Raw genomic sequence first — 115,343 nt, 5'->3', positions numbered from 1 at the left:
ACTTTAGCCAGCTGGATACAGGATACAGCTACAATATCAGGGGTTGCAAATCCTGATTCATTATTTCTGCGCGTAACATATTCAGGTGGAAATGCAGGAGCCAATCCAAAATCCCTTTTATTGGATAATTTCCAGGTGCGCGCCAATGTGTGTTGTACTTTTGACGCATCTCCAAATATGGCAGGAGATGTAACGGATGAATTTGATACGTGTAATCCGGATATACAAGCTACGTATTGTGATTCCATCATTAACTCTCCTTGCGAAGGCTCGCATGTCATATACAGAACCTGGACTTTGATGGATAGTTGTGGAAACACAGCTCCTTCACAGGTTCAAACAATAACGATCAGCGATAGCACAAGACCAGAATTTATTGTACCCGCTAATGTCACCATTTATCAGGGTACCGCAACTGTCGATACATTCACACTTGTCAATTACGATTTTAATAACGGAACTTCTTATTCAAACTTATCACCTAAATTACACTTTGGCATTACTTCTAAAATTGATACGACTTCAAATGATTTCAAATTAGATAGTGGGACAGTCACGGGAAATTTGGCCTTTACAAATAACCCTATTGCAAGATGGGCCTTGCGCGTAGATACTTCCAATAATCCGGGTTATTGGCAATTCAATATCAAAGGAAATACGCTTCCAATTTGTTCAGAATTTGAAATATACACACAGACTTATAAGAAAGACCCCAATAGTTCAGATACCATCTATTATTACTACAGTATTGATAGCGTGATTTGGAATAAATTTCACCAATACCAAACTACACTCGACGTTTGGGTTCAGGATACTGCGAAACTCCCGATTACCACCAGCATTTCAAACCTGTACATACGGGTCACTTATTCCGACACAACTGGTCCAGAGCCATCTGTATTGTTATTAGATAATTTCCAATTGCGCGCGATCATAGAATATGATTCCTGTAGCGTGAATCCATCTCCCGATATAACAGGCTATCCAACTGATTTGGAAGACAATTGTGATACAATCCCAAGCCTCACTTATGTCGATGAAATTGTACCCGGAGATTGTCCCGACAATTACGTCATCGAAAGAAACTGGATCGCGTATGATAATTGCGATAATACCAGAACCGAAACCCAACTTATTACAATATTAGATACTTCAAAACCAAGTATCACTTGCCCTGATGATATTGTTACCATTGATTGTGAAGCCAACACCAGTCCCGATTCAACTGGTTTTGCTGAAGCAACTGATTTATGTTCTGAAGAAGTTGCAGATATTATGTACTCAGATAATATTGTAGCCGGTACATGTCCTGGTGACTACACCATTCAAAGAACCTGGACTGCCACAGATTCTTGCGATAATATGGTCTCTTGTGTTCAAATCATCAATGTAGATCCCTTGCCTGGTCCAACGATTTCTTGTCCGAATGATACAACTGCAGGTCCTTGTCAAACTCAGGCCGCCATTGATGCTGTTTATTTAGCATGGTTGGGCCAAGGAGATTTTGATGGCGGCTGCGATGCCGAAATTTCAAATAATGGGGGTTCTGCTCCTTCCGCATGCGGAGGAACTAAAACAGTTACCTGGACGGTTACCAGTGATTGTTCAAGCCCTGTTACTTGTACCAGAGTTTTTACGGTAACTGCTTCTTCAACTGTAGTTTTAACTTGCGCTTCCAATAATACCCAAACTGCCTGTCAAACCCAAGCAAGCATTGATGCAGCTTATGCATCTTGGCTGGCAACAGCTAGTTTTACCGGAGGTTGTAATGCGATGATCTCCAACAATGGTGGATCCGCTCCTCCAGCTTGCGGTGGTTCAAAAACGGTTACATGGACCGTCACTTCCACTTGCCAGGCAAATGTCACTTGTTCAGCAGTATTTACAGTGCCTACTGCATCTGCTGTAAATCTTAGCTGTGCCACAAATAATACACAGGCTGCATGTCAAACACAAGCAGCCATCGACGCAGCTTATGCAAGCTGGTTGGCATCTGCGACTTTCACAGGAAGCTGCAATGCCATGATCTCAAACAACGGTGGATCAGCTCCATTGGCATGTGGTGGTTCAAAAACCGTAACGTGGACGGTTACCTCAAGTTGTGAACCAAATATCACCTGCTCTGCAGTCTTTACTGTAACGGATGCTCCGGATGTCGTTTTAAATTGTGCTTCCAACAACACACAAGCTGCATGTCAAACACAAGCAGCCATAGACGCAGCTTTTGCATCGTGGTTAGCTACTTCAACATTTACAGGTGGATGTAATGCAGCCATTACAAACTCAGGTGGAACAGCTCCACCGGCTTGCGGAGGTTCCACTACGGTAACTTGGACTGTTACCTCTTCATGCGAACCTAATGTGAGTTGTTCGTCTGTTTTTACGGTTACCAATGCACCTGTCGTTAATCTCACTTGCGCAACCAATAACACCCAGGCTGCTTGTCAAACTCAGGCAGCTATCGATGCAGCGTATGCAACTTGGTTAGCTTCTGCTACATTTACGGGTGGATGTAATGCCGTAATTTCTAATAATGGTGGTTCCGCCCCACTCGCATGCGGAGGCTCAAGCACCGTAATCTGGACAGTCACTTCTTCATGTGAAGCAAATGTCACTTGTTCGGCAGTGTTTACGGTAACTAATGCACCTTTGGTAAATCTTACTTGTGCTAGTAATAATACACAGGCAGCCTGTCAAACTCAAGCTGCAGTAGATGCTGCATATGCAACTTGGTTAGCTACTGCTACATTTACAGGTGGATGTAATGCCATGATCTCCAACAATGGCGGTTCTGCTCCTCCTGCCTGTGGTGGTGCAAAAACCGTGACCTGGACTGTAACTTCATCTTGCGAATCTCCGGTAACCTGTTCTGCTGTATTTACGGTTACAAATGCACCTGTTGTTAATCTCACATGCGCTAGCAACAATACACAAGCAGCTTGCCAAACACAGGCAGCTATAGATGCAGCATATACAACTTGGTTAGCTTCTTCAACATTTACAGGTGGTTGCAATGCCATGATCTCCAATAATGGTGGATCTGCTCCTCTTGCTTGCGGTGGTTCAAAAACAGTAACATGGACTGTTACTTCTTCATGCCAAACAGATGTGACTTGTTCTGCCGTGTTTACAGTAACGACTGCACCTGTAGTCAATCTTATTTGTGCTACAAATAACACTCAAGCAGCATGTCAAACACAAGCAGCAATAGATGCAGCTTATGCGGCATGGTTAGCTACTTCAACATTTACGGGTGGTTGTAATGCGATGATCTCCAACAATGGCGGATCCGCTCCTCTAGCTTGTGGTGGTTCAAAAACTGTTACATGGACTGTTACTTCTTCATGCGAATCTCCTGTTACATGTTCTGCAGTATTTACAGTAACAACCGCGCCAACCGTTAATCTAACTTGTGCAACAAACAATACTCAGGCAGCCTGCCAAACACAGGCTGCTATCGATGCAGCTTATACAGCCTGGTTAGCTACTTCAACATTTACGGGTGGTTGTAATGCGATGATCTCCAACAATGGCGGATCCGCTCCTCTTGCCTGCGGTGGTTCAAAAACCGTTACATGGACTGTTACTTCTTCATGCCAAACTCCGGTGACTTGTTCAGCTGTATTTACGGTAACAGCGGCACCGACAGTAAATCTTAGCTGTGCAACAAATAATACCCAGGCAGCGTGTCAAACACAGGCAACTATCGATGCAGCATATACTGCTTGGTTGGCTACATCAACATTTACAGGCGGTTGTAACGCTGTTATATCCAATAATGGAGGATCTGCTCCTCCGGCTTGCGGTGGTTCAAAAACAGTGACTTGGACGGTCACTTCTTCCTGTCAAACTCCTGTTACTTGTTCTGCTGTATTTACAGTCACGACTGCACCAACCATTAACCTTACCTGCGCCACTAACAACACTCAAGCGGCATGTCAAACGCAAGCTGCTATAGATGCTGCCTATACAGCATGGTTGGCTACAGCCACTTTTACAGGAGGCTGTAATGCAGCCATTTCAAATAATGGTGGTTCTGCTCCTCCGGCTTGCGGTGGATCAAAAACGGTGACTTGGACGGTAACATCCAGTTGCCAGGCGAATGTCACTTGTACGGCAGTTTTCACGGTTACAAATGCACCAAATGTGGTACTCACATGTCCGACAAATAATACACAAGCTGCTTGCCAAACTCAAGCTGCAATAGATGCAGCATATGCTACTTGGCTAACAACTGTTAGTTTTTCTGGAGGTTGTAATGCAGCCATTTCAAATAATGCCGGAGCGGCGCCTGCCGCATGCGGAGGTTCTATTACGGTGACCTGGACCGTCACTTCCAGTTGTCAGGCGAATGTCACTTGTACGGCCTCATTTACGGTGACCAATGCACCAAATGTGGTACTCACATGTGCTTCTAACAATACACAAGCGGCTTGTCAGACTCAAGCTGCTATTGATGCAGCTTATGCATCTTGGCTAAATACAGCTACATTTACCGGCGGGTGCAACGCAGCTATATCCAATAATGGCGGATCCGCGCCACCTGCATGTGGAGGTTCAAAAACAGTCACCTGGACCGTAACTTCTTCTTGTCAGGCCAATGTTACTTGCTCTGCAGTATTTACAGTGACTGCTGCACCAACGGTTAATATTTCATGTGCCCCCAATCGGGTAAGGCCATCATGTCTGACGCAGACCAATATCAACAATAATTTTGCGGCCTGGCTCCTGCTCACAACTTTCAGCGGGGGTTGTAATGCCACTATTAGCAATAACAACGGAGGTCCACCTGATAGATGTGGCGGTGTGACCACTGTAACCTGGACGGTTACTTCCAGTTGTCAAACACCTGTTACTTGTTCCGCTACTTATACAGTAACGGCAGCTCCACCAGTTGTCCTAACATGTGCAACTAATTTAACAGTTGCCGCCTGCCAAACTCAAGCCGCAGTTAATACTGCTTTTACAAACTGGCTAGCCACAGCTACCTTTACTGGTGGTTGTAATGCTACACTTAGCAATAATAATACCGGAGCTCCTCCAGCATGTGGTGGTTCAACAACCGTAATTTGGACAGTTACAAGTTCCTGCCAGGCAAATGTTACCTGTTCAGCGGTCTTTACAGTAACCACAGCGCCGACAGTTGTTTTAAATTGCCCTTCCAATCAAACGGAAGCTGCTTGCCAAACACAAGCAGCCATCAATACTGCCTTCACCAATTGGCTTGCAACAGCCAATACTTCCGGTGGGTGTAATGCAAGTATGTCAAATAATAATACCGGAGCACCTCCGGCCTGCGGTGGTTCAACAACAGTCACCTGGACCGTGACTTCGAGCTGCCAGGCAAACGAAACCTGCTCTGCCGTATTCACCGTCACGAATGCTCCAATTGTCAACCTAACTTGTGCAACAAACAATACACAGGCTGCTTGTCAAACACAAGCTGCGATTGATGCCGCCTATACGACCTGGTTAACTACAGCCACTTTCACCGGTGGTTGCAACGCTGTTATATCTAATAATGGCGGGTCCGCTCCTCCGGCCTGTGGAGGTTCAAAAACAGTAAGCTGGACAGTTACTTCAAGTTGTGAAGCCAATGTGACCTGTTCCGCTGTATTCACAGTTACCGATGCACCGGTCGTTGTACTTAATTGTCCAACAAACAACACTCAAAATGCTTGCCAAACACAGGCTGCAATAGATGCAGCATTTGCAACTTGGCTAACAACTGTTAGTTTTTCTGGAGGCTGTAATGCAACCCTAACCAACAATAGTATGGGAGCACCTCCGGCTTGCGGGGGTTCTACTACAGTAACCTGGACGGTCACATCTTCGTGTGAAGCAAATGTGACTTGTTCTGCTGTATTTACGGTTACAGATGCACCGGTCGTTGTACTCACTTGTCCTTCCAACCAAACCGTGGCAGCTTGTCTGACTCAAACGGCTGTGGATGCTGCTTATGCGACTTGGTTAACAACCGTTAGTTTCTCTGGTGGTTGCAATGCAGCCATCTCCAACAATAGTATGGGTGCACCTCCGGCTTGCGGCGGATCAACAACTGTAACCTGGACCGTAACTTCAACCTGCGAAACTTCGGTGACCTGTTCTGCTGTATTTACTGTAACAGATGCCCCGGTTGTCGTTCTCAATTGTGCAAGCAATCAAACTGAAGCCGCTTGCCAAACACAAGCAGCCATAAATGCAGCTTTTATTGCATGGTTAAATACCACAACATTTACTGGTGGTTGCAATGCGATGATCTCCAACAGCGGAGGATCTGCTCCGCCTGCTTGTGGTGGTTCAACTACTGTTACCTGGACGGTCACATCCTCATGTGAGCCAGATGTGAGTTGTTCGGCTGTATTTACAGTAACCAACGCTCCAATAGTCAACTTGAGCTGTGCTACAAATCAAACGGAAGCTGCTTGCCAAACACAAACAGCTATAAATAATGCTTACACTGCATGGCTTTCTACAGCAACATTTACAGGCGGATGCAATGCAGCCATTTCAAATAATGGCGGAGCTGCTCCTCCTGCTTGTGGAGGAAGTAAAACTGTAATTTGGACAGTAACTTCTACTTGTGAAGCCAATGTTACTTGCTCTGCTGTATTCACTGTTACTGCGGCCCCACTTGTCAATCTTACTTGTGCGACAAATCAAACTGAAGCTGCTTGTCAAACACAAGTTGCTATCGATGCTGCTTATGCCACATGGTTAGCTACTGCAACTTTTACAGGTGGTTGTAATGCCATGATTTCCAATAACGGTGGTTCAGCTCCTCCAGCCTGTGGTGGTGCTAAAACTGTAATTTGGACAGTAACATCAAGCTGCGAAGCCAATGTTACTTGTTCTGCTGTATTCACAGTTACTACTGCACCTACTGTAGTTTTAAATTGCGCCAATAATCAAACCGAAGCTGCTTGCCAAACTCAAGCTGCCATCGATGCTGCATATGCAACTTGGTTAGCTACAGCAACATTTACTGGTGGTTGTAATGCTACCATTTCCAATAATGGTGGTTCCGCTCCTCCGGCTTGCGGCGGTTCAAAAACAGTGACCTGGACCGTAACTTCTACTTGCCAGACAGATGTTACTTGTTCTGCTGTATTCACCGTATCCAATGCTCCACTGGTAAATCTTACTTGTGCTACCAATCAAAACGAAGTCGCTTGTCAAACACAAGCTGCCATCGATGCTGCTTATGCAACATGGTTAGCCTCAGCAACATTTACGGGTGGTTGTAATGCTATAATTTCCAATAATGGTGGTTCCGCTCCGCCGGCTTGCGGCGGTAGTAAAACAGTGACCTGGACCGTTACATCAAGCTGTGAAGCTGATGTCACTTGCTCCGCTGTATTCACAGTGGCAGATGCTCCTTTGGTTACATTGACTTGTCCGGCCAACCAAACAGAAGGACCTTGTCAGACCCAAACAGCCATCAACAATGCATACAATACTTGGCTAACAACCGTTAGTTTTTCTGGTGGTTGCAATGCAGCCATCTCCAACAACAGTCCTGGAGCGCCGCCGGCTTGCGGTGGTTCCGTTACCGTAACTTGGACCGTTACTTCTTCCTGCGAAGCAGATGTTACTTGTTCGTCTGTATTTACCGTCACCAATGCTCCGGTCGTTGTACTCACTTGTCCTTCCAATCAAACCGTGGCAGCTTGTCTGACTCAAACGGCTGTAAACAATGCATTTAATGCTTGGTTATCAACTGTTAGTTTCTCTGGCGGTTGTAATACAAATATTTCAAACGACAATACAGGTGCGCCTCCAGCATGCGGGGGCTCCACTACTGTGACGTGGACTGTTACCTCATCATGTGAAACTCCAGTGACCTGTTCAGCTGTATTTACAGTTACAGATGCTCCTGTAGTCATTTTAACTTGCCCAAGCAACCAAACGGAGGCTCCTTGTCAAACCCAAACAGCCATCAATAATGCATTCAATACATGGTTAACAACTGTTAGTTTCTCAGGCGGTTGTAATGCCATGATCTCCAACAGCGGAGGATCTGCTCCGCCTGCTTGTGGTGGTTCAACTACTGTTACGTGGACGGTCACATCTTCATGTGAACCAGATGTGAGTTGTTCTGCCGTATTTACGGTAACCAATGCACCTGCCGTTGTACTTAATTGTGCTTCCAATCAAACAGAAGCTGCTTGTCAAACACAAACAGCTATCAATAATGCATTTACTGCATGGCTTGCCACCACGACTTTTTCAGGTGGTTGTAATGCAGCGATTTCCAATAGTGGCGGAGCCGCTCCTCCTGCTTGTGGAGGTTCGACTACCGTAATCTGGACTGTCACTTCTTCATGTGAAATCCCGGTAACTTGTTCAGCAGTATTCACTGTTACCGCAGCTCCACTTGTCAATCTTACTTGTGCAACAAATCAAACTGAAGCTGCTTGTCAAACACAAGCTGCCATTGATGCTGCTTATGCGACATGGTTAGCTACAGCAACTTTTACAGGTGGTTGTAATGCCATGATTTCCAATAACGGTGGTTCAGCTCCTCCAGCCTGTGGTGGTGCTAAAACTGTAATTTGGACAGTAACATCAAGCTGCGAAGCCAATGTCACATGTTCTGCCGTATTCACAGTTACCACAGCACCTACAGTTATATTAAATTGCGCTAATAATCAAACAGAAGCTGCTTGCCAAACACAAGCTGCTATCGATGCTACATATGCAACTTGGTTAGCTACAGCAACATTTACTGGTGGTTGTAATGCTACCATTTCCAATAATGGTGGTTCCGCTCCTCCGGCTTGCGGCGGTTCAAAAACAGTGACCTGGACCGTAACTTCTACTTGCCAGACAGATGTTACTTGTTCTGCTGTATTCACCGTAACTAATGCTCCTCTAGTAAATCTGACTTGTGCTACCAATCAAAACGAAGGCGCTTGTCGAACACAAGCTGCCATCGACGCTGCTTATGCAACATGGTTAGCTACAGCAACATTTACTGGTAGTTGTAATGCTACCATTTCCAATAATGGTGGTTCCGCTCCACCGGCTTGCGGCGGCAGTAAAACGGTGACCTGGACCGTAACATCAAGCTGTGAAGGTGATGTCACTTGCTCTGCCGTATTCACAGTGGCCGATGCTCCATTGGTTACATTGACCTGTCCGGCCAACCAAACAGAAGGGCCTTGACAGACCCAAACTGCTATCAACAATGCATACAATACTTGGCTAACAACCGTTAGTTTCTCAGGTGGTTGTAATTCCTCTATCTCCAATAACAGTCCGGGAGCACCGCCGGCTTGTGGTGGTTCTGTAACCGTCACATGGACCGTAACTTCCACTTGTGAAGGTCCGGTCACTTGCGCGGCAACTTTCACCGTCACTGCATGCTCCGGTTGTGGTACTTACCTGTCCTTCGAATCAAACAGTAGCTGCTTGTCAGACTCAGGCAGCTGTGGATGCTGCTTATGCGACCTGGTTAACAACCGTTAGTTTCTCGGGTGGTTGTAATGCAGCCATCTCCAATAATAGTATGGGTGCCCCACCGGCTTGCGGTGGTTCCGTTACAGTTACCTGGACCGTTACTTCTACTTGTGAAAGTCCGGTCACTTGCGCAGCAACATTTACCGTCACCAATGCTCCGGCAGTGGTTATCTCTTGTCCTGCCAATCAAACGGAGCCTCCTTGCCAAACGCAAGGGGCAATAGATGCTGCATTTGCTGCATGGCTTGCCTCAGGAACTTTTAGTGGTGGTTGTAATGGAGCTATTTCAAATAACGCCGGAATGGCGCCACCTGCTTGTGGTGGATCCACAACTGTCATTTGGACGGTCACCTCTACTTGTGAAACACCTGTTAGCTGCTCCGCAATTTTCACTGTTACAGATGCTCCAGCAGTAGTATTAACCTGCCCTTCCAACCAAACGGAAGCAGCTTGCCAAACACAAACGGCAATTGATAATGCTTTCACAAACTGGTTGAACTCTGCGACCTTCTCAGGGGGTTGCAATGCCGCTATTTCAAACAATGGTGGTGCTGCTCCTTCAGCCTGCGGCGGTTCTACTACAGTTATATGGACGGTAACGTCCAGTTGCACGACTCCTGTAACTTGTTCGGCTGTATTTACGGTATCAGCAGCTCCCCTTGTAAATCTCAATTGCGCCGCGAATCAAACCGAAGCTGCCTGCCAAACACAAGCGGTCATTGATGCTGCTTACGCTACTTGGTTAGCCTCTGCAACTTTTACAGGTGGTTGTAATGCCATGATTTCCAATAATGGCGGCTCAGCTCCTCCCGCATGCGGTGGTGCAAAAACTGTTATTTGGACTGTAACTTCTTCATGTCAGGCAGATGTTACTTGTTCGGCTGTTTTTACTGTCAACGCAGCTCCACTTGTAGTTTTAAATTGTGCAACGAATCAAACTGAAGCAGCTTGTCAAACACAGGCGGCTATTGATGCTGCCTATACAGCCTGGTTGGCTACCGCAACTTTTTCGGGTGGTTGCAATGCATCCATCTCAAACAATGGCGGTGCTGCTCCTCCGGCTTGTGGCGGTTCTAAAACTGTCATCTGGACCGTGACTTCCACTTGTGAAGCAAATGTCACTTGTTCCGCAGTATTTACGGTAACAGATGCTCCGGTGGTAACTCTTACTTGTCCGACCAATCAAACTGAAGCAGCTTGTCAAACACAAGCAGCTATTGATGCTGCTTTCAATACATGGTTAACAACTGTTAGTTTCTCAGGCGGTTGTAGTGCTTCTATATCTAATAATAGCGCGGGTGCGCCGCCAGCTTGCGGTGGTTCTGTGACCGTCACATGGACGGTTACTTCCACTTGCGAAGGTCCGGTCACTTGTGCTGCCACATTTACGGTAACAAATGCTCCAGCTGTAGTCCTTACCTGTCCTTCGAACCAAACCGTTGCTGCTTGTCAATCTCAGGCTGCTGTGGATGCGGCTTACAATAGTTGGTTAACAACTGTTAGTTTCTCAGGTGGTTGTAGTGCTTCTATATCCAACAATAGCGCAGGTGCACCTCCGGCTTGCGGTGGTTCTGTAACCGTCACATGGACCGTAACTTCCACTTGTGAAGGTCCGGTCACTTGCGCTGCAACTTTCACAGTAACTGCAGCTCCGGCTGTGGTACTTACCTGTCCTTCGAATCAAACAGTAGCAGCTTGTCAAACTCAGGCTGCTGTAGATGCTGCTTACAATACTTGGTTAACAACTGTTAGTTTCTCAGGTGGTTGTAGTGCTTCTCTATCTAATAATAGCGCGGGTGCGCCGCCAGCTTGTGGTGGTTCTGTTACCGTTACTTGGACTGTAACTTCAACTTGTGAAGGTCCAGTCACTTGCGCAGCAACTTTCACAGTCACTGCAGCTCCGGCTGTTGTCCTTACTTGTCCTTCGAATCAAACAGTAGCAGCTTGTCAAACTCAGGCAGCTGTGGATGCTGCTTACAATACTTGGTTAACAACTGTTAGTTTCTCAGGTGGTTGTAATGCGGCCATCTCCAACAATAGCGCAGGTGCGCCACCAGCTTGTGGTGGTTCTGTGACCGTCACATGGACCGTAACTTCAACTTGCGAAGGGCCGGTCACTTGTATGGCTAGTTTTACGGTGACTGCGGCTCCGGCTGTCAACCTCAATTGCGCAACAAATCAAACAGAAGCTCCTTGTCAAACACAAGCAGCCATTGATGCTGCTTTCACAAACTGGTTGAACTCTGCGACCTTCTCAGGGGGTTGCAATGCAGCTATTTCTAATAATGGTGGTGCAGCACCTTCCGCTTGCGGGGGTTCTGCAACAGTGACCTGGACAGTGACTTCAACTTGTGAAGGTCCTGTCACTTGTTCAGCTGTATTTACCGTAACTGCTGCTCCACTTGTCGTTTTAAATTGTGCTTCTAATCAAACGGAAGCTCCTTGTCAAACACAGGCAGCTATTGACGCTGCTTTCAATACCTGGTTGAATACAACGACCTTCTCGGGTGGTTGTAATGCAGCCATTTCTAATAGTGGTGGCGCAGCTCCTTCTGCTTGTGGTGGCGCTACAACCGTGACCTGGACGGTGACATCTTCTTGTGAAGCTAATGTCACCTGTTCGGCTGTATTTACGGTTACTGCAGCTCCACTTGTTGTTTTAAATTGTGCAACAAATCAGACAGAAGCGGCTTGTCAAACACAGGCGGCTATTGATGCTGCTTATGCAACTTGGTTAGCTACAGCTACTTTTACAGGTGGCTGTAATGCGACAATCTCCAATAATGGTGGTTCTGCTCCGCCGGCTTGCGGGGGTTCTAAAACGGTGACCTGGACCGTGACTTCCACTTGTGAAGCAAATGTCACTTGTTCCGCTGTATTTACGGTAACAGATGCTCCGGTGGTAACTCTTACTTGTCCGACCAATCAAACTGAAGTCGCTTGTCAAACACAAGCAGCTATTGATGCTGCTTATAATACCTGGTTAACAACTGTTAGTTTCTCAGGCGGTTGTAGTGCTTCTATATCTAATAATAGCGCGGGTGCGCCGCCTGCTTGCGGTGGTTCCGTAACCGTCACATGGACCGTTACTTCCACTTGCGAAGGTCCGGTCACTTGTGCTGCAACTTTCACAGTCACTGCAGCTCCGGCTGTTGTTCTTACCTGTCCTTCGAATCAAACAGTAGCAGCTTGTCAAACTCAGGCTGCTGTGGATGCCGCTTTCAATACATGGTTAACAACTGTTAGTTTCTCAGGCGGTTGTAGTGCTGCTATCTCTAACAATAGTACAGTTGCGCCGCCCGCTTGTGGGGGTTCAGTAACCGTCACCTGGACCGTAACTTCCACTTGCGAAGGTCCGGTCACTTGTGCAGCTACATTTACAGTCACTGCAGCTCCGGCTGTGGTACTTACTTGTCCTTCGAACCAAACCGTTGCAGCTTGTCAAACTCAGGCAGCTGTGGATGCTGCTTACAATAGCTGGTTAACAACTGTTAGTTTCTCAGGTGGTTGTAATGCGGCCATCTCCAACAATAGCGCGGGTGCGCCGCCAGCTTGTGGTGGTACTGTTACCGTCACATGGACCGTTACTTCAACTTGTGAAGGGCCAGTCACTTGCGCTGCAACTTTCACAGTCACTGCAGCTCCGGCTGTGGTCCTTACCTGTCCTTCGAATCAAACCGTTGCTGCTTGTCAAACTCAGGCCGCTGTTGATGCTGCTTATAATAGCTGGTTAACAACTGTTAGTTTCTCAGGTGGTTGTAATGCGGCCATCTCCAACAATAGCGCGGGTGCGCCACCAGCTTGTGGTGGTTCTGTGACCGTTACATGGACCGTGACTTCAACTTGCGAAGGGCCGGTGACTTGTGCAGCCACATTTACAGTTACGAATGCTCCAGTAGTTGCACTCAACTGCGCAACGAATCAAACAGAAGCTGCTTGCCAAACTCAAACAGCTATCAATAATGCTTTCAATACTTGGTTGAATTCAGCCACCTTCAGCGGTGGATGTAATGCTATGATCTCAAATAATGGTGGTGCGGCTCCTTCAGCTTGCGGTGGCTCTACAACAGTAACCTGGACCGTTACTTCAACTTGTGAAAGCCCTGTCACTTGCTCTGCTGTATTTACTGTAACTGCAGCTCCGCTTGTCGTTTTAAATTGTGCAGCGAATCAAACCGAAGCCCCTTGTCAAACCCAAACGGCTATCAATAATGCTTTCAATATTTGGTTGAATACAACGACCTTCTCGGGTGGTTGTAATGCAGCCATTTCTAATAGTGGTGGCGCGGCTCCTTCAGCTTGTGGTGGCTCTACAACCGTGACTTGGACGGTGACATCTTCTTGTGAAGCCAATGTCACTTGTTCGGCTGTATTTACAGTGAATGCAGCTCCACTTGTTGTTTTAAATTGTGCAACAAATCAGACAGAAGCGGCTTGTCAAACACAAGCGGCCATTGATGCTGCTTATGCAACTTGGTTAGCTACAGCTACTTTTACAGGTGGCTGTAATGCGACAATCTCCAATAATGGTGGTTCTGCTCCGCCGGCTTGCGGGGGTTCTAAAACGGTGATCTGGACGGTGACTTCCACTTGTGAAGCAAACGTTACTTGTTCGGCTGTATTTACAGTCCTAGATGCACCGGTTATTACTTTGAATTGTGCAAATAATCAGACTGAGGCCGCCTGTCAAACACAAGCTGCCATTGATGCAGCTTATGCTACCTGGCTCACTACCGCAAACTTTACTGGTGGTTGTAGCGCAATGATCTCCAACAATGGTGGTTCTGCTCCGCCGGCATGTGGTGTTTCTAAGACCGTCACATGGACCGTTACACATACCTGTGGTGCTCCTGTCACTTGTTCAGCTGTATTCACTGTAAGTAATGCTCCGGCAGTTGTCCTTACTTGTCCGACCAACCAAACAGTAGCGGCTTGTCAAACTCAGGCTGCTGTTGATGCTGCTTATAATAGCTGGTTAACAATTGTTAGTTTCTCAGGTGGTTGTAGTGCTTCTATATCCAACAATAGCGCAGGTGCGCCGCCAGCTTGTGGTGGTTCCGTAACCGTCACATGGACGGTAACTTCCACTTGCGAAGGTCCGGTCACTTGTGCAGCAACATTTACGGTAACCAATGCTCCGGCAGTAGTTCTTACTTGTCCTTCAAACCAAACCGTTGCAGCTTGTCAAACTCAGGCAGCTGTAGATGCTGCTTACAATAGCTGGTTAACAACTGTTAGTTTCTCAGGTGGTTGTAGTGCTGCTATATCTAATAATAGCGCGGGTGCGCCGCCAGCTTGCGGTGGTTCTGTAACCGTTACATGGACGGTAACTTCCACTTGTGAAGGCCCGGTCACTTGTGCTGCAACTTTCACAGTCACTGCAGCTCCGGCAGTTGTCCTTACCTGTCCTTCGAATCAAACCGTTGCTGCTTGTCAAACTCAGGCCGCTGTTGATGCTGCTTATAATAGCTGGTTAACAACTGTTAGTTTCTCAGGTGGTTGTAATGCGGCCATCTCCAACAATAGCGCGGGTGCGCCGCCGGCTTGCGGTGGCTCGGTGACCGTTACATGGACCGTTACTTCAACTTGCCAAATAGATGTCACTTGTTCGGCTTCTTTCACCGTGACTGCTGCTCCTTCGGTGGCTTTAACTTGTCCGCCTAACAGAACAAGACCATCTTGTTTGACACAAACCAATATCGACAATAACTTTGCGAACTGGCTTACTTTGTACACCCTCGCCGGTGGTTGTAATGCTGCTATTTCAAATAATAATACCGGGGCTCCGAATCGCTGCGGTGGATCTACCACAGTAACATTTACGGTAACCAGTTCCTGCGAAGGTCCGGTCACTTGTTCTGCAAGTTATACGGTAACGGCAGCTCCGCTTGTAGCCTTGAATTGTGCAAGCAATCAAACAGAAGCTGCATGCCAGACACAAACTGCCATCAACAATGCATTTAGTACATGGATAAATTCTGCCACTTTTACCGGTGGTTGTGATGCAACAATTTCAAATAATAATACCGGTGCTCCACCAGCTTGTGGCGGTTCGACTACCGTAATATGGACCGTAACTTCTTCTTGCGAAGCTAATGTCACTTGTTCGGCTGTATTTACCGTAACGGCAGCTCCTCCGGTGATGCTCAGTTGCCCGGCCAATCAAACTGAAGCTGCTTGTCAAACTCAGGCTGCTATCGATGCTGCTTATGCTGCTTGGCTCGCTACGGCTACCAGTTCCGGTGGTTGCAATGCTTCCGTTTCTAATGATGGTGGTGCCGCTCCGCCTGCTTGTGGTGGTTCGAAAACCGTCACCTGGACGGTCACTTCAACTTGTGAACCTAATTCAACATGTTCTGCGGTATTTACCGTGACTGCAGCTCCAGTGGTTTCTTTAACTTGTCCGGCCAATCAAACTGAGGCTGCTTGTCAAACACAGGCTGCCATTGATGCCGCTTATACGGCATGGTTAAATGCTGCAAACTTCTCGGGTGGTTGTTTTGCCGCCATCTCCAATAATGGTGGTGCTGCTCCTTCTGCTTGTGGTGAAACTAAAACAGTTATTTGGACGGTGACATCTACTTGCGAAAGTCCGGTCACTTGTTCGGCTGTATTCACTGTAAGTAATGCTCCGGCAGTGGTCCTTAATTGTCCTGCCAATCAAACACAGGCTGCATGTCAATCTCAGGCTACCATTGACGCTGCTTACGCTGCATGGCTAACAGCTGTTAGTTTCTCGGGAGGTTGTAGTGCTGCTATATCTAACAATAGTCCCGGTGCACCTTCCGCTTGTGGTGGTTCGGTAACCGTTACCTGGACTGTTACTTCAACTTGTGAAGGTCCGGCAACTTGTACTTCTTCTTTCACCGTCACTGCAGCTCCGGCTGTAGTCCTTACTTGTCCTTCGAACCAAACCGTGGCTGCTTGTCAAACTCAGGCGGCTGTGGATGCGGCTTACAATACATGGTTAACAACCGTTAGTTTCTCGGGCGGTTGTAATGCTGCTATATCTAACAATAGCGCAGCTGCGCCGCCGGCTTGTGGTGGTTCTGTGACCGTTACATGGACCGTAACCTCGTCTTGTCAAATTGATGTGACTTGTTCGGCTTCTTTCACCGTGACTGCAGCTCCGGCTTTGGTCCTCACTTGTCCGGTCAACAATACCCAAGCTGCTTGCCAAACTCAGGCTGCTGTTGATGCGACTTTCAATACCTGGTTAACAACTGTTAGTTTTTCGGGTGGTTGTAGTGCGGCTATCTCTAACAATAGCGCAGCTGCGCCGCCAGCTTGCGGTGGCTCGGTGACCGTTACCTGGACCGTTACTTCGTCTTGCCAAATAGATGTCACTTGTTCGGCTTCTTTCACCGTGACTGCTGCTCCTTCGGTGGATTTAACTTGTCCGCCTAACAGAACAAGACCTTCTTGTTTGACACAAACCAATATCGACAATAACTTTGCGAACTGGCTTACTTTGTACACCCTAGCCGGTGGTTGTAATGCTGCTATTTCAAATAATAATACCGGTGCTCCGAATCGCTGCGGTGGTTCTACTACAGTCACATTTACGGTAACCAGTTCCTGCGAAGGTCCGGTCACTTGTTCTGCAAGTTATACGGTAACGGCAGCTCCGCTTGTAGCCTTGAATTGTGCAAGCAATCAAACAGAAGCTGCATGCCAGACACAAACTGCCATCAACAATGCATTTAGTACATGGATAAATTCTGCCACTTTTACCGGTGGTTGTGATGCAACAATTTCAAATAATAATACCGGTGCTCCACCAGCTTGTGGTGGTTCGACTACCGTAATATGGACCGTAACTTCTTCTTGCGAAGCTAATGTCACTTGTTCGGCTGTATTTACCGTAACGGCAGCTCCTCCGGTGATGCTCAGTTGCCCGGCCAATCAAACTGAAGCTGCTTGTCAAACACAGGCTGCTATCGATGCTGCTTATGCTGCTTGGCTCGCTACGGCTACTAGTTCCGGTGGTTGCAACGCTTCCGTTTCTAATGATGGTGGTGCCGCTCCGCCTGCTTGTGGTGGTTCGAAAACCGTCACCTGGACGGTCACCTCAACTTGTGAACCTAATTCAACATGTTCTGCGGTATTTACCGTGACTGCAGCTCCAGTGGTTTCTTTAACTTGTCCGGCCAATCAAACTGAGGCTGCTTGTCAAACACAGGCTGCCATTGATGCTGCTTATACGGCATGGTTAAATGCTGCAAACTTCTCGGGTGGTTGTTTTGCCGCCATCTCCAATAATGGTGGTGCTGCTCCTTCTGCTTGTGGTGAAACTAAAACAGTTATTTGGACGGTTACATCTACTTGCGAAGCTCCGGTCACTTGTTCGGCTGTATTCACTGTAAGTAATGCTCCGGCAGTGGTCCTTAATTGTCCTGCCAATCAAACACAGGCTGCATGTCAATCTCAGGCTACCATTGACGCTGCTTACGCTGCATGGCTAACAGCTGTTAGTTTCTCGGGAGGTTGTAGTGCTGCTATATCTAACAATAGTCCCGGTGCACCTTCCGCATGTGGTGGTTCGGTAACAGTTACCTGGACTGTTACTTCAACTTGCGAAGGTCCGGCAACTTGTACTTCTTCTTTCACCGTCACTGCATCTCCGGCTGTAGTCCTTACTTGTCCTTCGAACCAAACCGTTGCTGCTTGTCAAACTCAGGCGGCTGTGGATGCGGCATTCAATACATGGTTAACAACCGTTAGTTTCTCGGGCGGTTGTAATGCTGCTATATCTAACAATAGCGCAGCTGCGCCGCCGGCTTGTGGTGGTTCTGTGACCGTTACATGGACCGTAACCTCGTCTTGTCAAATTGATGTGACTTGTTCGGCTTCTTTCACCGTGACTGCGGCTCCGACTGTGGTCCTCACTTGTCCGGTCAACAATACCCAAGCTGCTTGTCAAACTCAGGCTGCCGTTGATGCGACTTTCAATACCTGGTTAACAACTGTTAGTTTTTCGGGTGGTTGTAATGCGGCTATCTCCAACAATAGCGCAGCTGCGCCGCCGGCTTGCGGTGGCTCGGTGACCGTTACATGGACAGTCACTTCTTCTTGCGCAGCTCCGGTCACTTGTTCGGCTTCTTTCACCGTGACTGCTGCTCCGGCGGTAGTCCTCAACTGCCCTGCCAATAATACCCAGGCCAGTTGTCAGACGCAAGTTGCCATTGATGCTGCCTACAACACTTGGTTAACAAGTGTTAGTTCTTCAGGTGGATGTAATGCGGCTATCTCCAACAATGGTACTGGTGCTCCAAATGCTTGTGGTGGGTCTACTACCGTGACTTGGACGGTCACTTCCACATGTGAAGGACCCGTCACTTGTTCCGCTTCATTTACCGTTACAGATGCTCCGGTTGTTGTTCTCAACTGTCCGGTCAATAATACACAATCCGCTTGCCAGACTCAGGCTGCTATTGATGCAGCTTACGCTGCTTGGCTTGCAACAGCTACCAGTTCCGGTGGTTGCAATGCTTCCGTTTCCAATAATGGTGGTGCTGCACCTCTTGCTTGTGGTGGTTCGAAAACTGTAACCTGGACTGTCACTTCTTCTTGTGAAGGACCGGTTACTTGTTCGGCTGTATTTACGGTGACTGCAGCTCCTCCGGTAATGCTTAGTTGTCCGGCTAATCAAACCCAGGCGGCTTGTCAGACTCAGTCGGCTATTGATGCTGCTTATGCGGCTTGGCTTGCAACTGCTACCAGTTCCGGTGGCTGCAACGCTTCCGTTTCTAATAATGGCGGTGCTGCACCTCCAGCTTGTGGTGGTTCGAAAACAGTCACCTGGACCGTCACCTCAACTTGTGAACCAGCTATGACTTGTTCTGCTGTGTTCTCCGTGACTGCAGCTCCTGTGGTTTCTTTAACTTGTCCGGCCAATCAAACTGAGGCTGCTTGTCAAACACAGGCTGCCATTGATGCTGCTTATACGGCTTGGCTTGCAACTGCTACCAGTTCCGGTGGCTGTAATGCTTCCGTTTCCAATAATGGTGGCTCGGCGCCTCCTGCTTGTGGCGGTTCGAAAACCGTGACCTGGACAGTTACTTCTTCGTGTGAACCTGCTATGAGCTGCTCGGCTGTATTTACCGTGACCGCTGCTCCGGCTATTTCATTGACCTGCCCGGTAAATCAAACTCATGTCGCCTGTCAATCTCAGGCTTCTGTGGATGCTGCTTTTGCTTCCTGGCTAACAACTGTTAACTTCTCAGGTGGTTGTAATGCAAACATCTCCAACAATAGTACTAGTGCGCCTCCGGCTTGTGGCGGTGCGACGACTGTAACTTGGACCGTCACCTCATCTTGTGCAGCTGCCATTACCTGTTCTGCTTCATTTACCGTGACTGCTGCTCCGGCCGTTGTACTCAACTGTCCGGTCAACAACACACAAGCCGCATGTCAGTCTCAGACTGCCATTGATGCCGCTTTCAATACCTGGTTAACAACTGTTAGTTTCTCAGGTGGTTGTAATGCAGACATCTCCAATAACAGCACTAACGCCCCGCCGGCTTGCGGTGGTTCTACGACGGTTATATGGACGGTTACTTCCAATTGTGCTTCACCCGTCACCTGTTCGGCTTCCTTCACCGTGACTGCAGCTCCGGCTTTGGTCCTCACTTGTCCGGTCAACAATACCCAAGCTGCTTGCCAAACTCAGGCGGCTGTGGATGCGGCCTACAATACCTGGTTAACAACTGTTAGTTTTTCGGGTGGTTGTAATGCGGCTATCTCCAACACTGGTGGTGCTGCACCTCCAGCTTGCGGTGGTTCTACTACCGTTACCTGGACAGTCACTTCTTCTTGCGCAGCTCCAGTCACTTGCTCGGCTTCTTTCACAGTGACTGCTGCTCCGGCGGTAGTCCTCAACTGCCCTGCCAATAATACCCAGGCCAGTTGTCAGACGCAAGTTGCCATTGATGCTGCCTACAACACTTGGTTAACAAGTGTTAGTTCTTCAGGTGGATGTAATGCGGCTATCTCCAACAATGGTACTGGTGCTCCAAATGCTTGTGGTGGGTCCATTACTGTAACTTGGACGGTCACTTCCACATGTGAAGGACCCGTCACTTGTTCTGCTTCATTTACCGTAACTTCAGCTCCGGTTGTTGTTCTCAACTGTCCGGTCAATAATACACAATCCGCTTGCCAGACTCAGGCTGCTATTGATGCAGCTTACGCTGCTTGGCTTGCAACAGCTACTAGTTCCGGCGGCTGTAATGCTTCCGTTTCCAATAATGGTGGTGCTGCACCTCTTGCTTGTGGTGGTTCGAAAACCGTCACCTGGACCGTCACTTCTTCTTGTGAAGGACCGGTTACTTGTTCGGCTGTATTTACGGTGACTGCAGCTCCTCCGGTAATGCTTAGCTGCCCGGCTAATCAAACCCAGGCGGCTTGTCAGACTCAGGCGGCTATTGATGCTGCTTATGCGGCTTGGCTCGCTACGGCTACCAGTTCCGGTGGCTGCAACGCTTCCGTTTCTAATAATGGCGGTGCTGCACCTCCAGCTTGTGGTGGTTCGAAAACAGTAACATGGACCGTCACCTCAACTTGTGAACCAGCTATGACTTGTTCTGCTGTGTTCTCCGTGACTGCAGCTCCTGTGGTTTCTTTAACTTGTCCGGCCAATCAAACTGAGGCTGCTTGTCAAACACAGGCTGCCATTGATGCTGCTTATACGGCTTGGCTTGCAACTGCTACCAGTTCCGGTGGCTGTAATGCTTCCGTTTCCAATAATGGTGGCTCGGCGCCTCCTGCTTGTGGCGGTTCGAAAACCGTGACCTGGACAGTTACTTCTTCGTGTGAACCTGCTATGAGCTGCTCGGCTGTATTTACCGTGACCGCTGCTCCGGCTATTTCATTGACCTGCCCGGTAAATCAAACTCATGTCGCCTGTCAATCTCAGGCTTCTGTGGATGCTGCTTTTGCTTCCTGGCTAACAACTGTTAACTTCTCAGGTGGTTGTAATGCAAACATCTCCAACAATAGTACTAGTGCGCCTCCGGCTTGTGGTGGTGCGACGACTGTAACTTGGACCGTCACCTCATCTTGTGCAGCTGCCATTACCTGTTCTGCTTCATTTACCGTGACTGCTGCTCCGGCCGTTGTACTCAACTGTCCGGCCAACAACACACAGGCCGCATGTCAGTCTCAGACTGCCATTGATGCCGCTTTCAATACCTGGTTAACAACTGTTAGTTTCTCAGGTGGTTGTAATGCAGACATCTCCAATAACAGCACTAACGCCCCGCCGGCTTGCGGTGGTTCTACAACGGTTATCTGGACGGTTACTTCCAATTGTGCTTCACCCGTCACCTGTTCGGCTTCCTTCACCGTGACTGCGGCTCCGGCTGTGGTCCTCACTTGTCCGGTCAACAATACCCAAGCTGCTTGTCAAACTCAAGCGGCTGTGGATGCGGCCTACAACACCTGGTTAACAACTGTTAGTTTTTCGGGTGGTTGTAATGCGGCCATCTCCAACACTGGTGGTGTTGCACCTCCAGCTTGCGGTGGCTCGGTGACCGTTACCTGGACAGTCACTTCTTCTTGCGCAGCTCCAGTCACTTGCTCGGCTTCTTTCACAGTGACTGCTGCTCCGGCGGTAGTCCTTAACTGCCCTGCCAATAATACCCAGGCCAGTTGTCAGACACAAGTTGCCATTGATGCTGTTTACAACACTTGGTTAACAAGTGTTAGTTCTTCAGGTGGATGTAATGCGGTTATCTCCAACAATGGTACTGGTGCTCCAAATGCTTGTGGTGGGTCTACTACCGTGACTTGGACGGTCACTTCTACTTGTGCAGGACCTGTCACTTGTTCAGCTTCATTTACTGTAACTTCAGCTCCGGCTGTAATTCTCAACTGTCCAAGTGATACCACGATTGCTTCTTGTCAGACACAAGCTAATATTGATGCAGCTTATGCAGCTTGGCTCGCCACAGTTACCAGTTCCGGCGGCTGTAATGCTTCCGTTTCAAATAATGGTGGTGCTGCGCCTCCTGCTTGTGGTGGTTCGAAAACTGTCACCTGGACAGTGACATCTTCTTGCGTTGGTCCCGTTACTTGTTCGGCCGTATTCACGGTAACAGCATCGGAAGTGGTAGCATTGTCCTGTCCTTCAAATAATATACAAGTTGCTTGTCAGACACAGGCTGTCATTGATGCAGCTTACACGGCTTGGCTAAATGCCACATCTGTTTCTGGTGGTTGCAATGCCACGATTAGTAATAATGGTGGCGCAGCTCCTGCTGCCTGTGGTGGCTCTAAAACAGTTGTATGGACAGTGACATCCAGTTGTGAGGCAGATGTGACCTGTTCTGCGACATTTACAGTAAATGCGCCGGCTAATGTGAGCATTACTTGTGCGGTAAATCAAACAATGGCCAACTGCCCGAATCAATCTACCGTCGATTCCACTTATACAGCATGGTTAAATTCTGCCGGCTTTTCAGGAGGATGTAATGCTGCTTTAAGTCATAATGGTGGTGCGGCTCCATTAGCTTGCGGTGGTTCAAAAACAGTAACTTGGACGGTGACTTCAAGCTGTGAGCCTGCTGTTACTTGTTCAGCTGTATTCACAGTTACCACACCTGCATCCGTTAATTTAAAATGTCCAACTCCTTCCAGTACTTCTGTTTATTGTTTGACTCAAGCTCAGGTAGATGATTTCTTCCTGGATTGGCTAGATGAAGCGAGTACAACCGGAGGATGCAATGTAGATTTAACGAACAATAATTCAGGTGCTCCATCAAAATGTGGTGGTGTTAAGACTGTTACATTCACAGCTACCAGTTCTTGCGATATCACAAAATCTTGTTCATCAACATTCACGGTATCTGCTCAACCTCCACCTTCTGTGACATGTCCTCCAGCTATAACAATTAGCTGTGCTGAATCTGAATTACCTCCAAACACTGGATTTGCAACAGGAGCTGACTATTGTGGAAAAAATGTAGTGCTTAGTTATGATGATCAGATAGTACCTGGTAACTGTCCTGGTAATTACGTGATCAATCGGACTTGGACAGCAACGGATAGTTGTAACAATATCGATTTTTGCAGTCAGCTTATTACAGTTATTGATACTATCGAGCCTAGTTTTACGATTCCTGCAAATCAATCTGTATACACTCAAGCTACACCAAGCGGAAATAAAGTGTTGGTCAATTATAATTTCAATTCAGGATATTCATATATAAGCTTGTCGCCCAAGTTATATTCCGGAATTTATTCAAAAGTTGACACCTCTTCAAATGCATTTTTAACTGTAAATGGAATTGTTTCCGGAGCAAATGCCTTTGATAACAATGCTATTGCAGGTAAAGGATTAAGTGTAAACAATTCAATGGTAGCCGGGCATTGGCAATTCAATTTGACGGGACATAACTTACCAGCATTCAGTAATTTTGAAGTTTATGTCCAAGCTTTCAGAAAAGGAAATGGCAGTGCAACAGACCTTTTGATGGATTACAGTACCAATGGAATTAATTGGACGAACTTCAGTACAACTGCCCTTATTCAAAATCAATGGGTCGAATGTATTGGAAACATTAATGGAGCCAATAATCCGGCAAGCTTGTTTATAAGGGTCTACTATTCGGGTGGCAACAGTCAACAAACAAAAGAATTACATATTGACAATTTCCAGGTTCGTGCCGATAATGAAGATATCCCATGTGATTTCGCATACGTGCCAGATATTACGGGTTATCCGACCAATGTGGTGCATCCATGTGATGCAGCACCTGCAGTATCATATTCAGATTCCTTGGTGTTTGGAGAATGTTCAGGTACTCAGGTATTCAGAACCTGGACTGTCACTGATTTCTGTGGAAATTCTTCAACCGGCGCAAGCCCTCAGATTATTACTGTAAGTGATACGACCGGACCTGTAATTACTTGTCCTTCCAATGACACCATCACCAGGAAAGTTGATACTATGACTTGTCAGTTTATTGTACCGAATACTACTCTGGATGCAGTATCTATGGATGAATGTACAGATTCAAGCGGTGTGATTAACAATTGGAATAATAGTCATACGCTATTGGGACAAGTATTTATTGTTGGATTCCATACCATTACATGGACGGCCACGGATGATTGCGGAAATACTTCCACTTGTAAATATGTTCTCAACGTTTATGAAACAGAACCTCCTGTAGCAAAATGTAAGGACTTTAATATTTATTTGGACTCCTTAGGACTTTACACGCTAAAAATTGATAGCATTAATAATGGGTCAACAGATAACTGTGGAATTAAATCGATGAAATTAAGTCGATATGTATTTGGATGCGACGATTTACCAAAGAGAACAGTCATATTGACGGTTACAGATTCCACAGGATTATCAGACACTTGTACCGCAAATTTGAACATAATAGATACCATCAAACCAGTCATCGTTTGTAAAAGTTATAATATCGCTTTACCATCGGGTGGTGGTTCCAAATTTATTCACCCTGATAGTGTTCTTTTAATTAAGAAAGATAACTGCGGTATTAAAACAAAAGTTACAAATCCAGATAGCATTACTTGTAAAAGTCCAAAAAATACAATCGTAACAGTAACAGTTACGGATGTGAATGGAAATTCATCAAGTTGTACGGCTGTTGTAACCATCAGTAATTATGTAGATTCCGATTGCGATGGAGTCATCAATGTTTGTGATGTCTGTCCGAATGGAGATGATTCGGTTGATAATAATGGCGATGGAAAACCTGATTGTAAATATCCTCCAGCGTTTAAACAAATAAAAGCGTCCTGGAAATGTGGTACCAATCCGAATAGAGTCTATATAGCAGAAATTGGAAATAACGGAATCTGTACGACCCGATGTGTGCGGTATTCTGACTTTATCAACAATCAGGGCCCCAATCAATTTTTAGGACCTTGCATCTCTTGTCCAGAATTATTTAAAGGAGGAGGTCAGGGAGACGAAGTGACTGAAGCAAATCCTGATGAGCAGGAAAGGCTCAAAGATGTTGATTTAACACCTGATGGATTTAGAATTATTCCGAATCCGAATCATGGAATATTTGAACTTCTCTTTAACAATACCATTAAAGAAGGAACCATTAAGATTTATAATTTACTTGGCGAAGAAGTCTGGAAAATGCAAATTGAACATGAAACTGATGAAGTACAAATTCACAGCAATTCTTTCAAACAAAAAGCTGCCGGAGTATATCGCGTGGTGGTCAATAGCGGTTCCGCTAAGACCGTTCAATCCTTGATTATTCTTCAATAATATTTTGAACTTTTATAAAAATGCTCATTGTTTTACCAGACAATGAGCATTTTTTATTTTACTAAAATTATCGCTGAAAATCAGGTATAGGCTTTAGAGGAAAGCAAAATTCAAAGTGATTATAATCTTTCTCATGTTTCCTAAGTCCAGGCCTTTCCACTATTATTGAACTTACAGATGGTTTGCGGTGCGCCGAAGCAAGCAGACTTTATAAATGATCAATAGATATTTATCGATGGGTATAGTGAGCTATTCTAGTTCAAAACACAATTTAAATGAATCAATTTGAAAGCGTTGAAGACGGGTTACTCTTGCTTTTCCGGAACATATGGTTTGATATTTATGCGCAGCGCCTGGTCATAAAAAAGGTAACTCCAAAACCAATTAATAAAAACAATGATCCGGTTTCTTAGGCCAACTAAAAAATAAATATGAACAAAGAGCCAAATAATCCATGCTATAAAACCTTGGACATGAATTTGCTTATAATCAAACACAGCTTTGTTTCTTCCTATTGTTGCCATTTGACCTTTATCAAAATAGACAAAAGGATACAATGATTGTTTCTGATGTTTTTTCTTCAATAATTTTGCCAGATATGTTGCTTGTTGGATGGCAACTGGAGCCAGCGCAGGCAGCCCCGAGGGGAAAGACTCAGAAACGAATAAGGCTGCATCACCTATACAGTATACATCAGGGGCTCCTTTTACTTCGCAATTTTCGTTCACGATAATTCTTCCATCATGAGCATATACATCAGCAGGCAGGCCCAACAATTTATTCGCCTTTACACCTGCAGCCCATATTACTTTTTTACTTTTAATAAATTCACCGGAGCTTAATAATACCCCGGTTTCTGAAATATCTTTAACCATTTTATTCAAATGGACGTTTACACCCATTTTTTGCAAACTCTTCAGTGCATTTTCTGAAGACTTTACAGACATATTATTCAATAGCCGATCACCATTTTGAATCAGATGTATATCCATCAACTCCACTTTTAAATCCGGATAATCTTTAGGCAAAATATGCCTTTTCATTTCTGCAAGTGATCCGGCTAATTCGACTCCTGTCGGACCTCCACCTACAATAACCACATCCAGCAAGACATCTTTTATAAATTCATCCTGTTCCAAAACTGATGCTTCAAGATCTTCCAATATTCTGTTTCTTAAATAAAGGGCTTCCGAAACTGATTTAAGTGGAATACTCCATTTTTTAAAATTTTCATTTCCAAAGTAATTTGTCGAATTTCCAAACGCAATAATTAAAAAGTCATAGTCCAATTCACCTATGTTTGAAATTAACTTTTTATCTGTTGGATTGATATTCGTCACTTCCGCAATTCTGATAAAAATATTTTCATCATTTCTAAAGTTTTTGCGGATTGGAAAACAAATGGAACTTGGCTCTAATCCAGACATAGCAACCTGATAAAACAAGGGTTGAAACTGGTGGTAATTATTCTTATCTATGAGAACAATTTGAAAATATTTGCAACGAAGCTGCTGGGCGAGTATAAATCCTCCAAATCCGGCTCCAATGATGACAACTCTCTTTTTTTCTGAATAAGGTATATTGAATGCCATAAGCCAAAATTTATAACTTTGTGACCTATATACAAACACTCAGAATTCAATAATGACTATTCTGTACAAAGATTTAACAAATGGATAATTACATAAATTCATTTCCCTTGATTGCAGAACGCTTTATGCGTTATGCCAAAATGGATACCCAGGCGAATCCATTTTCAGACAGCGTCCCCTCTACTGCAAAGCAGCTGGATCTTTCGAGATTGCTGGTAGAAGAATTGAAACAAGCCGGTATTCAAGATGTAGAACTGGATTCTTTCGGTTATGTATATGCAAGCCTTCCAGCAACTTCTGAAAAAAAATTACCAGCCATCTGTTTTTGTGCACATGTTGATACAGCACCAGATTGCAGTGGTACCGATGTAAGACCAATTTTACATAAATCTTATCAATTACAGGATCTCTCTCTCCCTGATGATCCCGGTATTTGTATTAGTCCAAAAGAATTTCCGGAATTACTTACCAAATCCGGTGAAGATATTATAACTGCCAGTGGATTGACATTATTAGGCGCCGATGACAAGGCAGGTGTGGCCTCTATCATGGAAGCTGCTCTATTTTTACATCATCACCCTGAAATCAAGCGTGGAAAAATAGTTCTATTATTTACTCCAGATGAAGAAATTGGCAGAGGAGTCAACTACGTAGATATGGTAAAACTCGGAGCCGATTTTGGATATACCTTGGATGGTGGAGAGAAAGGAAGTCTTGAAGACGAAACTTTTTCTGCAGATGCGGTTCACATTAAAATTACCGGTGTCAGTACACATCCCGGTTATGCTAAAAATAAAATGGAAAATGCAATTAAAATTGCAGCTGATATTATTTCTGCATTGCCACAGGAACATTTAATTCCTGAACGTACGACCGGCAAAGAAGGTTTTATTCATCCCGTAAAGGTGGAATCTGAGTTGGAACATGCCAGTATCCATTTTATCATTAGGGATTTTGAAACACATAAACTACAGGAATATGAAAATTATCTAAGAGCTGTCGTAAGTCGGATCATTAAAAAATATCCCAATAGTCAATACGAATTTTTGGTAACTGAACAATACCGCAATATGAAAGAGATATTGTCTCAATATCCAAAGTCGGTCGAATATGCAGAAGAAGCCATACAAGGAGCAGGTCTTGAATTGTTAAAAGGATCTATTCGCGGAGGCACAGATGGAAGCAGATTGAGTTTTATGGGATTGCCTTGTCCCAACTTATTTGCCGGCGAACAAGGGATCCATTCTAAAAAAGAATGGGTCTCTGTACAAGATATGCAAAAAGCCTCAGAAGTCATTGTAAGAATTTGTCAAATCTGTGAAAGGAATGGCTGATATAATAACGATACCTGTTTTTCCATTGCCCATAGTTGTTTTTCCAAATGAAGAATTGAGGTTGCACATTTTTGAACCCAGGTATAAACAACTCATTCAGGATTGCAAAGAAACAGGAATTATATTTGGAATCCTCACAATCTATGACAATAGACTAATGGAGGATGGTTGCCTGGTAAAGCTCATAGAGATTAGTAAATTATACGAGGATGGGAGAATGGATGTTCGCTTACAAAGTTTGGAAAAATTTCGAAAGATTCACTTTATCGATCATTACAATAACAAATTGTATTCAGGAGCAGAAATTACGACATTTGACGAATCAGAGAAAGGCACTGAAGAATTATATCTTAAGACTAAAATATTATTTGATGAGCTTTGTTCAATCAACAAAGTTCAGCCTTACAGATCTGTAAAATGGCTTGACTACAAATCTTATGATATTGGACATTTTGTAGGTTTTAATATTCATCAAGAATATTCATTTTTTGCATTGGCAACTGAAGACGAAAGACTGGAATATCTCATTATTCAATTAGAATTCATGATCGAGCATAGCCGTTTACGCGCAAACTGGATTAAACAAATTCACATGAATGGTGAATTCAGAGAATTCAAATCTTCAGAGTGGAAGTAGCGTTTAACTATTTCTTAAAAATCGAGGTTTAATGAAAGAAAGTGGGAGTATAAACCCACCCCACTATTCGCAATATTTGTCATTGCATAATCAATCGTTATTTTCCCAAATTGGATACCAAGTCCTGCCGAAGGGTTAAATGACAATTCGCGTTGATCGGTTGTAATGTCTTTCACCACATTTTGAAAATTCCCAAATCCGAACCGTACAAACACCCTATTCGCATAATCTAACTCAACACCTACTTTAGGATCCACAGCAAATTTATTTGTAGCTAAAATCGCTGATTCTGTGCCATTAGATGAACACTCCAAATCCAAAGCAGAAAGCAGAGAAAATTTTGAGGTGACAGTAACTTTATAAGATAAAGCGATGATGACCTTTGGCAAATTGTATTCCACAGAACTAATAGGAATGCTATTATTGGTTTGTTGCAATATGGCTTTTTCTTCAGTCGAAAAATTAAATTTGTAGGCGTTGAAAGTGGTAGTAATATCTCGACCCATGATTGCAAAGGCAAAATTTTTTGAATGATAACGAATACCTGCATCAAAACCAAAACCCCAGGAATTTGCAAATGCACCAAAGTTGCGGTGAATGACTTTTCCATTAACTCCAAAAGCCCATTTACCATCGCCAATTTTTTTGCCAAAGGAAAGCAACATTGCGTAATCAGCTACGCTGAATTCTTCAATTTTAGAATAGTCAATACTTCCATCAGGACCTCTGAGCCTGAGCGTGTTGGGAATTTTATCAATGGCCATTCGGATGAGCGTGAGTGATCCATAATTTGAAAAATCATCGCTAAAACTTTTCCCAAAAGCGACATAATCATAATTGCCAATTCCCGAGAACCATTCTGCATGTTGGGCACTTACCTGAAACTTTGAAGGATTGTAGGGCAATCCAGCAGGATTCCAATAAGCTGCCTGAATACTAGAAGTATTTGCAGAAACTGCACCTGCCATAGCCATTCCCCGGCCACCAATTCCAATATTGAGGAAATCATTGCTGAACTTGGGTGCTTGTGAAATGGATACTTCCAACACAAGCATCCAGACTACTAAACAAATAAAAATTCTCATAGACTATGATCTCAATAGCAAATATATGATATTTTTTTATAATATGTAAATTTAATGAGCAAGGAATGAAAAGTTCCCTATTTCATCAGAGCTTTGAATGCCTGCTTTGAAATGTAATACTTGCTGTTTGGCCCCTATCATCACTAATCATCAATCGATGTTGACCCATCCGCAAAGAAGTTTGCAGTGTATGACTATTCAAGGTTGTGCCAAGAAATGCATCATCTAAAAACCAAAAAAGCCTTGCTTCAGGATTTTTGTGGGTTGCTTTAAATATGATTTGATTTTTGGCTAAATCCAGATCTACCGGTATATAGATTGAACTGGATTGCATAGGGTATATAATCTCAAGTTCTTTGTCTTTGTATGCATCTGAATTCTGACAATCTTCCCGCCATGGTGGAAGTGAAGCATAGGACAAATGATGCTGCTTGTAAAAATATTCCATGATAGGACTCAAAACAAAAAACAAATCAGCTTGAGCTTCCGGGTCACATGCTTTTGTTACACGATACCTTTTGCTCTTGTCAAGATAAAACTGTTTATGATACTTGCACAAACCAAACGAAGTGGCCTGATGGACTGTCCAAACGGTATCTAAATCTTTACAATACATCGATTTTTCCATTCCACTATGAAGACAGACGATATTTGGATACATGATGTCGATCGGTCGTTTCCAATTCGCACTCATTTTTAAATGTGCTGCAAGATCAAACAACAAAGGAGCTGCAGTATGAACACCAATTAAACCGGGTCTTCCCAGACCATTTGAATTACCAATCCAAACTACAAGGGTGATGTCGGGAGAAATACCAACACACCACGCATCTTTAAATCCAAAGGACGTGCCAGTTTTCCAGGAAATTTCTTTGGCTATATTCAAACGATCAAAAGGCAATTCATTCCATAAATCCGGTGCCCCTTTCATTAAATCAAACATTTGGAAAATCGCTGGAATTTTTAATACTTCCCGATATTCAACATCCCATAAATTGGATTCATCGGTTTTTAATAAACTCAGGTCTTTACGGAACTTCCATTTTCGACGATCAGATTCGGCATGATATTGATTGTATTGAAATGCAAGATTCGAATATACCTTAGCCAATTCCCAGACAGAAACTTCACCACCTCCCAATATCAGACTCAAACCATAATGATCTGATGGTTTTTTAAAGGACGTAAATCCCAAATTTTGCAATTTATCATGAAATCCACTTAAGCCATATTCCTTTAATAGTCGCACGGCCGGGATGTTCAGAGATTGCTGAAGTGCGTCTCTTGCAGTGACTGCTCCATAATAGGATTTCGTAAAATTTTGAGGGGAGAAATTACCATAAGTAGTCGGTATATCTTCCATCAATTTTCCAGCATGCACAATACCTTTTTCTATAGCGGCAGCGTATAGTAGCGGTTTTAAAATACTACCAGAACTTCTCAAAGAATGAATATTATTGACCTGTTGATTAAGAATTGTGTCGTCTTTATTCTGTGAATTAGGAATGTAGCTCAATACTTTGCCCGTATTGTTATCTACAACCAAAACTGCAAGATTGTGGATTTCATTACCTCTGAATAACTTTGCATGCGGACGAATGATTTCTTGCAATTGCAATTGTAAATTCAAATCAATACTTGTATAAAATCGATATTGATGCGGATAGTTATTTATCAAATCGTCCAAAAGTCCTTGTGAATGTTGAGGAATTAAATGCAAAGTTTCAGGCAATGGTTCCTGGAGCGCCAATTCTAATTCATTTGCATTTATATATGCTTTCTTTAAGAGTTCATGCAACAGTCTATTGCGTTTATCGAATAACAAGTGTCGATTTCTTTGCAAGTGCAACCAGGATGGTTGGTTTGGCAATACAGCCAACAATGCAGCTTCGGCCCAACTTAATTCGCGATGATTTCGTTGAAAATACCTCCACAAAGCAGCATCCAAGCCAACTACATTTCCACCATATGGTGCAAAACTTGCATAATAGCAAAGAATATTTTTCTTGGAATAATTGAGTTCCAAACCTACAGCGTACCAACATTCAATCAACTTATTCCATAAACTTCTGTTCTTGTGTTTGCATAATAATCTTGCAAGCTGCATGGTTATGGTGGATCCACCACTACTGATTTCTCCTCTTTTCAAATTTAAATAAATGGCCCTTCCGATCGCTATGGGATCAATTCCTAAATGCAAATCAAACCTTTTATCTTCATATTGTTTGAGACAGGTCATATAACGATCAGGAAGGTCGTCGACGGGAGAAAATCTCCATTGACCATCACGACTTAATCGCGCTCCTAATAATTGATTTGAACTATCGTATACTACCCTTGCATAATGTTGCCTTTGCAATAATTCAGGTGCTGCTACCATAGCAGAAATCAAGAATATAATGATGAGGAGCAAAGCCCAAAACGCACACTTAAATCCTATGGATTTATTGGTAACGAATCTCGATAGACGGCGTACTGACTCTTGCATAAACAGAAGGATCATACATGGATTCACAAACGATGAGTGGTGTAGAAAATTTTCCAGCAAAACTTGCATGCAGCGGAAAACTTAGTCTTAATACTTTACCTGATTGCAAGTCAAAATAAGTTTTGACTTGATGATCTCTAAAATCCTGATAATCTACACCTTCAGGTATTGTATAGACACCACCGATACGTTCGTTGATCACTTCAAATGTAGATGGAAAATTAATAGTAAGCGCCATATTATTCATGAGTCCGATAAAATTTGTCAGGCGCACTTCAACAATAGCTTCCAGTTGATCGCCTGGTTTTATTGTTTTACCATTTCCCGATTTGTTACTGATTTTGGTGTTCAATTGAATGCCTTTCATATCTCTCACATTTTCCAAAAGGGGCTCGATACCTGCTTGAATAATGTTTACGGATAAGGGAAGGTTCGAAAGATTTTTAAAAATTAATTTATTGTCATTAGTAGTATTCAAATCGACCGAAAAGTAGTTCGAATTCATATGAATACTCTCATTTTTTCCATTCCATTGATAATCAAATTTAATTGGACTTGCCAATTTTTGACCATACAATTCAGCAACTGCTTGCAACACAAAAGACAGCTCCTGAGTATTCAAGTATTCTATCCCCCGATCAGTATCTAAAATTCTACTGAGGAGTTTATAGGCTTCCTGCTTTTTTCCAATCAAACTAAAGACTTGTGCATATACCGCTTCATCTCTGTATGTTGATCCAAAACTTTGATCATACTCCCGATAAGTTGCAATGATCGGTGCTTCCGAAGCCAGCAATTTTAAGGCTAGATCTTGTTTGCCACTTAAAAAATATGCAGCCGATAAAAAGGCAGTAGCTACTGTATTTCTTTCTTTCAATTGATACATCAAATTCATCGCCGCATACGCTGGCTTACCGTAAAGCGCTAAAGAAAATAGTTTATATGCCAAAACTTTCTGCTTCCAAGGGTACAACATCAGATCTTTTGTCTCAATGGCATTTAAGCTTGAAGATTGATACTTATACCACTTATCTAGCATATCACCCGGAATGTAAAACCCAGAATTTTTTGCAGAAATTAAGAAATGGCCTGCATAGGTGGTATTCCATTCACTCACATCTAACATTCCCGACCAATAACTGAATCCGCCATTGGCTTGTTGAAATCTTCGCAATTTGTCAATTCCGGTAGTAATGTTTGCGTTAATTTTATTTTTATCCTCCTGATTTAAATCGAGTAATTTATGGAGTAAGCTTTGTGGAAACAGAGCAGATAAAGTTTGTTCAAGACAACCATGAGGATATTGAATCAGACGCTCCGTCATATATTTCATAGACATCCCTTTTAGTGTAGAAACTTCCAATACTATTTTTCGAGTGCCTTGCATACCATAGGCTTCGAATGTAAGAATTGCGGCCTTTCCGGCTTCGATCCACAAACTAGTATATTTATGGGTTTCTGGATTTGGATTGTCAATTTTGATTTGAATTTCATGCTGCGCTTTGATGCCGTTTGCTTCTGCCGTAACTTTAAAATTCGATACACCCAATTCACCATTCGCTCTAACTTTAAAGTAAATTACATGTTCGCCAGTCCTATCCACTTGTATTTGCTTTGACGATTTGTCTAATATTTGTATGGGTCCATTTGTATGCAACTGCACATGGATCGATTTAAGTTTTGGGTCTGTCACAAAAACAGTAACCGGAACACTTAATAGATCATTATAACTCAATGACCTTGGCAACGCCAATTGAATCATTAATTCTTTTTTGACTGGAACTGACTTTTCCACAGAACCAGCAGCTTTTTCGGAATTGGCAATCAGCATTACACGGACTGCCCCCGTGTAATTTTCGAGTTTAAAAGTATGTTTGTTTTTTTTGCCCTTTTCAAGAACATGTGGACCTGAAGCTAAAATAACAGGCTTAAATCTTTTAACATTATTGAGCTCTTTACTATTTAGTCCCATATCTCCACCAATGCTGAATATTTTTTCAAATTCCCCATCCAGGTTTCCAATCACTTCATCATAATTATCCCAGGTCATTAATGCCAGTGCTTCTTTAGCCATCAGGTCGTCATAGGGTTTTGGTGTTTTAAATCGCGTAAGATTTAATAAACCTTCATCAACAATAAACAACTGGTATGCAAATTCTTTGGCCATCTCTTCGCTGACCTCAACAACAAAGCTTTCGTCAGGTTTAAGTAGTTCAGGCATTACGAGTTTGGGTAGAAGCTTTTTGTCTTTATCTTCAATTTTTAGTGGAATAATTCCAAATAAGCGAAGTGGCAAGTCGTTTAATTTATGCTGACAAGGCTGTATATAACTCACATCGACATAAATATTAGGTGCCATTCCGGATTCAAGAGAAATCTGATAAGTGGTTTGACCTGCGCTAGCAGCAATCATTTCGCTTTTGATGATTTTATTTCCTTTTATAATATTGATGGTATATGTACCTGCTGAAGCGCCTGGTAGCGTCAGATGCGCGACTTCTCCTATTTGATATAAATCTTTGTCTGCTTTGAAATGTAATATATTCACAAAATTTTTTGCCTTGTCATCAGATGGCCATCCTGTATAGAAATAATCTCCAGTCTGGTATTGATTGTTCTGATGAATAAGCTTTACAAAATATCTGTCGTATTCATCCAATTGAATATTAAAGGAGGCTATTCCATTTCGATCAGTTGTTAGTTTTTCCGATTTTATTTTTGTTTTTAAACTAGCTCCCTGGTAATAACTTGGAAAACCAGTCCGCATTTCATACCACCATTCATGACTGACCTTATACAACTCAGCGATTACAGTTCTGCCAGACAAAGCTTGTCCCGAAGCACTGACAGCTACTATTTTTATACTTTGTGGTTTTCCTCTTTCTAGACTTTTATAACCGTATGGGCCCTCAGGTATTTGAATTCCCAGATATTCATCAAACATTTGAATATTCAAAGGGTAATAATCTGTATTAAGTATTCCTGAAGATTCAGTAATCAAACTTATTAAATTGCCTTTTATATCTCCGGTCGTGTGCGTCAGAGGCAAGTCAATTCCGTTGGTTATAAATTTCCCGTTTTGATCCAGATTTCCTTTAAATACTTCCAATTCCCCTTCGACAACAGGAGTTTCAGGATTTATAAATTTATAATCGCGATACTTTTCAAAATACGGCTCTACAAGTTTATACTTTAGTTTGATCTGAGCATCCAATGAAGCAGCTTCCTGTCCATGCAACCAAAGCGCCTGCAAACTAAAATCGCGTTTAAGCGCATGCACATTTGTATTTTCTTTTAAATCCCAGTTGACTTTTATATTGTTTGGTTTGATCGTTTCTACTTGCAGATTTTTATGAAAATCCAATTGCCCACAATTGATTTTAGCGATATATGTTCCTGTAATATCGTTTCCATCGATGGGTATTTTAAATGCATAAAGTCCCATTATTGGCGCAGCAAGCGTTGATTTATAAATCAGCTTTCCTTTGGGATTCAACACGGTGAGATTTACCGGAAATTTTTGTCCCGAATGAGTTTCATCAAATAAAATTGCATTCAAATAAATTGTATCTCCAGGTCTCCAAACGCCTCTTTCTGTATAAACAGATATTTTTATACCATCTTTATTAAGTACTCCTTCCGTTTCAAATTCAGATTGCGAAATTGATTTTCCGGGTTCCAATTCCAGATAAGCTATTTGCTGATTCCACTCAGCCGTAGCATACATTACATTGCCAACAATTGAAGCCTGGTGCATTCCAGAAGCATCTGTCAGTCCTTCTTTTAATAATTGTAATTGCTTATCGTATAATTTTATATTTACATTCTTCAATGGTTTGCCACTTTGTAAGTCATATACAAATGTGTAACAAATGCCATCCATATCCATGGACTTTACTGAAATACCCAGATTAGATGCATATAGCGTTCTTTTTGCAAAATGTTCGCTATAATAATAACTCAAACTGCAAGGATCGTCTGCAGAACCATAATCATAGCCTGCCAAATAATCGTAATATGCAAAATCTCTCCAGGTAGACTTAAACTTAGGATCCCCGGAATCGTCAGTAAAAAAATCTTCGGGGATCTCAGGCAATTTCTGAGCACAAATATATTCTGTGTAGGAAGGTCTGAAGCTTAGCCGCAATTGGTACATCGCTCCAGGTTCTGTTGCGATCAATTTGCTCAAATCAAGTCCATAGCGCTTCCATGCATCGCGATTAGATCCCGGAGATAAGTTTTCCAACTGAATAGTTTGTTGTTTCACAACCCTACCCAATCGCACCAACTGATAATTGTCATTTTGACTACTAAAATTTAAATGCAAATCATATAAGACGTTATTTTTAAAAATTTTAAATACTTCAACATCAATAGCTTTTAAATTGATGGCTTCAAAAGGCAAAATAAGCTGTTCGTTAAAAGGTAATACAGATCCATTGGATACAAATCTGATTTGAGGCTTCTGTTCTACTAAGTTGTAAGGAAGCCAATGATCAGAATTTAATTCCTGGCCAGATGCTGAGCGCACTAATTTAAGCACTTTAAATTTCCCCTCTTTCGGAATCTGAGCTTCGGATAAATCAAGCTGAATACAATCTTTTTCTTTATTCAGGCCCGTTGACAGATGAAATGTATCCACTTGAATCAATCCTTGAATATCCTGTAATGGATCCAATAAATTTGAAAAGTAGATTTTGTAGGCAGCTGCTTCTTTATCCATTCTCTCAATGCCCGTGATGGTAAATTCTGATTTTGATGGAATGATCAGTTTCTCTTTTTTTATAGAAGGGCTTTTGATATCCTCAGGCAGTTCGAGACTCATCAATAACTCATAAGCTTGATCCATTTTTTGAATATTCCCGATCATTAATTCCATAATATCCGGATCCTGTTCTGATGGATGCACATTTATACTACAGTCGTTGGCATGTGGTCCTTCGATTCGAATCATTTTTTGAAGAGCTTCGGGTTCTACTTTATCATTCAAGCGCAATTGAGCCGATACATACATTTTGTGAGGATCAGTTAAATCCACACGTGGGATTCCCCATTTAACGAGAATGCTTAAGGGAATATAATGAAAGCGAAAACCCGCCCATCGCAGCTCATCCTGAATTTCAGGAAAAAGCGATTTCAAGTCTAATGTTAAATTATGATTCTGAACTGAAATATCGCTCTGTCGTTTTGGTCGAAATTCTATTCGCGAGCTGGTAATCCAAATAAATTCACCTTGTAATTCTGGTTGAATTTCAAATTTGGCATCACTCCAGACTTTGCCAATTTCATTCATGTCCACCACCGCTTTTGTAAACTCGATCGTAAAGCCTGAACCTCGATCCAATTGTTCAGAAGAATATGCGGCTATATAATCTTTATATAAATGATTGTTTTCGGCAACCCATATCACCTTTTTATCAGAACACGAAAGCAACAGCATCCATGTAAGCAATAAGGAAAAGAAATGCTTTAAATACATTTTTTTAATTTGTTGTTATACTTTAGACAATTTAAGGATCAATTCCATATACAAATCTTCTTCCCTGGCAGCACCAGTGTTCATGCCTTTAGATTTTAAGTCATACTGTTTTAAAATATCAATTGCTTTTTCAATGGATTGCATCGAATATTTAGATGAAGCATCTCTATATTCCTTAAGAAAACTCTTGAATGGCAATTTGACAATTTTATTGAGCGCTTCATCATCTAATCGAGCATAAGTTTTGGTGAGCCAGATCCTTTGAAAATGATTAAAGAGTGCACCAATGGTCATCACAAATGGATTAGATTTTAATTGACCGGCCATGTTTTTAGCAATCCAATACGATTTAGGTTTGTCGCGCAAACTCAATGCACGTTGCAACTCAAATACATTAAATTCTTTACTTATCCCGATAAACTTGGAAATCATCTGAACATCAATCTTTTCTCCTTTGTTCGCATTTATTTTAAGCTTATTTAACTCGTTTTGGTAGGTAGCCAAATCATTTCCAATAGATTCTACTAAAAGAACCAATGCCGATTCCTCCATTTCAAGATCCAGATCTTTGGCCATCATTTTTACAAACTCTTGTATCTGGTAATCACTGAGCGCTTTAAATTCAAAAAAAACCGATCGTTCTTTTGCTTCTTTCATCCATGCAGACCTGCCATCAGGTTTCTTTGAAAAAACCAACATTAACAGGCACTGCGGATTAGGACGCCTTAAAAACCCCAAGAGCGCTTCCATGTTCTTCAATTCATGGGCATCTTTGACGATAATCAGTTTTCGGTCTGACATAAATGGATATTCACGAGCTAAATCTACCAGAGCCTGGGTCGTGAGATCTTTTCCATAAGCGATCAGTTGATTAAAATCCTGATGTTCTTTAGGAATAAATTGTTCTTGTAATGTTTTAACTATAGCATCTGTAAAAAACAACTCTTCAGAATAGATTAAATAAACGGGTTTAAATTCCCCTTTCAATATTTCTTTTATAAATTGCTTATAATCCATGTTAACAATTGATCTTGTAAAGTTAAGTCTGACAGCTTTATCTTTAAGGCTTAATTGTAAAGAAGATGCCTGAAAAACTGATATTTATTACGAATGATGATGGAATTTTTGCACCCGGCTTACATGCTCTGATTAAAATCGCAAAATCATTTGGCAAGGTTGTCGTAATTGCCCCAAACAGCCCACAGTCAGGTATGGGGCACGCCATAACCATTCACCAACCCATCCGGCTTCACAAATTAAAAAATTTCCAAGATGTTGAAGCATATGAGTGTTCAGGCACTCCCGTTGATTGCGTTAAATTGGCGAAAAATGTAGTTTTAAAAGATCAAAAAATAGATATTTGTTTATCTGGGATCAATCACGGCTCAAACGCTTCTATCAACATCATTTATTCGGGCACCATGTCCGCGGCTATGGAAGCATCTTTGGAAGGAATCCCCTCCATTGGATTTTCCTTACTCGATTATTCATTTGAGGCTGATTTTATGGCATGCGAATCTTTTATTAAAGCTATTCTTGAAACAGCTTTGAACAACGGAATCAAAAATTGCAATTTATTGAGTGTCAATATACCTAAATTAGAAGCTCATCAAATTAAAGGAATCAAAGTTTGTAAACAAGCGGAAGGACGTTGGGATGAAGAATTCAAAGAAGCCAAAGATCCCCGCGGTGAAAGTTATTATTGGCTCACCGGTAAATTTGTAGCCGAGGAGCCTAAGGATGATACAGATATCTGGGCTTTAAATAATGGCTTTATCAGCATTGTACCTTCAGGCCATGATTTGACGGTTTACCCGGCCATTCCATCCAACAAACATTTTGAAATGACTAAAAAGCCGATCTCTCTAATTTCAGAATCATCATAAAATATTTGCAAACAAACTATAGTCTGGATTTATGTTCGAAAATATTTATCAATATAACAAAACCTGGATTGGGCTCATCATTGGCATACTTGTTCCCTTCACAGCTTACGGAATACTTTTGAGTCTTTATGATCAATTAGACCAATGGGAAGTATTCAATCCGGTAGGACTGACAGCCACTTTCAGAGAGCGCACTGTCGCTCTGTTTGCCCTGGTTTGCAATGTGCTTCCTATGCAAATTTTTGGGAAAAGGCATATGTTATTTGCAATGAGGGGCCTGATTTTTCCAACATTGATATATGTAGCTTTGTGGATGTATTATTATGGACTTGATTTGCTTGGATGAATAAGCCATTTAAAATTTACATCATTGCCGGAGAAGCTTCTGGTGATTACCATGCAGGCATGCTTCTCAAGGCTCTCAAAGAACTGAATCCTCAAATTGAAGCCAAAGGCTGGGGTGGAAATTCACTCAAAGCTGCAGGTATGGAAATAGAAATACCTTATGAAAAGACAAATTTCATGGGCTTTGTTGAAGTCATCAAAAACTTAGCTTACATTTTAAAATTATTCAAAACTACAAAAAAGTCAATCCAAAATTTCAAGCCCGATTTATTGCTACTGGTCGATTATCCCGGTTTTAATTTAAGAATGGCGCAATGGGCAAAACGTCAAAATTTACCCGTGTTTTATTTTATTGCTCCACAAATTTGGGCATGGAAAGAATCCAGAATTAAAATTATACAGGAATGTGTACAAAAACTATTTGTGATACTTCCCTTTGAAAAAGAATATTTTAGCAAATTCAATATACCAAGCTCATACCACGGTCATCCATTGATGGAACGCATTGCAGTTTTTAAATCGGCAATCGGTTTCAGGAAGCAATGGAATCTGAATAACAAATCCATCATCGCTATTTTGCCCGGCAGCCGCAAACAGGAAATTCAATTATTATTGCCTGACTATTTGGATGCTGTAAAAGGAGAATGTAAATACCAGGTTGTGATAGCAGGAATGCAACAACATCGCGAACTCTATCATCAAATACTAGAATCAAAAAAAATGAATTTTCCCATCGTTTACGATGATATGTATTCATTGCTCAAACACAGTAAAATGGCAATGGTTACATCAGGTACTGCCAGTCTTGAAACAGCATTATTTGGCGTACCTGAAGTGGTGTGTTATAAAGGAAATATATTCTCCTACTGGATTGCACTTAAATTGGTAAAAATTAAATTCATTGCATTAGCCAATCTTATCGTCAATAAGAAGATCGTGGTAGAACTCATTCAAAATGAATGTAATCCTGATCGAATTCGTTCAGAAATTGATAACTTAAAAAATCCGCAGTACCGAAATACTGTCAAATTAGAATTGAAAATATTACAGGCAAAGCTGTTCGAAATTGGATGTTATCAAGAGATCGCAAAAGATTTTATGAATTCCATTTCTACTTTAAAAAACGAAAGATGAGTTTACTTGACAAATTAATCTGGGACAGTGCCAAGAGAAAACAAGAAATGCAGCAATTCTCTGCAAATATTAATTGGAGCTATAACGAACTCGGGAATCCGGGAATCATCAAGCAATTAAAACAATTTAAATTATTCAAAACAGGCAGCTCCCGTAAAATAAAAAATGTAATTTATCATCAAGAATTGCAAACCAACTACCATATTTTTGACTACCAATATGAAATCAATACCGGCAAATCGAGCCACGTTTACAGACAAAGCGTTTTTTTTGGAGATTCTAAACTTTTATCACTTCCCGAGTTTTATCAAAAACCTGAAGATTTTTTGGAAAAGTTGATGCAATTTCTTGGAATGGATGATATTGATTTTGAAAAATTTCCAGAGTACTCAGATAAATATCATCTCAAGGGAGAATTTGAATCAGTCATAAGATATTATTTCTCAGAGGATATCCTCACCTTACTCTCCAATCAGTTCAGACTGCATATGGAAGGAATGCATTATTATTTTATTCTATACCAGAATAAGAAAATTATACCGGCTGTACAGTTGGAATCTTTTAAAAATCTTGGTTTGATGTTATCCGAATTATTCCATGCAAAATCCTCCGAAGCTTCTGACTTACTCAACACCTGAGTGCAAGGTCTTTAAGTTGTTTTGGCCTTCTTTTTAACGACTTTCTTTTTATTTAATTTATCAAAAGCATTTGGAACCTGCTCTTCAACTATGGCTTTGAATTCTTCGACGGTCATTTTTGATGCCATTTCTGAAGTCACTTTTTCGCCATTCTTTTTGGGGAGATTAATGATCTTTTTACCAAACTTTATAAAGGGTCCCCATCTTCCATTTTCAACGGTTATTTTGAGCTCATCAAATTTGTGAATAAATCTATTAGCTTCTTTATCTTCTTTGGCATCAATTAAAGGAATCGCCTGATCCAGGGTCAAGTTATCAAAATCAATTCTCCGAGGAATATTTACAAATAAACCATTCCATTTGACATAAGGACCGAATCGTCCTTTCCCCTTGGTGATAGGTAAATCTTTGTGATAGCCAATAGGTGCATCTTCAATTTCCTTCACTTTAATCAGCTCAATGGCTTTCTCAATGGGTATTTCCAATGGATCAATATCTTTTGGAATTGAAATGAATTGCTCATTAAATTTGATGTATGGACCAAATCTCCCCGCACCTACGACAACTTCCTGTTCCTTATAATTTCCTAGTGTTTTTGGAAGTTTAAACAAATCCAAAGCATCTTGAAAATTGATGGTTTCCATACTTTGGCCAGGTCTCAAATTTGCAAACAACGGTTTTTCATCTTCCTTCATTTCATCTCTATCACCCAATTGAACAACAGGTCCAAATCTCGTCAATTGCACCAAAACTTTTTTTCCAGACACGGGATCAATGCCTAAATCCCTTCTTCCTTTGGCTCGTTCGCCTTGCTCCATCACGACATCGACGTTCTTATGAAATGGCCAATAAAATTCTTCGATCATGTGTACCCAATCCATTTTACCGTCGGCGATTTCATCAAATTCCTTTTCAATTTCAGCCGTAAAACCGTAATTGATGATATCCGGAAAATGCTCTGCCAGATAATCACAAACAATTGAACCAATGTCTGTTGGATACAGGTGATTTTTACTTGCTCCTGTGATCTCAGATTCTTGTTTACTTAAAATTTTTCCATCTTTTAGTGTCCATGTTTGGTAAATTCTTTCTGTACCGGTTCTGCTTTCTTTGACTACATACCCCCGGTTCTCTTCCATAATTTTACTGATCGTCGGTGCGTAGGTAGAAGGACGTCCAATTCCCAATTCTTCCAATTTTTTAACCAGACTTGCTTCAGTATAACGCGATGGAGGCCTGCTAAACCTTTCTTGGACGAGTATTCGCTGATAATTTAATAAATCATTTATTCTTAGTGGCGGCAGAATGGAGGCCTGTTCTTCATCTTCGTCGTCACTGGATTCAAGGTAAAGTTTTAAAAATCCATCAAAAAGTAAGACCTCTCCAGTTGCCACAAATTTGCGTTCCTTCACTTTAGAAATGGAAATATCTACCTGTGTTTTTTCCAATTCCGCAGCAGCCATCTGTGATGCCATGGCTCTTTTCCAAATTAAATCATACAATTTTTGTTGATCTGAATCTTCTCCAGCAGCTTTTAAATCCATATAACTGGGACGAATAGCCTCGTGTGCTTCCTGAGCTGATGCATTTTTGGTCTTATACTGCCTGGTATGCACATATTTTATACCAAATTGATTTTCAATTTCTTTAGCCATTTCAGTCAAAGCTGTTTGACTTAAATTGGTTGAATCCGTTCTCATGTAGGTAATCCAACCACCCTCGTACAATTTTTGAGCAGCAGACATGGTGCGATTTACTCCAAATCCCAATTTTCTACTTGCTTCCTGTTGTAAAGTTGAAGTTGTAAATGGCGGTGCAGGATTGCGTTTTAAAGGCTTTATATCTACCTTTTCAACTTTGTATTCGGAGGATACACAAGATTTTAAAAAATTTTCAGCATCCGCTGCCAATTTAAATTTATGATCCAATGTCGCCTTTATCGGAGTTACATTCTGGTCCGCTTTTTGAAAAAGTGCATCTACTTTGAAATATGCATCTTGTTTAAAATCATTGATTTCCCTTTCCCGATCCACGACGAGTTTAACGGCAACAGATTGCACTCTTCCGGCCGATAACTTATTTCTTACTTTGCGCCATAGAATTTCACTCAATTCAAAACCCACCAAGCGATCCAATACTCTTCTTGCTTGCTGCGCATTCACCAGATGTAAATCGACCATTCTGGGCTGTTGCACAGCTTTTTGAATTGCAGTCTTAGTGATTTCGTGAAAGACAATTCGTTTCACAATCTTAGGATCGAGCCCAAGCACTTCGCACAAATGCCAACTTATAGCTTCTCCTTCGCGGTCCTCGTCAGTTGCGAGCCAGACTTCATCAACCTTGGAAGCCCAGTCTTTCAATTCCTTAACGACTTTCAGCTTTTCCGGTGAAACGATGTATTTTGGTTGGAATTTGTTTTGGATATCAATTCCTTTGGCACCTTTATCCAAATCGCGGATATGACCATAACTCGATTTGACTTTGAAGTCCTTACCGAGGAATTTTTCGATTGTTTTAGCTTTAGCGGGTGACTCTACAATCAGCAGTTTATTTGCCATTCAGTGTCTTTATTTTCTGATAAATTTCGGGCAAAGCTAATTTGTTTTTAATAACCCTCTGCATTTTATGAGTTTCCAACTTATTGTGTGGCGCTGTTTTTTTATCGAAGCTCTTTTGGATTTATTCACATATTATGCTGATTTTCAATATGTACAGGCTTGTTATTTTAATTTGAAACCGCAAAAACCACCGGTCAAAGTCGATTTAAATTTTGTTCCTAAACACCTATTCACTTATTCCCGATGCTCCTGTTTGGGGGGTTTCTCAAAGCTTTGGGGTTTGGACTTTCTCAACCTTTCCAAATGCTCTTTTTTTCGCTTTTGGACATAGCCTTGAATGAGTGCATCTTCTGAAATTACTTGCCCATTGAGATGCCTGTACCAAGACCGAATAAGAAGATCCATCATGTCATCAGGAAAACTAAGTCCTTTCGATTTCAGATGCTCCATGAGCCTGCTTCCTTCACCTAGCCCCCAGTGAATTTGCATCCAACGACCTAAACTAAAATGAAGTTTGCTCGCTACTGTATCCTCATTGGCTTCCAGCAAGCCTAAAGCCATTTTGTTTTCGGTAAGTTTATCCAATTCAAGCATGGCATCTGGTATGTCCTTGGGAATGTAAACATCATTGATTCGTTCTTTGGCAATTCTTTCCTTATATATGCTAAGAATTTCTTCTTTATTATCTTGTGCTTTTGCAAACACCGTACAAATTGCCATAAAGACTATACCCAAAATCCATTTATTCATTTGAATCTCTTTAATATTTGTCATGCCAAATTCAACAAATGATGAACGAAAATTTCCATGGTTAAATTTTACAATCCTAATTGTAATATCATTTTCAATATTGTGGCTAATTCAGGATTATCTGGCATTTTTCATGAGCTTATTAGTTCCCCTTATCTCCCTTTTTATCCTGATCATCAGTTTGATTGTTGAATATCTGGAAAAATCAAATGTTCCCAAATGGTATTATAAACTTCTTTTGCTTCTCATCATCCTGCCCATATTAACAGGATTACTCTTCTCAGGTTTAAATCACTTTGAATTTACATGGCAAACGATTGATTTTTGAAGCAGTTTCAACGAAAAATGGATATTCAAATTATGCTGCTTCTCCTGGCATGGATACGATTGCTCAATTTTGCAGATGGTCTAATTATGAATAAGAAGCTTTGTGAATATTGTTCTAATTGTTCTTAGCAAAAAACTTTATGTAAATGCTGTACAAAACAAATGCAATGATGGCACCTTCCATAAAACCTGCCATCACATCAAAGGGAAAATGTACACCCACATAGACTTGCGAAAATCCAACCAAAGCCGCCCATAAGAGTAAGAAATGCCGCCACAGGCTTTTGCGAAACCAAAGAAATAAAAAAACTGCCAATCCCATATGGTTTGTAGCATGGGAAGAAGGAAAACTATATCCACCACTGCAATCGATAGCAGCTTGGTATGTTTCGTTAAAAAAGCTTTCATTACAAGGGCGTTGCCTTTGGACAGATTTTTTGATAAGATTGCTGTTTAATTGATCTGTAATGGTAATAAGCAGAATACACATCAATAGCACTTTCCAGGCCTCTTTACCATAATTAAAAAATAAAAAAGAGAGCAAAAAAACATAGAGTGGTATCCAGGTATGTTTATCCCTGAATAAAACAAACCAATAGTCAAGCATTGGATGTCGCATATATTGTTGGACCCAACTGAAGCATTCATGGTCGAGTATATTAATCCAATCCATAACTTCAGGATTTCGTTTTTTGAAAAATGAGAATCATTCGTTCCGAAACATCAGCTTCAAATTTCTCTAATTTATAATTGCCAAACGAATGCAGAAATTTCATTTCGAAGGGTTCAAAAAGTGTTATTAAATCATTCACTTTGTATAATCTCACTTGTTCCTTGAAATTCAAAATCTTGCCATGGTCATTGATATATATTTCTTTGCGAACATAATTTGGGTGGAGCGTCCTGAAAATATTAAAATTTATGCCTTCTTTTTCAAACTCATCATTAGGGATAAAATTTTTAGTGAGTTCATGGGGATTTAAATAATCGATAACCAAATATGCACCCCATTTAAGATTTGCGGCCATACTACGGGCTGCACTTTTTTCATCAGAATAGGATTCAAAATATCCGAAACTGGTAAAAAGGCTAAGCACAGCGTCAAAATAATTGATTCTGAAAAGCCTGCGCATATCGTGCTTGTAAAAATGGAGGTTTTCATTCTGAAACTTTAAATTTTCCTCTATCTTTTTAATAGAAATGTCAATTCCGGTTACATCATAGCCCAATTCCATAAAAGCATTTGAATATCTGCCCCGCCCACAACCTACATCCAATATTTTGGCCAATGGTTGCAATTTTAAATAGGTCGATAGCGTCAGACCAAACTGATTGGCTTCTTCAATATCCCTTTGATTATATAGTAATTTATAGTAATTTGTTTCAAACCACTCTTCAAACCATTGTTTTCTCATGTCGCAATTCCGAGATTAGGAATAGATGTTATTCAAACCGGATTGACCACCACTCCCAGCCTTGAAATGGCAGTCATTCATTCGGGAGCTGATGGCGGCATCATGATGAGCGCAAGCCATAACCCGGGAGACTGGAATGCCTTAAAACTATTGAATCAAAAAGGTGAATTTATTTCAGAGGAAGATGGATTATGGATCAAATCTCAAAGCCAATTTCCAATAAATAGCTTCTCAAAGGTTCATGAACTTGGCAATCGAATATTTGTCCATGATTCGATCGAAAAGCATGTACAGGCAATCATTGCGCATCCATTGGTAAATACAGACGCCATACGGGAGAGAAAATTCAGAATAGCTGCAGATTGTATAAATTCTACAGGAGCATTGGCATTACCAGTATTATTTGATGCTCTGAATGTCGATTATCAGTTAATGAATGCAAATAATTTTGGAAATTTTGAACATAATCCTGAACCCCTTGCGGAGCACTTGCAAGAACTTATGGAATTGACAAAATCCCAATTTGATTTGGGTGTGGCAGTCGACCCGGATGTCGACCGATTGGCTTTAATCGATGAACAAGGTAAATATTTCGGAGAAGAATATAGTTTGGTGGCTGTAGCTGATTATGTACTCGAAAAAAGGCCAGGTAATACCGTTTCCAACTTATCGAGCTCGAGAGCACTTCGCGATTTAACACTTCAAAAGGGAGGAAAATATTTTGCATCTCCGGTTGGCGAAGTACATGTCGTTCATAAAATGAAGGAAATGAATGCGGTCATTGGAGGTGAAGGCAACGGAGGAATTATTTTACCGGATTTGCACTATGGCCGGGATGCCTTAATAGGCATTGCATTGGTTTTGTCCAATCTTTGCCTGAAAAACTGCACTTTATCAGCACTCAAAAAATTTTACACGGAATACGCAATGCAAAAAGACAAATTGCAACTAGATTCCAATACCAATACAGACGAACTTTTCCAATATCTGAAGGAAAATTATTCGGAATATTTAATCAATACAATAGATGGAATGAAAATAGATTTTGAAGATGGTTGGGTCCATATTCGAAAATCAAATACCGAAGCTATTATTCGTATTTATAGTGAAGCTACAAGCCCAGCGCTTGCTATAGAATATGTTGAACACATGAAATCATTGATCATCCAATATAATTCCTGAATCATGGCCAAACCCCGTTTTTATTTTGATCATGCCGCCACTACCCCATTACTTCCTGAAGTCAGAAACTATCTCCTTGAAATTTCTGAAAAGTATTACGGCAATCCGTCCTCAACGCATGCAGAAGGAAGGGCCTCCAGGAGTTTTATTGAAGAATCCAGAAAATCGATCGCTAAAAACATAGGTGCAAATCCTTCCGAAATATTTTTTACGGCATCCGGTAGCGAATCCAATAACCTTATTTTAAAAAGCGCTGCAGAAACACTTGGAGTAAAACGCGTCATCAGTACAAAAATTGAGCATTCTTGCAATCTCCAATGTTTTGAATGGCTGCAAAAGCACCATATGGCAGAGATTCAATTTTTGGATGTGGATATACATGGGAGAATTTCGCTGGATCAACTTGAATCCTTGTTAAAGGCATCTGAGAACAAAACTCTTGTTTCACTGATGCACGTAAATAATGAAATTGGCACCATAGCAGATCTCCAGCAAATCTCAAATTTATGTAGACAATACAATGCCTTATTTCACAGTGATACAGTACAAGGAATGGGATTCTCTACATATGATCTTCGGGAAATACATATTGATTTCCTGAGTGGATCCGCACACAAATTTTATGCCCCCAAAGGTTGTGCATTTGTATATATCAAAAATCAACATATCCTAAAGCCCATTATACATGGTGGAGCACAGGAACGAAATATGCGGGCTGGAACTGAGAATATTTATGGAATTGGAACCATGAGTTTCGCACTCAATTATTGCACTGAAAATATGGCCGTTCGACTTACACAATTACATGAACTAAAATCCCGATTTATAGACGGAATTTCTAAAATTGTACCCGGTCTTGAGTTCAACTCTCCGATTGAAAACTGTTCTCCAAAAATTGTTAATATCCAATTCCCGTGGTTTGAAGGCAATGAATTGATGAACATTTTATTCGACATAGAAGGATTAAGTGTGTCTGCAGGATCCGCGTGCAGTTCAGGCACGGAGAAGGGTTCTCACGTCATTTCAACCATTCGGCCCGACCATAAAGGAAAAGCGGTCCGATTTTCATTTGCACACTTCAACACTTTGGATGAAATCGATCAAAGTCTTGAGATCATCAGCAAATGTCTTCGCGGAAAATTATCATCTTAAAAGTACTTTCAGTTGCGTATTACTTGAAATAAGGCTAAAATATTTCTGAAGAAATAAATGAGCGTTTAATAAATATTTCTCGCTTTCAAATAAAATGAAATAATACTAACGATTGTTAGTATCCTCTTAATCTTTCCCGTTTGCAAACAAAAACACATAAGCAGCAATGATGGCGCCAATAACTTCACCGATGAGATAAATCCAAAAATTATTGAATCCCGAAATATTATTGATGCCATAACTAAGGGCAATAGAAGGATTAAAAACGCCACCTGAAATAGGGCCGAATACCATGCTCAAACTTGCAACAACAGCGCCAATAGCGAGACCGTAATATGAATTTCCGATGGTATCCCTGGAGCTGGTCACATTTAAAAGCACCCATGTTATTGCAAAGCTGCCTAATATTTCAGCTACAACTGCCTGCAAAGCGGTAACTGATAAGTCCATACCTTTTCCAACATTTCCCATAAAAAAAGCACCGGCAGTCAATGCTGCCATGGCAGCACCCAATAACTGCGCAAAAATATAAGCGGGCACATCAGCTGCTGAACATTTACCCCGGATAAAGACTGCTATGGTGATGGCGGGATTAAAATGAGCTCCGGAAATATGTCCACCTGCATAGGTCATTGCCATTAATACCATTCCCATAACCATCGCAGTGGAAGCATTCAAGCTACCCAAAGCACAAATATTGACGACCAGAACTAGAAAAAAACTGCCGGCACATTCAACAAGGAGTTTGTTCAGTTTCATACGATTAAATAGGCCTTAAAGATAATCAGAATCTTGAAGATATTACAGTTTTATATCATATAATATCAATCCCTTAATGCTCCATACCATTGAAGTGTAATAATGCCTGGCGAATAAAATGATGCAAACTTCAAAATCGAAATTCAGGCAAAGCTTAAGATTTTGTATGCATTCTCAAACCAATTTTGCAATTTCGTGTTAGAAAAGAAAAAGTTATGGACCGCAAAGAATTTTTAAAAAAGGGGATTCTTGGAACCGGAGTTTTTATTGCAACTGCTTCCAATGCAGGAACTATAGTAAATGATATAGATGAATTAAAGGATTTAGATCCTATAAAAATGCCTGCAGATTTAGGATTTAACCATATCCCAAATACGGATTCTAAAATAACGGCAAGTACCGTTTTACATAAGGCAAACACTCGTGGAAACGCAAATCATGGTTGGCTCAATAGCTATCATACCTTTAGTTTTGCCAATTATTACAACCCAGAAAGAATGCACTTCGGGGCATTAAGGGTGCTCAACGATGATACCGTGCAATCCGGAATGGGCTTCCCTAGACATCCGCACGACAATATGGAAATTATAAGTATTCCACTTGAAGGTGATTTAGAACATAAGGACAGTATGGGCAATGTTGCCGTGATCCGAAATGGCGATGTACAAGTCATGTCTGCAGGCAGCGGAATTCATCATAGCGAATACAACAAGAATAAAGAGAAGCTCGTAAAATTTCTCCAAATCTGGGTCTTTCCGAACAAAAAAAACGTGACTCCCAGATATGACCAGATTACTCTCCTGACGAAAGATCGCAAGAATAAACTCCAACAAATTTTATCACCCAGTCCAAATGACGCTGGAGTCTGGATCCACCAGAATGCCTGGTTTCATATAGGAAAATTTGACAACGGCATTTCGTTACCCTATAACATTCGCAAAACCGGAAACGGAGTATATGCATTTGTTTTAAAAGGTAATTTTTCGATCAACCAAATTAAACTGAGTTCCCGGGATGGTTTAGGTATATGGGATACCAAAATGATCAATATTACTTCAGAAAGTCCTGGTTCCGAACTACTGCTCATGGAAGTGCCCATGATGGTTTAAGATTTGAAATTTGGTTTACCAGTTGCGCTACAAATCTAAAGCGCGGCCAAAGAAAATAAGAACTAAATAAAGTCAAATGCAAGTATATGGGTTGTTATTTCAAGTTATTATCGTAATATTGCAATATATAATTATATATGGGGACCACAAAATCGAACCTCTTTACAGACAAACAAAATGACATCTCAAAACTTGGAAAAGCGCTGGGGCATCCTGCAAGAATAGCCATCATAGAGTATTTATTGAGTGTCGATTCCTGTATCTGTAATGATATTGTAGATAGGCTACCTCTCGCCCAACCCACCATTTCACAACATTTGAAAGAACTTAAAAATGCCGGACTTATAAAGGGCACCATTGAAGGAAATGCACTATGTTATTGCATTGATAAAAGTGCTTTTCAAAAACTGGAAAATTATTTCGGGCTGATCTCAAATAAGCTGAAAAAGAAAAATTTCAAATGCAGCTAAAATTTTAATGTTATGACAAGTATGCATTGCTCTCCGATAAACCGCAGCAAAAATTTGAGTTTTCTCGATCGATATTTAACACTATGGATTTTTCTGGCGATGGCCTTAGGAATACCTTTAGGCTATCTCATGCCATCGACCAGCGCTTTTATTCAATCTTTTTCAAGCGGCACTACGAATAAACCATTGGCAATAGGATTAATCCTAATGATGTATCCTCCTCTGGCCAAAGTGAAATACGAACAAATGGGCGAGGTGTTTAAAAATACACGGGTCTTGGCAGCTTCCCTATTGTTAAACTGGATTGTGGGACCAATGTTGATGTTTTTTTTAGCGATCGTTTTTCTGCCAGATAAGCCTGAATACATGATCGGCATTATCTTGATTGGCTTAGCACGATGCATAGCAATGGTCGTTGTTTGGAATGATTTAGCACATGGGGATAGAGAATATGCTGCCGGACTCATTGCATTGAATAGTATTTTTCAGGTTCTTTTTTATAGTGTATATGCTTATTTCTTTATCACGTTTTTGTTACCTGTTTTAGGGTATCGTGGTTTTATAGTGGATATTGGAATCGCGCAGATTGCAGAAAGCGTAGCAATTTATTTGGGCATTCCATTTGCATTAGGAATAATAAGTCGTTACGGACTCTTGAAATTAAAAGGAGAAACATGGTTTCAAAACAAATATATTCCTTTGATCTCCCCCATCACACTGATCGCTCTGCTTTTTACTATTGTATTCATGTTTAGCATGAAAGGCGACCTGATCGTGCAAATCCCCATGGATGTAATTCGCATCGCAATCCCACTTGTTATCTATTTTGCAGTGATGTTCGTTTGTAGTTTTTTTATTGGAAAATGGTTTGGGGCAGATTATTCAAAAAGTACTTCCATCGCATTTACTGCTACGGGCAACAACTTTGAACTCGCTATTGCAGTTTCGATTGGCGTCTTCGGGCTACATAGCGGGCAGGCATTTGCAGGAGTCATAGGGCCTTTAGTAGAAGTGCCCGCATTGATTGCTTTAGTGAATTTGGCATTTTGGTTTCAAAAGAAATATTTCAAAAATGATGAGGCTTTAATTTGAATCGATAGAAATTCTTTAGTCGTTTAATCGATATTTGCAAATGAATTCTCGAGAAATAGAGCTTTACATGCAGCATTGCTTTTTCCTGGCCAAAAAAGGAATCGGCTTTGTTTCTCCAAATCCGCCGGTTGGTGCATTACTTGTCCACCAAAATAAAATCATAGGTGAAGGATATCACAAAGCTTATGGCGAAGCCCACGCTGAAATCGCTGCAATAGAATCAGTAGCTCCAAAACAAAAACATTTGATAGCAGAATCCAGCTTGTTTGTTAGCTTAGAACCTTGTAATCATTTTGGAAAAACACCCCCCTGTTGTCAGCGGATTTTACAAGAAGGCATTAAAAATGTATATTATTCTATTCAAGATCCCAATCCTCAAATGTCGGGTAAAAGCATCAGCTGGCTCAGACAAAATGGCATTGTCGTTAATGGCCCGATATTAGCGGCCCAAGGCCTAGATCTCATTCGTAGTTTCTACATAAATACCACCCAGTGTAGACCCTATGTCATCCTTAAATTTGCCCAAAGTTCTGATTTTTATATAGCTAATGAAGGGCGAACCAAAATTTCAAATGAATATTCAAATCGCTTAGTGCACAAATGGAGACATGAATCAGACGGCATCCTTATTGGAAAAAATACCTTAATTTCCGACAATCCTTTACTAACCACCCGTTTATGGCCCGGTAAAAATCCGACACGAATCCTATTGGGAAATATTCCTGATGATCAAAAAAGTTCTTATGTTTTTTTCAATGATGAGGCCAAATCATTCGAACTCGATGACTTGATCAGAAGCAAGGACCGCCCACTTCAACAAATCCTCAATTCCATTCTTCAAAAAGGAATAGGCGTTTTGCTCGTCGAAGGGGGTGCACATACCATACAATCGTTTATAGATACCGGCCTTTGGGATGAAGCAAGGATAATAACGAATCAGAAACTCAAGCTTATTTCAGGAATAAAGGCTCCATGTATCAAAGGATTTTTAGAAAATAAATTCATATTAGAATCTGATGTAATACATATCATTCGCAAAAATAGACCTTCTTAGTTAAAATTGACTTAAAGTGCCGGGCTGCCAAATCCAACGCCTTGGTATTTCAGTTACTACATCGTTACTTTGTTGTCAAATTATATGGGTTCAAACATGAAGATGGTTCACGGGCTTTTCAAAAACAGGATTCCTGCTGGCATTTTCATTTTATTAGCTTGCTTTGTCACAGCCCCACTTTCAGCCCAAGAACAAATCAAATGGGTAGACTGGCATCAGGTTCAGTCTTTGATGCGCAAAGAGAAAAGAAAAGTTTTGGTCGATATCTACACAGACTGGTGCGGTTGGTGCAAGCGCATGGATGCTTCTACATTTCAAGATCCCAGAATCGTACAATATGTCAATAAAAAGTATTACGCAGTAAAGTTTAATGCAGAATACAAAGAAGACATTCAGTTTAAATCCAAAATTTATAAATTCATGGACAATGGTAAGCGAGGAATTCATCAACTCGCCATTGAAATCACCAACGGTCGTTTATCCTATCCCACTTTTGTTTTTATGGATGAAGATTTTAATACCATACAGCCACTTCCGGGATATCAGGATGCAGAAACCTTTGAAATCATCACTAATTTTTTTGGTGGCAATCACTATAAAACAACGCCTTATCAAAGTTTTATAGAAAATTTTAAGCCAAGTGCAGTGCCGAAGAAGCCTTAGTGATTTTTGTTTCGAAATTATATATACTTCTTTTGAATTTACAGCCATCACATTAAGGCACACTTAAATTTAAAAGTAAAGACTCAAAACCAACTCTTCGTTTTCCTTCTTGTTGCCGTCGTTTTAATCCCAAACATGCCCAACAGTCCTCTCGTCAATTCGCGCGCAACCGTTCGACCCACTTGTCTAGTGACCGTGCTGTCAAATACTTTTTCGATGGTAGATTTACTTCTTCGCAAAGGCGGGTTTTCTTCTGCAACAAGTTCTCTTTCTTCTGCTGCCTGAATTTTTTCTGCTAGTATGTCAGCAGCACTTTCGCGATTGATTTCTTTATTATAGAAATCAGCAATTTCAGAATTTTGAACAAGTGTTTGTATTTCGGAGTCGGTTAAAATATCCATTCTCGATTGGGGTGCGCGCAACAATACATGCACCAAAGGAGTTGGAATTCCTTTCTCATTAAGTGCCGTAAAAAAGGCTTCGCCAATTCCTAATTCAGTGATTTTTTGATCCACATCATAAAATGTCGTTTCGGGATAATTTTCTGCTGCCATCTTAATGGCTTTGCGATCTTTTGCTGTAAATGCTCTGAGTGCATGTTGAATTTTTAATCCTAACTGTGCTAGAACCGTTTCCGGAATGTCAATCGGGTTTTGGGTGATAAAATAAACTCCAATTCCTTTAGATCGAATTAATTTGATCACGGTCTCCACCTGGTCCATCAAAGCTGAAGTGGCCTCTTCAAACAACAAATGTGCTTCGTCGAAAAACAAAACCAATTTGGGTTTATCCAGATCACCGGCTTCCGGAAATTTAGCATACAACTCTGCCAGAATTTGTAGTAAAAAACTGCTGAAAAATTTTGGCTTATCCTGAATATCAACCACGCGAAGAATACTGATCACTCCTCTGCCCTGTTTATCATGTCTTACCAGGTCTTCAACTTCAAAGGATCGCTCCCCAAAGAATTGAGCTGCTCCTTGTTGTTCGAGTTCGATAAGTTTTCTAAGAATGGTGCCTGTGCTCACAGAAGAAAAGGAGCCAAATTCTGCCTCGATTTCTTTTTTACCTTCGTCGCTGGTAAACTGAATCACTTTTTTCAAATCCTCAAGATCCAGTAGCAACAATCCATTGTCATCACAAAATTTAAAGATCATCGACAACACACCTTGTTGTGTATCATTGAGGCCTAAAATTTTAGACAAAAGCACCGGCCCAAATTCCGAAACTGTAGCTCGCAATCTTGCACCAGGCTGATCACTAATGGTCAGTAACTCCACAAAATTTGAAGTGGCGGTCCACACTTTACCCAATTGCTGCATCCGGGCATCAATTTTAGGATTTGGATCTGCTGCTACTGCAATTCCGCTCAGATCGCCTTTGATGTCAAGTAACAAACTGGGTACACCTTGCGCCGACAATTGTTCAGCAAGCACTTGAAGTGTTTTAGTTTTACCTGTTCCCGTGGCACCCGCGATTAAACCATGGCGATTCATCGTTTTTAATGGGATACTCACTTCAACTTCTGAAATGGGAGTTCCTTCAAATACGCCTGCTCCTAAATAAATGGATGGCGACTGAAACTGATAGGCTTTTGAAATAGTATCAACAAATAATTCCTTTGACATTGAATGCAATTTATGTACTGGTAAAGATAATCTCTTTAAACAGGAAAGCCATCCCATTTCAAAATCTGGCAACAAATTTTACAGATTGAATAAATTAAATAGCTGCTTCAAAAAATAGGAACGCCAAAACAATAAGTCGAAATAATTTCACTTTCACTTCATGTTAGTTTCGCACTGTGTTTTATGCAATTGCTTTAGTTTTTCTCACCTTGTCTAGTGGTTTTGGACAACACAGTATATTGTCTGAAGGGATCCATCCGAGTTCATTTGCCAGAGCCAACACCGGTATTTGCTTGTGGAATAATTATATCAACACCGTCAATCCTGCCTTACTCTCAGGACTTACTAGCAGTTCCTTATCTGTTTACGCAAGGAACTATTATTTCACAAAAGGCGTATTGAACCAAAATATATTACTCCAATTCAAAATTGATAAACTTTCAGGTGCTTCTTTATTGCTTTCAAAAGATGGCAGTCAGGATTATGCCGAGTACTTGTTAAAATTGAGTTACGGCAGGCAGCTGGGACAGCATACAAAAATGGGAATAGCCGTCTTTGGATGGGTTTTAAATCAATTCGCAATAAAGAATAAAATGTATGTGAATGTGCAATGGGGCATCACCACTCGCATTAACCCCAATTTAATGGCAGGATGTGTCCTGTCCAATCCCTTATACTTTCATAAATCTGTGACAAATTCACCGCCCTTCCATTTTTCGAGTGGTATCAATTACAGAATTTATGATGGCCTGGAATTATTGGCAGAAATTCAGAAGCATGGATTTACAGCCTTAAGTACTTCAGTAGGCTTAAATTACCAGGCTTCCTTACATTTGCAATTGTTTGCAGGTGTACGTACTTCGGGTCCACAAATATCTGTGGGTATCATGTATGCATTGCGCAACAAATTCAAATGCAATATGGCAGTAGAAAATCATCCGCTTTTAGGCCCGAGTTTAAACACTGGCATTGATTATTTCATGATCAAATAATATGATGCATATAGGAGTCCTAAGTGCTACGACCAAAGAGATTGAACCTTTGCTTCAGTACTTATTGAAGCATTGGAATTCCATTTCATTAATGAACTTTCAGAAATCTGAAAAACTCGTATTTCCATTGGTAACCGGGATTGGCAGTACTTCTATGGCATTTGCTTTAGCCAAATTTCAAGCGATCCAAAAAATGGATTTTGTATTGCATTTAGGGGTTAGCGGAAGTTTTGATGCTCAATTAAAAAATGGAGAACTGTTGGAAGTAGTGAGTGAACAATGGGGTGATCTGGGCGCAGAAGAAGCCAACGGAAATTTTTTGGATGGCTTTGAATTAAATTTGATGGAGCCAGACCGCATTCCTTTTCAAAATGGAATCATTCACAATTTGCAATCTAAATATACCTCACAATTAAAGCCATGCAAAGGTTTAACTGTTAACTCCGTAAGCGGAACACAAAAGAATGCAGATCTAAGAAGACTCAAATTTGGCGCAAGCCTGGAAAGCATGGAGGGAATGGGAATCTTTTATGCCTGCAGGATGTTGGACTTGCCATTTATTTCCATTCGGGCTGTTTCAAATCCGATAGGACCTCGAAATAAAGAATTTTGGGATCTCCCTTTGGCTATAAAGAATTTAAACGAATATGCTATCGAATTTTTAGAAAAAAGAATTTAATACCATTTGTGTTTTCCAATGCGTTCCATAATAATTACTATTGCCAAAGTCGAGCACAAAATGCATTTACTCTTCCGCCTCCATAATGGAACCCATATTTTTATCGCTGTGACTGTATGACTTATTTTGTTTTATACTTATCGTGAATAACTAACGAAACCATTTGATGGTAAGTAAATTCGCCCTCCGGCATGCCGTGACTTTTTAAATATCTATCATAAATCCAGGATCGGATGGCAGGGATAAATTCAGGATAAGAGTCATGTTGCTTATGAACTTCCAATAAGTCTGTTTTAACCAAAGGATGTAAATTTTCAAATATTCTTTTGTATTGATTCGGATTAATTCTGCGAAAGTCGGCCAATAGATATTTTAGATAGTTAAAAGCAGCCACATAGCGGATCAATGGATCGGGACTCTGATGGCAGACTTTATAAGCGATAAAATTGCATACTGCCTCATGGGTAACACCAAAAGCATGTGCTAATTCATGTGGAATGGTGAAGGCTTGAGCTAATGTATGGAGCCCCGGATCCATCAGGCTTTCCCCTGAAAAGGGAATATAAATACCTGCAGCTGACCATACCAACAAAGAACCTGATGGATACAAATAGCGACACCTTGGATTACCTACTGCATTGATGCCATAAATATTTAAATAATTGCGAAGCGACTCTCTGATCTCAATTTCAAATTCCCTTTTATTGAAATTTTTCGTTTTCATATCGATAGATGCCCGAAGCTTTGAAATGTATTCGATATGATCGTTCATTTCAAGATAAAAAACCGAATCCTTTACAGGCTTTACGATCCAAGGATCTACACGAGTATAATTAAAACCCCAGGTCCAATAGAACCAAATATAATGAATGCAAAATATGAATATGAACCCATAAATGCCATTATGCCATTTCCACTTATTTTTTTTCCATAACACACTCCAATAGATCAAAAGTAGAAGCAACAAGCCAAGCCAAATGAGTGTCAATGGAATCGGGCTTTTCGAAAAGAGCACGTCCCATACCCGTCTATAACTTTCGAAAACAGCCTTAACATACAATGTTTGAATGTTGCCTTTATAATAATCAAGAATTAGATATAAGATATAGGTGCAAATCGCAAAAGTCAATACCCATAATAAATTCTTAAATTTGATCATGATTTCAATTCCCTTTCAATCAACATGAACCATTTTTAGAGCTGTTTTGTTATATCGGGAATAAAACAAAATTAGAATGGCATTTGAATTTACAGACACAAATTTTCAATCTGAGGCATTGGCACAAGACAGCGTAGCTGTAGTTGATTTTTGGGCTGAATGGTGTGGCCCCTGCAGGCTGGTAGGCCCTGTTATTGAAGAACTTGCAGGAGAATACGGAGATCGCGTTAAAATAGGAAAACTGAATGTTGACCACAATCCTTCGGTTTCTATGCAATTTAGCGTTCGCAGTATTCCAACCATATTATTTATTAAAAACGGACAAGTCGTTGACAAACAGGTAGGAGCAGCTTCTAAAGCCACCTTGAAACAAAAAATAGAAGCAATTCTTTAAAATACCCGATCCGTCGGATTGAGCCCTTATCTTTGCCGATAAGGGTTTTTTTATGAGTTTTTTTGAAAAATTTCCGGTTCAGGCTTATAACCACCTTGATTTATTAGCCAGTCAAGTCGTGGAAGGCTTTATTATTGGACTCCACAAGTCGCCTTTTCATGGCTTTAGCGTTGAATTTGCCGAGCACAGACTTTACAATCAGGGTGAAAGTACCAAGGATATTGATTGGAAGGTTTTTGCAAGAACCGATAAAATGTTTTCCAAAAAATTTGAAGAAGAAACCAACCTGAGATGCCAGATCGTCATAGATGCATCTTCTTCTATGTATTTTCCGGATCTACAATTAAAAAACGGATTTGTACTTAATAAATTCAAATTTTCGGCTTTGGGAGCCGCATGTTTGATGAATGTTTTACGCAGACAAAGGGATGCCTTTGGTATTTCGATTTTCGACAGCGAACTTCGTATCCATACACACGCCAAATCTAATACCAGCCATTATCAATTGTTGTTGAGTTACCTTGAAAAATATCTTTCAGACGAACAATTGACGAAAACAACTGATGCAACGACAGCACTTCACCAAATTGCCGATCAAATACACAAACGATCGTTAGTGATAGTATTCAGCGATATGTTTGACAAACATCAACAGCTGGATCAACTTTTCAGTGCATTACAGCATTTGAAGTACAACAAACATGAAGTCATCCTCTTTCATACTCTTGATAAGCAATTGGAATTGGATTTTGAATTTGAAAACAAACCTTATCAATTCATTGACCTGGAAACCGGTGAACAAATCAGAGTACAAGCACATCAAATCAAAGAGCAATACACTACTAAAATTAAAGCATATCATGCTGAGATTAAAGCTAAATGTCTCCAATACCGCATAGATTACCACGAGGCCGACATCAACGAAGGTTATGAATACATACTTCAGTCTTTTTTTGTAAAACGCCGTAAAATGAATATTTAACCATGGCTAAAATCAAACTTTCCAAAATTGAAACAAAGGCTCCTAAAAATTTGGATAAAGACCAATTGAAGGAAAAGACCGCAAAACTCGCAGAGAAGACATAGGTAAGATGGCTGAAATGTTATACGCGAGCAAGAAAAACAGCATTTTAGTGGTATTGCAAGGAATGGATGCCAGCGGCAAAGATGGTGTTGTGAAATCTGTTTTCGCGGACTGCCCGGCTCTCAGCATTGATGCGCATGCTTTCAAAAAACCCACAGAAGAAGAAATGGCGCATGATTTTTTATGGCGGGTTCATAAATATGCGCCGGCCAAAGGCCTGATCAAACTTTTTATCAGAAGTCATTACGAAGACATCCTCATTCAAAGAGTTCACAAATGGATCGATGATAAAAAAGCGGCGATGCGCCTTGCAGCAATCAATAACTTTGAAAATACACTTGTTGAAGACAATGGGACAACAATTATAAAATGCTATTTGCATCTATCGCATGAGCGTCAATTGGAAAAACTCGAAGAGCGCAGAATCGAACCCGAAAAACAATGGAAATACAATCCGGCAGATTTTGAGGAAAGCAAATTATGGGATCAATACATGAAATATTATGAAGACGCAATGAACGGATCCGAAATTCCCTGGCATATTATTCCTTCAGATCAACGGTGGTACAGAAATTACTGCGTTGCAGAAATCGTTCATGCGGCCATGAAAAAATTAAAGCTGGCCTACCCTACGCTAAGCAATGCCTGAAAAAGTCCGGTTAGATAAATGGCTATGGGCTGTAAGAATTTACAAATCGCGAACCATCGCGACAGATGCTTGCAAAAAAGGCAAAATTCGCAGTAACACCACAGATTTAAAAGCTTCCCACCTTGTTAAACCGCAAGATATTATTGAAGTACGCAAGAATGGTTTCAACTTTAGTTATAAAATTTTGATATTAATCGAAAAAAGAGTTTCAGCAAGCGAAGCAGCAAAGTGTTATGAAAATCTTACTTCGCCTGAAGAGCTTAATAAATACAACAGTTGGTTCACATCCACAAACAATTTTCCAACAAGAGAAAAAGGCAGCGGCCGACCCACGAAAAAAGAAAGGCGGGAGTTGGATGAATTGGTGTAAAAGCTGTTAGTTGTTAAACAAAATTTACCTGCTCTGCGTAGTCTTCATCCCGCTTTATAAATGTAAAATGGGCACCGCATATTTTTTCAAAGCGGGATCCAATGGGGCGATAGGAAAACTCCGTTTTCCAAACGAAATGTCAATTTTTATTCAATCAACAGTTGTTAAATGCTTCAATGATGTTCCTGCTATCTTCAAAATCCGTTCGCAAAACTAAGTTTTGCTATCACTCGAGCGGAGTCTAAGACTAAGCTCAGCTGCAGGATGAAGACTCTGCTCAGCTGCATTTACAGGATAAAAGATTTCTCAGAATGAACTGTATTTAAACAAGCTTTGAGCTAAAGACTTTTCGCTTTCCCTACCGCACAATTTTTCCCACACATATCATCCCTGCTCCATTAATTTTATAGATGACGAAAGAAGCATCCGGAATTTCAAAAGAGAATAAATTGATTTGTTTGTTGAGTATTTTATTTTCATAAAAAAGGCGCTTCCCTTCAATCGAATAAAATTCGAATTGGTAGGTCCCATTTTTAGGAATGAATAATTCCATTTCAACTGTTTGTTGATCTGATTGCGGCCTTACTGACCGGACTGTACATTGTAGTGGGTCTGTTCCTATAGATTCTGTTCCGGAAAACAACGATGGATTTGGAACCTGTTTAAATTTTTGTTTAATTCCAGGAATATTTCCATCGTGGTTCTCGGCATTTTTTTGCAACTCCATTCCTTGGCCTCTTAAAGAGTTATGATCTCCTACCAATCCCGGATCACAGTCGGGTATGTTTGCATGGCTGTTTTGGATGTTTATTTTTGTTCTGCAATAATCCTGATTTCCGTCTTTGTCAGTGACCCATATTTCCACTTCCTGCTCGCCGACATCGTCGCAGTTAAATATTCGGGCCCTGTTGCTGGTATCACTTGAAAACGAAAATCGAAGTGACTGACCGGGACATTTGTGCCAACTACCCTTGTCGAGATCTGATGCCCAAACTTCTGCCATACCATTGTCGACGATCCCATCCTGATCGGTATCTACAGGCATCAAGCCAATGATGACACCTGTAAGGCAGTAAGGGGTAGGTTTAATGCCATTGCGAATTTCGAGATTCATTTCACACTTAGCTTCTTTGCCACAGGCATATTCAGCTGAATAATAAAAACTGTATTTTCCATTTGGATAATAACCCGTTGCATTGGCATTCTTTTCAATAGAATACGAAGAAGTATTGGAGATCGTGTGATAAATTGGACAAGCAGATTCAAATTTTGCTAAATCGAACTGCACATACAAACTGTCGCAATTTTTATCATTAGTGATAATCGTATCCTTTTTGCAATTTAGTGCAATTTGATCGCTGGTTTGTATCAATTTAATGACCTGTGTATATGTAAATATACCCCGGCCTGGATAATTGATTGGATCATATTGACACCAGTCCAAAATTTTCCATTCTCTCAACAATTTGATACAAGCCGGATTGACCTTAAAACGGGTATCTTTATAACTTAACATAGGTTTTGCACAAACCGTGCGCTCCCATTCAGGAGCATCATAAGGCGCGGTCAATAATTTCAAATCAGCTTCCGGGTCACAACTGCTGATTTCCAGTGATGGCGGCCAATCAACATCTCTGTAACTGAATGAGCCCAAATTGCTGATGGTAATGACCTGAGTACAGGTAAACCACTTCCAGTTCTCAGGATTTTCGGCACCCCAGGTTCTCTTGATCGTTCCTTTTCCACAATCATCGAGTTCGATGACGGTTCCGCAATCATGGATGTAATTTATTATTCCGTTGTAATTGGTATAAGCTCTGCCATATACATTCAAGTCATGAAGATAATCCTCTCTGCAATTAACAGTAACATCAGGAGGGCAAACCAGCTCGAAATCTGCATATACAGGAATGCAGAAAAATATAATTAAAATAGCTGCATGAAGGATGTTTTTGAGTAGATTTTTCATAAGTGTTGAGTTTAAAAAAAATGGGTTTGACAGCAAATATAGAAATTTTTCATATTAGTTTCCTTTTAATAAGTACTGTTCAATAGACTATTTCCTGTATCTGTTCTTGTATAATCTCTATTATCATCAGAAAGACCCATGCGGGCAATTTATGAAGTTACTTTTCAGTTACTTCATCACGATCATATCTTTGCTATAAAATTAAACGATTCAAACAAATGGCTATCTAAAGGCCAATAAACCGCTTCTCATGAAATTTTTACATTTCCTTGCATTTTTTTTCCTGATGGCCCCTCATTTTGCAATGAAAACAAATGGTGATCCGGAAGTCCAGGTTTATTTCTTTTTACTGGAAGATTGCAAAATTACCAAATCCTATATCCCGGAAATTAGAAAAATTGCAGATGATTACAGGGGCACTTCAATAGATTTTAAAGCAGTATTTTCCAATCCATCCTCCATCCCAGATAGTGTTTATCTTTTCTTAGATAGTTATCAATTGCCTATGGATGTTTTTTTTGATGAAGATCAAAAACTGGCCAATGAATTTCAAATAAGAGTTATGCCGGAAGTCGTGGTTGTACATCGCAAATTGCACAAAATTATTTATCAGGGTAGAATCGACAATTTATTTGCCAGCCTGGGTAAAAAAAGAGCACGGGCAACAACACATGAATTGCGGGATTGCTTAGCTGCCTTAAAACAAGGCATTATACCCTTGCCCAAAAAAACAGAAGCTATCGGTTGCTTTCTCGAAAAGCAATCTAAAAATTAATTGTAATTTTACTTTATGAAACACAAACTCCTCCTTTTATCTTTTATTAGCTTTTGTCTGGAACTTTCAGGGCAAACCTTCTCAGAAGATGTAGCTGATATCATATATACCCATTGCGCCAATTGCCATCGCAAGGGAGAAATAGGTCCTTTCCCGCTTACAACTTATGAAGAAGTTAAAAATCGCGCAAACTCCATCAGATTTGTTGTTGAATCAAGATATATGCCGCCCTGGAAGGCGGATCAAAATTACCAGCATTATCAAAATGAGAATTTTCTTGAAGCTTCAGAAATACAAAAAATAATATCCTGGGTGGATGCCGGAACTCCACAAGGGAACCCTGCCAACGAACCTGCTTTACCAAACTTTCCAACAGGCTCACAAGTAGGAACCCCTGATTTGGTTTTGTCCTTTACACAATCGTATGTGCACAAAGGAAATAACCGCGACGAATACCGATATTTTGTATTACCAACCGGTCTGACCGAAGACAAAGAATTGATTGCATTAGAAATGAGACCTGGCAATGCAAAAATTGTACATCACACTTTGTTATGGGCAGATGCTACCGGTCTGGCTAAAATCGAGGATGAGAAATCAAGTGAATACGGATTTTCCGGTGGCGGCTCTGTAGGTTTTCTCGGAGATCAATTACCAGGATTTGTTCCCGGACAAAAGCCCAATTTATTTCCACCGGGAATGTCTCAAAGGGTTCCAAAAGGATCAGATCTGGTGTTACAAATGCATTATGCACCTAGCAGTATTGATCAAAGCGATAGTTCAACGGTCAATTTGTTTTTTGCAAAACAAGCCTCCAAGAGGACCGTATTCAATAAAATCATGTTACCTACCGAACTCGTGAATGGTCCATTTGTCATGCCTCCGGAGTCTGTAAAAACGTTTCATGGCGTATATAAAGTGCCGATTGATGTCAGTTTACTTGGAATCTGGCCTCATTGCCATATGTTAGGAAAAAAATGGGAAGTCTATGCTAAACTCCCCAATGGTGATCAAATACCATTAATTAAAATTGATGATTGGGATTTCAATTGGCAAGGTGCTTACTATTTCAACAAACTCATTGTATTGCCCAAAGGATCCGAAGTACATGGATTTGCAACGTATGATAATAGTTCCAACAATCCCGTCAATCCAAACATTCCACCCAAATACGTCACCTGGGGCGAAGGTACTTCCGATGAAATGTATTATTTACCTCTATCATATGTCTTGTATCAGCCCGGAGATGAAAATCTCATTTTAGATGCTGAACTTTTAGAGGATGATGGGCCTTTTTCGCGCTTTTCACAAAGTGGAATATCTGCAATTTATCCCAATCCGGCGGTGGGTAAAGTTAATGTTGATTTTGTTTTGAATAAAACCCAAAAGATTAAACTGGACTTGAAAGATTTGTTGGGAAATACTTTGTATAACATCATAAATCCAGCCTCTTATTATCAAGGACAACACCAAATCGAATATAAATTACCAGACGACATTCCGTCGGGATTTTATATGATTGAGTTGCAGACCCAGGACATCATATTAAGTCAAAAATTGTTGATTAAGAAAGAAAATTAATTTCAAAACATTTCATCTTCACAAGACTTTAAATAGCAACAATTTCCTATTCACAAAACTGCCAGTAGATTTAAGATAAAATGAAACAACACACGCCCGGCCTTTGGGACTGGTCCATCTTATTACTGTTGGCATTGATTTGGGGATTTAGCTACTATTTCATCAAACATAGTTTAACAGGTTTTAAACCCGACCAGATCGCAAGTCTGCGAATGGTCTTCAGCAGTATAGCGCTGTTACCATTTTTACCAAGTGCACTAAAGATTGTACCTAAAGAAAAATATTATATCATCGCCTTTGTTGGCATCATCGGATCTTTTCTTCCCGCTTACTTATATCCTTTTGCCCAGCAAAAAATTTCGAGTTCAGTTGCAGGTATTATCAATGCATTTACGCCAATATGCACTTATGGCTTGGGCGTTTTATTTTTTTCAGTACGAAACGAAAAGACAAAATTTATAGGAACCGCAATCGCACTGATCGGAGCATTTTGTCTAATTTTATTAAGACCTAATGCAGAACTTAAAGCAGAAGCTTTCTTTTTATTTGTAGCTTTCACCGTACCCATTTTGTACGGAATCAATGGAAATACCATTAAGTCTAAATTGCAAGGCATCCCAGGTACTGAGATGACAACATTGATGTACTTATTTACGCTAATCATCTGTATTCCCGCTTGCTTTATAAATGGATCGTTCCAACAAATACCCATATCCTTAGCGCAAGACAATTCCTTTTATCATTTACTAGCTTTGAGCTTACTCGGCAGCGCTTTGGCAATGACTCTTTTTAATATCCTAATTCAAAGGGTCCACGTTTTGTTCGCCAGCAGTGTGACCTATTTGATGCCCCTGGTAGCCATCATTGTAGGTTGGATGGATGGTGAATCGATTTTGTGGAATGATCTGGTAGGATTTTTATGCATCTTGATTGGAGTGTTGATAACCAATGAGGCGCTGAAGTTTGGGAGTAAAGCTGGAAGATTAGGCTTGTAGGCTTTCCCGACATAAATAAACTTCTTATTTGCAATAACTTTATAATGTCGGGAGGCTTGTAGGAAAAAAAATACACTCTAACGAATGTTAGTTCAATAAAATTCATCTTTTTTTGAATTATTTTTCCGTTCTTTACTTGTTAAGTAATATCGCTTTTCGCTTTTCGCTGCTTGACTACTACGAAAAAACAAATACTAACGTATGTTAGTTCCATAAAGTGGTAATTATTTCCACTATTTCACTTATACTTTACTCCAAATTCAAAAAATCTTAACTCCTTGCTCTATAATCTATAATCTCTTACCTAGGTTCCATGCTCCATAATCTCTAATACTTAATCAAATCAATCCTGCCAACCTCCTCAATTCTGTCAATCCTGTAAATCCTGCAAAAAAAAGGCCGGATCTCGCCTTGAAAGACCCGGCCTAACGTCGTAGTTTTAACCCTAATCTTCTTATTTTGAGTAAATCAGTTTTCCATACAGATTGGAACTACCATCTGTAAGCTCATAGAACAAAATACCAGTTGCCTGAACATCGGAAAGGTTTACTTCCAGATGCTGGCTGCCTTTTTCGAAAGAGCTTGAAATGCGTTTTACCAGTTGCATTTGTTGATTATAAAATCTTATGTTGACCTGAGATTTTTGGTTTAAGTTAAAATTGAAATACACTTGTTGTTGACTCACCGGATTGGGATAAACTACCAGTTCACTCATATTGCCTGTCACAGTTTTGTTAAGATCCTTTGATCTGTCCTGAATCTGAGCAAGTCCGTCGAACCCATCTAATTCTCCAATTTTAACAGCCGTAAAGTTGACTTGAGGATAATCTATCTGGACTGCTTTAAAATCGACAGATGCTTCCATTGGCGTGGTGAACGGATTGAATGGATCTTTAAACAAAATGGGTTTGCGCAACAATCTCCAATGTTTGGATAAGGTCTGATAATCAGCTATACCGAGAACCAAGTCGTAGAGTAAATCAAAATCACTTTGGTCAACCAACTCATCTCCATTTACATCAGCTGCTAAAAGCTTGTAAGGGTCGGTCAACTTTTCAGTACCTATAATATGTTTTAATAAAACAATCACATCATTGATATTGATTCCTTTAAATTCAGATTCACGTCTATCGAGGGAGAGCGTATAATTTTTGGACTTCGCCAATTTAGAATAAGTATATTTTCCATCTGAAGCTGTTGCAAGTTCTTTCTCCCATATCTGATAGCTCGTATCTGATTTTGTGGCATAACTTGTGTCTTGTCTGCGAATGTAAAAGACCGTACCACTTGGTGCAACTATGGTGTCGTACTTAGTTTTTATGATGGTATCCGTATGAACATTGATAGTTGATGTGGTTTCTCCTATTAATCGCGTGACGATGCCCGGACATGGATTGCCTGTTGGATCGAGTACAAGGCCCGCAATTAGCACCGTTGAAGTGGTGATGCTGTCTTTCCTTTTGCAATCCGGAATGCGCGCATTGTTATTTTGAATTTCTACATAGGTCTTACAAAAACTTTGGTTACCCAAAGAATCGGTAACATACATCCTTACTTCATTTTTACCGAGATCAGCACAAGTATAAACCTGGGACATGTGCGATGTATCTTCTGAGAACGAAAACTTTAATTGTTTATATCCACATGGATGATAGGAACCGAGATTAAAATCTTTGGCCCAAATTTGAACCATGCCGTCATCCGGAGTTCCGTCTTTATTGGTATCGACCGGCATGAGTGCAACGATCAAACCATTCAAGCAATATGGTATAGGACCAATTTTATTGCGCACAGTTACGCGTACTTTACATTTTAATTCTTTACCGCATCCATACTCCGCATAAAAATAAAACTCAGTTGTTCCTAAAGGATAATCACCACTAGCATCGGCGCCTTTACTTTTTGAATAAGGTGATGTATTCCGAATCACAAGTGCATTTCCGCATTTTGAAACAGCAGTTGCAGGAGTTAATTGGACATATGTAGATTTACAATCGAGTTTCGTATCAACCAATGTATCTTTTGGACAATTGAGCACTGCACTTGAATCATTGACAACAAGTTTAATAACCTGAATGTATGACCACTGTCCGACAGCTGGATATTTATTAGGTACATATTGACACCAATCAATCACTTTCCATTCCCTAAGTACTTTCATGCAACCAGCCGAGACCGTGAATTTACTATCCTTATAAGAATACATGGCCTGACTGCACTTCAAACGATTGAACTGAGGATATGCGTAACCGTAAGGCAAATTTTTAGGATCCGGGTTGGGATTACATCCTTCGATGCTTGTATCACGAGGCCAAAAAATGTCCTTTCCTGAGAATAATATTGAACCCGTTACTGTAATAATCTGACTGCAGGTGTGAATTTTCCAATATGGATCCTCTGCTTCCCAGGTTCTGGTAATCGTTCCAATGCCACACGCATTGGTATTGTAAATCGTAGTTTTTGCGGCCAGTGGCTTCTTCTTGTAATTCAACCAGACATATGCCTGGCCGTATTTATCCAAATTTGACACATCATCAGTACATTGGATGGTAAGATTTGGAGGACATTCCAAATAAAAACTAAAATCCATTGCATGGATGTCTAGTTTAAATAAAATAAATAGCAGGCACAGCCTGAAGCAGGTAGTTTTCATATTTTGAATTATTTAAATTCCTTTGCTGCTGAATTCGGGAGGGCTGTGTGTAGAATTCGGGTCAAATATATAAATAATATTTAATATGTTGTATGAATATGCCATATTTTAAATTTTTTTCCATCCAACTTTTAATCGTATATTTGGTGTGTAGAATCCCTTCCAGTGATTTATTTGTTATTGTGGAGAATTTGAAAATCAGAAAAAAATATAGATGGTTGCAAATGATCGCCCACAAGAGACGGTGGTTAAGAATTCCTATGTGTTTATCCATTGTTTTGGTGTTGGCTATTATTGCAATTCTACCATCTCTACATATAGTCGAAAGTCAAAATAATCAACATCATCATTCTTTTGAACATTCGATAGACAAAGAAGAAGATCCCTGCCACAGGAAAATCTATCATCGCGATTTTAATAAAGGCTGTCAACACGATTCACATTATTCCGTTCCTATTGAATCCTGCAGTCTATGCGATTTGTTTTTAAATGCAGACGTGTTTAGTTTTTTCAACCCATCTGCAAGTTTGAACAACTATTCAAATGGACAAGAAATTAGTAGTTCGTTCAGTTCCTTTGAACATACCTGCTTTTGCATTTTCAGAGGCCGGGCACCCCCTATGGCTTAATAGCCTTTAGAACAAATTTTTATTTTATAATTTACTATAAACTGCTTTGCTATTGCAAAACAGATTTCATTTTTAAAAATCATATTTATGAAAAATATCTTTTCAACAATACAATTTTGGGCTTTATTATTAATCCTTGCTTCTTCTTGTGGCGACGATATCATTCCCAATGAATCTGAACTCATTACTTCCGTATATATTCAACTTGTAGATACAGTACAGAACGATACGATTCATATTTCTTTCATAGACCTTGATGGAAGCGGGGGCCTTCCACCGGTTGTCGTGACACCAGATCTCAATGCCCAAACAGAATATTCAGCTGTTATCCTTCTCTTAAATGAATCGCTTAGTCCGGCGATCAATATTTCAGACGAAGTTGACGCTGAAAAGGAGGAACACCAATTCTTTTATTCAAGTAGCGGCACCACAATTCTAGATATTTCTTACGCAGACCAGGATGCAAATGCTTACCCTTTAGGTGCTCAATTTACATTAAAATCAGCCCAGGCAGGCCAGACTAATTTAAAAGTAGTACTACGACATGCGCCTGATAAATCGGCGCCAGGGGTCTCCCAAGGCAATATTGCCAATGCTGGCGGAGAAACGGATATTGAAGTTGATTTTAACATAATAGTCCGCTGATCGCTGTGAGCCGGATTTTAAACATATTACTTTTTACCTTCCAGGTATATTATGCATTTACTCAGGACTGTAAAATTCGCTGGGGAGTAAAAGTCATGGATCATCACGATGATCATCCACTTGAATTTGCTACTCTTTTCATTCAAGAAACAGGTAATGCCTACACCTCGAATGTTAAAGGTGAAATCAATATTGGCAGCATGTGTCCCGGTGAATATCATATCACCATCCATCATTTTGGATGTGATCCCGTTAAAATATATATGAGCATTCACCGGGACACTAATTTTACGGTTTTAATGGAGCATCATGCACATACATTACAAAGTGTCGAAGTGAGCGACTACAAATCAAAAAACACAGGTGCAAGCAAACACACCCTTCACTCAAAAGAAATCCAGTCACAATCTGACCAGCCGCTTGCCAGTATATTGCAGAACATCATTGGAGTGCAATCATTAAAAAATGGAACCACAATCGCTATACCCATCATTCAGGGGCTCACCGGGACCCGAATCACTTTGGTCAACAATGGCATCATCCAATCTGCACAACAATGGGGTGCAGATCATGCGCCAGAAATAGATCCCTTTGCAGCCAGTGAGATCAAGGTCATTAAAGGCGTGGATGCCATAAGTTATGGTGGAAATGGATTAGGTGGAATGATTCTTATGGAGCCCGGCCCCATACTTAAAGACCCGCATTTACATGGCAATGTGCAAAGCATTTACAGAACGAACGGTCGTTCGTATCACATCGGATTAAAGTTAGAACAATCGACAGAAAAAATAGATTGGAGACTGACAGCTTCCGGAAAATTATCCGGAGACCACTCCACACCGAATTATTATTTAAGCAACACCGGCACAAAAGATTTTGCGATTTCAGCTTTGGGCGTTTTACAAAAAAAACCTTCGAAACTCGTTAAATATTATTATTCGCTGTTCCATTCCAGCCCAGGGCTCTTGAGAGGATCGCATATTGGAAATTTAAGTGATTTGAAAGAAGCCTTAGGCAGGGACATTCCCTTCTTTACCAAAAATAATTTCAGTTATCAAATTGAAGCTCCTCGTCAGAACGTTAGCCACCATCTTTTAAAAGCATCCTTTCAATGGGATTTAGATCATCGATTTCGCGAATTGCAATTTGCGGGGCAATGGAATTCAAGAAAAGAATATGATGTACGTCGCAGTGGAAAGTCAGATATTCCTGCATTATCATTGAACCTTTTGAGTAGTCATCTTATTTGGAATGAACGATTCGATCTGGGAAATCAACAATTAAGTTATGGAATAAGCCACAGATTTAACATCAATACCGCCAACAAAGAAACCGGTATCATACCATTAATTCCAGATTACTTTTTGAATAATGCCGGATTATACACCAAATGGAATTTGATGAAAGAACAATTTCAACTGGAAGCAGGTTTGCGATATGATCTTAACCATTTCAAAGTAGATTATATTGACCGCAGCATCCCACCAAGCATACAAAAGATCCAGAAATTCTACCATAATTATTCGATTGCATCCGGAGCGATTTTTAATTTAGACCCTGTTACAATTGCGATCAATAGTGGTTGGACACAACGATCACCTGAAATTCACGAATTATTCAGCAATGGCTTACACCAATCAGTAGCAGGGATTGAAGAAGGCGATCCCGGACTCAAGCAAGAAAGTTCGTTCAAAACCCAGCTGACCGGGAGTTTACTAGTTGAGGAGTGGTTGAGTGCAGAAGCTGGTATTTGGATTCAAAGCATAAAGGATTATATTTTTTTAGAACCACAGCTTGAACCCAGATTGACGATTCGGGGAGCGTTTCCGGTATATTTATATAAACAGACCGATGCAAGACTTTATGGAATTGACTTGACCTTCAGATTTGAATTCAATCACAAATGGCAGATGATTCACAAATTCAGTTATTTGAGAGGACAGGAAACTTCTGGAACTCCACTTGTTTATATGCCTCCACATCAGTTAAGCGGTTCACTGCATCGTTATATACTTCCTGGCAAAAAATTCAGGAAGTTGGATTTGTTTGTATCGGCTAGTTACCATTTTCGTCAAAATCATTATAGTATAAAAACAGACTTTCTAGAACCACCCCCAGCCTATTTATTGATTACAGCAGGAATCGATACAGAAATGATAATTTTTGACCAAAAATGGCATATAGGACTTGAAATCGATAATTTATGGAACGAGAGATACCGGGATTATTTAAATCGTCTTCGCTATTTCGCCGATGAAGAAGGCAGAAGTTTTCGAATCTTATTAAAGATGGAATTTTAATAGAACGCAAAGTACTTTCGATGAATGAACTCAAAAACCGGATCAATAGAACATTTGCCTGGAACTTAAAACATCAAAAAGCCATTATATTTACGTTGTTCAATTACTCACTTTAAATTTGAATTTTATGATGATTTTACTTGGTTTAGCCCTTTTTATTGGGATTGTTCTCGTATTTTTTTACAATGGATTGGTTCGTGCAAAAAACGCAGTCATGGATGCATGGAGCAATATTGATGTAGCCTTGAAAAAAAGATATGATCTGATACCAAACATTGTAAATACGGTAAAAGGATATGCAGCTCATGAATCAGGTACACTTGAAAAAGTAATTGCAGCCAGAAATGCTGCATTGAGTGTTCCCAAAGGAGATATTAATGGAAAAATAGCTGCAGATCAAGCTTTAACGGCTGGTCTTCGTCAAATATTTGCACTGGCAGAAAATTATCCCGATCTGAAGGCAAATACCAATTTTTTACAATTGCAAGATACCTTGAGCGAAATCGAACAAAACCTCGAGAATGCCCGCAGATATTACAATGCTACTGTTCGCGAAAATAACAATAAAGTTGAAGGTTTTCCTGGTGTGCTCATTGCAAGCAGTTTTGGTTTCAGTACTTTCGATTATTTTGAAACAGAGGAAGAGAGCAAAAAAAATGTCACCGTTCAATTTTAAGCAATCAAACATGCCTAAACTTTCAAATTGCTTAATTTTCATATTTCTCTTTCTTAGCCAGTTTATATTCGCTCAGGGTGGTTTTATCATTCGCAATTACGATGTCAAAATTGAATTAAAAAAAGAAGGCTCTTTTCATGTGCAGGAAATCATTAAAGTAGATTTTCTGGAACCTCGCAGGGGAATTTTGCGCGACATTCCATTGAAGTACAATTTATCCCATAAAACTTCAGGTTCCATTTTCGACATGCTATTTGCCCATGAAATCTTTTTAAGTGATGTAAAAGTCACCGGCCATCCATATAAAAATCAATATAGAGGTATCGGCCTGCAAATCCGGATTGGAGATCCCGAAATTTATTTAACGGGCGAACAAACTTACATCATTGATTACACGGTTGAAAATGGTTTACTTCACGGAGCATCAGGACCAGAATTTTATTGGAATATCATCGGTGATCAATGGGAAGTACCTATTGAAGAAGTCTCCTTTAAAATCTCGATTCCGCAAGGCATCCCAATTGGAGAAGAAGATTTTGAGATCCGCACCGGTGAATATGGTTCTGTTGAACAATCTTCAAGTGCCCAATGGAATCAAAATGTTTTAACTGGCCAATCCTTAGTAGGCTTAGGAAATTATAAAGGGATGACCGCAGCCATCCGGATGCCTGTTGGCAGTATTGAGGTCTATCCTTTTTATAAACTACTGTTCTACCACGGGAAATTTTTTATACTTCCTTTGATCATGTTGCTCAGTTTTTATTTTGTTTGGAGGAGATTTGGGGTGGATACTAAAATGGCAGATATGGTGGCCTATTTGCCTCCAAAGGGAATTGATTCAGCAATGGCAGGTTTTGCCATTGATATACGGGCTAATATGCATGATGTATTGTCGATGATCCCCTATTTAGGTCATAAAGGCTATCTTAAAATTGAGCATCAAAAAGCTGAGGGATTTTTTGCTGATGACGACATCACTTTTATCAAACTCAAAGAACTGCCTGTAGATGCACCGGCCCACCAAAAAGTATTCTTTGATGGCATCTTCGAATGTGGAGATCGCGTCCAATTAAGTGATTTAAAAAATACCTTTTACACCCATTTTCAAACAGCACAGTCTGCAGTGAATGATGCTGTAATGAATTCTGATTATTTCACTGCACCTTCCAAAAAATTGTATTGGAATTCATTTTGGGTCATTGGTTTGGTTGCCGTTACCAATGCCGCACTTTGTTTTTTCTATGGTAAAATTTTCTTTTTAATCCTCACCATAATATTCGCCATTGTTTTGATGGTCTTTGCCTATAGCTTGCTCAAGAGAAGCCAACATGGTGATATGTTATATCGGGAAATCAGAGGCTTGAAAAAATTCATCAAGCTGGCAGAAAAAGACAAACTGGAATTTTTAGTAAAAGAGGATCCAAGTTATTTTGATGCAGTGCTACCATATGCGGTTGCCTTCAATTGTGCGGATACTTGGTGTGATAAGTTCAAAGGAATTAATTTGCCTACACCAACTTGGTTTCATTCAAATACGCCCAGCTTTTACAGTTCGCATGGTATTTTTAATGCTGCTGCGTTTAATGATACTTTGAGTCAATCGCTTACTGAAATGAGAACGGTGATGTCTAGCAGACCTTCGAGCAGTGGCTCTTCAAGTGGAGGTGGTGGCGGTTCTTTTTCAGGAGGTGGATTTGGAGGCGGTGGTGGTAGCAGCTGGTGAGTTGTTTAGGCGGGTAGGAGAAGTCTGTTAGTCTGTTAGTCTGAAAGTCTGTTACTCTTTGCTCCTTACTTGTCAGTGCCTGATATAGGTTGACCATTTTTTATCATTAAAAAACATAAAAATGGCAACAATTAGAAGGCAATTTAAAATGAGCATTGAGCAGCGTATGGCGAGGCATTTTTCAGAAAGTTTCAAACGATCGAAGGTTCTCGAGATAGAGCAAGGCAGGAGCAAAGTCAGTGAAATTTGTAAGGAATACGAGGTTAGCCCTACCAATGTATACAAATGGATGAGTAAATTTGGTGCAGCTAAAAGCCAAATTCGCATGATTGTTGAAACAAATTCCGACACTAAAAAAATAATAGAACTTAAGCAAAAAGTTGCAGAATTGGAACGAGTAATTGGTCAAAAACAGATCCTAATTGACTTTCAAACTAAGATGATTGAATTAGCAGAAGAAGCATACAAGATTGATATTAAAAAAATATTCTTCAGCACAATCTGCTACTTCAGACAGGAGCGAAAGCGATATCCATTCTCATTAAATAAGTTGTACAGAGTAATGAATATCAGCAAACAATCTGTTCATCAAAGAATAGAAAGGAATCACCAGGATCTAGAAATAGAAGCACAACTTCTGTGGCTCATACACCAAATTCGTGAAGATCACCCTACGATGGGAGTGCGTGATCTGTTTTATAAAATTCGGCCAGAATCCATGGGCAGGGACCGTTTTGAAGCCTTTTGTAAAGAAAATAGTTTGATGTCCCTTAAGAAAGTATTTAGGCCAAGAACAACAGACAACACAGGGGTTATACGATTTGACAATTTGCTTATAGATCTCCAAATCAATCGAGTTGATCAAGTCTGGCAAAGCGACATAACCTATTTTGAATTAAACAATAGGTTTTATTATTTAACTTTTATCCTTGATGCTTATTCTAGACGAATTGTTGGGCATAACGTGTCGGATAATTTAACGACCATTTGTACCACAATGCCAGCCTTAAAAATGGCTATAAAGTTGCGAGCCAAACAAAAGATGAGCGAATTAATATTCCATTCCGATGGTGGTGGACAATACTATGCAAAATCCTTTTTAGAGCTTACCGCAAAATATGAAATCAGAAACAGTATGTGTGAATATGCTTGGGAAAATGGTAAAGCTGAAAGGATTAATGGAATCATAAAGAATAACTATTTGATACACAGGGATATTAAAAATTATCATCAATTGACTATAGAGGTTGACCGAAGTGTACAACTTTATAACTTAGAAAAACCTCATAAAGAGTTACAAAGATTAAGTCCTGTTGAATTTGAAAATTTGGATATAACTTTACAATTGCAAAAAACACCGAGGATGAAAGAGTCATTTGATGCAAATAACAAAATATATTGGGTATCGAACCCCATATATTTTGAGCAAAAAACACCTCAGAATCTTGATGTATTCTCTGCAAATAATTCGAGTAAAAAGTTACACAAAACGGTCAACCCTATTTAGGCATTGACAACTCTTTACTCCTTGCTCCTTATTCCTTACTCTTTCCTCTTTAATCCTTCCTCCTTAATCCTTACTCTTTAATCTCATCTCCTCACTCCTTATTCTTGTAAGATACAAAAAAATGAATCCAGATTGACCTGGATACTTTAAACAGATAACCAAATCCTATGGCAAGTACCACAATTAAAACAGCTAGAGCATGTTCCCAATAAATACCGAATCCCAGGATGAGTAGCCCCATTAATATCAATGAGAAGAATCCGGAAAATATGTAAGAAATAAACATAGCTCCATAATAAAAGCCAGGTTCTCTGAAAAAGGATTCGTTACAGACCGTACATCTTTGATGCATATTAAAGCTATAATCCCAGAATAAATTTTTAGCGGGAAATAACTTTCCTTTTCTGCATGCCGGACAGTAGAGGCCGAATATAGAAGTAAGTTTTGATTTCATATGCTCGCAGAATTTGAAAGAATTAATCGGATTTGGAAGGGATTAAAAGATAAAGTTTAAAGTGGTCAAATGTATTACCTAATGATCATACATTTCCGGATATGCTATTTATATGAGAAAATGGGATCGATTCGAAGGTTTGTAGCATAGGCAAAATAAAAATAATTAATTTCAAAATCAAGAGTGACCCTGTGAGGAATCGAACCTCAACCTGGAGAACCGGAATCTCCCATTCTATCCGTTGAACTACAGGGCCAAGCCGCAAAAGTAATCAACATCCATCAGAATTTAGTTGTATACTTAATAGAAGCTGCTGAATGGGCCTGGCCTATAGATCAGGTACATTTTTCAAACAATTTTCGATCCGGGAACTTGTCGCATCAAAATATTTTCAATCACAAGCTTGATTAAATTAAGATTCTAATTTATCCAAATGCAGGATCTACTTATTCGAGTTTGCGAGCCTATAATGAAAGCAAACAAAATATTTAATTGTCTATTTGAATATTTAATTTCGTATTCAGAACACCTTTACTATGAACAACTTAATTCATTACATTGGGACAGGACTGGTCCACTTATTACTTTTACACCATAGTGTTTTGCACGCACAACTTACAGAATGGACAGAAGATGATCCGTTTATTAATTCATCTGAAAAAGTGCTTGAGCAGCAATTTAGTTTACAAAAAGATGAAGGACTACAATTTGAAAGCAAGGAAAAATTAGACATCAATGCAATCGTTCCGGAAGATCTTGAGAGATTTGAATTTTTAAACCCTAACGAGATCGAACAAATTATTGCATTTCTGCACAAGCTAAAACCTCTGATATCTACTTTGGAATTACAAACGCTGATGGGAATTGCTCCTGAGAAAATCCGAAAACTCATCAATTTGACTTATGTCTTAAATGACCGTGGCATTGCTGCTTCAGAAACTCAAATGAATCAAAGCCAGAAGCAATTCTTATTGTTGCGTTGGAATCGAAGGCTTGAAACACCATCAGATGAAAACATAAGTGACAGCTCTGCGTCGCGAAAAATAGGTAGTCCTGATAAATTGCTCTTAAAGTTTAGAGGATTTGCACATCACAAACTTCAATATGGGCTAACACTTGAAAAAGATGCTGGCGAGTCATGGCTGATGAAAAGCGGTTTGAAATTACCTGATTATATTTCGGCGAACGCCTCCTTGCGAAATCTACATAAGAAAATTCCACATATCATATTGGGAGATTACAGTCTATCATTAGGTTTGGGTTTGTTACTAGACAATGGTTCTTTTAAAAGTGGTTTACCAGAATTGAGGATCTCTTTTAAAACACAATATGGAATGAAAGCTTATAGCTCCATTGGCGAAAACGAAATGCTTAGAGGAATTTGCGCACGAATGACCCTAGCCTTAAATTTTGATCTGATCGCTTATACATCCTATAAGTTGATGGATTCAAGATTGGATTCGTCGGATAATAAGCCCACCCTATTATCTACAAGATTTCAGGAATCAGGCTTACATACCACTAATTATGAACTATCTAATCGAAAGAATCAATCCGTCTTGACCAGCGGAGTTGTTGCTTTACACAAAACGGAAAATGCTGAAATAGGATTACATGGCATGTATAATGCGAACCAATATGATCAATCAAATACCACTCAATTAGAAAAGATATTCATACCAGAAGCCCAAAAACTATGTTATGGATCTGGGTTTTACAAAATGCAAATGAGGAATATATTTCTCACCGGGGAGCTTGTAATGGATACGCGAAAGAACACAAGCTATCACCAATCATTGGCAGCAGGCATCGGCAAGCGAGCTGAAATTGCATGTGAATTTTATCGATATGGACCTGGGTTTTATGCCCATCTAAGCCAGGCAAACACATCAAGTGGAAAAAGCTGGAACCAAACTGGCTATATGCTGCAATTTAATTTCAACATCAAAGGAAATTTAAAATTAAGTCTTGCATATGAGATCAATGAACGTCTCTGGGACGTGTCCAGTGGCTATTACAGCAAATCACCTACATCTTACTCTCGTTTATCTCTCAGTAGTCAACAAAGAAGAAAGTGGCAGTCCAAATGTCAGATAGAACTGCGATCTCAAGCGCTGACTGAAAATCCACAACAAGTATTGTTGCCTTCAATACAGAGGACTATTCACCAACTCTCCATTCAGATATATTATGAAATGGCCTTGTCCAGATCGCTCAAATGGAGAAACAGAATTCAATGGAAATGCTTAAATTCAATAGGTCAAAATGCCTCAGGATTCTTTTGTGCACAGGATATTTTGTACAAACCACTTGCCGGAAAGCTCAATTTCAATGCTCGAATCGCATATTTTGATCTTGGTAAAAGTGGCTTAAAGATGTATGTTTTTGAGAATGATGTCATGTACCATTATGGATTTCAATCGCATTCAGGAAGTGGATTGCGATACTATTTCAACATCAGATGGAAGCCATTTCAAAGATTCAACATTGAAGCAAAATTATCTCAAACCCTTGTATTCATTGATGTTCAAAGGAGTTCAACTCCATTTGAAATGCAAAATCAAACTTCAAATGCAACACTTCAATGGACCTATGAATTTTAATCGTCCCGCTTATGAATAAATATATTTGATCATAAGGAAGTGATGATTTACAAAATTTGCTACTAAGAAAAAAATGTGCTTTTTCAAAAAAATATTAAAAAAAATTTGCATATTTAAAAAATGTCATACCTTTGGTAGGATTTTTGATAAATGAATTTCATTATTCTCTAATCAAATGTTTTATTTTTATTCGTTAACGTAAAAAAATTAATCATGGCAAAAGCACGTTCAACTGCTAAGAAAACCACGAAAAAGGCAACAGCCAAAAAAGCAGCTCCTAAAAAAGCTACTAAAAAAGCTGGAGCAAAAAAAGCGACTGCTAAAAAAGCAGCTCCTAAAAAGGCTGCTAAAAAAGTAGTAGCAAAGAAAGCAGCTCCTAAAAAAGCAGCAGCTAAGAAAGCGGCTCCTAAAAAAGCTACCGCTAAAAAAGCAGCTCCTAAAAAAGCAGCAGCTAAGAAAGCAGCTCCTAAAAAAGCTACCGCTAAAAAAGCAGCTCCTAAAAAAGCAGCAGCTAAGAAAGCAGCTCCTAAAAAAGCAACTGCTAAGAAAGCGGCTCCTAAAAAAGCTACCGCTAAAAAAGCGGCTCCTAAAAAAGCAACTGCTAAGAAAGCTGGTGCTAAAAAAGCGACTGCTAAAAAGGCGGCTCCTAAGAAAGCTACCAAAAAAGCGACTGCTAAGAAAGGAAGTTCAAAAGGTAGAAAAAAGCCTGCGCCTGCGCCGGCTGCAGCTGCCGAGCCCATGACTTCTGGAATGGGCGAAATGCAGATGTAAATCTACAAATCGCGATAAAAAAACTCTGGTTCAAAAAACCGGAGTTTTTTTTTATCCCTTATTGAGTTTTGATTCCATTATTAAATCAGCTATTACAATAGCTGCGACCGCTTCCACAACAACAGGCACTCTCAAAGCAATGCAAACATCATGGCGGCCCTGGATTTGGAATGATTCCATTTGGTTTGTGTTCAAGTTCACGGATTCTTGTATAGCTCCAATACTACTTGTTGGCTTGATTGCCACACGAAAAATGATCGGATTTCCATTGCTGATTCCGCCATTAATGCCTCCGGCATGGTTCGTTTGCGTCTGTCCCGATGAATTGAGAATGGAATCATTATGTTGAGAACCCTTCATTTTAGCAGCTAAAAATCCACTTCCAAATTCAATTCCCTTTATTGCAGGAATACTAAAAATCAGGTGACTTAATTTTGATTCGATGGAATCAAAAAAGGGTTCACCCAATCCTATCGGAACATTTTGAATTTTACATTCAACAATACCACCAATACTATCCTGATTGGCAATGGCCATTTCAATTGCCTTTTGAATATCATTTGATCCACCAGCTTCAATTAATGTTGCTTCGAGCTCAATGGGCCCTATTATTTTTTTTGCAAGCACTCCCGCAGCAACAATTGGCAATGTCAATCGCCCGCTAAAATGTCCTCCACCTCTATAATCATGGAAACCCCCAAATTTTTTTGCAGCGACAAAGTCTGCATGACCAGGTCTAGGAATTTTTTGTTGTTGTTCGTAATCTGCAGATCGGATATCCCCGTTGACAAACTGAATATGTAATGGACTCCCTGTAGTTAAATCGCGAAAACAACCTGAAAGAATCAAGGGAATATCTGTTTCTGAACGCGCGGTTGTGCCCACAGCGCCGGGTTTTCTACGTGAAATATCCCTTTCGAAATCCTTCAAGTTTATTGGAATACCGGCAGGTAATCCATCCACAATCACTCCTACGGCCGGGCCATGTGATTCTCCGTATAATTGTATTCTAAAATTTTTACCAAATGAATTCATGGAAGCTAATTAAAATCAAAGAAACTAAATTAATACCAAAAAATTTGAAAGAAGCCTTAAACTCAATTCAACCAACAGTTCCAGACCAAGTTTTCTAATTTGCAAAGTAATTTATATGGATGCATCATACGTTAGCCAACACCAAATTAAGAACTTCTATTCCGCTTAACGCTCAACTCCAGGCTTAAATGAACCATAATCTTTTGCTCTCATGCAATCCAGTGCCTGCTGAACTGAGCAGCTCTCAACATCTATATTTTCAGGTTGATAACATTTCATAAATCTTTTAAAGGAATCCATGACCGCAATACGAGACTTAATATTCGCTTCGGTAAAGTGCAAAAACTTCATGAGCAAAAATGGATCAAAATATCTTGACAGTCTCTTTTCAAAACTCTTGACATTGTTGCAATTCTTAACTATTTCATCCAAATGTTCTTGAAAGTTTCTGGTCACAAGAAAGTCTATCAAGGAAGGATCCAAATTGCTTTGCTTCCAGGCATCTGCCTGAGATTTTAGTTTAAAATAAGACAAACTTAGCAATTGTAGGCCATTGCAAAATATTCCAATTGCTTCAGGATGATAACTCTCAAAAGATTCAGCGTTGTAAGCATTCTCAATAATTTGGGCTACACTTTTTCCTGTTCCAAAGGGAACCCGATCTGAAATCCTGCCCGAAGGGAAGACCAATACTTTGTCGACCGCTGCTAATTTATCAATCACACTAAATTTATGCAGGAAATAAAAATCTTCGCCAGCCTTTCTTCGATTCATACCACCTTGTTGGCGATAAGCATCTGTGCGCACACCAAAACATGAACCCAGGGTATGATATGCAAATGGGTACTTAAAATATTTTTGCCAATTTAAATAAAGCCTCAAATGTAATTCATAGAAAGTAATAGCTTGTTTTTCTAAGAAATCGCAATCGATTGTGTGATGGACAAAACCGAAGCTTAAGGCTTCAACGGAAGGGTTCATTTCAAAATGTAATCCGACTTCGATGAGATAATCCGAATTTACAAAACAATCTGCATCAATATTACAAAGAATTCCTTCTTTGCCAATTTTTGAAAATCTACGGATGGCTTCATCCATTCCAATTTTTCTCGCCATTCCTACACCAGCCCATTTTTCGGGCAATTCAATGACTTGCATGGCGATTAGTCGGATGCGAGATGTTTTCGTTGTCTCTTGAATTTTAAGGAGTTCCTGGTATTGATTTGCGTGAAAATTTTTAATTTCTTCAGAAGAGCTCACGCTATGATTGAGCACAACTAGAACTTCTGTAACACCAGGTAAGGATTTCATAGCAAATACGGATTCAAGGGTCACAAACAGCTTAGGTTCATTATAAGCTGGTATAATTATACATAAACAGGTTTCTTTATCCGGCAAGCCTACCACCAGTTCATCAAAAAATGAATGTTTTTGGAGATAACTTTGCGCATTCATAAATTCTCGAAATCATTCATGGAACAAAGCTATCAAAACCTAATGATCCATACCGTTGCTTTTCCTCCTATTCAATGGGTGAGCGCATTCTATTCAGCTGCAAACCTTCTAGTGGAAGCCCATGAAAATTACCAAAAAAAATCTGCAAGAAACCGATTTTTACTAGGTTCACACCAAGGTGTTCATAGTTTATCTATTCCTCTTGAAAAAGGTAAAAATCATCAAAAAAACATTATGAATGTAAGCATATGTTATCAACAGGATTGGCCAACTCAGCATTTGAGGTTTCTTCAAACAGTTTATGGAAATAGTCCTTTTTATGAATACTATCGGGAAGATTTGATCAAATTGTTTGTTAGAAAAGAAAAATCCTTGTTTACTTTTAACATGAACGCTTTAAATCTTTTGAAATCCTGGTTATCTATACCCAAAGATTTTCAAATGACCTGCTCCTATCAAAAATCCATAAGCTCTCAAACTTTGGATTTGCGCAGCCAATCATATACTGATTTTACTCAAGACAATCCACCTTATGAGCAGATTTTTGGCCAAACATTTCTCCACAACTTATCCATATTAGATGCTATTTTTCATTTAGGACCCGAAACTCCAGCATATCTCAAAAAGTTTAGACCAACATTTGTTATATAATGGGAATATCCTTTAATATGAAGGTGCTACATGAAATCCTGCAAAACAAACACAACTAATTTTCGTTTCTGAATCATTTGAAAGCCTTATGAAAATAAAGTCAACAAGTTTTTACTTACTGGTCATTGTTTCAATCCTTGCTTGTCAAAATAAGGAGAAGCAAGAATTTCCCAAATTTGAAAAAGATCCTCATAGTTTCAGCGATCCTAATTCATGTAATGTTCAACATTTGGATTTGGATGTAAGGATACTCTTTGATCGTCAGAAAATAGCGGGTACGGCAGAATATACACTTTTTCAAAACTGTAAGGATAGTCTGATTCTTGACATGATGGGGATCCGAATACTTGGAGTTGAAGTGTTTAACGGACAAGATTATACGCAAACCGAATTCAGAATTACAGATACTGACTCCATTCTTGGCAATGGTTTGGTAATTCCCATTGGAAAGCATATTCAAAAAGTAAAAGTGCATTACGAAACAAGTTCCGATGCCACCGCATTGCAATGGGTTCCCGCAGATCAAACAGCCAATAAAAAGCATCCATTTTTATTTACCCAAAGTCAATCCATCTATGCCCGATCATGGATACCTTGTCCGGATGGACCGGGCATGCGCTTTAGCTATCACGCAAAAGTTTCCATTCCAAAAGAATTAATGGCAGTGATGAGCGCTGAAGGGAGCACTCAAAAAAACGATTCCGGAATTTATCACTTTCGAATGGAGTTGCCCATTCCTGCATATTTGCTGGCTTTGGCTGTTGGCGATTTTGGGTTTCAGTCGATAGGCCCCAGAACTGGTGTTTATGCACCCCATGAGTGGCTAACTGCAGCGCATTGGGAATTTGAAGATTTAGAGAAAATGCTCATCACGACTGAACAATTATATGGTCCTTATCCCTGGGGAAGATATGATGTAGTCGTTTTACCGGCTAGTTTTCCATTTGGCGGAATGGAAAATCCTAGAATGACATTTTTGACCCCGACCGTAATTGCAGGAGACAGAAGTCTGACTGCATTGCTTGCTCATGAACTTGCGCATTCATGGAGTGGTAATCTTGTAACCAATGCGAGCTGGAATGATTTCTGGCTGAACGAGGGATTTACTACTTATATCGAAAGCAGAATTATGGAAAGTTTGTACGGTCGTGATTATGCGGATATGCTTAGTTTATTGGGTCTACAGGATCTGCGCAAAACAATTGAAGACATGGGTCCCGAAAACCCTTTGACTTGTCTACATTTAAAATTACACGGTATGGACCCGGAAGAAGCACTGACAGATGTTGCTTATGAAAAAGGGAAAGCATTATTGCGATTTCTTGAGGAACGAAAAGGAAGGGCTGCATTAGACGAATTTCTTAAAGCTTATTTTAAAGAATTTGCATTCCGATCCAATACGACTGAAGGATTTTTGAATTTTGCAAAAACTCATTTGCTAAAAGCGAATGATCCTTTATTGGATACTCTGAATTTGTGGGTTTATCAACCGGGACAACCTTTGGTTGTTGGAAATTATAGTCGCAAAAAATTTGATCAGGTCGAATCCTATATCTCCTTCATATTAAAAGGAAATCAACCCGATACATCCTATTCAAGACAATGGACAACACATGAATATCTTCATTTTATTAGAAATTTGCCAGATTCAAAGGATTCAGAATTATGTTCAAAAATTGATCGCATTTACAATTTTAAACAACGTCAAAATTCAGAAATTCGTTTTGCATGGTTCATTTATGGAATTGAGAATCAATATACCGCCGAAATACTTCCCTCCATTGAAGATTTTCTTCAAACTATTGGAAGGAGAAAATTCGTTTTACCCATTTACGAAGCGCTTGCTGATCATGGATATCAAGAATTAGCCCGACGTCTCTTCCAAACTTATGGCCATTTGTATCATCCTATTACGAAGCTTTCAATAGAAAAAGTGCTGTAAGGTTAACTAAATTCAAATATTATTACGAAATTCTTCGTAATAGCTATATTTGCAGCTTAAATTTTAAAATAATTATGAATTATCGCAATTTTTTAATCCCATTTGTGCTTTTTTGGGCCTTTAACTTGACCGCACAAGATGACACCCGGCCACAACGATTTGATTTTGGCAAAATGTGGACCTTCGAGAACCCACCCAAGGATTGGTTGAAGGAAGCCTACAATTTCACTCCTGAAGATAGCTGGTATGGCGATGTACGCAGAGCTTCTTTGAGGTTTGCAACTTGGTGTTCCGCTTCTTTTGTTTCACCGGACGGATTGATCATGACCAATCATCATTGTTCTAGAGATGTCATCACTTCTTTGCAAAAACCAGGTGAGTCTTTATTGACTGATGGATTTTATGCAAAGACGCTGGAAGAAGAGCGCAAAGCTGAAGGCTTATTTGTAGAGCAATTGATTATCGTTGAAGATATCACGGAAAAAATTCAGAAAAAAGCAAAAGGAGCAAAAGATGACAACGAGCAAAAGGCACTCATTGATTCCGCTCTTGTTCAGCTCAAAAAAGAATATGCTCAAATGGATGCATGGAAAGGTTTGCGCATTCAGACTGTTGTTTATTACAGTGGTGGTAAGTACAGCCTTTATGGTTATAAAAAATTTGCGGACATTAGATTAGTATTGATTCCTGAAAATGACCTCGGTTATTTCGGCGGAGATCCTGACAATTTTACCTATCCAAGATATTCCTTAGACTTTACATTTTGGAGGGCTTATGACGAGCAAGGGAAACCCTTAAATACATCGGCACATTATTTCAAATTTAAACCTGAAGGTGCTCAAGAAGATGAACCTGTTTTTGTTATTGGCAATCCCGGAAGTACTGAAAGATATAGAACTGTGCGACAATTTGAATATGACCGGGATGTGCGATTTCCTGCACAGCTAAAAATGATGAAGACGCGCAGTCAAATTCTACAAAAAGAATATGACAAAAATCCAAGCGACAAACTACTCAATTCCATTTTTGGATTAGGAAACAGCATCAAAGCCATTTCAGGAATATTAGGAGGCCTACAAAATCCGGCCTTGTTTGGTCGCAAAGTAGCCATGGAAAAAGAAATCAGGAGTAAGACAAAGCTTAAAGATGAAGATCCATGGGTTGAAATTGAAAAAGAATACGATGCACTTAAAAAGTATGGTAGTTCCACAACAATATTGGGACCATCTGGCAATAAAGGCAATGCTGTGTATTTGATGTTTGCATTGGTCAATTATGAAAAATCATTAGCAAGTGCAGATTCAAAATCTCTTGAAAATCTAAGAATGCAAATCAAAGACATGGCAAAAGATTTGAATACTCCAAAACAACAGGAGTTTCTCCAGGCTTATTTTGAAGAAATTGTTGCTTTTGAAACCGCTGAATTCAATATATCAGAAAAACTTCTCGATGGCAAAAGTCCTGAAAAGAAAGCAAAAAAAATTCTTGAAAAAACTGATTTTACAGATCCAGATAAACTTGATAAGATATTAATGCAGGATGCCGAAAAGTTTGCTAAGAACGATGACCCATTATTGGAGGCAGCTCATATCATTGTGCCCAAATATATGGAAGCCGTAAAAGCATTTCAGCAAAGCAATAACAAAAGAAAAGCGATGGAAGCTAAAATAGCTAATGCCGTTTTTAAAGTAAAAGGAAATCAGTTACCACCAGACGCTACTTTTACCCTAAGATTATCTGATGGAAAAGTAAAATCTTATGACTACAATGGTACAACGGCTCCATACAAAACAACTTTCTTTGGGCTGTACGATCGATATTACTCCTATAATAAGAAATTCCCTTGGACATTGCCTGAAAAATGGCTGAACCCTCCTATGGAACTATTACAATCTCCATTTTGTTTTGTCACTACGAATGATATCATTGGTGGAAATTCTGGAAGCCCTATTATCAACCGGAATAAAGAAGCCATTGGTTTAGTATTTGATGGAAATATTGAGTCATTACCGGGTAATTTCATTTATGATGAAAAAACCAATAGAACTGTTGGTGTTCATGCTGGCGGGATTTTTGCAGCTTTAAAATACATTTATAAAGCTGACCGCATAACATCAGAATTATCTAAATAACATATCGTTTTTATGAAACAAGTAGTATTTGGAATTTTTGCAGCGTGCATTTTACTAACTGCATGCTCTACCGGTGGATCTGTTTCTAAAGGGATCAAAGGGATACTCAAGAGATCAGATTGCAAAGGCAGCTGCAATAAAACAATGGATTGCGAGGGTAAATCCCTCACGGTTGAAATGGCCTTAGCGAATAACAATATCATGATTGCAGGAAATACCATTTTTGCACGTGATCCTGACAACTTTGATTATACTATCAAAGTTGAATTCAGTTCGGCTATACCCGTTGAAATGTACAGCGATATTAAAAATCCAATCAATAAGAAATTTGTGGTAACGGGAATTGTTGAAGGATATGACCAATACATACATCAGGTTTGTACGCGTTCTTACATTTTAAAAGTAAGTAAACCGGAAGATTTCAAAGTTTTCACTGACTAATTACAAAGCTTTTTGAAGAATATATTTCATTCCCTCTCTGAAACTCAGGGAGGGAATTTTATTTTCTGCCAAAAATATTTTAACCCGCTCGGGATTCGTTTTTGAATACTGGCGCAAAGCCCACCCTGCTGCCTTTTCTATAAAAAATTCCTTACTCTTTGAAGTGCGTAAAATACAATCCGTCAATAATTCAAAATCTGTTTTTTCCTTATAAAACAATTGCAGAATCAAAGCTGATCTTTGGTTCCAAATGTTATCATCTTGGATCCATTTAGAGGCCTGCTCTTGAATCCTGGCTTTATCATTTTGAATCAAGCGTCCAATAATTTGAGGTGCAATTCCGTCGACCGTATCCCACCACGAGTCGGTAATTATGAGTTGTTCAAAAAACGGAATACACTTCGTATCTAATTTGTGAATAAATCTTCTGCTTAAATCCAAAGCCAGGTATTTATACTCCCTTTGGTCCTGCTGCCAGCATAGTCTAATAAATTCAATAAAATCATTTTGATCGTCCCATTCAAAATGGGTAACAATTGCTTTGACCGCATGGCGACGATCCTGAGCCTGCACGCCGCAAAAATCAAATTGGTTGCGCATGTAAGCCTTCATACCTATCGCTTTGGAAGAATTTCGAAGTGCTTTAAAACACTTTCTAAATTCTTCTAAACATGCATTATTGAAATCCTTTGACATCGAAGTCTTTATCGGATCAAACTAAAAGACCGGCGTTGTTCGACAGCTTCTCTAGCCAAAGCTTTATATTTTATTTCGTAAACATAAACTCCGGAAGGAATATCTTTTCCGGAATTATTAAATCGCCCATTCCAGTGGTCTATTGGATTGGTGGTCGAAAATAATAAAGATCCCCATCTATCATAGATTTGCATTGAATAGTATTGCATCGCTGCAAATTGACCTACCGGACCGAATACTTCATTCTTTCCATCCCCATTAGGTGTAAATGCATTCGGCATAAATAAACTAAAGTCCTTAAATGCAAAGATGTTGGTCTCCAAAGTGTCTGTACAAAGAAAGCGATCCACAACAATGAGTTGTACGCTAAAATTCCCTGTATCTTCAATTTCATAACTTAAATTCTTATCAAAAAAATATTTATCTTTTTGAAAAATCCAGGTACGACCAATAGTGCCACTGGTCAAATCTTCTAAGTGTATAACAGGATCATTGAGATTGACCATGAGACGATCAATGGTCCAATTTGCACTGGGTGGCTCAAATGCCTGAATCACGTTTGGAAAACTATTCTCCGTATAGCAGCCTAATGGTGAAGTGACCTCTAGTTTGAGACCATAGATTCCAGCCTGCCAAAATCGATGGTTCACGAAATAGCCTGAATCAATGGCACCATCACTAAAACGCCAAATAAATTTATAACTCGAATCCGTTGGAAAAGAAATATTTTTAAATTCGATATCTAATGGAATGCAACCCTCATTTTTGTTTGGTGAAAAAATAACTACGTTAGGAGAAGGGTACCATTTTATTTCCTCAAAAGATTGACTTTCGCAGCCATAATTATCTTTAACTGTCAACAATACCGGATATGTTCCCGGCCGTAAATAATGCACAGAGGGATTTTGAGAAAATGCCGTAATCCCATCACCTGCACTCCAATTCCATTGCGACACTTGTGAATATTGAGAATAGGAAAGATCATTAAACTGTACAGGCCCTGCATTGCAGCTATCGTAAACTGAAATAAAATCTGCTTTCAAATCTGGAATGAGATTAATATTGAAAAAACCCGTATCACCGCAGTTAGTACCTGGATTTAAAATAAATTTTCCAGCATGCCAACCACCTTCTTTAAAATTAATTCTCGGCGCCCAACCTAAAAACGTATCCAAAATTCCACCATTTTCATAAATCCACTGAACCTCATTAATAAACCGCGAATCGATGCTCGCATTTTGCATTTGATAATTCAAAGACCCACATACCGTAATACTAAAATGATCCGGGGTCAGTTGACTTGCGCCTCCCAATCTTGCTTCAACCGCTCCTTCACAGCTTGCAACATTAAATTGAAAATCCCTTTTTAGCACTGACAATAAAACGCCATTCCTATATTCGTAAACACAAACGCCTACTACAAATTGTCCGATGACATCGGGAGAACCTGTAATGATTCCGTTTAAGGTATTGATGGTAACTTGAGGATTTCCGCCTAATGGAAATAAGGCAGTATATGGAAATCTGTATTGCACTGGCGTGTATGGTGGAATACAATCCGGAGTAGGTATTACAGACTGACAATTGTTGCCACCACCCCTACCGCCACCTGCAAAGGGTTCACAAAACTCATAAACCAATTGATCCCCTTCTTTGTCAAATGCGGAATGATCAAAATTAAATGGTTCGTTGACACAAAGTACGGTTGGCGGAAAATTGATAAATCGAGGACTGTTGTTGCAAGTCCTTTGCGATTCAGGATGAATTTCTATAAAATAAGTAGCACCGGTCGCTTCCGGATTTACAATATTTGTGATCGTATTGTTTCTGCAACACCGTTGCCAAACAACTAAATATTTCGAATTAATAATCGGCAATTCCACTTCAAGCTGATAACTGCCGGCTTCACCACAAATATTAGGCGGCAACACCAAACATGGATATTCCGGTGGATCAATTTGTTGAATAGGTGATTGCAAGTTTACCCTGTATTCTGAATTGGCCCCTTGTCCGCTTCGGGTGTTCACCCAAGTATTTCCTTGCTGGCGAAAAATAGTAAATCCCAGAGGATCATCAAAAAAAGCACCAGTAGATGCACAATCTCTGTAGAGTTTTATGGTAATTAAGTAACGCCTTTTACTTGTGTCCTGGCCATTATTTCCAAATCCAAGACATTCGTAATACAATTCACCGCCAATGATATGCGCAGATTTAGCAAGCTGGCTTATGGAAAAAATGAGAAATAAAGTAAGAAAAACTATAATATTACATTTCATGCGATTTCAAAGATAATGCATTCATTGAATAGCTCATTCATGTACCCAAAAACCTTAACATTTGAAGTTCATTAGAGTGTATTGCCAAAAGCAGAGTCCAATATTTATGTGACAGTCATCCGGTTTCTTATATATTTGAACGCTTAACAATAAAATTTCTTATAAAAAGTGCAACCTTTAGCAGAGCGAATGCGACCTAAGTCGCTTGAAGAGTTCCTAGGACAAGATCATCTCACCGGTCCAGAAGGTGTATTGAGAATTGCACTTACAAAAGAACACATCCCTTCCATTATATTTTGGGGACCACCCGGCGTTGGAAAAACCACCCTGGCCAAAATTATATCCAGCAGTTTAAAACGTCCTTATTATGAGTTGAGCGCCGTTCAAGCCGGAGTGAAAGATGTTCGGGAAGTTTTAGATAAAGCTAAAAGTAATCGATTTTTCGATCAAGCTTCTCCTATATTGTTTATAGATGAAATTCACCGATTTAACAAATCACAACAAGATGCTTTATTAGCTGCTGTAGAAAGAGGCACCGTCGTATTAATTGGTGCAACTACCGAAAATCCATCTTTCGAGATCAATAATGCCCTTTTGTCCCGATGCCAGGTTTATACTCTCAAGCCCTTGAAGGATGATGATCTTTTAAAATTATTTGAGAGTATTCTAACCAAAGATTTTTTATTCAAAGGAAGAAAAATAGAGTTGCTTGAAAATGAAGCTTTGTTGCAATATGCACAAGGCGATGCCAGAAAATTATGCAATATATTGGAATTAGTGGGCTCGCTGCAAGATGAAACCCTTCAGATTAGTAATGAACTCATTCAAAAACTGGTTCAGGAAAATATCGCCATTTATGATAAAAATGGAGAAATTCACTATGACATTGCTTCCGCATTTATAAAATCCATTAGAGGTTCAGATCCAAATGCAAGTTTGTATTGGCTTGGCAGAATGATCGCCGGCGGCGAAGACCCTCGATTTATCGTACGCAGGCTCTTAATCTCTGCTGCTGAAGATATTGGCTTGGCCAATCCTAATGCTTTATTACTTGCAACGGCTTGCCAACAAGCTGTTGAACAGGTTGGCTGGCCTGAATCGCGCATTATTCTTGCAGAAACTGCCATCTATTTGGCTTGTTCTCCGAAATCCAATTCTGCATATATGGGAATTGAAAAAGCATTGGCTGTCATACAGCAAACGGGAAACCTTCCGGTACCGCTACACCTGAGAAATCCAGTGACAGGCTTGATGAAAAAAATGCAATATGGGGAAGGCTATCAATATGCACATAACTATCCGGGTCAGTTTTCGGAACAGGAATATTTACCTGAAAATATTGTAAATCAGATATTTTATGAACCCGGACAAGCGGGCAATGAGGATAAAATCAGGCAATTTTTGAAGGAAAAATGGGAAACGAAATACAACTACTGAGTTTCGCAAGCGGTTCACTATTTTTGCAGCCTTAATTAAAACCTGTATGTCCCCTTTTGAATCCGAACATTTACAACTCATCAGAGAATCTGCAAAAAATTTTGCAGATCAGCACATCAGGCCAAAAGTAATGGAATGGGACGAAGCTCAACATTTCCCTAAAGATTTGTTTCGCGAAATGGGAAAACAAGGATTTCTGGGTGTATTAGTTCCAAGCGAATATGGAGGTTCAGGTCCCAGTTACAAGGAATACATCACCGTGATTGAGGAAATTGCTAAAGTTTGCGGTTCTATAGGTTTGTCAGTAGCAGCACATAACTCCCTATGTACAGGTCACATCATGCTTTTCTGCAACGAAGAACAAAAGAGGACTTATCTTCCAAAACTTGCAAAAGGTGAATATTTAGGAGCCTGGGGACTCACTGAACCCAATACAGGCAGTGATGCCATCCGCATGAAATGCGTGGCACATATGGAGGAAGATCATTGGGTGATCAATGGTACAAAAACATGGATCACACATGGTAAATCTTCAGACGTGGCAGTTGTTATTGCCCGAACCGGAGAACTTTTAGACAGTAAAGGAATGACCGCATTTATTGTTGAGCGATCTAATCCGGGATTAAGTGCAGGAAAAAAAGAAAATAAACTTGGAATGCGTGCATCCGAAACTACGGAAATGATTTTTGAAAATTGCAAAGTCCACAAATCAATGGTCATTGGAGAAGTAGGAGAAGGCTTTATTCAAGCCATGAAGGTCCTTGATGGTGGCAGGATCAGCATTGCAGCACTTGCACTGGGTATTGCAAAAGGAGCCTATCAGGCCTCTGTAAAGTATTCGCAGGAACGCGAGCAATTTGGCCAGAAGATCTCTCAATTTCAAGGTATTGCATTCAAACTTGCCGATATGGCCATTAAAATAGAGGCCGCTGAATTATTGACGAGACAAGCCGGGAAAATGAAAGACCTTCATCAAAAAATGACCAAAGAAGCAGCTATGGCTAAATATTATGCTTCGGAAGTATCTGTCTCAATTGCAACAGATGCCATACAGATTTTTGGCGGTTATGGTTACACCAAGGACTTTCCGGTAGAAAAATTCTATCGCGATGCCAAATTATGCACCATTGGAGAAGGGACTTCTGAGATTCAAAAGTTAGTCATCGCCAGAGAAGCTCTAAAATAAAGTGATGATTATCAACAAAATTGGATTATTTTCGTTTTAATTGGCGATGATGCAATATAGAATACTTACCCTGATCTTGTCTTTCCACATACTGGTAGCGCAGCTAGGGCTTAATGTTTTTATGTTGTATTGCTGCTGCACCAAAAAGGTTGAATACTCATTTATTCCCAAAGAAGATCAATGTGTAAAGAAACATCCGGCCAAATCTTGTCATACTAAAATTAAAACCTGTACAGTTTCTCATAGCCATAAGAAACCCTGTGAAAATCAACTTGTAGAATATAAAGCCCTTGACTTCACAGCTGAAAAACCTACTAAAGAGATCTTTTCAGATTTTTCATTGACTTTGGTATTAAACCAAAACTTAAGTCTTGCAAACATTGAATTCGCGAATGTTTCAACGACACATTTTGTCTCCTATACACCCTACAAAACAGGTGTTCAACGTCTGATTCAATACTGTTTACATCTTTGTTAGCCCAAGGTGTTCTTTAGCAACACTTTTTTTTAAAAAATTTCTTTTATAATATTAGATTATGGGCAAAACAATATATGTATTTATACTAACATTTGTAAGTTTATCCAAAATATCAGCTCAGTTTTTAATGGGCAATGTAGTCGATGATAAAAACATGAGCCTCGTGGGTGTCAGTGTATATTGGTTAGAATCCAATATTGGTACAAGCACCAATGAAAATGGACATTTTAGACTCGAGCGTAAAACAGATAACAACTATCTCATTTTAAGTTATACCGGTTTTCAAAAAGATACACAGCTCATTCCTAAAGATCAATCCTTTGAAATATTCACTTTACATGAAGGCGTACTATTGTCCGGTGTTGAAATAAAAACGGACCGGAATTCAAATGCATTTTCTAGATTAAATCCATTAAACATTGAAACACTTGAGAAAAAAGAATTTCGCAAAGCAGCCTGTTGCAGTCTCTCTGAAAGTTTTCAAACGAGCAATGCAGTAGATGTAAGTTATACGAATGCGGTAACTGGATCCAAAGAGATTCAGTTTCTGGGCCTTCGCGGAATTTATACACAATTGCTGATAGAAAACCGGCCTGCATATACGGGCATACTTAGCAACTACGGCTATGATTTACTTGCCGGAACCTGGCTTGAGCGCGTAGATATTTTAAAAGGGGCTTCTTCCGTGCAAAATGGGATCCAAAGTATGAGCGGAGCCATCAATGTACAACTCAAAAAACCTTATGAGGATTACCCTGTGTATTTTAATTTATTTGCTGATGCGCATGGGCGATATGAAGCCAATTTGCATTTGAATAAAACTTGGGATCATCAGAGATCCAGTGGTCTGTATATCAATTCAAATTTTCAAAGTTCAGAACGCGATCATAATAAAGACCAATTCCAGGACGAACCCCGTAATGAACGTATCAATGGTATCCTTCGCAATATATTCTTTAGCGAGACCTTTGAAGGGCAAGTGAATGCACAAGCGCTTTATGAAAAAAAATCGAGCGGACAATTGATTCAAGATAATCCTTATGTGATTCGTCAGGAATTGCAATATTTTAATCTCTTTGGAAATCTTGGTTATGTTGGATTTTCGAATCCGAATGACAATACTGGTTCCATTTATGATGTTGCTTATGCCAAAATTCAATCTGTTTATGGTAACCGAAAGTTTGAGGCCACCGAAAAAAATATTCATTTCAAACTACTCTACAACCATACTTTCGGAAAAGGCAATCACCAAATAATAACGGGTCCACAATTTAAATATCATGATGCTGTTGAAAAATTTGACGGTAAGACTATAGACTATCGAGAGAAACTTGCAGCATTTTTTGTAGAGCATACTTTTAGGAACAGCATCGAAGCAGATAATAAATTAACAACGACCATAGGATTTCATGCCGATTTTATCGAAAACACAAAACCACTATGGATGCCAAGAGTCAGTTTGCGTTATCTTTTTACCGAGGACTGGACTGTGAGGAGTTCTATTGGGCGTGGATACCGAATGCCCAGAGTATTCTCTGAAAACACTCATTTAATGGCCAGTTCGAAATCCTGGGTATTTAATGGCCCCATACCCATTGAAAAATCCTGGAATACCGGATTGAATTTTGTTGGGAAACCTTTTATTGGAGGCAAAGAACTTGAAATAAACCTGGATGCTTACTATACTTGGTTTGATCAGCAACTGATCATTGATCTGGATAAAAACTATCAGGAAGTGAATGTATACGCTCTTGAAGGAAAATCACGCGCATTTCAATCCATTATCACTTTGTCGTATCGTTTATTTCCCTTTATGAATTTGAAGGCTGGCGGAAAATATACCCATACTCAAATTGATTTGGAAGAAGGAAGCAGAACGACTTTAATGACTCCAAAATACAGAGCATTATTATCAATGGATCTTGAATCCAATAATAAACAATGGTTATGGAATATTACTTCCAATTACGTTGGGAAAATGAGACTTTCAGATAAAGAGGGCGTGCCAGTTTCGTTATTACATGGACATCACTCTCCTACAGAGGACTATGTGCTTATGCAATCGCAATTAAGCTACACCATTAGCAATTGGGAATTTTATATCGGAAGTGAAAATCTTTTGGCTTACAGTCAACACGATGCAATTATACAAGTTGACAATCCTTATGGGAATTATTTTAATGCTTCGGAGGTATATGCTCCGGTTTCCGGAAGAAAAGCCTATGTGGGAATAAAGTGGAGGCTGGGAAAAAAGGAATAAGTTTGGATGATGGAGTAAAGGATTAAGGAACAAAGAATAGGAGGCTTGTTATATGCCAAATTGGTGATGGTGATTAAAGGTTGATGTTTCTTAAAAAGTCAATTCTGTAATCCGTTTATTCTATAGCATTTTACTACCCAAGATACTGTAGCGTACCTACGGCACGCTGTGAGCGTTGTTTTCTTTTTTTTACCAATATTTTGTCCCTACGGGACATGAACAATTGTTAAGAGTTAATAGTCAATTGTTAAAAGCTCAAGCAATATTCTTTGAATAAGTCAAGTTACAAAAAATCAATTGAAAATAATTGTATTATTGCTGAACTAACATTCGTTAGTGCGTGTTGTTTTCTAACAAACTTACTAGAAGAAGTTATCAGTTGGAAATTATCAGTTATCAGTCCAAATAAAATCAATCTTCTCGATTGCAATAATCATGACTATGCTGGGCACAATATGATACAGACTTAGTGACTACCAAACAGCCTAGCAGACTAACAGACTAACAGACTAACAGACTATCAGACTATCAGACTATCAGACTTCTTCCAACATCCCTTCCTCCTCATCGCACCAACGTCACCTCCCCTTTCTTCATTTTCTTTCCCGCTCCCGCAATTTCATAATGCACAATATATGGATATACACCTGGTATCATGAAACGATCCTGGCTTCTTCCGTCCCAGCCTTTGTGTTTATCATTTGATTCAAATAGCTGATTGCCCCAGCGATCGTATATCTGCAACAAATAGGATGTCATCAGTTCGCAGTTGACAGTTGGCAGGAATAGGTCGTTGATGTTATCGCCGTTGGGACTAAATACATTGGGCAGGTAGATGTCTTCACGGATTTGTGATATGCTTAAACTCAGTTCTGCGGGCACAACACAAGGACCTGGCGAACTGATCGTAAATTGTGTGATGTCATTGGACTTTATTCTGACCAGACTGCAGGGGGGATCCAAACAATCGATTTGTGAAGCGGGAGTCCAGATGTAGTTGGCAGCTCCACCTGCTTTGAATGTAATTTCTTTGCAGGGATCGATGATCGTATCGCCGGTAACTGTAATGATTTGTTTGGCTAAGATCAACACTTCCATGCTGTCAAGCCATTGTTTGCAATCGTCTGCTGCCTGTAGGTAGAGTCTCTCTTTGCCAATCCCGCTTGGATAAAAATTTGTGTTGAGACTTTCTGGATGATCAAAATTTCCCTGAGCTGATTGCCACTGGAACTTGGCATTGCCTGTAAACGTTCCATTTAATTTTAGGATCTCGCCTTCGCAGATTGTGGTATCAACTCCGGCATTTAAGCTGGTTGAATTGCCCGGTTTGATGGTCAGATCTATGTTTAATGTGCTGTCACAACCACTTACATTCGTTAGTAACTGTTTATAAACTCCTGTAGATGTATATAAACGGTTATTGATGACCGCAGAATCACAATGGGTTTGGCTCAGTGTGCCGATTGTGCGATTGTTTATCTTCAGATCCAATGTAAGAATACTATCGCAACCACTAACATTTGTTAGTAATTGACTGTATACGCCTGTTGCGGTATACAGCTGATGATTGATGATCGCTGAGTCACATGTCGTTTGACTGAGCGTCGCTGTCGTAGGTTTTAAGATGCCGATCTCCAGTTGCAGGATACTATCGCATTGAGCTGCATTCTTTAGGACTTGAGTATAGATTCCGCTTTGGGTGTAAAACTGACCGTTGACTTCAACAGAATCGCATTGTTGGATAGACAGATTTTCTGCACTGCTTTTTGTAATTTCAATTTGCAAATTGATGATACTATCACAGTTGTTTACATTGACCAATGTCTGTTTATAATTGCCAGACTGTTTATATACTTGTCGGTTTACTTCAATCGAATCACAGGATTTGTAACTCAGGTCTGCACTGCTGCTTTGTTGTCGCGTAAAATCAATTGTCAGTATACTATCGCATTGGGCTGAATTTTTTAAGACTTGAGTATAGATTCCGCTTTGAGAATATAGCTGCCCGTTCACCTGCACTGAATCACAACTTTTTAATTTTAATGCTTCCGTTGAACTTTTTGATAAATTTAAGATAATGTCCAGTGTACTGTCACATTGATTTACACTTTTTAACAATTGCATATAATTACCGGATTGTTGATAGCTGATTCCGTTAATTTCAGCACTATCACAAGCCGTCCATGTGATCTGACCGGCGGTCTTTGTAAATACATTTAATTCGATTTGCAGCGTGCTGTCACAGCCATTGGCACTGCTGAGTGTTTGTGTGTAGATGCCGGACTGGGTATAGGTCGTTCCATTGATCGTGGCTGAATCGCAAGTCGCATGTTTGTAGATTGTGACCTTGCTATTGGGGATATTGATAAATACATTTATGATGCTGTCGCAGCCATTTGTACTTTGATGTTTTAAGGGATACTGACCGCTGGTTTTATAAGTCTGCCCCAGATACAACACCGAATCGCAGTCAGTCAAATACACACTATCGGTATAGCTTTTGTGTATGCTAAGATCCAAAATTAAAATACTGTCGCAACCAGCTGTGTTGCTAAGTAATTGGTTGTAGATACCGGTGGAAGTATAAACAACTCCGTTGATACGTGCAGAATCGCAGGCACTACTCACAAGTCTAACACTGCTGCTTTTGGGTATATCCAGTTGCAGATTCAATACACTATCGCAGCCGTTTGCACTGGTCAACAATTGACTGTAATCGCCTGTATTTGTATAGAGCTGACTATTGATGCTGATCGAATCACATTTTCTCAAGGACGTATCCATTTTGCTACTTTTATGGATCTGCACTTCCGTGGCAATGATACTATCGCAGCCGACTTGGTTTTTTAAGTGCTGCGTAAATGTAGCAGATTGATTATAGCTGTTGCCATTAATCATGATTGAATCACAGCCACTAAGTAGTATATCTGTTTTACTGCTTTTTGCAATGTTGATCTCCAGGTTTAATATACTATCACAGCCAAGCTTGGTAAAATACTGCTGCTGGTAATTGCCCGATTGATAATAGATCTGGCCATTAAACTCAACGGAATCGCATTCATTGAGATTTATTATCGTCTGTGAACTTTTTTCAATGGTGAGATCCAGCTTTATAATACTATCACATTGATTTGCATTTTGCAAGATCTGCATATATGTTCCGCTTTGATAATAACTCTGCCCATTAATATTTACCGAATCGCATTCCATTTGTTGAACCGAGGATGAACTGCTCTTAGATATATTTAGTTCCGTAAATACCAAACTATCGCAACCAAACACATTGGTCCATAACTGGGTGAAGGTATCGGATTGAGTATAAGTTTTGTTGTTGATGGTGACGGAATCACAAAGCCTCAATCGGATACTATCCTGACTTCCCAGCGCTTTGATCTTATTGATCGTATCGCAGAATGTTTTGTTGCACATGGCCATCGCCGTTCCCAGTCGTACTTTGACCTGTACATCTACACAGTATTGGAACTGCACTGAATCAACTAACAGTCGTTCGTCTACAGACAAGGTCTTTTTTAGCGTATCCGTTTTGCGATACCATTTGTATTCATATTCGTAGCTCTCCCCTGCTTCGCAGGGTTTTACAATTTTGATATTGGGGTTCAATTCTACTTTACCGTTCATGCAGGCAGCTTTCCAGTCGGCTCCAATGTCCACATTCACAGCAGTGAGCCGGATCGAACTATCGCATTTGTAAGGTTCTGTGAATTTTGAAAAGTCGATGATCTCTTGAGTGCGGCAAGGCGACCAGCGCCGACCCATCGCATCTACATAGGGTACATTGTTGCAAGTGATGTAATACACATCCGGAGGTTCGGGTTTGGGCAGCACCCGAAACTCAACAACCGAGTCGTAGGGACAGCAAACGGCATCCGTAAAGGTTTCCCGGTAGATCCCGGATGTTTGAATGAGCTGCGAATGCCAGCGATAAGTGCCTTGGGCGGCAGTTTCAGAACAAAGTGTACGCAGGGTGCCGTTCCGATCAGCATGGCGACGCACTTTGACCGTAGTGCAAACAGGTCCTTGCTCCAGACAAATCGCTCCATTGTGTGGATTGCCTACTGTCGCGCTCACACACAATCTGAAATCGCCCGCTTGGGGAAAATCCAGTTTGAGATCCGGTTTATTCGTTCCAACTGGAGCTCCATCCAGGGTCCATTCAAAATGAGCTGCTTGGCAACCACCAGGATCCACAAAAAATGAATAATCGCAATAACCTTCGCATACGGGCTCAATGATGCCGCTTGCTTTATTGTTGATCGGGCCTAATATTAAGTTGGGTGGATTGCCGCCAGAGGTGGAGATTGTGAAGTCGCATTGATCGTCACCATGATCCAATGTTATATAATAAATTTTGCATGCTTGTAAGTTCATTGTATAACTCATTGAGTTATTTTCTTGAATGTATCCTGGCTGACATAAAATTTCTTCATTACAATTGCAATCACCCCAAAAACCAGGACAAATACCAAAACCAGGGAAATTTGCAATTGGACAATTTCCAACACTTAAAGTAATAGTAACGCTTCCACCAGTACTAATAAATGCAAGCCAGGATCGTTGATTTGCGCCTCCTTGTGCACAACCTGGCCAACAAGTACTCAATGTTGTGCTACTGGTGATGCAACTATAACCATTCAGCTGATTCAGCGAACAAAAAGGAATCGTTTCTTCACAGGTTTCGGAAGTAGGAGGAGTACATTGAGCATAAATCAAAACACTGCAACAAATTAGTATTAAAACCAAACATGGTTTCAAAATCATACAATAAAAGTGCTTTTGAAACAACAAGTTCATTTGATGCAAATAAATTTAAAACTATTGCTATAGGCGAACATAAATTCTAAATGCAAAAAACCTAGACCACTCCGTATGGAATTCAATTGCATTGGATTGATCCATTTACTTCCGGAATCAACAATATTGCCATACAAATCTGAAATCCACCAGTTTTGAATATTCTGAATTGGGCCAATTAATTCCAATTCATTTGGACAAGATTTGTTTTAAGTTTGATATCTAAACTTAACCCATCAAGCTGATTTTTAGTTTGGACTACATGCTGTGGCTTTGTTTTTACCAACAAAGCATCGTGGTGTAATACCGCATTGAAATTGACATCACTGTACATAGAAGTGCCGTACATCAATAAACCCTGGTCTAAAGTTTTTGTCAAACCATAACACCCAAAATCAGTAAAGTAATTTTTTTGACTTGAATTGCCATTTCCCAATCGACTGATAAAATTGTAAGACTCTTGATTTGTTATACTTCCATTTGAATCGATGGTAAAAATGGCAAGGTCAGCGCCTCTGGGATCATCGGGGTCGCAATGTCTTACATAAGCACCAACAGACGCCGATTGATCGTCATTGAGCAGAACACTGCAAAATCGCTGATTGCAATACGGCTGTTGAGTGTACAAATAGGATTGTAAGATTTTTCCATTTAAATCAGCAATTAATAATGCTGCAGTATTGCCATAATTTCCGACAAGATAGATGCTGTCATTTTGGACAATAAAATCTCTGATACTTCCAAATACTTCTACGGGTGTTTGTATCCATTTTATTTGTGCTAAACTATCCATTCTGTAAAACTGGAAGCCATACTTATCGCTTGCAGCCGCACTACAAATAAAATCTCCATTTGGCAAAGATTTAATAGCGCGAATGCCGCGATCAATGGTGAATGTCTTTGCATATTGGAATTCAAATGCTTCATCAAAATATAAAAATTCATACCCTGTTGCCAAATCCCATAAGATGGCGATAAACTGTTTGTTGGCTAATTGCAACAAATGACTCAGCAAAAACTGATTGGCCTTTTGAGCTGATATAGGACTTACGCCGTGTTTGAGAAATTCACCTTCATTGTTTATTTCAACAAGCATCACATAACGCAATCGACTTATGCTATCCTGAACCTTGACTGCACACACAAATCGATCCTGACCCGTTTGGAGGCAATGATTTCCAATAAATTCTTCGGGATAATAGCTCGGATGATATGGAAGTCTTTCCGGGCGCAATAAATAAGACCCATAGGTAGAATTAGCATTATATTGTAACAATTCACCGCATTCAGAAAATTTCTGAAATACCAGAGCATTGAATATAGAATTACTAGTATTGTATCTGCTAAATCTGGATCCAAAACTGATGATGTTTTTTGTAGAATCTTCCTCAAAAACAATATCAATATAATCCTGATGGGCTGTATCATTCGATATATACTGAAAACTGCATTGGCTGATTCCAGATTGAGCCTTCATCAGGAATGCCATCAAAGCCAACACAATAATAAGTTTACATCTATTGCTTTTCATGTTATGATTTTGGTTAAACAAAACCAAAACCGGATGCAGTATATCTACTATTGTCTTAGAAATAAAATTTGCGCACACTTCACCCGGTTTCAATTCAACTCTTTTACTCCTTAATATTCACCAATTTAACGCTGGTTTGCAAATCTACAAAATTCACAAAGTAAATACCAGACTTAATAGTTCCCGGAAAGACTACGTTTCCTACAGAAGGATGTGCTGTAAACTTCCACAGGCCATCAAATAATTTTCCGCCTTGCAGATTGTAAATTTCTACATGTTGCTGCTTAGCAAATTGGCTCGCGTCGATCTTACTCAATCGTTGTTCCGAAAATCCACCTCCTGAAAAACATGTTGCCGGCCAGCCACTGGTTTGGTTCAGGTCTTGTGGGTTTTCTATGCAGTAAGTATAATTAGGGCAGTTGCGGTAAGCTGTACAAAGAGTGCTTACTGTTGGAGTTGGATCTCCAATAGGCGTATAATTTCCACTGACAGGTGTTGGAGTCCAATACAGCCCTCGTTGATATCCCGCGGGTAAACAACAGGAGTTGGCTGTAGCCACTATATATATTGGGCGATCTATGTAGGCTTTAATACATAGTACATTTGTATCCAATGTTCTTCTGATGCAACTATAATTTCCACAAGAACGTATTGAATCATATTGTACATAATAAGTCCAATAATTGCAACTCGTCGGATGCACTCGCAATGCCCAACGCCAACCGCAAGAAATATAATATGTACCACCAGGAATGGTACTATACATACATCCTGTGACTGTTTGACTACTGTTAAAATTACAAGTATCCGGAGAGATATAAGTGACCTCAACTTTAGGATTGGAAATATCGTCAACCCGATCCGGGTCAGGATCGCATTTATCTGCATCCACACAACCAATGTAAACAGTCTGAGACACATAACATGACTGACCGTTACAAAAATGAACCCACATCGTCACTTTATAATTGCCACCAAAGCAAAAATTATAGGTGAGTGGATTGGCTGTGATGTTAGACGGATCGCAGGCAATACCATAATATCCGCTACTTTCAATATCCCAAGTGATAGAGCAAACCCCTTGCGTTGGAATATTGGGTGTAAAGGTGTATTGGCAGGTCGTAGAATCTCCTGACACAGTAAATGTATATTGGATCGAACATGGAGATTGAGCAAATCCTGATTTGAACAGGAAGAATAAAATTAATATTATTAAAAGAAATTTTTTAAGTGTTAAAATATTTGAGGTTTTCATGTTGTTGTATTTAAAATTTATAAAAACTTAAGTCCATTCAATGTTGTTGAAAAAGACTAAGATTATGAACTTAAATACCTTACTAAAGGTAAGTAAAAACTTTGAATTTTAAGCTGATGGGCAATCTAATCACCTCATCAGCCCTAAACAAACGGGCGGTGTAAATTCAATGGGGTCCATAAATTAAATATTAGAAGTGATCCAATTCACTGATGATTTTGAGCGGGTGTCAATCATCTTCCTTTCCGGTTGCAATATATATATATATATATATACGAGGTATATTTGAAGCTTAATTAACATATTGTTAACAATTGTGATACCCTATTTAGTAGCCCCAATAGAGACAAATTAGATGAAAGAGGACAACACAACGATAGTGGATTACGGTGCAAAGTCTTCTTATAATGTCCTTTTAATTTTAAATCCTTAGCCTTTGACCAATTTAAAACTTACATATGTTAGTATTGATTGTCAAAAGTGAAAAATGCCTTAAAATCTAACGTTCGTTAGTTAAAAATAAATTTTGGAGCTTTACTTTATATCATTAATCTCTAATCCTTTCCCTTCAGGCTTTGACCTTTAGACTTAAGCCTTCCACCAAATCCTCATATTTCAAAAGCATCTGTTTGATATTTGAATACATGGGTTCAAGAAGCAGAGCATCCTTTACATCCAGCCATTCTGCACGTTCGATACCTTCTTCGCTTTGCAATACAAGTTTATCAGGAGTGCTGGTCTTTAAAACATACCATTTCGTACGTTTTAAGGCGCGCGATTTGTTGAACTCGCGATACAAATGCCAGGTAAGGCCTAATTTTCTGATCAACTCAAGATCCGACAGTCCAACTTCTTCCATACATTCTCTAAGGGCGGTCTGCTTTGATTTTTCTCCAGGGTCAACTTTGCCTTTAGGCAGATCCCAGATTTTTTTTCGAAAGATCATCAGGATTTTTCCGTCAGCTCTGCTGATAATTCCACCGGCGGCCGGAACCCAATTACATATGCTTTTCAAATCCTTAAAAATAAGGGAAGGATCTACGCTTTCGAGCACCACCTCTTCAAAACGATTCGATTTTTCAAGCATATCGAGGTATTGAAAAAGCGTCTTTTTATTACCTTGATAAGGCATCACGATTCTTTGCTTCGCGATTTCCATTTGTTCGAGCTCATGTTTGCCTCTGAGTACCAAGCAATGCTCATTGATTTGAATTTCGTAAATTTGCCTTCGCTTTGACATGTTATGACAATAGCCCACAAGATAGCAGATCGACTCTTAGAAATCCAAGCCGTAAAGTTAAATCCCGGACAGGCATTCATTTGGGCATCAGGCCTCCGATCGCCCATTTATTGCGACAATCGAAAAATTTTATCCTACCCCATCATTCGCCATGAACTGGTAGATGGTTTTGTAGGGCTTAGCCAACAATTTAATGGATATCAGGCAATTGCAGGAGTTGCCACGGCAGGTATTGCATGGGGTGCGCTATTAGCAGATAAATTGGGTCTTCCTTTTTGCTATGTTCGCAGCAAACCAAAAGAGCATGGATTGAAAAACCTGATCGAAGGCCATCTGGAACCCCGGTCAAAGGTTCTCGTTATTGAAGACCTCATTTCTACCGGCGGAAGTTCGATTGAAGCTTGTGAGGCTTTAAAGGCAGAAGGCCATGAAATAGAAGCCGTTCTTGCCATTTTTCAATACGAATTCCAGATTGCACAAACTAAATTTCAAGAAAAATCATTGAAATTTGAAAGTTTAAGTCAATTTTCGACATTATTGGAACGGGCTTTGCTACATAAACTCATTAATTCAAACGAATACGAAAATCTAAAAGGCTGGAACCAGGACCCAGCAGAATGGTCCAGGCAATTCCAGCTACAGCAGGCATCATTATGAAGATCATAAGCAAGAGTTCAGAAGATTTTTTATATAAATACTTAAATAATCCATCTCCCACCGGGCATGAATCGGAAGGACAAAAGATATGGTTACAATACATCAAACCTTATCTGAATGCCTGGAGTCTGGATTCCTATGGGACCCTTTATGGCATTGTAAATCCCAATAAACCATTTCGCGTTGTTATTGAAGGACATTCAGATGAAATATCGTGGATGGTAAATTATATTACCGACGACGGATTTATTTATGTGATCAGAAACGGAGGCATAGATCAAAGTATAGCACCGTCAAAACGCGTTATCATTCATACACCCAAAGGAAAAGTGAGAGGCGTCTTTGGCTGGCCCGCAATACATACCCGCAAGGGAAATGATACTAATCTGACCGCAACCCTCGAAAATATATTCATCGATGTTGGTGCTAAAGACAAGGCTGAAGTCGAAAACATGGGAATTCATGTTGGATGTTGTATAACTTATGAAGACGAGTTGTTTAAATTAAACGATAAATTTTATACAGGCAGAGCTTTAGACAATAGGATTGGTGGATTTTGCATTGCTGAAGTGGCACGACTACTCAAGAAAAACAAAGTCAAGCTACCCTACTCCTTATATATTGTCAATTCGGTTCAGGAAGAAATCGGATTACGCGGTGCAGAGATGATTGCACAAACCATAAAACCGAATCTCGCGATAGTAACAGATGTTACACACGATACCCACACACCGATGTTAAAAACCAAGGAACAAGGTTCGATCAAATGTGGACTTGGACCCGTATTGTGTTATGCACCGCCGGTACACAATATTTTTCAAAACCTCGTCATCAAAACTGCCGAAAAAAATAAAATTCCTTTTCAGCGAAATGCTGCATCGAGAACAACAGGAACCGATACAGACGCCTTTGCTTATTCTAATGGAGGCGTGCCCTCAGTACTCATTTCGGTGCCCCTGCGTTACATGCACACGACTGTTGAAACAGCAAGTATTGAAGATATTGAAAATGTGATCAGGCTGATTTACGAAGTATTACTTACTATCAATCCAAAACAAAGTTTTAAATATTTCTAGCCGAATACAAAAAGGCATTTTTAGCGCTCTGTTTTATGCAGGCTTATTGCCTTTACTTTTGTATCGCATTCAAATAATATTTCCATTTCCACCAATAAAATGGCAGGCCTATGCTTTTGTCGCAATCATTACTTTTGCGGCATACTACTACCAAAAAGTATTTTGTTTCATTCGCCATTATCCAAAAATAGATAAACCCAGTCACATTCATATTCTGGTTCTGATCATACCGATTTTATGTGCCTTATACTTTTTTATTTTTTTCGAAAAGCCTTCGCAAGTCATCATTTGTATTATCGGGAGCATTGGATTGTTGTACCACAATCATACAGCAACCTATCTTTTTAGAAATATTTTACTTCTCAAAAACATAAGTATTTGCCTGTGTTGGGTATTACTACTTTTCTTTTGCTTTCAAGAGCACGATTTTACAAATACAAAGCGCTTTTTCTATGCACTCGACTTTTTCATTATATTGCTGGCGCAAAGTTTGTTGTTTGATTTTCAGGATTCCAAGGAAGACCATGCATTTTCACATAAGACATTAAGCAACATACTTCCGCCGCATATATTAAAAGTTGGGATCGCATTTTTATTCTTGGTAAGTTTTCTCCTGCTATTCAATTTTTATACACGTCAATGGATAAAATTATCAACATGGATGATTGCAGGGATCAGTTATGGAGTTTATTTTCATTTTATTGTAAAAATTGCATTTACAAGTAAATTAAAAAGTATGATTCTAACTGATATCATTATGTTGTTCAAATAATTAACGCAATAGATCATAATTACCGTGTTGAACCTAATTCGTGATCAATTCAAACTTTCCTTGATTTGTTTGCTTTTAGCACCAATGTCGGTAAATAATTTTTGCATTGCATTTGAAATTGCTTTCATATTAGCTGCACGCTGTATTCCAAACTGGGCAGTTGTAGGAAGACTTCCCATCATACCATATCCCCAATATAATGCAGAATGACTTTTTCCTTTTACATTTACATCTTTTGAATAAATAATATTATCATTCAAATCTCTGATTGTGCATTTTAGCGTTAATTCCACATTTTGACTCCCAATTGGCACTCCAAGTAGGTTTATGGTATACAAAGTAAGTGTTGACAAAACAAACCAACCCAAACCGTTTGACAATTTCGAATTAAGTATTTCAAATTTAATTTTTCCTTTAATATTTCCAACAGCGTTAAAAAGCCTATTCTCAGAAATATACTTAATATAAGCGAGTTGATCTCTAACTCTTAAATCGTAATTATATTCCCCATCTACTTCTATCAAATTTACAGGAAAATCATTTAGCCCAATGCTCAATAGAGAATCACCCCTCATAAGTTGTGATGATTTTAAAAAATGATTTCCGTTTTGTTGAAAAATTTTATGCAAATTAGAATTCTGAGAAAGGATTGCATCAAGCTTGATTCTATCCCTTATCACTTCTGGATGAGCTTGTACAAATCTAGTCAATGATGCATAATTATGGCAATATAAAGATGGCAAAAAACCCCACCGTCCTTTATCCATTAGCTGGAAAGAATCCCACTTTGAGTTAACTTTTGGCATTTTATAATTATACTTTACAATATTAATTTCCCTTTTGTTCAAGTACCTATTAAATATATCAGCATCACCATTAGCCATAATTAATAACTCTGGACTATAATAATCAAATACACAATTATTTAATTTACCACCAGAAGCTTGAGTGACCCTGGCATAATGGTCAACTACAGCTCTAAAAGGAGATAGAGAATTAATTATTGAATAAACTTTTGGGTCGTCCCATCACTCGCCATGATTAAAATTACACTGATTAAAAATTAAAGCTCTACTAGTGGTATCTATCTCCAATTTCAAATTTGGCAACTCAAGTCTTTTGGCTGAATCTCCTTCTTCATAATTATTGTAGTTAAACCCATCACAAGATGCAACCGCAAAACAGAATATCAGCAATAAATAAACACAATAATTCATACCTAATGAATACAATTTGATTATTTTCACTGCTGCCACAAATTTTTAAAATTTTAAAAGTAACCTGAATTAAGACATTTATAAACAAGAAAACGTATGCAATTTCGAAGAACTACCTATCCCCTTAAATATCATTGGACCCAATTTAATGGAAATTGCATTTTTCCCTTTTAATTCAGTACAAACAGTAGCAAGTTCCCCAGGTTAAAAATTAGGACAATTTAATATTTTTCTTTACGTCACACATCATCGTACCTGGAACCAAATTAAAACTAAATAATATACTGTCGATCCTTAGGCTCATATTACTTTTTGAAATTTCCATTATTACACCACTTGAAATCAATAAGCCTTTATGTGTGGCTTGCCCTTTACCCTTCATGAATGCATCAGACAATGATCCAGTTAGCCCAAGCTTTATTTCTCCAAAAATTCTACATGATACATCCAATACATACTGGTTTCAGTGATACCAGAACCAGACCAAACTTGCCCAAACAGTAAAAATTGATTACTAAAAAAGCACAAGAGCGTAAATGTAGATACTTTATAATTAATCTTGTTCATAACTTATTTTTATCAAAAATTAATCATTATCGAATAACAGTTACAGTTCCTTTAAAAATTCTTTCCGTTAAATTTACAAATTTTATTTTAGCAATCCAAACATAAGTTCCCTGCGGTACAATATCGTTCTTATATACACCATCCCAGAATTCCTTTGGTTGCTCATTTTCTATGGACGTTGTATACCACACTTGTTCGCCCCAAGGCGAGTATATACTCAATTCATACTCCTTCAATCCTATTCCGACCGGTTTAAATACATTGTAACCTATACCATAGTCCGGAGTGAAAGCATTAGGTGCAAAAAAGGTTGTAATCCACTCAGGGTCTACTTGCTTTCCAAAAGTATCAATACAGGTATATTCGCCCATATTGTCATTAAATGCAATTAAATAAGCGAAGATTGTTCTATTCTTGTCGTACTCATGCACTGGATCTTTTTCAGATGAAAATTCGCCGTCACCAAAATTCCACGAATAACGGTCAGCGTTCAATGAAAGATTTTTGAACATTACATCACCAATAATAGACGCATTATAATCAGCTATGCAAGTAAAATCAGCTTTTGGACTTTGATATACTTTTATAACATCCTTTAATTCCAAAGTATCTTTGCAAATGTCATTAAATATAGAAATCAGTCGCACACTATAAACCCCTGGATTTGTAAAGATCACAGATGGCGAAGTATCTTCTAATATTCCAATCGTTTCAATTTCCCAAATAGATTTGTTTGAAAAATTCGATAGATTATTTAATTGAACTTCCAAATCTTCGCAACCCTTGTGTGGGGATATTGTAAAATCAGAAACTGGTTGATCATAAATTTCAATTGGGAGAACCAATGTATCAGCACATAAGTATTGGTTATTTACAATCAGCCGAACAGGATAATACCCCCCAGCCATGAACTCATGTAATGGCGATTTTTGATCAGAACGTGAACCGTCTCCAAAATCCCAATCATAATCAAGTCCACCTAAACTTTGGTCTAAAAACTGGACTTCGGACGGTGCTCCACAGAATTTTAGTTTAGTAAAAACAAATTTTGCTTGTGGCCTTGGGAATACGCTTATTTGAACAATCGAGCTATCAGATGGACATCCATTTAAGTTGGAAACTTTCAACTTTGTTGCAAAACTACCCGATTCTTCAAATTTGTAAACAGGATCTGAATCCGTTGATGAAGAGCCATCACCGAAATACCATTCAAAATAAGTTCCATACTGGCTTTGATTTTGAAAATTAATTGCCAAATCTTCACAGCCCGAATTGGTATCTGGTTGAAATTGTGCAATCGGTGACTCCAAAACTTGAATTCTTTTAGATATCGTATCCGAACAAGAATAAATATTTTGACTAATCAATTGAATGAAGATATAGCCTGCCGTATCACTTTTTAAATTGACGTGCTTTGTCACATAATTTACTCCGTTTATATCCCAATCAAAGCGAACAGCATCTTGGGAAGAAATGTTGGTTATATGAATTGAATCATGTCTTGCACAATATTTTACTTTGTCAAAAATAAAATCGCCATTAGGCCGATTATAGGCCCAAACGTTGATAAAGGCAGTATCCGAAAAACACTGCAAGGAGTCTGACACAACGAGTCGAACTTGATAACTCCCCGGCTTATCAAATAAATGCAGAGGACTCTGATCAAAACTATGGGAGCTACCATCAGAAAAATCCCAGTTATACAATAAACTGCCGGCACCACTGGCCAAGCTATTAAATTTGACCGAGAATGGGTAGCAGCCATTAATAGAATCAGCTGTGATGCTAACAGTTGGTTTTCCAAAAACCTGCACCAGACTGGAATCGACAGCAGGACAATTATCCAACTTTGAAAAAACGGTCAATTTTATTATATATGTACCCGCAGAATCGTAAATATGTTTTGGATTGGGAAAAGTGCTGGTATTACCATCTCCAAAATCCCAAAAATAACTGGCACTTGAATCAGAAAGGTTTAAGAAATTTAGTTCACTAAATTGACAAACTGATCGTTGGTGAGAAAACTTCACCATTGGAGCTGGTAAAACTCTTACAAATGCTACATCAGTATCCTGACCGCATATTTTTGCATTTAAAATAATTTTATGCAGACCCGTATCAACCAAGAGAAATGACGGTTGAACGAGATTGCTATTGTGCACTACTTGATTCAATGAATTAGTAATTTCCCAATACAATGTGGAACCAGGCGTACTCTTACTTTTTGGACTAAATAAAAACGGCTGGCAAGCTTCAAGCGTATCTAATTCAATAAATGCATGGACGTTAGCAGGTTTCACTATAATACTTTTCGCCAGTGTATCCATTCCACAGCGATTCTTTGCAATCAACCGAATCGTGTATGTTGTGATCGTCGTATCATCAATTGTAGAATAATATTGGGCTGGAGGTACAGAGTCTTTTGAAACAAATCCATTTCCAAGATCCCAATCATAATCGGTAGCTTTACCTTTTGTAATGTTAGAAAATTCTATTTTCGATGGCGAACAACCTTCATCCTGAGTTATCCCAAAGTCGACACGAGGATATGCCAATATGGTCACTGAATCAATTACTGAAATCGTGTCGCAAAGGTTTTTTACATTCAATTCAATAAAATAAACACTATCCTGAGTATTGCCATCTAAAAGATATGGGTTTGGAAAATTACCATTAATGGTATCCCCGTTAATAAACCAGCATTTCGTAATAAAATCACCATCACTTGAATCTTTAACAAACAAAGCGAATGGTGCACATCCGGTACTTGAATCAACACTAAAATGACCAAAAGGTGCAGATATGACATTTACATTAAAAATAGCCGTATCCATGCAGGAATAAACTGAATGCACAATCAATTCAATTTGATAGGTTCCCTTTTGTAGATATGTCATTTTCGGACTGTTGGATTGACTCGTAGTTCCTTCTCCAAAATCCCAAACATATCGAACAGCATTTGAAGAATTATTTATTAATGTAAATTCATTATTGATACATGGTCTGCCATCCAAACTAAACAGGGCTTGTGGCTTTGGATGCACAACAAAATTCAATTCATCAAAATAGCTACACGAATCAGCCAAATTACTATTGAAGTTATAGCGGTAAACATAAATTGTACTTGTGTCGAGCATCTTCACATCTATAATACCTTGCAAGCTATCAATAATGCCAGTGCCTGTCCAGTAACCGCCCGTAGGATTGGCTAGACTTAATATAAATAGTTGAATGCCTTCACATATACTCGTATCTGTACCCGCATTCACAATTTTTCCCAAGTCAATTATATCAAGGGTAACTGAATCTGATAATAAACACTCGGGCCCAAGATCATATAAATAGTTATAAGTATGTTGCCCTCCTTTTGCAATCGTCAAATTAACAACCCCAGTGATTGGATCTATTCCTGGTCCGGACCATCTTCCTCCCTGAGGCTGGGCAACTAAGAAATAAAACTGATTGGAGATACATACGGTATCGTTCCGCGGCAAATTTAATGCAGGCTTATCGATTAATTGAATGATGAAAGAATCCTGAACGAAACATTCATTTCTTTGGTAACTCAAATATATCGGGTAAAATCCGGGATTCAAGCTTTGAGAAACCGAATTAAAAAACGAACCTACCACGCCTGGCCCGGACCATTGAAGGATACCTCCAAGAGAGTCCACATTCAATTTTGAAATTTGAGAAAGATCCAAATCCTTATCTGCAATGCATAATTGAATGGTATCGGATAAACTAACAATTGGTAGTTTATCAACCTTAATCAAAGCAGACTTTCTGATATTACATGATCGGGAATCTTTCCACTGGTATGTCACCTGATTAAACCCAGGCAAAACTTGTGAAGGATCAAAAATTCCCAAAATCGGATCACTTATACCCTGTCCGCTCCAATCGCCACCAGGCTGAGATGCGAATAATTGTTTAGGCAAATCATTGGAGCAAAATGTATCTGTTTGTATTGTCAAATTTTCAGCAGCTTGTACATAAATATCAATTGAATCCCTACCTATGCATCCTTTTGACTTATCAAGTACATAATAGACGGTGTGAAATTGATTGGGCGCAACAAGGGATGGATTGAATGTTCCTTTATTGGAATCCATGATACCTTGACCTGACCATTTACCACCTGGTGGAAATGCTACTAAATCAAAAGAATCTGTGCTCGAACAGACTAGACCAGACAGGGTATCAATCTGCACTATAGGCAAATCCTCAACAACAATAGTGTCATAAACGGTGTAATCTCCGCAAACACTGAAAATTTTGCATGAAATGATATAAGTCCCAACCTTATCAAAAATGATGTCCGATGGATTTCGCAGAGTAGATGAATTTGGATTACCTCCCTGAAAATCCCACTGGTAGTTTCGAATGACGCTATTGTTAGTGTAAGTTACTTGAGGAGTATAATTTAAAGAATTGCAAACGGTATCTTGCCGCCATAAAAAAATGAGGGGCGATCCTGTAAATAGAATGTTCTTATTTGCTTCTTTCGGACAGTCTGCGGTACCAATATGATAGGTGTAGATTTTCCTTCCCGAAGACAGCTGACTCAAATCAATATTGCCTGCGGAATCTATTCCATTACCACTCCACCACCCACCTACCGGATTTCCAATTAAAGTAACAGTATTATTGCTTAGACAAATGGTGTCCGGTATCTTGGACAAATCTATGGGATCAGTATTCGCTACATTGACTGCAACTGTGATGCTGGTATCGCCACATGGGCTGGTAATTTGAAGGGTAATATTTCCCGATTTATAAAATTTTACAGGCTGAAATAATCTTTGATTTGAAGAAGATGGCGTACCATTTTCAAAGAGCCATGCATAACTTGTAATATCCCCTGAAGACACAAACTGTAAAATTGCCGGATTGATCACAATGCTATCACAAGACGGATTAGGCGCTATCATACTTATCTTTGGACTTTCATAAATAACTATTGTGTCCTTAAAGACATGGTCGCCACAAACATTCTTTGCTCGGAGTTCTATTGTAAAAGTTCCCTTTTGATAAAAATTTATTTTAATATCCCTACTAAAGTTATTCATCAAAGTATCCGTAAAACGCCATTTGTTAGTGTCATTAGGAGTTA

At 39.6% G+C, this 115,343-nt stretch carries 69 protein-coding genes and 1 tRNA gene (2 of these 70 running past the window's edge); 44 read left to right on the top strand and 26 right to left on the bottom strand.

Translation table 11 applies throughout. From position 1 onward, the window contains the following. Positions 1–9,168, top strand: partial view of a hypothetical protein gene (locus IPM92_05390; GenBank protein MBK9107816.1) — the 3' portion only. It extends 594 nt beyond the left edge of the window; 9,168 of the gene's 9,762 nt are visible here — the last part of the coding sequence; the start codon falls outside the window, past its left edge; the stop codon is at positions 9,166–9,168. Positions 9,169–9,322: 154 nt separating this feature from the next. After that, entirely contained in the window at positions 9,323–25,726 is a 16,404-nt protein-coding gene (locus IPM92_05385) for a T9SS type A sorting domain-containing protein (protein MBK9107815.1), read from the top strand. Between the two features lie 305 nt (positions 25,727–26,031). Here the strand turns inward: IPM92_05385 and IPM92_05380 are convergent, their stop codons facing one another. Further along, complete coding sequence (locus IPM92_05380) at positions 26,032–27,318, bottom strand: NAD(P)/FAD-dependent oxidoreductase (protein MBK9107814.1); 1,287 nt, start codon at positions 27,316–27,318, stop codon at positions 26,032–26,034. Positions 27,319–27,398: 80 nt separating this feature from the next. Here IPM92_05380 and pepT point away from each other — a divergent pair, with 80 nt between their 5' ends. Both pepT and IPM92_05370 read left to right on the top strand, forming a co-directional pair. Continuing rightward, the gene (gene pepT, locus IPM92_05375; protein ID MBK9107813.1) at positions 27,399–28,652 is read left to right on the top strand and encodes a peptidase T; all 1,254 of its coding nucleotides are present in this window, start codon (positions 27,399–27,401) and stop codon (positions 28,650–28,652) included. Continuing rightward, positions 28,645–29,289 (top strand): LON peptidase substrate-binding domain-containing protein, encoded by a 645-nt coding sequence (locus IPM92_05370; GenBank protein ID MBK9107812.1) that lies wholly within the window; start codon positions 28,645–28,647, stop codon positions 29,287–29,289. Before pepT ends, IPM92_05370 begins: the two co-directional genes overlap by 8 nt. 14 nt (positions 29,290–29,303) lie before the next feature. Here IPM92_05370 and IPM92_05365 read toward each other — a convergent pair whose 3' ends face one another. The 4 genes from IPM92_05365 to holA form a co-directional block, all read right to left on the bottom strand. Further along, entirely contained in the window at positions 29,304–30,374 is a 1,071-nt protein-coding gene (locus IPM92_05365) for a hypothetical protein (GenBank protein MBK9107811.1), read from the bottom strand. Positions 30,375–30,459: 85 nt separating this feature from the next. Next, positions 30,460–32,862 carry a penicillin-binding protein 1C gene (gene pbpC, locus IPM92_05360; protein MBK9107810.1) on the bottom strand — a complete coding sequence of 801 codons (2,403 nt, stop codon included), beginning with the start codon at positions 32,860–32,862 and terminating at the stop codon, positions 30,460–30,462. After that, positions 32,819–38,341, bottom strand: a complete 5,523-nt coding sequence (locus tag IPM92_05355; GenBank protein ID MBK9107809.1) for a hypothetical protein — start codon at positions 38,339–38,341, stop codon at positions 32,819–32,821. The genes pbpC and IPM92_05355 overlap by 44 nt, the downstream gene beginning before the upstream one ends. A gap of 15 nt (positions 38,342–38,356) precedes the next feature. Continuing rightward, positions 38,357–39,358 (bottom strand): DNA polymerase III subunit delta, encoded by a 1,002-nt coding sequence (gene holA, locus IPM92_05350; GenBank protein MBK9107808.1) that lies wholly within the window; start codon positions 39,356–39,358, stop codon positions 38,357–38,359. Between the two features lie 65 nt (positions 39,359–39,423). Between holA and surE the strand changes: the two genes are divergently transcribed. Genes surE through IPM92_05330 form a run of 4 tightly spaced genes read left to right on the top strand, consistent with a single transcriptional unit; the run spans position 39,424 to position 42,344 of the window. Next, positions 39,424–40,227 (top strand): 5'/3'-nucleotidase SurE, encoded by an 804-nt coding sequence (gene surE / locus IPM92_05345; GenBank protein ID MBK9107807.1) that lies wholly within the window; start codon positions 39,424–39,426, stop codon positions 40,225–40,227. 31 nt (positions 40,228–40,258) lie between these two features. Next, positions 40,259–40,573, top strand: a complete 315-nt coding sequence (locus tag IPM92_05340; protein ID MBK9107806.1) for a hypothetical protein — start codon at positions 40,259–40,261, stop codon at positions 40,571–40,573. Continuing rightward, positions 40,570–41,706, top strand: a complete 1,137-nt coding sequence (gene lpxB / locus IPM92_05335; protein MBK9107805.1) for a lipid-A-disaccharide synthase — start codon at positions 40,570–40,572, stop codon at positions 41,704–41,706. The genes IPM92_05340 and lpxB overlap by 4 nt, the downstream gene beginning before the upstream one ends. After that, positions 41,703–42,344, top strand: coding sequence for a hypothetical protein (locus IPM92_05330; protein ID MBK9107804.1), 642 nt, complete (start codon positions 41,703–41,705; stop codon positions 42,342–42,344). The genes lpxB and IPM92_05330 overlap by 4 nt, the downstream gene beginning before the upstream one ends. Before the next feature lie 11 nt (positions 42,345–42,355). Here the strand turns inward: IPM92_05330 and topA are convergent, their stop codons facing one another. Beyond that, entirely contained in the window at positions 42,356–44,902 is a 2,547-nt protein-coding gene (topA, locus tag IPM92_05325) for a type I DNA topoisomerase (protein MBK9107803.1), read from the bottom strand. A 234-nt stretch (positions 44,903–45,136) separates the two neighbouring features. After that, the gene (locus IPM92_05320; protein MBK9107802.1) at positions 45,137–45,652 is read right to left on the bottom strand and encodes a hypothetical protein; all 516 of its coding nucleotides are present in this window, start codon (positions 45,650–45,652) and stop codon (positions 45,137–45,139) included. A gap of 22 nt (positions 45,653–45,674) precedes the next feature. Here IPM92_05320 and IPM92_05315 point away from each other — a divergent pair, with 22 nt between their 5' ends. Then, on the top strand, positions 45,675–45,980 hold the full coding sequence (locus IPM92_05315; protein MBK9107801.1) for a hypothetical protein: 306 nt from the start codon (positions 45,675–45,677) through the stop codon (positions 45,978–45,980). 114 nt (positions 45,981–46,094) lie between these two features. On the opposite strand, the gene IPM92_05310 is transcribed toward IPM92_05315, so the two are convergent. Next, positions 46,095–46,652 (bottom strand): phosphatase PAP2 family protein, encoded by a 558-nt coding sequence (locus IPM92_05310; protein ID MBK9107800.1) that lies wholly within the window; start codon positions 46,650–46,652, stop codon positions 46,095–46,097. A gap of 4 nt (positions 46,653–46,656) precedes the next feature. Continuing rightward, positions 46,657–47,394, bottom strand: coding sequence for a class I SAM-dependent methyltransferase (locus tag IPM92_05305; protein ID MBK9107799.1), 738 nt, complete (start codon positions 47,392–47,394; stop codon positions 46,657–46,659). Here IPM92_05305 and IPM92_05300 point away from each other — a divergent pair. Next, on the top strand, positions 47,383–48,576 hold the full coding sequence (locus IPM92_05300; protein ID MBK9107798.1) for a phosphoglucosamine mutase: 1,194 nt from the start codon (positions 47,383–47,385) through the stop codon (positions 48,574–48,576). The genes IPM92_05305 and IPM92_05300 overlap by 12 nt on opposite strands. Positions 48,577–48,579: 3 nt before the next feature. Continuing rightward, the gene (locus IPM92_05295; GenBank protein ID MBK9107797.1) at positions 48,580–49,728 is read left to right on the top strand and encodes a cysteine desulfurase; all 1,149 of its coding nucleotides are present in this window, start codon (positions 48,580–48,582) and stop codon (positions 49,726–49,728) included. Positions 49,729–49,854: 126 nt separating this feature from the next. On the opposite strand, the gene IPM92_05290 is transcribed toward IPM92_05295, so the two are convergent. Continuing rightward, a complete protein-coding gene (locus tag IPM92_05290; protein ID MBK9107796.1) occupies positions 49,855–50,487 on the bottom strand; it encodes an aquaporin in 633 nt (210 codons plus the stop codon). A gap of 215 nt (positions 50,488–50,702) precedes the next feature. Between IPM92_05290 and IPM92_05285 the strand changes: the two genes are divergently transcribed. From IPM92_05285 to IPM92_05265, 5 genes are all read left to right on the top strand, one after another. After that, on the top strand, positions 50,703–51,596 hold the full coding sequence (locus IPM92_05285; protein MBK9107795.1) for a pirin family protein: 894 nt from the start codon (positions 50,703–50,705) through the stop codon (positions 51,594–51,596). 137 nt (positions 51,597–51,733) lie between these two features. Beyond that, complete coding sequence (locus IPM92_05280) at positions 51,734–52,066, top strand: winged helix-turn-helix transcriptional regulator (GenBank protein MBK9107794.1); 333 nt, start codon at positions 51,734–51,736, stop codon at positions 52,064–52,066. Between the two features lie 12 nt (positions 52,067–52,078). Beyond that, complete coding sequence (gene arsB, locus IPM92_05275) at positions 52,079–53,158, top strand: ACR3 family arsenite efflux transporter (protein MBK9107793.1); 1,080 nt, start codon at positions 52,079–52,081, stop codon at positions 53,156–53,158. A 40-nt stretch (positions 53,159–53,198) separates the two neighbouring features. Beyond that, positions 53,199–54,212 carry a bifunctional diaminohydroxyphosphoribosylaminopyrimidine deaminase/5-amino-6-(5-phosphoribosylamino)uracil reductase RibD gene (ribD, locus tag IPM92_05270; GenBank protein ID MBK9107792.1) on the top strand — a complete coding sequence of 338 codons (1,014 nt, stop codon included), beginning with the start codon at positions 53,199–53,201 and terminating at the stop codon, positions 54,210–54,212. A 96-nt stretch (positions 54,213–54,308) separates the two neighbouring features. Then, the gene (locus IPM92_05265; GenBank protein MBK9107791.1) at positions 54,309–54,875 is read left to right on the top strand and encodes a DUF255 domain-containing protein; all 567 of its coding nucleotides are present in this window, start codon (positions 54,309–54,311) and stop codon (positions 54,873–54,875) included. 83 nt (positions 54,876–54,958) lie between these two features. Here the strand turns inward: IPM92_05265 and IPM92_05260 are convergent, their stop codons facing one another. Beyond that, complete coding sequence (locus tag IPM92_05260; protein MBK9107790.1) at positions 54,959–56,503, bottom strand: DUF853 family protein; 1,545 nt, start codon at positions 56,501–56,503, stop codon at positions 54,959–54,961. 176 nt (positions 56,504–56,679) lie between these two features. On the opposite strand from IPM92_05260, the gene IPM92_05255 reads away from it, so the two are divergent. Together IPM92_05255 and mqnB are read left to right on the top strand one after the other, a co-directional pair. Further along, positions 56,680–57,495, top strand: a complete 816-nt coding sequence (locus IPM92_05255; protein MBK9107789.1) for a hypothetical protein — start codon at positions 56,680–56,682, stop codon at positions 57,493–57,495. A gap of 1 nt (position 57,496) precedes the next feature. Beyond that, positions 57,497–58,174 carry a futalosine hydrolase gene (gene mqnB / locus IPM92_05250; GenBank protein MBK9107788.1) on the top strand — a complete coding sequence of 226 codons (678 nt, stop codon included), beginning with the start codon at positions 57,497–57,499 and terminating at the stop codon, positions 58,172–58,174. A gap of 121 nt (positions 58,175–58,295) precedes the next feature. On the opposite strand, the gene IPM92_05245 is transcribed toward mqnB, so the two are convergent. Continuing rightward, positions 58,296–59,333, bottom strand: a complete 1,038-nt coding sequence (locus tag IPM92_05245) for a DUF3810 family protein (protein ID MBK9107787.1) — start codon at positions 59,331–59,333, stop codon at positions 58,296–58,298. A gap of 76 nt (positions 59,334–59,409) precedes the next feature. On the opposite strand from IPM92_05245, the gene trxA reads away from it, so the two are divergent. The 4 genes from trxA to IPM92_05225 all read left to right on the top strand — a co-directional run bounded on the left by trxA (position 59,410) and on the right by IPM92_05225 (position 61,830). After that, positions 59,410–59,727: a thioredoxin gene (trxA, locus tag IPM92_05240; GenBank protein MBK9107786.1), complete on the top strand. Its 318-nt coding sequence runs from the start codon at positions 59,410–59,412 to the stop codon at positions 59,725–59,727. A 52-nt stretch (positions 59,728–59,779) separates the two neighbouring features. Then, the gene (locus tag IPM92_05235) at positions 59,780–60,709 is read left to right on the top strand and encodes a DUF58 domain-containing protein (protein ID MBK9107785.1); all 930 of its coding nucleotides are present in this window, start codon (positions 59,780–59,782) and stop codon (positions 60,707–60,709) included. A 109-nt stretch (positions 60,710–60,818) separates the two neighbouring features. Next, complete coding sequence (locus IPM92_05230) at positions 60,819–61,460, top strand: polyphosphate kinase (GenBank protein MBK9107784.1); 642 nt, start codon at positions 60,819–60,821, stop codon at positions 61,458–61,460. Continuing rightward, a complete protein-coding gene (locus tag IPM92_05225; GenBank protein ID MBK9107783.1) occupies positions 61,453–61,830 on the top strand; it encodes an RNA-binding S4 domain-containing protein in 378 nt (125 codons plus the stop codon). The genes IPM92_05230 and IPM92_05225 overlap by 8 nt, the downstream gene beginning before the upstream one ends. Positions 61,831–62,188: 358 nt before the next feature. Here IPM92_05225 and IPM92_05220 read toward each other — a convergent pair whose 3' ends face one another. Further along, positions 62,189–63,799 (bottom strand): hypothetical protein, encoded by a 1,611-nt coding sequence (locus IPM92_05220; GenBank protein MBK9107782.1) that lies wholly within the window; start codon positions 63,797–63,799, stop codon positions 62,189–62,191. A 250-nt stretch (positions 63,800–64,049) separates the two neighbouring features. Here IPM92_05220 and IPM92_05215 point away from each other — a divergent pair, with 250 nt between their 5' ends. The 3 genes from IPM92_05215 (at position 64,050) to IPM92_05205 (ending at position 67,150) form a co-directional block, all read left to right on the top strand. Next, positions 64,050–64,574 (top strand): redoxin domain-containing protein, encoded by a 525-nt coding sequence (locus tag IPM92_05215; protein ID MBK9107781.1) that lies wholly within the window; start codon positions 64,050–64,052, stop codon positions 64,572–64,574. A gap of 15 nt (positions 64,575–64,589) precedes the next feature. Next, on the top strand, positions 64,590–66,155 hold the full coding sequence (locus IPM92_05210; protein MBK9107780.1) for a T9SS type A sorting domain-containing protein: 1,566 nt from the start codon (positions 64,590–64,592) through the stop codon (positions 66,153–66,155). Between the two features lie 80 nt (positions 66,156–66,235). Next, positions 66,236–67,150, top strand: coding sequence for an EamA family transporter (locus tag IPM92_05205; GenBank protein ID MBK9107779.1), 915 nt, complete (start codon positions 66,236–66,238; stop codon positions 67,148–67,150). 454 nt (positions 67,151–67,604) lie between these two features. On the opposite strand, the gene IPM92_05200 is transcribed toward IPM92_05205, so the two are convergent. Next, positions 67,605–69,803, bottom strand: a complete 2,199-nt coding sequence (locus IPM92_05200) for a T9SS type A sorting domain-containing protein (GenBank protein ID MBK9107778.1) — start codon at positions 69,801–69,803, stop codon at positions 67,605–67,607. A 191-nt stretch (positions 69,804–69,994) separates the two neighbouring features. On the opposite strand from IPM92_05200, the gene IPM92_05195 reads away from it, so the two are divergent. The 6 genes from IPM92_05195 (at position 69,995) to IPM92_05170 (ending at position 77,283) form a co-directional block, all read left to right on the top strand. Continuing rightward, entirely contained in the window at positions 69,995–70,432 is a 438-nt protein-coding gene (locus IPM92_05195; protein MBK9107777.1) for a hypothetical protein, read from the top strand. An 87-nt stretch (positions 70,433–70,519) separates the two neighbouring features. Continuing rightward, on the top strand, positions 70,520–71,077 hold the full coding sequence (locus IPM92_05190) for a type 1 periplasmic binding fold superfamily protein (GenBank protein ID MBK9107776.1): 558 nt from the start codon (positions 70,520–70,522) through the stop codon (positions 71,075–71,077). Between the two features lie 5 nt (positions 71,078–71,082). Then, entirely contained in the window at positions 71,083–73,377 is a 2,295-nt protein-coding gene (locus IPM92_05185; GenBank protein MBK9107775.1) for a TonB-dependent receptor, read from the top strand. Positions 73,378–73,504: 127 nt separating this feature from the next. After that, positions 73,505–74,053: a LemA family protein gene (locus IPM92_05180; GenBank protein ID MBK9107774.1), complete on the top strand. Its 549-nt coding sequence runs from the start codon at positions 73,505–73,507 to the stop codon at positions 74,051–74,053. A 10-nt stretch (positions 74,054–74,063) separates the two neighbouring features. Further along, positions 74,064–75,776 (top strand): DUF2207 domain-containing protein, encoded by a 1,713-nt coding sequence (locus tag IPM92_05175; protein ID MBK9107773.1) that lies wholly within the window; start codon positions 74,064–74,066, stop codon positions 75,774–75,776. A gap of 121 nt (positions 75,777–75,897) precedes the next feature. After that, positions 75,898–77,283, top strand: a complete 1,386-nt coding sequence (locus IPM92_05170; GenBank protein MBK9107772.1) for an IS3 family transposase — start codon at positions 75,898–75,900, stop codon at positions 77,281–77,283. 91 nt (positions 77,284–77,374) lie between these two features. Here IPM92_05170 and IPM92_05165 read toward each other — a convergent pair whose 3' ends face one another. Then, positions 77,375–77,737 carry a DUF983 domain-containing protein gene (locus IPM92_05165; protein MBK9107771.1) on the bottom strand — a complete coding sequence of 121 codons (363 nt, stop codon included), beginning with the start codon at positions 77,735–77,737 and terminating at the stop codon, positions 77,375–77,377. 184 nt (positions 77,738–77,921) lie between these two features. Then, a tRNA-Arg gene (locus tag IPM92_05160) sits at positions 77,922–77,993 on the bottom strand. Between the two features lie 280 nt (positions 77,994–78,273). Here IPM92_05160 and IPM92_05155 point away from each other — a divergent pair. Together IPM92_05155 and IPM92_05150 are read left to right on the top strand one after the other, a co-directional pair. Then, positions 78,274–80,340 carry a hypothetical protein gene (locus IPM92_05155; GenBank protein MBK9107770.1) on the top strand — a complete coding sequence of 689 codons (2,067 nt, stop codon included), beginning with the start codon at positions 78,274–78,276 and terminating at the stop codon, positions 80,338–80,340. A 213-nt stretch (positions 80,341–80,553) separates the two neighbouring features. Continuing rightward, the gene (locus IPM92_05150) at positions 80,554–81,111 is read left to right on the top strand and encodes a histone H1-like repetitive region-containing protein (protein ID MBK9107769.1); all 558 of its coding nucleotides are present in this window, start codon (positions 80,554–80,556) and stop codon (positions 81,109–81,111) included. Between the two features lie 51 nt (positions 81,112–81,162). Here the strand turns inward: IPM92_05150 and IPM92_05145 are convergent, their stop codons facing one another. Next, entirely contained in the window at positions 81,163–82,146 is a 984-nt protein-coding gene (locus IPM92_05145) for a chorismate synthase (protein MBK9107768.1), read from the bottom strand. Positions 82,147–82,311: 165 nt separating this feature from the next. Next, complete coding sequence (locus IPM92_05140; GenBank protein MBK9107767.1) at positions 82,312–83,601, bottom strand: glycosyltransferase; 1,290 nt, start codon at positions 83,599–83,601, stop codon at positions 82,312–82,314. A gap of 18 nt (positions 83,602–83,619) precedes the next feature. Here IPM92_05140 and IPM92_05135 point away from each other — a divergent pair, with 18 nt between their 5' ends. From IPM92_05135 to IPM92_05120, 4 genes are all read left to right on the top strand, one after another. Then, a complete protein-coding gene (locus tag IPM92_05135; protein MBK9107766.1) occupies positions 83,620–84,252 on the top strand; it encodes a WbqC family protein in 633 nt (210 codons plus the stop codon). Positions 84,253–84,340: 88 nt separating this feature from the next. Next, complete coding sequence (locus IPM92_05130; protein MBK9107765.1) at positions 84,341–86,194, top strand: M1 family metallopeptidase; 1,854 nt, start codon at positions 84,341–84,343, stop codon at positions 86,192–86,194. Between the two features lie 74 nt (positions 86,195–86,268). Further along, positions 86,269–88,326 (top strand): S46 family peptidase, encoded by a 2,058-nt coding sequence (locus IPM92_05125; protein MBK9107764.1) that lies wholly within the window; start codon positions 86,269–86,271, stop codon positions 88,324–88,326. Positions 88,327–88,338: 12 nt separating this feature from the next. Further along, positions 88,339–88,767, top strand: coding sequence for a hypothetical protein (locus IPM92_05120; protein ID MBK9107763.1), 429 nt, complete (start codon positions 88,339–88,341; stop codon positions 88,765–88,767). Here IPM92_05120 and IPM92_05115 read toward each other — a convergent pair whose 3' ends face one another. Both IPM92_05115 and IPM92_05110 read right to left on the bottom strand, forming a co-directional pair. Further along, complete coding sequence (locus tag IPM92_05115; protein ID MBK9107762.1) at positions 88,768–89,463, bottom strand: DNA alkylation repair protein; 696 nt, start codon at positions 89,461–89,463, stop codon at positions 88,768–88,770. It lies immediately after the preceding gene. Between the two features lie 8 nt (positions 89,464–89,471). Further along, positions 89,472–91,739, bottom strand: coding sequence for a gliding motility-associated C-terminal domain-containing protein (locus IPM92_05110; protein ID MBK9107761.1), 2,268 nt, complete (start codon positions 91,737–91,739; stop codon positions 89,472–89,474). Positions 91,740–91,907: 168 nt separating this feature from the next. Between IPM92_05110 and IPM92_05105 the strand changes: the two genes are divergently transcribed. The 4 genes from IPM92_05105 to IPM92_05090 are packed head-to-tail and all read left to right on the top strand — an operon-like array spanning position 91,908 to position 97,100. Then, positions 91,908–93,176: a replication-associated recombination protein A gene (locus tag IPM92_05105; GenBank protein MBK9107760.1), complete on the top strand. Its 1,269-nt coding sequence runs from the start codon at positions 91,908–91,910 to the stop codon at positions 93,174–93,176. 46 nt (positions 93,177–93,222) lie between these two features. Further along, positions 93,223–94,362 carry an acyl-CoA dehydrogenase family protein gene (locus IPM92_05100; protein MBK9107759.1) on the top strand — a complete coding sequence of 380 codons (1,140 nt, stop codon included), beginning with the start codon at positions 93,223–93,225 and terminating at the stop codon, positions 94,360–94,362. A 46-nt stretch (positions 94,363–94,408) separates the two neighbouring features. Then, positions 94,409–94,840 carry a hypothetical protein gene (locus IPM92_05095; protein ID MBK9107758.1) on the top strand — a complete coding sequence of 144 codons (432 nt, stop codon included), beginning with the start codon at positions 94,409–94,411 and terminating at the stop codon, positions 94,838–94,840. A 58-nt stretch (positions 94,841–94,898) separates the two neighbouring features. After that, the gene (locus IPM92_05090; GenBank protein MBK9107757.1) at positions 94,899–97,100 is read left to right on the top strand and encodes a TonB-dependent receptor; all 2,202 of its coding nucleotides are present in this window, start codon (positions 94,899–94,901) and stop codon (positions 97,098–97,100) included. A gap of 564 nt (positions 97,101–97,664) precedes the next feature. On the opposite strand, the gene IPM92_05085 is transcribed toward IPM92_05090, so the two are convergent. The 4 genes from IPM92_05085 to IPM92_05070 all read right to left on the bottom strand — a co-directional run bounded on the left by IPM92_05085 (position 97,665) and on the right by IPM92_05070 (position 105,938). Then, entirely contained in the window at positions 97,665–101,879 is a 4,215-nt protein-coding gene (locus IPM92_05085) for a gliding motility-associated C-terminal domain-containing protein (protein ID MBK9107756.1), read from the bottom strand. A gap of 211 nt (positions 101,880–102,090) precedes the next feature. Further along, positions 102,091–103,443 carry a hypothetical protein gene (locus IPM92_05080; GenBank protein MBK9107755.1) on the bottom strand — a complete coding sequence of 451 codons (1,353 nt, stop codon included), beginning with the start codon at positions 103,441–103,443 and terminating at the stop codon, positions 102,091–102,093. 103 nt (positions 103,444–103,546) lie between these two features. Then, positions 103,547–104,698 (bottom strand): hypothetical protein, encoded by a 1,152-nt coding sequence (locus IPM92_05075; GenBank protein ID MBK9107754.1) that lies wholly within the window; start codon positions 104,696–104,698, stop codon positions 103,547–103,549. Positions 104,699–105,266: 568 nt separating this feature from the next. Then, positions 105,267–105,938, bottom strand: coding sequence for an NUDIX domain-containing protein (locus IPM92_05070; GenBank protein ID MBK9107753.1), 672 nt, complete (start codon positions 105,936–105,938; stop codon positions 105,267–105,269). A gap of 3 nt (positions 105,939–105,941) precedes the next feature. On the opposite strand from IPM92_05070, the gene IPM92_05065 reads away from it, so the two are divergent. From IPM92_05065 to IPM92_05055, 3 genes are read left to right on the top strand one after another with little or no spacing between them, the layout of a single operon-like run. After that, a complete protein-coding gene (locus IPM92_05065) occupies positions 105,942–106,595 on the top strand; it encodes an orotate phosphoribosyltransferase (protein MBK9107752.1) in 654 nt (217 codons plus the stop codon). Then, entirely contained in the window at positions 106,592–107,671 is a 1,080-nt protein-coding gene (locus IPM92_05060; protein ID MBK9107751.1) for a M42 family metallopeptidase, read from the top strand. The genes IPM92_05065 and IPM92_05060 overlap by 4 nt, the downstream gene beginning before the upstream one ends. A gap of 58 nt (positions 107,672–107,729) precedes the next feature. Next, positions 107,730–108,443, top strand: coding sequence for a hypothetical protein (locus IPM92_05055; protein MBK9107750.1), 714 nt, complete (start codon positions 107,730–107,732; stop codon positions 108,441–108,443). A gap of 44 nt (positions 108,444–108,487) precedes the next feature. On the opposite strand, the gene IPM92_05050 is transcribed toward IPM92_05055, so the two are convergent. Continuing rightward, positions 108,488–109,072 carry a hypothetical protein gene (locus tag IPM92_05050; protein MBK9107749.1) on the bottom strand — a complete coding sequence of 195 codons (585 nt, stop codon included), beginning with the start codon at positions 109,070–109,072 and terminating at the stop codon, positions 108,488–108,490. Between the two features lie 1,181 nt (positions 109,073–110,253). Continuing rightward, on the bottom strand, positions 110,254–115,343 hold the 3' portion of the coding sequence (locus IPM92_05045) for a PKD domain-containing protein (protein MBK9107748.1). 637 nt of this gene lie beyond the right edge of the window; the window shows 5,090 of its 5,727 coding nt (coding positions 638–5,727); the start codon falls outside the window, past its right edge; it ends in the stop codon at positions 110,254–110,256.

It is taken from the genome of Saprospiraceae bacterium, from assembly GCA_016719615.1.
Lineage (GTDB): Bacteria > Bacteroidota > Bacteroidia > Chitinophagales > Saprospiraceae > Vicinibacter.
The sequence above is the reverse complement of the archived record's forward strand: the minus strand, read 5'-3'. Positions and strand labels throughout refer to the sequence as shown.

Bases quoted from the DNA above. Each gene is read 5' to 3' on its own strand.
- IPM92_05305 (MBK9107799.1), bottom strand. From the start codon at position 47,394: ATGAGAAAACAATGGTTTGAAGAGTGGTTTGAAACAAATTACTATAAA.
- IPM92_05260 (MBK9107790.1), bottom strand. From the start codon at position 56,503: ATGTCAAAGGAATTATTTGTTGATACTATTTCAAAAGCCTATCAGTTT.
- IPM92_05190 (MBK9107776.1), top strand. From the start codon at position 70,520: ATGAAAAATATCTTTTCAACAATACAATTTTGGGCTTTATTATTAATC.
- IPM92_05175 (MBK9107773.1), top strand. From the start codon at position 74,064: ATGCCTAAACTTTCAAATTGCTTAATTTTCATATTTCTCTTTCTTAGC.
- IPM92_05150 (MBK9107769.1), top strand. From the start codon at position 80,554: ATGGCAAAAGCACGTTCAACTGCTAAGAAAACCACGAAAAAGGCAACA.
- holA (MBK9107808.1), bottom strand. From the start codon at position 39,358: ATGGATTATAAGCAATTTATAAAAGAAATATTGAAAGGGGAATTTAAA.
- IPM92_05110 (MBK9107761.1), bottom strand. From the start codon at position 91,739: ATGAAATGTAATATTATAGTTTTTCTTACTTTATTTCTCATTTTTTCC.
- IPM92_05355 (MBK9107809.1), bottom strand. From the start codon at position 38,341: ATGTATTTAAAGCATTTCTTTTCCTTATTGCTTACATGGATGCTGTTG.
- IPM92_05265 (MBK9107791.1), top strand. From the start codon at position 54,309: ATGAAGATGGTTCACGGGCTTTTCAAAAACAGGATTCCTGCTGGCATT.
- IPM92_05280 (MBK9107794.1), top strand. From the start codon at position 51,734: ATGGGGACCACAAAATCGAACCTCTTTACAGACAAACAAAATGACATC.
- IPM92_05285 (MBK9107795.1), top strand. From the start codon at position 50,703: ATGGACCGCAAAGAATTTTTAAAAAAGGGGATTCTTGGAACCGGAGTT.
- IPM92_05245 (MBK9107787.1), bottom strand. From the start codon at position 59,333: ATGATCAAATTTAAGAATTTATTATGGGTATTGACTTTTGCGATTTGC.
- pepT (MBK9107813.1), top strand. From the start codon at position 27,399: ATGGATAATTACATAAATTCATTTCCCTTGATTGCAGAACGCTTTATG.
- IPM92_05115 (MBK9107762.1), bottom strand. From the start codon at position 89,463: ATGTCAAAGGATTTCAATAATGCATGTTTAGAAGAATTTAGAAAGTGT.
- IPM92_05225 (MBK9107783.1), top strand. From the start codon at position 61,453: ATGCCTGAAAAAGTCCGGTTAGATAAATGGCTATGGGCTGTAAGAATT.
- IPM92_05370 (MBK9107812.1), top strand. From the start codon at position 28,645: ATGGCTGATATAATAACGATACCTGTTTTTCCATTGCCCATAGTTGTT.
- IPM92_05090 (MBK9107757.1), top strand. From the start codon at position 94,899: ATGGGCAAAACAATATATGTATTTATACTAACATTTGTAAGTTTATCC.
- IPM92_05095 (MBK9107758.1), top strand. From the start codon at position 94,409: ATGATGCAATATAGAATACTTACCCTGATCTTGTCTTTCCACATACTG.
- IPM92_05290 (MBK9107796.1), bottom strand. From the start codon at position 50,487: ATGAAACTGAACAAACTCCTTGTTGAATGTGCCGGCAGTTTTTTTCTA.
- mqnB (MBK9107788.1), top strand. From the start codon at position 57,497: ATGATGCATATAGGAGTCCTAAGTGCTACGACCAAAGAGATTGAACCT.
- IPM92_05365 (MBK9107811.1), bottom strand. From the start codon at position 30,374: ATGAGAATTTTTATTTGTTTAGTAGTCTGGATGCTTGTGTTGGAAGTA.
- IPM92_05170 (MBK9107772.1), top strand. From the start codon at position 75,898: ATGGCAACAATTAGAAGGCAATTTAAAATGAGCATTGAGCAGCGTATG.
- IPM92_05180 (MBK9107774.1), top strand. From the start codon at position 73,505: ATGATGATTTTACTTGGTTTAGCCCTTTTTATTGGGATTGTTCTCGTA.
- IPM92_05215 (MBK9107781.1), top strand. From the start codon at position 64,050: ATGAAATTTTTACATTTCCTTGCATTTTTTTTCCTGATGGCCCCTCAT.
- IPM92_05155 (MBK9107770.1), top strand. From the start codon at position 78,274: ATGAACAACTTAATTCATTACATTGGGACAGGACTGGTCCACTTATTA.
- IPM92_05205 (MBK9107779.1), top strand. From the start codon at position 66,236: ATGAAACAACACACGCCCGGCCTTTGGGACTGGTCCATCTTATTACTG.
- IPM92_05125 (MBK9107764.1), top strand. From the start codon at position 86,269: ATGAATTATCGCAATTTTTTAATCCCATTTGTGCTTTTTTGGGCCTTT.
- arsB (MBK9107793.1), top strand. From the start codon at position 52,079: ATGACAAGTATGCATTGCTCTCCGATAAACCGCAGCAAAAATTTGAGT.
- trxA (MBK9107786.1), top strand. From the start codon at position 59,410: ATGGCATTTGAATTTACAGACACAAATTTTCAATCTGAGGCATTGGCA.
- IPM92_05100 (MBK9107759.1), top strand. From the start codon at position 93,223: ATGTCCCCTTTTGAATCCGAACATTTACAACTCATCAGAGAATCTGCA.
- IPM92_05200 (MBK9107778.1), bottom strand. From the start codon at position 69,803: ATGAAAACTACCTGCTTCAGGCTGTGCCTGCTATTTATTTTATTTAAA.
- ribD (MBK9107792.1), top strand. From the start codon at position 53,199: ATGAATTCTCGAGAAATAGAGCTTTACATGCAGCATTGCTTTTTCCTG.
- IPM92_05065 (MBK9107752.1), top strand. From the start codon at position 105,942: ATGACAATAGCCCACAAGATAGCAGATCGACTCTTAGAAATCCAAGCC.
- surE (MBK9107807.1), top strand. From the start codon at position 39,424: ATGCCTGAAAAACTGATATTTATTACGAATGATGATGGAATTTTTGCA.
- IPM92_05315 (MBK9107801.1), top strand. From the start codon at position 45,675: ATGCCAAATTCAACAAATGATGAACGAAAATTTCCATGGTTAAATTTT.
- IPM92_05080 (MBK9107755.1), bottom strand. From the start codon at position 103,443: ATGAAAAGCAATAGATGTAAACTTATTATTGTGTTGGCTTTGATGGCA.
- IPM92_05085 (MBK9107756.1), bottom strand. From the start codon at position 101,879: ATGATTTTGAAACCATGTTTGGTTTTAATACTAATTTGTTGCAGTGTT.
- lpxB (MBK9107805.1), top strand. From the start codon at position 40,570: ATGAATAAGCCATTTAAAATTTACATCATTGCCGGAGAAGCTTCTGGT.
- IPM92_05210 (MBK9107780.1), top strand. From the start codon at position 64,590: ATGAAACACAAACTCCTCCTTTTATCTTTTATTAGCTTTTGTCTGGAA.
- IPM92_05340 (MBK9107806.1), top strand. From the start codon at position 40,259: ATGTTCGAAAATATTTATCAATATAACAAAACCTGGATTGGGCTCATC.
- IPM92_05230 (MBK9107784.1), top strand. From the start codon at position 60,819: ATGGCTGAAATGTTATACGCGAGCAAGAAAAACAGCATTTTAGTGGTA.
- IPM92_05070 (MBK9107753.1), bottom strand. From the start codon at position 105,938: ATGTCAAAGCGAAGGCAAATTTACGAAATTCAAATCAATGAGCATTGC.
- IPM92_05310 (MBK9107800.1), bottom strand. From the start codon at position 46,652: ATGGATTGGATTAATATACTCGACCATGAATGCTTCAGTTGGGTCCAA.
- IPM92_05120 (MBK9107763.1), top strand. From the start codon at position 88,339: ATGAAACAAGTAGTATTTGGAATTTTTGCAGCGTGCATTTTACTAACT.
- IPM92_05330 (MBK9107804.1), top strand. From the start codon at position 41,703: ATGAGTTTACTTGACAAATTAATCTGGGACAGTGCCAAGAGAAAACAA.
- IPM92_05075 (MBK9107754.1), bottom strand. From the start codon at position 104,698: ATGAAAACCTCAAATATTTTAACACTTAAAAAATTTCTTTTAATAATA.
- IPM92_05135 (MBK9107766.1), top strand. From the start codon at position 83,620: ATGGAACAAAGCTATCAAAACCTAATGATCCATACCGTTGCTTTTCCT.
- topA (MBK9107803.1), bottom strand. From the start codon at position 44,902: ATGGCAAATAAACTGCTGATTGTAGAGTCACCCGCTAAAGCTAAAACA.
- IPM92_05060 (MBK9107751.1), top strand. From the start codon at position 106,592: ATGAAGATCATAAGCAAGAGTTCAGAAGATTTTTTATATAAATACTTA.
- IPM92_05295 (MBK9107797.1), top strand. From the start codon at position 48,580: ATGGCCAAACCCCGTTTTTATTTTGATCATGCCGCCACTACCCCATTA.
- IPM92_05320 (MBK9107802.1), bottom strand. From the start codon at position 45,652: ATGAATAAATGGATTTTGGGTATAGTCTTTATGGCAATTTGTACGGTG.
- IPM92_05220 (MBK9107782.1), bottom strand. From the start codon at position 63,799: ATGAAAAATCTACTCAAAAACATCCTTCATGCAGCTATTTTAATTATA.
- IPM92_05235 (MBK9107785.1), top strand. From the start codon at position 59,780: ATGAGTTTTTTTGAAAAATTTCCGGTTCAGGCTTATAACCACCTTGAT.
- IPM92_05130 (MBK9107765.1), top strand. From the start codon at position 84,341: ATGAAAATAAAGTCAACAAGTTTTTACTTACTGGTCATTGTTTCAATC.
- pbpC (MBK9107810.1), bottom strand. From the start codon at position 32,862: ATGCAAGAGTCAGTACGCCGTCTATCGAGATTCGTTACCAATAAATCC.
- IPM92_05140 (MBK9107767.1), bottom strand. From the start codon at position 83,601: ATGAATGCGCAAAGTTATCTCCAAAAACATTCATTTTTTGATGAACTG.
- IPM92_05165 (MBK9107771.1), bottom strand. From the start codon at position 77,737: ATGAAATCAAAACTTACTTCTATATTCGGCCTCTACTGTCCGGCATGC.
- IPM92_05380 (MBK9107814.1), bottom strand. From the start codon at position 27,318: ATGGCATTCAATATACCTTATTCAGAAAAAAAGAGAGTTGTCATCATT.
- IPM92_05145 (MBK9107768.1), bottom strand. From the start codon at position 82,146: ATGAATTCATTTGGTAAAAATTTTAGAATACAATTATACGGAGAATCA.